The sequence below is a fragment of the Rhodanobacter sp. TND4EL1 genome (assembly GCF_054061035.1).
The window spans coordinates 223,921-339,263 of record NZ_JBSSDT010000002.1; the positions used below are offsets into that span (position 1 = coordinate 223,921).

The window sequence follows — 115,343 nt, forward strand, 5'->3', positions numbered from 1 at the left end:
GACGCCCAACGCGGGTCGTGGATCTTGCCGCGGAAATTGAAGCCGACCGGACGCAGGATCAGCGCCAGCAGCACCAGCGCAATCGCCATGTACATGCCCGAGAACGACGCAGCGTACAGCATTGGCCAGGCGGCGAAAGTCGCGCCGCCGGCCACGATGAACCACACCTGGTTGCCTTCCCAGGTCGGCTCGATGCCTTCGAGCAGCACCAGCCGTTCCTCGTTGTTGCGGCCAAGTAGCTTCAGCAAGCCAGCCACGCCGAAATCGAAGCCATCCATGATGGCGAAGCCGATCAACAGCGTGCCCAGGATGGCCCACCAGATCACCCGCAGGCTCTCGTAATCAAACATCGCATGCTTCCTTTGCCGCTTCTCCCCCGCAGAGAGAGGCTTGAGGTGAAAGGCCGGTGCTTGCCGCGATGCTCATCGGAACGTGCTCCCAGGAAAGTCTGCCATCAGTTCTGTCCGTTGCCCGGCGAAGGCATGCCCGGGGAACCCGTCGGCCAGATGCCCAGGCCGTCCGGTCCCTTGCGGGTGAACTTCAGCATCAGGAACACATCGATCACGGCGAGTGCGGTGTAGAAGAAAATGAAGCCGCCCAGCGAAGTCAGCACCTGGCTGCTGCTGACCGACGACACGCCCAGTGCGGTGGGCAGCACGCCCTCGATCGCCCACGGCTGCCGGCCGTACTCGGCCACGATCCAGCCCAGTTCGATGGCGATCCACGGCAGTGGCAGACTCCACAACGCCAGGCGCAGGTACCAGCGCTGGCTGTCCAGCTGACGCGTGCTCGCCTTCCAGAAGGAGAACGCGAACAGCGCGATGAAATAGAAACCGCAGCCGACCATGATGCGGAACGCCCAGAACAGCACTGGCACGTTCGGTATCGTCGAGTCGGCTGCCCTCTGGATATCCGCCGGCGTGGCCTGGCGCGGATCGTCCACGTACTTCTTCAGCAGCAGGGCGTAACCCAGATCCTTGTCGTGCGCCGCGAGGGTGGCTTTCGCCTGGGCGTTGTCCTTGTCCTGGCGCAGCATCAGCATTGCGTCGTAGGCGTGGATGCCGTTGCCGATGCGTCCCTTGGCGGCATCCACCAGTTCCGCGATGCCCGGCATGGTTTCATCGATCGAATGGGTGCCGATCAACCCCATCACCCAGGGAATCTTCACCGCGAAGTGGGTCTTGCGCTGCTGCACGTCGGGGATGCCGAACACGGTGAACGAGGCGGGGGCCGGCTCGGTGTGCCACATCGCCTCGATCGCGGCCATCTTCATCTTCTGGTTCAGTGACACGGTGTAGCCAGAGGCATCACCAAGCACCACCACCGACAGGGCGGCGGCCAGGCCGAAACTCGCCGCCACCGTCATCGAGCGCTTGGCAAAATCCACGTTGCGCCCGCGCAGCAGGTACCACGCGCTGATCGACAGCACGAACATCGCACCGAGCACGTAGCCGGCGCTGACCGTATGCACGAACTTGTCCTGCGCCACCGGATTGAAGAACACCTCGGAGAACGAGGTGACCTCCATGCGCATGGTCTCCGGGTTGAATTCGGAACCCACCGGGTGTTGCATCCAGGCATTCGCCACCAGGATCCACAGCGCTGACAGGCTGGTGCCCAGCGCCAGGAACCAGGTCACCAGCAGATGCTTGATTCGCGAGATGCGATCCCAACCCATGAAAAACACGCCGACCAGCGTGGCTTCAAGGAAGAACGCCATCAGCCCTTCGATCGCCAGTGGCGCACCGAAGATGTCGCCCACGAAGTGCGAGTAGTAAGCCCAGTTCATGCCGAACTGGAATTCCATCGTCACGCCGGTGGCCACGCCCATCGCGAAGTTGATGCCGAACAGCACGCCCCAGAACTGCACCATGCGCTTCCACACTTCGCGCCCGGTCATCACGTAGACGCTTTCCATGATCGCCAGCATCCACACCAGGCCCAGCGTCAGCGGCACGAACAGGAAGTGGTACAGCGCGGTCAGCGCGAACTGCAGGCGCGACAGCGTGACGACATCGGCGTCGATGATCATGGGCGAGCTTCCGGCGTGGCATGGGCAGAGGGCGCTAGTCGATCCGCGATCGCGCCCGCACTGATGTCGGGCTTCGGCTGGGGCGCGAACACCACCCACCAGATCAGCGTCAGCGCCACGACCTTCAAGGCGATGACGCCGAACAACTCAAGCGTCAGCCGGCGCAGCGGTCGCCGCGGCGCACTGAAGGTTCTGGATGGATCATTGGGGACTGAGGAGCGGGACATGGGACATAACCCGGCATAACCTGCCAGGCAGCATACGCCGCGCAGACGTTGTCACGGTGTGGACGAATGTCGCAGTGAAGGCCAGCCGACATCGGGCATGCCGGCTGGCGTCGTGGATGCGACTCCGAAGGCGCGTGCGCTGGAGCCTGGCTGGGGCGACAGGGCATCAAGACATCCAGTGGCTGCCGCAGGCGTCGCCCTTGCCACCGCCAGCCGGGTCAGATCAAGGCAAATGCGTCGCGCGTGAGGTTTTCCGGCGCGTCGGTGGTGCACGCCACGTCGTCTTCGATGCGGATGCCGCCGTACTGACGGAAGCGCTCGACCGTGGCCCAGTCGATGTCGACGGCAAACGGTTTGTCGCGCAATTCGGCCAGCAGCATGTCGATGAAGTACAGGCCTGGCTCGATCGTCACCACCATGCCCGGCTCCAACGTACGGGTCATGCGCAGGAACGGATGGCCGTCTGGTCGGGGGACCGTGTGGCCACGATCATCCTTCGCGAAGCCGCCCACGTCGTGTACCTGCAGGCCGATGGAATGCCCCAGCCCATGCGGGAAGAAGGCGCGTGTCACGCCACTCTCGACCGCCGAGTCGGCCTCCATCCGGATGAAACCGTGTTCTTTCAGCAGCACCGCCAGCTGCTGGTGCGCATGCAGGTGCAGCTCGGCATAGCTGCGGCCGCTGCGCACCATCGCCACCTGGCTTTGCTGGTTCGCATCCATGGCGTCGATCAGTGCCTGGAACTCACCGGCATCCGTCGCCGCATGGGTGCGCGTGATGTCGCTGGCATAGCCCGAGGCGCTGGCGCCGGCATCAATCAACAGTGAGCGTGCCGGGGTCGGCGGGACGCGGGTGAAGTCCATGTAGTGCAGCACGGCACCATGCTCGTTCAAAGCCACGATGCTGGAGTAGGGCAGTTCGGCGTCGATCAGTCCGGCGGCGGCCAGATAGGCCTGATGGATGCCCAGTTCGCTCTCGCCCATGCGGAACGCCCGCTCGGCCGCGCGGTGGGCGCGAGTGCCGATGCGGCTGGCTTCGCGCATCAATGCCAGCTCGTACGGCGTCTTGTACGCGCGGTGGTAATGCAGGTAATCCAGTACCGCTTCGGGATTGTTGGCCTCGAGGTTCGCGAGGCAAGCCGTCGGTTCGGCGATCACCGCGCAATGCCCTTTGGGCAGTTGGGCAATGGCGTCTTCGGCGGTCCGGGCGATCACGATCTCGAATGCATCGACCCAGTAGCCACTGGGAGCATCCGGTACGACGTGCCAGTAATCGCGGGGCTGCAGGAAGATCAACTTCGGCCTGGCACCCGGCGTGTAGGCGATCCAGCTGCCGGGAGCGCGCGTCAGCGGCAGCCAGTGCTTGAATGCCGGGCTCACGGCATACGGGTAGTGGTTGTCGTCGAGAAACTTGACCGCCGGCATGCCGGCGGCAATCAGCAGATGATCGAAGCCGCCGCGTTCAAGCGCACGGTCGGCGTGTTCGATGACGGTGGCAAGGTGCTGCGGATACAGCGAGGCGAGTTGGTCGGGCATGGAGACTCCTGCGGCGACGGACGGTTCCTCTGCCGATGGCAGGCACGCGGCAGCGAGCCCGGAACGGCCCGTGGTGAACGGGGATGGGGCAAGGCAGACCGCCATGATGACGCCGCGGCGCCATGACTTCCAGTCGGAATCAGGCTTGCGCCAGCCAACTCTCCAGGCGTGCCGCGTCGCCGTCGGTGATCGCCACGATGCGGTAGCCAGCCCAGATCTGTCCGGAACTGGCGGCCGGTTCATGCCACTGCTCCTGAATGCCGACCTCGATCGGTTGCGACTGGGTCAGCATCCGGCCCGAGCCGGGCAGGGTCATGCTGACCTGATACAGCGCCTCGCTGCGCGGTGCCTGGGCACTGATCAGCAACATGCCGGTGCTGGAAAGATTGCCGAGGTGGCCGATGGGCAGGCCGCTGATCACGTCGGTCACGATCGCGTTGACCGACGTACGCTTGCGCTCGGCGCGCCGCTGGTTGCTGGTGCTCATGGACGGCCGCCTTCGGTCGGTGCGCTGCGGCGCGGCTGCAGGCTGCCGGTCAGGCTGCGCCACGCGCGATCCAGCAGGCTGTCGGGCTGGGCCGGTACTTCGCAGACGCGGCCACTGGCAACTTCGTGGGCAAGCTGCGCCAGGGTCATTTCCTCGCCACGCTGGCCGCGCCGACTGACCAGCAGACAACGCCCGGACATGGGCGAATACCAGGCCAGCTTGCGACGGGAGAGCTGCCCATTGGCCGGATCGATGAACTCGAACCAGCTGCCGAACGGCAATTCCTTGAGGTGCTGTTCGATGCGTGTTGCGCGGGGGTCGTTCGCCGGTACGCCGGGGGCGGCTGTCGACGCAACGGGCGCGGATGTCGTTGCTGATGGCGCTGCGACTGCCGGTGCTCGCTCGGCGCGACTGTCCGGTGCGACGGCGCTCTTGCGCATGGCGGGTATCGGGACTACCGCCGCGGGAGGCGTACGCGCGCCAGCCGGACTTGCTGGGGAGTCGTGGCTGGATTGCTGCTCGCCAAGACGCTGATGCTGTTTGAGACGCAGCGCCAGATCCGTGGCACTGGGCAGGTCCACGGAAGGGTCCGGCGTGCCCGCACCCAGCAAGCGCTGGGCTACCTGCACCGCCTCCTCGGCGTGCATGCCGATCTGCTGCAGCCCGGATTCCACTTCCGTCTGCAGATGCAGACGGTCGTTGACCGGCAGGCGGCCGAGCAACTGGTCCGTGATCTTCAGTTGCGCGCGGAAGGCATCGCTTTCTTCGCCGTGGCGCAGCAGGGTCAGCGCCAGCACATCCGACCAGGCACGGTCGAGCAACGCGCGCAGCAGGCCGCGCGGCGGCGATTGGGCGAAACGCGCAGCCATCAGTTCGCCGGCGCGGTGGCGAGCCTGATCAAGCCGCTCGCGACCTTGCGCGGCTTCGACGTGGCGTCGTTCGGCGGCCTGCGCCTTGCGGGTCAGCAACCCCAGGTGATGTTCGATATCCGCCAGCAGCGTGGTGTAAAGGCCGGCGCTGGGTGCTTCCTGATTGGCACGGCTGACCAGCTGCTCCAGCTTGGTCGCCAGTGGGCGGTTGCTTTCGTCGTCGCTGCCGTCGAGCCAGTCGTTTGCCGCGGCGGTGACCGTGTCCAGCAGGCGCCGGGCAGGATGCTCGCGCTTTTCGAAGAAGCCGTGGTCAGCCACCGCCATGCGCAAGACCGGCAGTTGCAGGTCGGTCAGCAGGTTGCTGGCGTTGCCGCCTTGCTGCAGTTGGTGACCGAGCTGCTCAAACAGCCGCGCGACGAGTTCCACCGTGTCGCCTTGCTCGTCGCTGAGCTGGGTGCGCGGAGTACCGACGGGTTTGCCGAAATTGAGCTGGGCGACCAGCTCCTCGCGCAGGCGCGCGGCACTGCGCAGTTCACGACTGGCCTGGTCGGTGACCTGGGCAAGATGCTGTTGCAGGGCACCCAATGCCGACTGGAGTTCATCCTCGCTGGCGGCACGGCCGCCGGCGCTTCCGCTGAGGCCGCCCTGCATGGCGCGTTGTTGCGCCAGCAGGTCGCGCAGCGATTCCAGGACTTCGATCGGTGCGCCCGGGCTGCCCGTGGCGGCATGGGCGGCGGGGGTGGCGGTCGACGTGGCCACCGCCGCGTCGCCAGCCGCCTCGCTGCTCGCCACCACGGTGCGGGGCCGTTTGCCGATATGTCGCGGAATCGGGATGCTGCGCAACTGTGGCAGGATGCCGTCGTCCTTGAGCTGCGCGTTGATGTTGTCGTACAGCGCTCCAAGCGACTGGATCACCCACTGGTCGAAGTGCTGCAGCAGCAGCAATTGATGTTTGAGCGGCAATTCGAGTTCGCTGCTGGCTGCACGACACGCCGTGGCCAGCGCGTGCGGGCCGACCGGCAAGGCCTGGCCTTCCAGCGGCGGTGCGCCGATCAACACGGCCAGGCGATAGCCAAGTTCGTACAACGCATTGCTGTGGCGCACCTCGCCGCGGGCACCCAGTTGCTCCAGCAGCATCGATACTTCCTGCTCGCCGGGGTCAACCAGTTCAAGCGATTGCCAGAGCATTCCCTCGCTGTCCGAAGGCTTGGGCGCAGAGTTGTCGTCGCCGATCTGTTCGATAGCAACGCCCAGGCATTCCATGAATCGCTGGGCAAACGCTGAGCGACCCTGCAGCAGTCGTTGTCGACTGGCGAAGCAGTCCTGTTGCACCGCGGCGCTGTGGGCACGCTCGGCCATCGCGAAAAGCTGCTTTTCGAGTTCCCCAAGGAAGCGCCGCAACGGCTCCTGCAACCCCTCCACGCAAAGCGTATAGCTGGTTTCGAGCAGGCGCTGCGCGCGCGCAGGCAGGCGCGCGCTGTTCATCCGGCCGCTCTGACGCGGCGCAGACGAGTGACGTCGGTCTTGTCCCACATCCATGATGTGCCTGTGAATTCCCCCGGAGCAGCAAGTCTATGCCGGTTGCCACGGCTATGCCATCTGGCCGGATCGTGTTTCAGTCAAGGAAGCTGGCGATCACGTCATTCAGGAATCGCTGGCCCAGCTCGGTGGTGTGCAGCCGGGCCGGATCATCGTGCAACCAGCCGCGCGAGCGGGCCAGGGTGATCCCGGCGGCGATGCGTTCCGGCGACAGCCCGGTGCGTTCGGCAAAGGCGCTTGCCGGCACGCCATCGATCAGGCGCAGCGCGTTGAGCATGTACTCGAACGGGAGCTCACTGGCGCTGACCACTTGGTCCCCACCGATCCGGCTGGCGCCGCCGGCCGCTTCCATGTAGCCGCGCGGGCCGCGCGTTTTCCAGCGGCGGCGGATCTGTCCGTTTGCGGCGTTGCTGAGCTTGCCGTGGGCGCCCGCACCGATGCCCAGATAGTCGCCAAATTGCCAATAGTTGAGGTTGTGCGCGCAACGCTTTCCCGCCTGGGCATAAGCCGAGATTTCGTACTGGCCATAGCCGGCGCTGGCCAGTCGGGCCTCGCAGGCTTCCTGCATCGACCATGCGTGATCGTCGTCGGGCAGTGGCGGTGGATTGGCGGCGAACGCGGTGTTCGGTTCCAGCGTCAACTGGTAGTGCGAGATATGCGTCGGTGCCAGCGCGATCGCGCGTTCGACGTCGGCCAGTGCGCCGTCCAGCTGCTGTTGCGGCAGCGCGTACATCAGGTCCAGGTTGATATTGGTGTAACCGGCGTCCTGCGCGGACTTCACTGCGGACTCCGCTTCGCCGGCCGAATGGATCCGGCCCAGCCGCCTGAGCTTGTCGTCGTCGAAACTCTGCACGCCGAACGAGATGCGGTTGACCCCGGCGGCCAGATAGCCGTCGAAACGACCGTGCTCGACTGTGCCGGGGTTGGTTTCCAGGGTGATCTCGGCGTCGGTGCGCAGCGGCAGGCGTTCGCGCACGCCGTCGAGCAGGCGGGCGATCAGTTCCGCCGAAAACAGGCTGGGCGTGCCGCCGCCGAAGAAGATGGAGACGACCGGACGACCGTCGAGTGCCACGCCGAAGTCGGTCCGGTCGGCGTCCAGATCGGCCAGCAGATGGTCGATGTAGTCGGCGTAGGGTGGCGGCTCGCTGCGCAAGCCGTGCGAGTTGAAGTCGCAATACGGGCACTTCTTCACGCACCACGGCATGTGGATGTACAGCGACAGCGGTGGCGCGACGAGGCTCATCCGCGCCTTTCGCTCAGCCGTTCGCGCAGCTTCACCAGCGCCTGGCCGCGGTGGCTCAGGCGATTCTTGAGTGCCTCGTCCATCTCGGCGACGCTCTGCGCGTAGCCTTCGGGCAGGAACACCGGGTTGTAGCCGAAGCCGCCCGTGCCGCGACCTTCGGCAAGAATGCGGCCATGCCAGCGCGCTTCAGCGATCAGCGGGGCCGGGTCGTCGGGGTGCTGCAGCAGCACCAGCACGCAGATGAAGAACGCGCCGCGTCGTTCGGTCGGTACGCCGTCGAGTTCTTGCAGCAGCTTCGCGTTGTTCGCCGCGGCGTCGCCGTGGCTGCCGCTGTAGCGCGCCGAGTACAGGCCGGGCGCGCCATTGAGGTGATCCACGCACAGGCCTGAATCGTCGGCCAGCGCAGGCAGGCCGCTGGCTTGCGCGGCGTGGCGCGCCTTGAGCAGGGCGTTCTCGACGAAGGTGAGGCCGGTTTCTTCGGCGTCCGTGATGCCCAGGCTGGCCTGGGGAATCACCTCGAGGCCGCTGTCGGCCAACAGCGCACCGAATTCCTTCAGCTTGCCGGGGTTGCTGCTGGCCAGGACGATGCGCGACATCGTGGCTCAGCCCTGTGCCAGCGCTGCGCGCTGCGCCGCCACCAGTTCGCCGATGCCTTTGCCGGCCAGCGCCAGCATCGCATCCATCTCGTCGCGGCGGAATGCATGGCCTTCGGCGGTGCCCTGCACCTCGATGAAGCCGCCGCCGTCGTTCATCACCACATTCATGTCGGTGTCGCAGTCGGAGTCCTCGGCGTAGTCGAGGTCGAGCACCGGCTCGCCCTTGTAGATGCCGACCGAGACTGCGGCGATGGCACCGACGACCGGGTTGCGTTTGAGGTTCTCGCGCTTCATCAACAGGTTCACCGCATCGACCAGGGCCACATAGGCGCCGGTGATCGCGGCGGTGCGTGTGCCGCCATCGGCCTGCAACACGTCGCAGTCCAGCGTGATCACGCGCTCGCCCAGTGCCTGCCGATTGATGCAGGCGCGCAGGCTGCGGCCGATCAGACGCTGGATTTCCATGGTGCGGCCGCCCTGGCCACCACGTGCGGCTTCACGCTGCATGCGGGTGTTGGTGGCGCGCGGCAACATGCCGTATTCGGCGGTGATCCAACCCTCGCCCTTGCCGCGCAGCCAGGCCGGGGCGCGGTCTTCAATGCTGGCGGTGCACAGCACGCGGGTGTCGCCGAAACTCACCAGTACCGAGCCTTCGGCGTGGCGGGTGTAATGGCGTTCGATGCTGACGGCGCGCAGCTGGTCGCTGGCGCGGCCGCTGGGGCGGGTGGGGGAATTCATGGGGCAAGTCCTGGCGTCGCTTGGCCGGATTGGGCAAGCAGGGATCGGAGAGTTTACCATTGCGTCCTTTCCCCACGTCCGGAACGCGCCGATGATCCGCAGCATGACGGCCTATGCCAGCGCCGAAACCACCGGCCCCGCCGGTACGCTCGGCTGCGAGCTGCGCACGGTGAACCATCGCTACCTGGAGCTGAGCCCGCGCTTGCCGGACGACTTGCGCGCGTTCGAATCGCAATTGCGCGAGCGGGTGGCGGCGAAGCTGTCGCGCGGCAAGCTGGACCTCACCGTGCGGCGCACCGGCGAGGCGCGCAGCGCTTCGTTGCAGGTCAACGACGCTTTGCTGAGCCAGATGGCCAGCCTGCACCTGGGGCTGACTTCGCGTTTCCCCGGTCTGCGCGTGGAATTCACCGAGTTGCTGCGCTTTCCGGGCGTGCTGCAGCAGGCTGAAACCGATCCGGAAACGCAGCAGGCTGCGTTGTTCGACGTGCTGGACCGCGCGCTGGACGCACTCACCGCCACGCGTGAACGCGAAGGCGGGAAACTCGGCCAGATCCTGCGCGACAAGCTGGATGCGATTGAGCGGGTGGTCGCCGAGGTACGCGGCTGGATGCCGGAGATCCGCGCCGCGTTGCGCGCCCGATTGGAAACCCGTCTGGCCGATCTCAAGCAGCCGGTCGAACCGGGTCGGCTGGAACAGGAGCTGGTGCTGCAGATCACCCGCACCGATGTCGACGAAGAGCTCGACCGCCTCAGTACCCACATCACCGAGACCCGTCGCGTGCTGGGTCTGAAGGAGCCGGTCGGGCGCCGGCTGGATTTCCTGATGCAAGAATTCAACCGCGAGGCGAACACGCTGGGTTCCAAGTCGGTCGATGCGCGCAGCACCAATGCGGCGGTCGAGCTGAAGGTGCTGATCGAACAGATGCGCGAACAGGTGCAGAACATCGAATGAAGACGATACGTTCCGCGCCAACCGTGGCCCCTCACCCCAACCCTCTCCCGGTAGGGAGAGGGGGCAAACGAGCTGCGCATCTTTATGTCGATTGAAGCGGGCACCTTGTTTGTGGTTGCCGCGCCTTCGGGTGCCGGCAAGTCCACCCTGGTCAATGCGCTGCTGGAGCGCGAGCCGGCGATATCGCTGTCGGTATCGCACACCACGCGACCGCCGCGCCCGGGTGAAACCTACGGGCGGCATTACTACTTCGTCGAGCGCGCCGAGTTCGAGCGCGAGGTCGCCGAGGGCATCTTTCTGGAGCACGCCGAGGTGCACGGCAACCTTTACGGCACCTCGCGCACCACCGTGCGGGAGTTGCTCGGACAGGGGCGCGACGTATTGCTGGAAATCGACTGGCAGGGTGCCGAGCAGATCCGTCGCAGCAAGCCCGATTGCGTCAGCGTGTTCATCCTGCCGCCGTCGCGTGCGGAGCTTGAACGACGCCTGCGCGGGCGTGGATCCGATGCGCCCGAAGTGATCGAGCGGCGCCTGCGCAATTCGCGCGGGGAGATTGAACACGCCCACGACTTCGATTACATCCTGGTCAACGACGTGTTCGACGATGCGCTGGCCGAACTGCAGGCGATCGTGCGCGCGGTACGCCTGCGCAGTGCCCTGCAGTGGCATCGGCATGAAGCCCTGATAGCCGAATTGCTTGCTCCCGGCGCCTGATCCGCGCGCCGTTGCATGGTCTTCGGACCACGCTTGGGCTACCTTGTGCGCTCTTTCACCGCCCTTTTGCCGCCCATGACCGACCCCGTTAGCGCCACACTCGACGACCCCACCCTGGTGCGGATCCGTGGCCTGACCACGGTGCTCAACGGCAAGACCATCTTCGACGCGCTGGACATGGACATTCCGCGCGGCAAGATCACCGCGATCATGGGTCCCAGTGGTACCGGCAAGACCACCCTGCTCAAGCACATCACCGGGCAGATGCGTGCCGACGCCGGAAGCATCCACGTCAATGGCCAGAATGTGGCCGAGTTGTCGCGCGAGCAGCTGTACAAGATGCGCGAGGGGATCGGCTACCTGTTCCAGAATTCCGCGTTGCTGACCGACTTCGACGTGTTCGAGAACGTGGCGTTCCCGTTGCGCCAACATACGAAATTGCCGGAGGTGCTGATTCGCGACCTGGTGCTGCTGAAACTGCAGGCGGTCGGTTTGCGTGGTGCCGCGAGGCTCAGTCCGAACGAGCTGTCCGGGGGCATGGCGCGGCGGGTGGCGCTGGCGCGGGCCATCGTGTTCGATCCGATGCTGATCCTGTATGACGAACCGTTCGTCGGGCTGGACCCGGTGGCGCTGAACCAGGTGCTGAAACTCATCCGCACGCTCAACCAGACGCTGGGCATCACCAGTGTGCTGGTGGCACACGAACTGGAGGCGATCAAGCGCGTGGCCGACCACGTGTTCCTGATCGCCAACGGCAAGGTGGTGGCGCAGGGCGATCCGAAAACCATCGCGGATGACGGCTCGGCGTGGACGCGCCAGTTTTTCGGTGGTGAAGCGGACGGACCGGTGCCTTTCCAGTACCCCGCCGATGATTACGCCCGTGCGCTTGGCCTGGCCGGAGCGACGAAATGACGGCGCGCGGGCCACAAAGCAACAACGTGGTAGTCCGGTCGCTGGCGCAGATCGGCGCCAGCGGGCTGTTTCTGCTGACCCTGCTGGCGGCGATTCCGCGCAGCTTCCGTTACGTGCGTGAAACCATCCGCCAGCTGTGGTTTGTCGGCGCGATGAGCCTGACCATCATCATGGTCTGCGGCCTGTTCGTGGGCATGGTGCTGATGCTGCAGCTGTATCACGTGCTGTCGATCTTCGGTGGCACTTCCGCCAGCGGCATGGTGGTGGCGCTATCGGTGTATCGCGAGCTGGGCCCGGTGGTGACGGCACTGCTGTTCGCCGGCCGCGCCGGCACCGCGATCACCGCCGAGATCGGCCTGATGCGTGCCACCGACCAGATTTCCGCGATGGAGATGATGGCGGTCGACCCGATTGCGTACGTGGCCACCCCGCGTTTCCTGGCCGGCCTGATCGCGATGCCGCTGCTGTGCTGCGTGTTCTGTGCGATGGCGGTGTTCGGCGGCCATCTGGTCGGCGTGACCTGGCTGGGTATCGACAACGGCACCTTCTGGTCGAACATGACCGCGGTGGTCGACGTGCGTACCGACATCGTCAACGGCGTGCTGCTGAAGAGCCTGGCCTTCGGTGCGGTGGTGTCGCTGATAGCGGTGTTCCAGGGCTTCACCACCGAGCCGACCAGCGAGGGCGTGGCCTACGCCACCACACGTACCGTGGTGGCCTCGTCCATCGCGATCCTGGCGCTGGACTTCGTGCTTACCGCCTTCCTGATGTGACTGTCGCCATGACCATTACCGTTATTTCCCATCGTCCAACGAGGATCGTGCCGTGAGCCAACCCAGAAGTTCCTATGCCGTCGGCACCGGCCTTTTCATCGTGCTGGGCTTTGCCGCCCTGGCTTACCTGGCTACCCAGACCAGTTCGGTGGCGAACGTACACCAGGGCGACAGCTATACCGTCCAGGCACAGTTCACCAACATCGGCCAGTTGAAGGAGCGCGCTCCGGTAAAGATTGCCGGCGTCCGGGTCGGCCAGGTGCAGTCGATCACCTTGAAGGCCGATCACGACGTGGCCGACGTGACCCTGTCGATCGACAAGAATTACAACCACATTCCGCAGGACTCGGTGGCGACGATCTTCACCAGCGGCCTGCTCGGCGACCAGTACGTGGGTATCGAATACGGCCATGCCAAGCAGTCCGTGGCCGGCGGCGGGACGCTCGCCCGGACCAAGTCCACGCAGCCGCTGGAAGAGATGCTGGGCAAATTCTTCGGCGCCGGTGGCGTGGTCGACAACGTGGGCGGTACCTATGCGGTCAGGGCAAGCTTCACCAATGTGGGCACCTTGTCGGTCGGGGCGCCGGTGAAGATGGCCGGCGTGGTCATTGGCAGCGTGCAATCGGTGCGCGCCGATCCGGTCAAGCTCAATGCCGACGTGGTGCTGGCCATCGACAAGCGCTACAACGCGATTCCCGACGATTCGGCGGCTGCGGTGTTCACCAGCGGTTTGATCGGTACCCAGTATGTTGCGATCCAGCCAGGCGGCTCGCCCGATTCGCTCAAGGAAGGGGACGAGATGATCCTCACCCAGTCCGCGATGCAGCTGGAGGACCTAATCGGCAAGTTCCTGGTCAATGGTTCGCCCGGTGACAAGAAAGATGCCGGTAACGGCAGTAAGTAAACCGCCATCCCCGTCGGCTCGACGAGCCGGTATCGCTTGAGGAATCATCCATGTTGCGCAAACTGGCTCTTGCCACCGCGATCGCTTTCGGAACCGTTGTTGCCGCTCCCGCCTTCGCCCAGACGCCCGCTCCCGCCGCCGCCGATGCCGCCCAGCCGGCACCGGCCCAGGTGGTGCAGACCATCGCCGACCAGCTTGCCTCGGCGATCGAGGGGCATCGCGACGAGTTGAAAAAGAACCAGGAAAAGCTGATCAGCGTCATCGATGAGGTCTTCCTGCCGCATTTCGACCTGGACTACGCCTCGATCCTGGTGCTTGGCCAGCATGCGCGCGAAGCCACTCCTGCGCAGCGCGAGCGTTTCGCCAAGGCGTTCTACAACTCGATCACCCACCGCTATGCCGAGGGATTGCTGAATTACACCCGCGGCAAGGTCAAGGTGCTGCCGTTCAAGGGTGACCTGAACGACAAGCGCACCGTGGTGCGTACGCAGGTGGTGCTCGATGACGGCAAGCTGGTGTCGATCGACTACGCCTTCCGCAAGGGGCGCAATGGCGACTGGAAAGCCTACGACGTGATCATCGAGGGCATTTCCTACGTCACCAACTACCGCAACCAGGTGGATGCGGAAATTCGCAAGGTGGGTATCGAGCAGTTGATTACCAACCTCGAGACCCAGGGCGAAAAGGCGCTGGAGACGATGTCCAAGGACAGCAAGGCCAAGTCGTGACCGACGCGGGAACCTCACGGTTTCGGCTGGATACCGGCACGCCGGCGACCCTTGCGGTGACCGGCGAGCTGAGTTTCGACACGGCCACGGAGGCGCTGCAGGCCATCCAGTCGGCCTTGTCCGACGCTCGCATCAAGCGGCTCGATCTGGCCCGGGTCACTCGCAGCGACAGTGCGGGCCTGGCCTGTGTGTTGGCCGTGGTGGCTGCGGCAAGCCAGCGCGGGCATGCGCTCGAGGTGGAAAGCATGCCGGCGGGCATGCGGGCACTGGCGCAGGTCTGCGAGGTCGATCGGCTGATCGGCTGATGGTTGCTGGTGGCGCAAAAAAGGGGCCTTGCGGCCCCTTTTCTTTTGGTTGCGCTCGGGCCTGAATCGATGCCCGGCGCATCATCACCCATCGCGGTTCAGGGCTGCTGACTTGCCTGACCCGGGTGCTTGGTTTCCCATTGATGCTGTTGGTCGAGCAGTTCTTCGGGATCGAAGTTCTTCTCGTCCAACCCCTGCATCTGCTGGATGATGTCGACCGGTGGATTGCCGTCATAGAGCTTGTACAGGCGCTGCTGCCGGTAGGCGTCGCGGATGAATACATAAGGATCGTAGGCGGACTGCAGGAAGCCTTCCGCGTCGATCGCCCGCGAACGGATCGTCACCAGATACATCATCTGCGGCATGTATTGCAGGCCGTTGTAGTGGTGGTTGTTGGCGAACAGGGTCATCGGATCGAAGAAGTAGCTGTCCACCGGACGTCGCCAGATGTCGCGCATCGTGCTGGGACCCAGCAGTGGCAGCATCAGATAGTCGCCTTCCGGCGCCCCCCAACGCGCCAGCGTGATGCCGAAGTCGTTGTCTTCCAGTGGCAGTCCAAGCTGGCTGGCAGGGTCGAAGAAGCCGCCGATGCCCAGGGTCAGGTTGACCAGGAATCGTCCGGTACCCTGCAAGGCCTGCTTCGGGCGCGCCTGCAAAAGATCGTTCGCGACCGTGATCGGCATCTGGATGTTGGTGAAGAAGTCACTGAAGGAGCGACGCACCGGCGGATTGGTGACCTTGCGATAGCCGAGGGCGACCGGGCGGATCACCGCCTTGTCGAGGGCATCATTGAATTTGTAGGCGCCGCGGTTGTACTTCTCGAGCGGATCGTCCGTGCGAGGCTGGGCGATGGTGCAGCCAGCCAACAGGACAATCGCCAACACGGGCAACCAGCGGCCAAGCAGGGAAGAGCGAAGCGAGGAGGGCATCAGTGCAGGGATTCGCGTCGGGGGACAGTTAAGTGTACTGTCTGGTTTTGTATCTTGCACGTTTTCGACGCGCCTTTCGCCAAGCACGCGCCGGTCCGCAGCCAGCCAGCCATGATACGCGGCGCGCGCATTGCCAGCAAAGCCTTGGCTCAACTACACTGTCAGACCATATAAGTATCTATTCCCTAAGGAATTCGCATGGCCCGTATTACCGTGGAAGACTGCCTCGAGGTGGTCGACAACCGATTTGAACTGGTATTGATGGCGACCAAGCGCGCACGCCAGCTGGAAAAGGGCGCCGAACCGGCCGTCAATCCCGATCATGACAAGCCGACCGTGCTGGCCCTGCGCGAGATCGCGGCCCGCCGTATCGATCAGGCCACGATCGACCAGATCGACAAGGCCGAGCGTGAGCGGGCCGAGCGCGAGGCGCTGGAATGGGCGGCTGCAGAAGTCGACGACGACCTCTCCAAAGGTGGCGACGACTGATGGACGGCGACCGCTGTAGCGCGAGTCTCCGCGTCACCGGCATGGCTGGTGAAATCCGTGGTGCGCGTTCGGCAGTCGCATGTTTCGTCCGAATCGAGGTAGGCGCCTGAACAGGCGCCGGCAACGATGACTGCGGCAACTCACCCCGCCACGGTCGACCCGTCCGCGCTGCCGCCGTATGCGCTGGCGTTGAAGGAACGCATCAATTACCTGCCCGAGGCGCAGGTTGAGCGCGTCTTGCGCGCATTCCTGATTGGCGCGAAGGCACATGCCGGGCAGGAGCGCAAAAGCGGCGAGCCCTACATCACCCATCCGGTGGCGGTCGCGGGCATTCTGGCCGAACTGGGATTGGACGCCGAGACAATCATCGCGGCGATCCTGCACGACACGCTGGAAGATACCGAACTCAGCCGCGAGGATATCGCCGGCGAATTCGGCGAGGTTGTGGCCGAGCTGGTCGACGGTGTCACCAAGCTCGACAAGATGCGCTTTGGCACACGTCAGGAAGCGGATGCGGAGAGTTTCCGCAAGATGCTGCTGGCGATGGCGCGCGACATCCGCGTCATCCTGATCAAGTTGTCCGACCGCCTGCACAACATGCGCACGCTGGGTGCCAAGGAAGGATCTTCGCGCCGGCGAATTGCGCGCGAGACGCTGGAGATCTACGCGCCGATCGCGCAGCGGCTGGGCATGAACAAGTTCAAGGCCGAGTTGCAGGACCTGGGCTTCCACGCGCTCTATCCGGATCGCTATCGGGTGATCAGCGAGCGCATTCGCGCGGCGATCGGCAACCGGCGCGAGGCGATGGGCAAGATCGAGGCGGCGCTCACCGCACGGCTGCAGGCCGACCATCTGCCGGCACTCGTGGTGGGCAGGATCAAGTCGCCGTGGAGCATCTATTCGAAGATGCGCAACGAGCACAAGAGCTTTGCGCAGCTGATGGACGTCTACGGTTTTCGCGTGGTGGTGGACAGCGCGATGAGTTGCTACATGGCGCTCGGCATGGTGCATGCGCTGTACAAGCCGGTCGACAAGCGTTTCAAGGATTTCATCGCCATCCCCAAGGCGAACGGCTACCAGTCGTTGCACACGGTGCTGCTGGGGCCGTTCGGCGCACCGATCGAGGTGCAGATCCGCACCGCCGAAATGGACTCGGTCGCCGAGAGTGGCGTGGCGGCGCACTGGGCCTACAAGACCGAGAGTGGTCCGGCCAACAGCGCGCAGGCGCGTGCACGCGAATGGCTTTCCTCGCTGGTCGACAGTTCGGCCAATACGGTGTCGTCGTCCGAGTTCATCGAGAACGTCAAGATCGACCTGTTCCCCGACGAGGTCTATCTGTTCACCCCGCGTGGCGACATCCTTTCGCTGCCGCGCAATGCCACCGCGCTCGATTTTGCCTATGCCGTGCATACCGACGTGGGTGACCATGCCGTGGCCGCGCGGGTCGACAAACGGTTGCTGCCGCTGCGCACCCGGCTTGAATCGGGCCAGCTCGTGGAGATCATCACCGCGCCGTCGGCGGTGCCGAACCCGGCGTGGCTGGAAGTGGTGGTGACCGGCAAGGCGCGCGCCGCCATCCGCCAGTACCTGAAGCACCTGCAGCATGAGGATGCGGTGGACTTCGGTCATCGCATGCTCGATCGCGCGCTGGATGCGCTGGGCAGCAGTCTCGACGGCATCCCGTCGGCGGTGCTCGACCGGTTCCTGGAAGCCTCCAAGCTCAAGCGGCTGGAAGAGTTGCTGTCGGACATCGCGCTGGGCAACCGCATGCCCGACGTGGTGGCCAGCCAGCTGCTCGCTTCGCGTGGCGGCAAGAAGGCCGGCAAGCCGCAGTTGCCGGTTCACGCCCACGAGAAAATCCGCATCACCGGTGCCGAGCGCGGCGTGCTCAGCTTCGGCAATTGCTGTCATCCGCTGCCGGGCGACGACATCATCGGCTACCTGTCTTCGGGCAAGGGCATCGTGGTGCATCGCGAGGAATGTCCGAACGTGTTCGAGTTGAGCAAGGCGCCCGAACGGCGCGTGGCGATCGAATGGGCTCGTGATGTGCAAGGTGACTACCGTGCCGAATTGCGCATCGAGGTGATCAACCGTCCCGGCGTGCTGGCCACCGTGGCCGCGGCCATCGCTGCCGCCGACTCGAACATCGAAAACGTGGAGTACGTCGAGCGCGACGCGGTTGCCGCGACGCTGCTGTTCGCGATGGAAGTGAAAAGCCGCAAGCATCTGGCCGACGTGATTCGCCGGGTTCGGCGTACCGGCGTGGTCAGCGGGGCGTACCGCTACCCCTTGTAGCAAGGGTCGCAGGCGTGAGGAATGCGTATCGGGGCTGCTAGCATCGGCTCGTTTCTCCCCATTCTCCACTGAGGCCGCCCATGTCCCGCAGCATCATTTCCACCGAGCAAGCCCCCGCCGCCATCGGCCCGTATTCGCAGGCCGTGCGCGCTGGCGATACCGTGTATTTTTCCGGGCAGATTCCGCTCGATCCGGCCACCGGCGCCTTGGTCGACGGTGATGTCACCCAGCAGACACGACAGGTGTTCGACAACCTCTCCGCGGTGGCCGCCGCGGCCGGCGGTTCGCTGGCGCAGATCGTGCGCGTGGGCATCTATGTCACTGACCTGGCGAACTTCGCCGCGGTGAACGCGGTAATGGCCGAATACTTCCAGCAGCCGTATCCGGCGCGCTCCACCATCGAGGTGTCCGCGCTGCCCAAGGCGGCCCAGGTCGAAGTGGATGCGGTGATGGTCTTGTCCTGAAGGGGATCGACTGATCCAGCGCGGGACTCGCGCTGACATCGCGCATCGTCGTCGGGCTTACGACGTACGGCGATGCTCGGGTAGGCTTGGCGTTCATGGCCACACGTCCCGCTCGTTCCGCTGCGCTCACCCCTGCCGATCCTGGCCTGTCGCCGGTCGACAGGCTGCCGGGGGTGGGGCCGGCGCTGGCCGCCTCGCTGGCCCGGCTGGGCCTGGAGCGCGTGCAGGATTTGTGGTTCCACCTGCCATTGCGTTACGAAGACAGGACCCGGATAACCCCGATTGCCGAGCTGCGGCCGGGCGAGCGAGCCCAGGTGGAAGGGGTTGTCGAGGCGGTTGATCGAGGCTTTCGCTACCGACCCCAGCTGAAGGTGGCGATCGCTGATGACAGCCAGCAAACCCTGCTGCTGCGTTTCTTCCATTTCAATCGCGCCCAGGCCGAGCAGTTGCAACAGGGCACCCGCGTGCTCTGCTATGGCGAAGTGCGCCACGGCACACAGGGACTGGAGATGGTGCATCCGACCTACCAGCGGCTGGCAGGCGGTGCGTCGGCATCCGTCGACGAGCTGCTAAGCCCGGTTTATCCCACCACCGAAGGACTGGGTCCGAAGCGTCTGGCAGGAGTGATCGGCAAGGCGCTTGCCCTGCTGCCGCCAGCGGACGCGCTGGAGCTGATTCCGCCGGCATTGTGCGATCAGCACGGACTGACTTCGTTGCGCGATGCCTTGCTCTACGTGCATCGTCCGCCGCCGGACGCGCGCCTCGACCAGCTCGTGCTGGGTCGACATCCGGCGCAACAGCGACTGGCGTTCGAGGAGTTGCTGACCCAGCACCTCAGCCTGCGGCGCATGCGTGAGGCGGTTCGTCGCAGGCGTGCTCCGAAGCTTGGCGGCGATGGTGGGTTGCGCCGGCGTTTGCTGGATGGCCTGACGTTCCAGCTGACCGCGGCGCAGCAGCGGGTTTCCGCTGAGGTGGCTGACGATCTGGCGCGAGTCAGGCCGATGCTGCGTCTGGTGCAGGGTGATGTCGGCAGCGGCAAGACCGTGGTCGCGGCGCTGGCGGCGCTGGCGGCGGTCGAGGCAGGCTATCAGATGGCACTGATGGCGCCGACCGAATTGCTGGCCGAGCAGCACCTGCACAATTTCCGCCACTGGTTGCAGCCATTGGGCATCGAGGTCGAGTGGCTGGCCGGCAAGGTCACCGGCAAGGCGCGCCAGCAGGCACTGGCGCGAGTGGCGGGCGGTGCGCAAGTCGTGATCGGCACCCATGCGCTGATGCAGGAGGGAGTGGCGTTTGCCCGGCTCGGGTTGGTGATCGTCGACGAACAGCATCGGTTCGGCGTGCAGCAGCGGTTGTCACTGCGCGACAAGGGCAAGGACGGCGCACTGGTGCCACACCAGCTGGTGCTGACCGCCACGCCGATTCCGCGCACGCTGGCAATGAGCGCCTATGCCGATCTCGACATCTCGTCCATCGACGAGCTGCCGCCCGGCCGCACGCCGGTGCAGACCATCGCGATCTCCAATGCCCGGCGGATCGAGGTGATCGAGCGGATCCACGCCGCATGTGGCGAAGGGCGTCAGGTCTACTGGGTCTGCACCTTGATCGAGGAATCCGAGCAATTGCGTGCGCAAGCCGCGGAGGTGGCGCACGCCGAACTGACGGCTGCGCTGGGCGGTTTCCGTGTCGGTCTGATCCACGGCCGCATGAAATCGAAGGAGAAGCAGGCCGTGATGGCGGCGTTCAAGGCAGGCGAACTGGCGGTGCTGGTGGCCACCACGGTGATCGAGGTGGGCGTGGATGTGCCGAACGCGAGCCTGATGGTGATCGAGAACAGCGAACGCCTCGGGCTGGCGCAGCTGCATCAGTTGCGCGGCCGCGTCGGTCGTGGCGCGGTCGCTTCCAACTGCGTGTTGCTTTACCAGCCGCCGCTGGGTCAGTTGGCACGCGAGCGGTTGCAGGTGATGCGTGACACCAATGACGGATTCCGTATTGCCGAAAAGGACCTCGAATTGCGCGGTCCCGGTGAAGTGCTGGGCACTCGCCAGACCGGTCAGCTGAGTTTTCGGATCGCCGATCTCACTCGCGACGCGCATCTGCTGTCAGCAGTACAGCAGGTGGGCGAGCGGATGCTGGCTGAGCATCCGCAGCAGACCGGCCAGCTGATCGAGCGCTGGATCGGCGGCGCTGCGCGCTATGCACATGCGTGATGGTCGGTCTTCGCCGTGGAGGACGGTGGGTTCCCGTTGCAGATGCCCGTCCAATACACTGAGCGGCTAGACCGGGAAGAATGACCATGACCAGACCGCAACTCCTGATCGACACCGACCCCGGTGTCGACGACGCTCTCGCGATCCTGATGGCTTATGCCCACGCCGACATCGCCGGCCTGAGCATTGCCGCCGGCAACGTGGGCCTGGGCCACACGGTGCGAAATGCGCGCACCCTGGTTGATCTGGTCGGCAAGGACACGCCGGTGTTCGCCGGCTGCGCCACCGCGTTGGTGCGTGCACCCGAAGAGGATGCCGCCTTTGTGCACGGCGATGATGGTTTCGGCGATGTGGGTTTCCCCGAGCCCGCGGCCACGTTGTCGGCCGAGTCGGCGGCCCTGGCCTTGTTGCGGCTCACTCGCGAACGGCCCGGTGAACTGACCCTGGTGGCGCTGGGGCCGTTGACCAACCTGGCGCTCGCGCTCCGGCTGGATCCGAGCCTGCCCGAGCGGGTCGCGCGACTGGTGGTGATGGGGGGTGCAGTCACCGGCCACGGCAATACCGGCAAGGTGCCGGCAGAGTTCAATATCGGTTTCGATCCCGAAGCGGCCCATGTGGTGTTCGAGGCGTTTCCGGCCTTCGACCTGGTCGACTGGGAAGCGACCTTGCGGCATGCCTTCGACGACGCCGAGTTCGACGACTGGCTGGCCAAGGGCGATCATCGCGGAGACTTTTTCGGCAAGATCGTGGCCACGGCCCGTCGCTACAACGCCAGGCACGAGCGCACCGGACTGGTCGCCGCCGACGCGCTGGCCATGGCGGTTGCGCTGGATCCCTCGATCGTCACCCGCAGCGAGCGACGCGCGGTGGCGGTGGAACTGGATGGCCGCCTGACCCGCGGTGCGACCGTGGTCGACTGGGCGGCGCGACTGGGTCGGCCAGCTCAGGCGAACATCGTGCTGGAAGTTGATCAGGCGCGCTTTGCCGCCATGGTCAAGCGGGCGCTCGGTGCGGCCTGAATGACCGAAAGTGGGCGTCGACTTGCACGGCTGGTGGCATCCCCGTTACAATGCCGCTCTTTTCACCACCGCTTTAGAGCCAGCCATGAAGCCTGATATCCATCCGAACTACATCCCGGTGGTGTTCCAGGACCTGTCGTCCGACTTCTCGTTCCTGACCAAGTCGACCATGTCCAGCAAGGAAACCATCAAGTGGGAAGACGGCAACGAGTACCCGCTGATCAAGGTGGATATTTCCAGCCATTCGCACCCGTTCTACACCGGCAAGCAGAAGGCGCTTGACGTGGGCGGTCGCGTCGACAAGTTCCGTCGCCGCTACGCAGGCTCCGTCAAGGAGTAAGTGCCGGTCGCAGCCGGCGCCTGGCGCCGGTCGGCAGGACACGATCCGGTGACGGATTGAAAGCACGGGGCAGGCGCCAGCCTGCCCCGTGCTTTTTCGCGTCCGGTATTCGACCATTCGCCATCGAATGCGCGCGCGACCTTGTGCGATAATGGCCGGTGAGCAGACGCCAAGGCGTTCGTTGCTTCGCGTGTTTTCCCCGGCAGGCGAAGTCAGGCATTTCCGCACCGGACGGTATCGCCCAAGGCGATCGCCGTCGGTGGTGACCCACATGTAAGGAGGTTTCCGTGTCCGATCCCAAGATCGTCAAGTTGGTGGATGAATCGAGCAATCGCAGCAGCGAACTGCCCCTGGTCAGCGGCACGCTGGGGCCAGCGTGCATCGATATCGCCACCTTGTACAAGGACACCGGCCACTTCACCTACGACCCCGGTTTCGGCAGCACCGCGAGCACCAAGAGCGCGATCACCTATATCGATGGCGACAAGGGCGTGTTGCTCTATCGCGGTTATCCGATCGAGCAGCTGGCCGAGAAGTCGAGTTTCCTCGAAGTGGCCTATCTGCTGCTGAATGGCGAGCTGCCGAAGGCGGACGAGTTCGCCGCGTTCGAGCACGACGTCTCGCATCACACGATGCTGCATGAGTCGCTGAAGAACTTCTTCCAGGGTTTCCACCACGACGCGCACCCGATGGCGATGCTGGCTGCCGCGGTGGCCTCGCTGTCGGCGTTCTACCACGATGACCTCAACGTCGACGATCCGGCCGACCGCAAGATGGCTGCGATCCGCCTGATCGCGAAGATGCCGACGATTGCCGCTGCCTGCTACCGCTACTCGATCGGCTGGCCGCTGCGCTATCCGCGCAACAACCTCGAGTACGTCGATCGCTTCCTGCACATGATGTTCGAGGTGCCGAGCGAGCCGCTGACGATGAATCCGGTGGCGGCCAAGGCGCTGGACCTGTTGTTCATCCTGCACGCCGACCATGAGCAGAATGCCTCCACCTCGACCGTGCGTCTGGTGGGTTCGACCGGCGCGAATCCGTATGCGTCGATCGCCGCTGGCATCACGGCGCTGTGGGGTCCGGCGCACGGTGGCGCGAACGAGGCGGTGCTGAAGCAGCTCGAGGAAATCGGCAGCCCCGACAACGTCGAGTCGGCCATCCTCCGCGCGAAGGACAAGAACGACAGCTTCCGCCTGATGGGCTTTGGCCATCGCGTTTACAAGAATTTCGATCCGCGCGCCAAGATCATCCGCGAGATGTGTCACAAGGTGCTGGCCGAGCTGGGTGTGAAGGACCCGCTGCTGGACGTGGCGATGAAGCTCGAAGAGGCGGCGCTGAAGGACGAATACTTCATCGAGCGCAAGCTGTACCCGAACGTCGATTTCTATTCGGGCATCATCTACAAGGCGCTCGGCATTCCGACCGAGATGTTCACCGTGATGTTCGCCATTGCGCGCACGGCCGGCTGGATCGCGCACTGGATCGAGCAGCATGAAACGCCGGGATCGCGGATCGGCCGCCCGCGTCAGGTCTACACCGGCGCTGACGTGCGCGACTACGAGCCGACAGCAAAACGCTGATCGCCTCCCGCACCAACGAAAAGCCCCGGCCATGGCCGGGGCTTTTTTGTGCGAAACCGGCCACTTCAGCGAAGGGCTGCGCTCAACTGGTTTTCAAAACCGTCGGGATCTTCCTCCAGCAGCAAACGCACTTGCGACAGTGAGGCACGACGCATCGGGCGATCGTCGGCGCGGTCCAGCGGCGCCTGGCGTAGCGCGTCGCGTGGAAGCACGGTCAGGTCGAACGGCAGTTCGTCGGCGGCGAACAGCAAAACCGGATACTCCGGTTGGTCGTCGCGGCTGTAGCGCAGTCGACGCGTCTGCGTGTCGAATGGAACGCCATGCTCCCGCAAATAGATGATCACGGCGTCGGGATCGTCGCTGTAGACATGCAGGCAGACCGCGGAGTGGGCGTCCGCCGTGCCTTCAAGTACCGCTCCGACCAGGCGTGGATCAAACGCGGCCAGGAAGCGCATCGCCTCGATCGCTGCCTCGCGTCGCTGGCGCAGCAGCTGCGGCTGGCTGTCGGCGAGAAACAGGCGCTGGTGTTCGCGCAACGCTTGCTCGATCTCCAGGTTGCGGGGGAGTGCCTGGGTGTCGAGGATGCCCAGACGTTCGGCCGCCTTCAGCTTGGCGTGGTGGAAATCGCGGATGCCGTGCTCGCTCATCAATCGCGCCGCCTCCTGGGCGATGCGCACGCGATTGCGTTGCAGCCGGTCATGCGTGTGGATGCGGTGGTGCTCGCCTTGAGCCATGGTGCTCCTCGTCGATCGGTAACCGGCAGCATTCCTTGCGGTGGGCTGCTGCCGGCGAGGTTCAGAAGATGTCGTAGGCGTGTTGCTGATCCTGCTCCTTCTGCTGGGCGGCCTGGCTGCGCAGCCGGTCAATGTCTTCGACCTTGAACATTTCGCTCATCGCACCGGGATCATCCGCGCTGGAAGGCAGCCCACTGGAGCGGTTGATCATCACCGTACTGATTCCCGGTGGCATCGGCAACGTATTGGACGGCAGGTCCTTCAGCGCACTGCCCATGTAGGACATCCAGATCGGCAAGGCCGCCTTGGCTCCGAATTCGCCACGACCCAGCGAGCTGTAGTCGTCGAAGCCCACCCAGACGGCGGTCGACAGGTCGCCATTGAAGCCGACGAACCAGGCGTCGCGATGGTCGTTGGTCGAGCCGGTCTTTCCCGCCAGGTCATCACGGCCCAGTGCGCGGGCCGCCGAGCCCGTGCCGCGCAGAATGACGTCCTTCATGAGTGAAACCATCAGGTAGTCATTGCGCACTTCGAGCACGTTCGGGGCAAGTACCGGAGCGTGCTCGCCCGCACCGTGGGCATCGGCCGGAAGGACCGCTTCACCGACGCCGTCGACGCTGCCCGCCGCGGCAGGGGCCGAGGTCGACGTTGCGCTGGCCAGGTTGTTGGCGGGTGTCAGAGTCATGTCTGCCGGCGGTGGCCCGGGCGGCCGGGTATCCAGCAAGCGCTCCTGGCAATTGCGGCAGGCGCGGGCCGGATTGGCCACATACACCGGCGTGCCATTGCGATCGTCGATCTCGTGGATGAAATACGGCGTCACCAGGTAGCCGCCGTTGGCAAACACCGCATAGCCACGAGCCATGCTCATGGGGGACACCGAAGCGGTGCCCAGCGCCATCGACAGATTGGCGGGAATGGCGTCCGGAGAAAAGCCGAAACGGGTGGCGTACTCGCGCATGAAGCGCACACCAATGGCATCGAGCAGCCGTACCGAGACCAGGTTCTTCGATTGCACCAGTGCCTCGCGCAGACGCATCGGTCCGGCGAACTTGCCGTCGTCGTTGGACGGCGTCCAGATGCCGTTGGGGCGTGAAGGGTCGGGCAGGGCCAGTGGCGCGTCATTGATGATCGATGCCGGCGTGAAGCCGCGCTCGAACGACGCCGAATACAGATAGGGCTTGAAGCTCGAGCCGGGCTGGCGAGCTGCCATCACTGCCCGATTGAACTTGCTGCGCACAAAGCTGAAGCCGCCGACCAGGGCCTGGATCGAGCCGTCCTCGGGGTTCACCGACGTCAGTGCCGCCTGCGCGGCGGGAATCTGCGCCAGCTGCCACTCACCCTTGTCGTCACGTGACAGGCGAATGATGTCGCCGCGTTTCAGCACGGCATCGACCCGCGTGGGCTTGGCTCCCACGCGGTCGTCGCTGATGTGCGGGCGGGCCCACGCCACGCTGGCGAGATCGAGGATCGCGCTTTCATGATTGGACAGATAGACGGTGGCCTGCTTGGCATCGCTGGCGGTGACGATGCCCGGCTGCATGCCCGATATGCTGCTGTAGCTGGTCAAAAGATTGTCCAGCGCGGCCTCGTCCGTGTTGGCGGCGAGATCCTGATGGGCCTCGGCACCTCGCCAGCCGTGCCGGCGGTCATAGGCGATCAGGCCTTCGCGCACCGAATCCACGGCCGTTTGCTGACGGGCACTTTGTACCGTGGTCTTCACCACGTAGCCTTCGGTCAATGCCTCGTTGCCGAAACGATCGAGCACCTGGCGACGGACCATCTCCGCGAGATAAGGCGCGTCCACCTCGATGGGTTGCTCGTGCGGGAACGCATGGTTCGGCTCGGCGATCGCCTGTTGGTACACGGGTTTGGTGATGTAGTCATGGCGCAACATCTCGCCAAGCACCCAGTTGCGTCGGGCGATGGCGCGCTTCTGGCCATTGATGGGGTTGACCACGGACGGCAGCTGGAAGGTGGAGGCGATCAGCGCGCATTCGGCCACGGTGAGCTGATCCAGCGTCTTGCCGTAGTAGTACTCGGCGGCCGCGGCCACGCCGTACGAGCGGTGGCCCAGAAACATCTTGTTGAGGTACAGCTCGAGGATCTGGTCCTTGCTCAGTTCACGCTCGATACGCAGGGCGATGAAGATTTCGGTCAGCTTGCGCGAATACAGCTTCTCCGGGCTGAGGAAGAAGTTGCGGGCGACCTGCTGCGTGATCGTCGATCCGCCCGGGCCCTTGTCACCGCCAGTGATCACCACATGCCAGCCGGCGCGCGCGATGCCGTGCCAGTCCACGCCAGGGTGGTGATAGAAATCCGCATCCTCGGCCGAGAGCACTGCGTGCTTCAGGCGGTCGGGGACCTTTTCTATTTCCACCGGGATGCGTCGGGTCTCGCCGAAGCTGGCGATCAGCTTGCCATCCGCGCTCAATACCCGCAGCGGCACCTGCATGGGATAGTTCTTCAACTCGGCCACCGAAGGCAGCCGGGGTGAAATCAGCCAATAAGCCACACCAACCGCGATAACTGTCAGGAGCAAACCGGAAAAGGCCAGGAGCAAAGCCCAGCGCAACAAGCGTTTGAAAATTTGCATGGTGTGGGGATAGCGAGACCTGAGTCAAAACATGGCAGAGTATAGATGTAGCAGTATTCGCCGCATGAGTCCTGGTTTGCCAAAAGCTCGAACCGCTCCAGCAAAGCAAGGGTCAAGCCAACAAGGGGTTTGGTTTAAATGTGGTGCGTATCACGTGAATCACTTGAGAAAGTTGCCGTAGCCCGTTGCCATTGCGTTAATTTTTCGATTTAATGCCACTGCGCACCCCGCCAGGTCTCTGGTTACGGGCGTCAGCGGCAAGGGGGAAACACCGTGGGGCTCTTTACACCGAAGAAGCCGGCGCTGATTGGTGTCGACATCAGTTCGACTGCCGTCAAGTTGCTGCAGCTAAGTCAGGCGGGTGGCCGTTATCGCGTGGAGCACTACGCGGTCGAGCCGCTGCCGCCGAACGCCGTGGTCGAGAAAAACATCGTCGAGGTCGAGGCGGTGGGTGATGCGATTCGTCGCGCGCTGGCTCGCTCGGGCTCCAAGCTCAAGCACGCCGCGGCCGCCGTGGCCGGCTCCGCCGTGATCACCCGCATCATCCCGATGACCAGTGAATTGTCCGACGATGATCTCGAAGGCCAGATCCAGGTCGAGGCCAACCAGTACATCCCGTACCCGATCGACGAAGTCAGCCTCGATTACGAGGTGCTCGGGCCGGTTCGCGACAATCCCGACATGAACAACGTGCTGCTGGCGGCCTCGCGGACCGAGAACGTCGACATGCGCGTCGCCGCGCTGGACCTGGGCGGTCTCACCGCCTCGGTGATCGATGTCGAGGCCTTCGCGATGGAGAATGCCTTCGCGATGATCGCTGACCAGCTCAACGTGAGCCGAGAGGCTCTGGTTGCCGTGGTCGACATCGGCGCCACCATGACGACGCTCTCGGTGCTGCGCAACCAGCGCACCATCTACTCGCGCGAACAGGTCTTCGGCGGCAAGCAGCTGACCGACGAGATCATGCGACGCTTCGGCCTTTCCTACGAGGAAGCCGGTCGCGCCAAACGCAAGGGCGGCTTGCCCGAGTCCTACGAGACCGAGGCGCTGGAGCCGTTCAAGGAATCGCTGATCCAGCAGATCAGCCGCCTGCTGCAGTTCTTTTTTGCCGGCAGCGAATACAGCAAGGTCGACCAGGTCGTGCTGGCCGGTGGCTGTGCGTCGATCGACGGTCTGGGCCCGATGCTCGAAGAGCAGCTCGGCGTGCCTTGCATCGTCGCCAACCCGCTGGCGCGCATGTCGCTGTCGCCCAGGGTCCAGGCGCAGTCGCTGGCGCAGGACGCTCCCGCATTGATGATTGCGGTGGGTCTGGCCATGAGGAGCTTCGACTGATGGCACACGTCAATCTACTTCCGTGGCGCGCGGAGCGCCGCAAGCAGCGCGAGCGCGAGTTCTACATGCAGCTTGTCGCTGCGTTCGTGGTCGCGCTGGGCGTTCTGCTGGTATGGATGTTCTGGATGGACCAGCGCATCGACAACCAGAACGATCGCAACGCCTACCTGCAGACCGAGATCAAGCAGCTCGACGTGCGCATCGCCAAGATCAAGGATCTTGAAAAGGTGCGTGAGCACCTGCTGGCGCGCAAGCAGATCATCGAACAGCTGCAGGCGGATCGCTCGCAGATGGTCCATCTGTTCGACGAACTGGTGAAGACGATCCCGTCGAGTGCCCGTCTGACCGGACTGAAGCAAAGCGGTCAGTCGATGTCGCTTGACGGCGTTGCGCAATCCAACGCCAGCGTCGCCGAATACATGCGCAACATCGAAGTCTCGCCGTGGATGGGTCATGCCGATCTGCGCAAGACCGAGAACTCGCATGATGCGTCGCGCATGCCTTACCAGTTCGGGCTGAATGTGCAGTTGAGCAAGCCGAAGACCGACGAAGTCGACGCCGGCAGCGCTCCGGTGTTGCCGGCAGGCGCCAGCTCCACGGCAGTGCCCGTCGTGCCGGCTCCGCTCGGCGCTGCGGCCAAGGCGCTGACTTCTCCGACGCCGGAAGCCAGGCCGGTCAGTGCACCAGCTGCCAAGGGAGGTGTCTGATCATGAGTTTCTTCAGTGATATCCAGAACCTCGATCGCAACAACGTGGGTGGCTGGCCGCAGTCGGTAAAGTTCTTCTTCATCGCCTTCCTCTTCGGCGTGGTGCTTGCTGCCGGTTGGTACTTCATCATCAGTGATCAGCAGGACAGCCTGAATTCGCTGGTCAGCAAAGAGGGGCAGCTGAAGCAGGAGTTCGCGACCAAGCAGGCCAAGTCGGTCAACCTCGAAGCGCTGCAGCAGCAGCTTGACGAGATGCAGGACATGCTGCGCCAGTTGTTGAGGCAGTTGCCCAGCAAGACCGAGATGCCGGAGCTGTTGACTGACATTTCGCAGACAGCGCAGTCCGCAGGCCTGGAGACTGATCTGTTCCAGCCCGGCCCGGAAACACCGAAGGACTTCTACGCGGAAAAGCCGATCACGTTGAAGTTCACCGGTACCTACCATCAGTTCGGTACCTTCATCAGCGGCGTGGCGTCGTTGCCGCGGGTGGTGATCCTCACCTTGCATGACGTGTCACTGACACCGAAAGATGCGGGCGGCAAGAAGGGAGCGTCGAACGGACAACTGGTCCTCCAGGGTACCGTCAAGACGTATCGCTACCTCGATGACGATGAAAGCGCGGCGGCAAGCAAACCCGCGGGCAAGAGCAGGGCGGGGGGCCGGAAATGAACAAGCAGACATTCACCAAGCCGGCACATGTCGCACGTTTCGCCCTGCTGCTCGGCGCCCTGCTCATCCTTGGCGGTTGCACCCGCGGCATGTCCGACCTGCGCACGTGGGTGGCACAGGAAAAGGCCAGAAAGGGCGCGCCCATTCCGCCGCTTCCGGTGATCAAGACCTTCGAGACTTTCAAATACGACGACCAGGATCGCCGTGATCCGTTCAGCCCGAGTACGGCCGAAATTGACAGCAATACCACGGCCACGACCGGTCCCAGGCCGGATGCCAATCGGGCCAAGCAACCACTCGAACTGTTCGCGCTGGACAGCTTGAAGATGGTTGGCACGGTCGGCGCTGGCGGCGGCATGGAAGTGCTGGTCAAAGATCCGGGCGGGGTGATCCATCGTGTCCATGTCAACGAGTACATGGGCCAGAACTACGGGCATATCACGGCGATCAGCGAAGACCATATTGATCTGGTCGAACTGGTATCCAACGGTAATGGTGGCTGGATGGAACGTCCTGCCAGCATCGCGCTCGACGCGAAATAGGTAGACAGGGGCTGATGCAATGACCAACCAAATCCAATCCGTGCGGGGCCGAGTCATGCGCCATGCAAGCCGTTACATGTTGATGGGCCTGCTGATCGCTGGCGCCACCTGGACCAGCGCTGCGATGGCAGCCACCACCACGCTGAAGAACATCAGCTACGACGCACTGCCTGGCGGCAGCGTGGAGTTGCACATGGACTTTGCCAACGGTCCGGTGCCGAGTCCGAAGATCTTCACGACCGGCAATCCGCCCCGTATCGCGGTGGACTTTGCCGATACCGACAACGCCGCTCCGCGCCATCTGGATATCGGCAAGGGCTCGACTTCGGGCGTCTCCGCGGTCTCCGCTGGCGGCCGCACCCGTGTCGTCGTCGAGTTGATGCGTGAGTCCAGCTACCGTTCGCGGATCGAAGGGAACAGCCTGGTGTTGACCGTCAACAACGGCAGCGCCGACCAGGCCGTGACCACCGCCGCCACGATCGATCCGACCAAGACGCTGCCGTCCTCGTCGAATGGCCCGGCGATCTCCAACATCGACTTCCGCCGCGGCCCCAATGGTGAAGGTCGTGTGCTGATCAACTTCAGCGGTAGTGGCGCGAATGCCGAAATGACCCGCAGTGGCGACAAGGTGCTGGTCACCATCGACCACGCCAACCTGCCGGCCAATCTGGCCCAGCGTCTGGATACGCTCGATTTCGCGACCCCGGTACAGTCGATCGTCACTCGTGCCGGCAACGGTGGTGGCGCGCGCATGGAAATCGCGGTCAAGGGCAACGTGGATACATCGGCCTACCAGACGGCTGACCAGTACGTGGTCGAAGTTGCACCCAAGAAGGCAGACGCGAAACAAACCCAGCTGGCGAAGATCGGGCAGGAGCCGAGCTACAACGGCAAGCGAGTGACCTTCAACTTCCAGGACATTCCGGTGCGTTCGGCGCTGCAGCTCATCGCGGACATTTCCGGGCTGAACCTGGTGGCTTCGGACAGTGTCGGTGGCAGCGTTACCCTGCGTCTGGTCAACGTGCCGTGGGACCAGGCACTGGACGTCATTCTGCGTGCCAAGAGCCTCGACAAGCGTCGCAACGGCAACGTCGTCTGGGTCGCGCCGCAGGCCGAACTGGCCAAGTACGAGCAGGATCTGGCCGATGCCAAACTGAAGGCGCAGGACACGGCCGAGCTGGTGACCGACTATGTGCCGATCAGCTACGGCAAGGCCAAGGACATCGCGACGCTACTGACCACGGGTAGCAAGCAGGGAACCAGTAGCGGTACTGGTGGTGGCAGCAACAGTGGCAGTAACACCCAGCGAGGTTTTCTCTCGACGCGTGGCAGTGTTTCGTTTGATGAACGCACCAACACCCTGCTGCTCAACGACACGCCGGAAAAGATCCGTCAGCTGCGCGAGCTGATCGCGGTGCTGGACAAGCCGGTGCAACAGGTGCTGATCGAATCCCGCATCGTCGTTGCGACCGACGATTTCACCCGCGAACTGGGTGCGAAGTTCGGCATCAGCGGGCGCGCCAACAACACCGAGTTCCAGAATGCCGCAACTGCCACACCCGCGCTGACTGCAGGGTTGGGAGGCGGCAACGTGACTTCTGGCGGTCTCAACGTCAATCTGCCTGTCAGTCCTGCGGCGGGAACCTTCGGCCTCGCGATTCTGGGTGCGAACTATGCACTCGACTTGGAACTTTCGGCTGCACAGACCGAAGGTCGCGGTGAGGTGATATCCAGCCCGCGCGTGATTACCGCGAACCAGCAGGAGGCGGTCATTCGCCAAGGTCAGGAAATTGGCTACGTGACGTATCAGAGCAGTGGCGGCACAGGCGGTGGCCTGGGTCAGGCGACGGTGCAGTTCAAGGACGCCGTGCTGGAACTCAAGGTCACCCCGACGATCACGGCTGACAACCGCGTCTACCTGATGATCAACGTCAAGAAGGACGCGCTGGCCGGATACGTCGACGCCCCGGGTAGCGGCAAAATCCCGACCATCGACACCCGCGAGGTGAATACATCGGCGCTGGTGGACAATGGCCAGACCGTTGTTCTGGGTGGCATCTACGAGGTCAACAAGTCCAACACCATAACCAAGGTGCCTGGCCTGGGCGACATCCCCGGCATCGGTGCGCTGTTCCGCAGCAACTCCCGGACCAACACCAAGGCCGAACTGCTGATCTTCGTGACGCCGCGGATTCTCAGCGACACGTTGCAATAAGGTCCTGCAGCATCGGAAAGACAGGCGGCCTCGGCCGCCTCTTTTTTTATGCGTGACGGCTGGCATGCGCCGCGCGATGGAATTTCCGGCAAGGTTCATGGTCTATGGCAGGCATCACGAACTTGCGACGAGTGGTAACCCTTCGGGAGCTGCCGTCGCGTCAAACACGGAATCCGTATCATGGACACGCCCGAAATCCAGTCGTCGAGCCGCCTGCAACAGTCTTTCGCGCAGCTGCGCGACGGCCTGCAGCAGTGCATCATCGGTCAGCCGCATCTGGTTGACTGCCTGTTGGTGGCGCTGCTCGCCGACGGCCATTTGCTGGTCGAGGGCGCGCCCGGCCTGGCCAAGACCACTGCGGTGAAGGCGCTGGCCGCACGGATCGAGGCCGACTTTCATCGGGTTCAGTTCACCCCGGATCTGCTGCCGGCCGACCTCACCGGTACGGATGTGTTTCGACCGCAGACAGGCAGTTTCGAATTCGAGCGCGGCCCGCTGTTTCACAACATCATCTTGGCCGACGAGATCAATCGCGCACCGGCCAAGGTGCAGTCCGCCTTGCTCGAGGCGATGGGCGAGCAGCAGATCACCGTCGGCCGTCACACCCGGCAGTTGCCGGAACTGTTCATGGTGATGGCCACGCAGAATCCGATCGAGCAGGAGGGCACGTTCACCCTGCCTGAGGCCCAGCTCGATCGCTTCCTGATGCACGTGACCATCGGCTACCCGGATGCGGCGGCGGAGCTGGCCATCCTCAAGCTCGCTCGCGAACAGGCAAACCGGCGCGCCCATCCGGTGGCTGCCGCGCCGGCGTTGCTGGTTCAAGCGGACGTGTTTGCTGCGCGCGATGCCGCGATGGCAGTACATATGGCACCGGCGCTCGAGGAGTATCTGACCCAGCTGGTGCTGGCCACGCGCGACGCGGGTCGCTACGGGCCGGAGCTGAAGCGCTGGATCGCCTGGGGCGGAAGCCCTCGCGCCACCATTGCACTGGATCGTTGCTCACGGGCGCACGCATGGCTGCAGGGGCGCGATTACGTTCTGCCGGAGGACATCCATGCTATCGCCCACGAGGTGCTGCGTCATCGCGTGTTGCTGAGCTACGAAGCGGAAGCCGAGGGCGTGCGGCCTGATCAGGTGATCAGCCGCCTGCTGGATCTCGTGCCGCTGCCGTGAACGTCGTCGCTTCACGATCCGCCGCCGGCGATGGATGCAGCCAGGTTTCGCTGGGCGAGCTGATCGCCTTGCGTGCCCGGGTTGGCCGGGTGCGCATGGCGCCCTTGCTCAGTCGGGCAGCGCGCAGTGGCCAGCAGTCCAGCCGTCTATACGGCCGCGGCATGGATTACGCCGAGTCGCGCGTCTATCAGGCCGGCGACGATGTGCGCCGTCTCGACTGGCGGCTCACCGCGCGCAGCGGAAAGTTGCATACCAAGTTGTATCAGGAAGACCGCGAAGGCTGTCTGCTTGTTCTGCTGGATACGCATGCCAGCATGCGCTTCGGCACCCGGGTGCGCTTCAAGTCGGTGCAGGCTGCGCGCGCGGCGGCTGCGGCGGCCTGGTACGCCGTGCGCGCCGGAGAGCGCGTCGGCGTGATGGCGTTTGGCCATGCTGACCAGCTGGTGCGGCCGCAGGGCGGACCACGCGGAGCTTTGGCGGTATGCGGCGCGCTGGCTGAGTGGGATGCGGCGGCTTCCGCCGACCGCGTTGATCCCTTGTCCGACGCGTTGTCGCGCGCGGGCCGGGTGCTTCATGGTGCCAGCCGCGTGCTGCTGATCAGTGATGGCTTCAGCAGCGACGAAGCGGCCCGGAAACGTCTGCTTGATCTGGGGCGTCATGCTCAGGTCAGTGTGCTGGTGGTTGCCGATGTGCTGGAGCTGGCGTTGGCCCAGCCTGGCCGGTATCCGCTGGAGCATGACGGTGAGCGTTGCGACGTGATGCTGCAATCCGAGCGGCAGCGCGCTGACTTTCAGCGGGCCTTGGGTGCGGGCCCGGCACGACTGGGCGAGCTGGCCCAGTCGCTGGGTCTGCGCTGGGCCAGTGTGGATACCACGGTCGATGCGTTCGAGGCCGTGAGCAGCCTGCTTGGTTCGCGGAGGGGGCGGTGATGATCCAGCCGTCCGGTCCGCAACTGCGTGATATCCACCTGCCAGCCGATCCGGCATGGTGGCCACCGGCACCAGGTTGGTGGGCACTTGCCTTTCTTTTGCTGATGCTTCTGGCTCTTGCCGTGTGGTTGGTGCGGCGGTATCGGCGCGCGCTTCGGCAGCGACGCCAGGTGTTCGACGAACTGGATCGGATCACCCTGCGCCATGAGCGCGATGGGGACGCCGCCCAGCTGGTCATGGGCCTGCATCAGCTGCTGCGTCGGGTGGCGCGCCGACACGATGCGCAGGCGATCCGGCAGCGTGGTGAGGCATGGCGGCGCACGCTGTCGCGGGTGCCGCTTGATGCGTCCACGCTGGAGCAGTTGCTGGCGCTGGATCAGTGGCTCTATCGACCGCCGGCAGATTTCGATCAGGCCGGTGCGATCGCGGCCGTGCGCAGCTGGTTGCGCGTGGCATTGAAGCCAAGACGCTGGAAGCCGATGGCCGTGGAGCATGCCGATGCCTGAGTTTGCATGGCCCTGGGTCATCGTGCTGTTGCCGCTGCCCTGGCTCTTGCGGCGCTGGCTGCGTCCGGCCGCGCCCGGGCAGGCGCTGCACCTGCCGCAACCGGGCGTGCGATTGGCCAGTGTGGCCGGCACGCGCGCACGGGGGTTCACCTCGTGGCTGTTGGCCCTGGCGTGGATTTGTCTGCTTGCGGCGGCGGCGCGGCCGCAGTGGATCGGGCCACCCCAAGCACAGCAGCGCAGTGGTCGCGCGGTGATGCTGGCGGTGGACCTGTCCGGCAGCATGCGCACGGACGACATGCAGCTGGCGGGGCAACCGGTCAGTCGGTTTGGCGCGGTCGAGGCGATTGCGGGCGACTTCATCAGCCGCCGCAACGGCGACGAGATGGGCTTGATCCTGTTCGGCAGCCAGGCCTTTCTGGTCACGCCGCTGACCTACGATCTTTCTGCCGTTCGCGCGCAACTGCAGGGCGCGGCGGTGGGTCTGGCCGGTACGGAAACCGCGATCGGCGACGCCATTGCCGTTGCGGTCAAGCGGCTTTCCGCACTGCCTGAGCAGGCTCGCGTGCTGGTGCTGCTCACCGATGGCGTCAACAACGCCGGCAGCATTGCACCGCGTGAGGCCGCCCGGGCCGCGCAGGCGGCGGGCGTGCGCATCTACACCATCGGCATCGGCGCCACCCGGATGCGGATTCCCGGCTTCTTTGGCAGTCAAGTGGTGAATCCCTCGGCCGATCTCGACGCCGGCATGCTGACCGACATCGCCAAGCAAACCGGCGGTCGCTTCTTTCGCGCCACCGACAGTGCGGAACTGGCGGATGCCTATCGCGCGATCGATGCGCTGGAACCGATGCCCCAACACGGTCCGCCGCTGCGTCCGCGCCACGAATTGTTCCGATGGCCGCTGCTGGCCGCGATCACCCTGCTGTTGCTGGTGCTTCTGCCGCGTCGCCTTTCGCGTCTGGAGAGAAGCGCATGAACGACCTCGTGCACCTGTTCCACTTCCTGCGGCCATGGTGGTTGCTGGGACTGCTTGCGCTGCCGCTGATCGACTGGCTCGGCAGGGGGCGCGACCGTGGACAGGTCGCGCTGTCCCATCTGGTGGATCCAGCCTTGCTTCCGCATCTCCTGCGCGGGCGGGCCAGTACCAGCCGACTGCCGATGTGGCTGTTCCTGCTGGGCTGGACGTTGTGTGCACTGGCGCTGGCCGGGCCGACCTGGAGTCGCGTCGAGCAGCCGCTGTATGCCCGTCGGGCGCCGCAGGTGGTGGCGATTTCATTGTCGCAACAGATGTTGGCGCGCGACGTGGCGCCCAGCCGGATCGATCGGGCGCGCTACAAGGCGCGCGATCTGCTGCGGGCGAACCAGGACGGGCTCAATGCGCTGATCGGCTACGCCGGTGAGGCTTTCGTGGTGGCGCCGTTGACTGCCGATGCACACAGTCTCGATGATCTGCTCGACGCGATGGCGCCCGACACCATGCCGGTGGATGGCGACAACGCTGCGGCCGCGATCGATCGTGGCGTGGCATTGATCCATGATGGCAAGGCCGGCGGCGGTTCATTGGTGCTGATCACCAATCACGCTGATGGCGCAGCGCAGGCGGCGGCGCGAAAAGCATTGACCGCGGGGGTTCACGTGTCGGTGCTGGGCGTCGGTACGCCGACAGGCGGTCCGGTGCCGTCATCGGACGGAGGGTTCCTGCGCGATGCGGCAGGCAACGTGGTGCTGTCACGCCGGGACGATGCGTCGCTTGGCGCGCTGGCGGCGGCAGGCGGCGGTCGCTATGTGGTAATGAGCGCTGATCATTCCGACATTAGCGCCTTGCATGGCGAATTGCGCACTGCCAAGGCGACGCGTGCCGATGGACAGTCGGGCGATGAATGGCAGGACCGCGGTGCGTGGTTGTTGCTGCCCCTGTTGTTGATTGCAGCGCTCGCCTTCCGCCGCGGCTGGCTGCTGGTGGTTCCGCTGTTGGTACTGCCACTGTTCCCCGGCAAAGCTTCCGCTACCAGCTGGCAGGATCTGTGGCAACGGCCGGACCAGCAGGCGGCGCAAGCCTTGCGTCAGGGTGACGCGAAACGCGCGCAACAAGTCGCGCGCGATCCGGCGTGGCGGGGTGCGGCGGCCTATCGCGCGGGCGACTACAAGTCAGCCGCGCAATCTTTGCAACAAGTGCCTGGCAGCGACGGCGCCTATAACCTGGGCAATGCATTGGCCAGGCAGGGCGAATACAAGCAGGCCATCACCGCTTACGATGACGCGTTGAAGCGCGATCCCGCGAACGCGGATGCCAAGGCCAATCGCCAAGCTGTCGAGGACTGGATGCGCAAGCAACAGCAGCAGTCGCCGCAGGACCAGAAGGAACACGAAGGCCACGACGGCAAGAAAAACCAGTCGTCGCCGGGCGAGCAGGGCAAGGCTGGCAAGCAAGATGCGAAGGGCCAGCAACAGAACGGCAAGGGACAGGATCAGCCGTCCGAACAATCTGGCAAGGGCGACAAGCCGCAGGATGATTCCGGCAAATCCGAGTCGCCGCAAAACAAGGACGGCACGGACAACACCGACCAGGGCAAGCCGCAGAGCGCGCGGGAGCAGGCCGAACAGAAGGCGCAGGCCGAGCGGGCGCAGCAGGCGTTGAAGCAACAGATGGATGCGGCACTGGCAAAGCAGGCCGAGGACAAAAGCAAGGACACCCACCAACTGGGCGCCCTTGCCAAGGACGATCCACAGGCGAAGTTGCCGGCCGATCTGCGCCATGCGTTGCAGCGCGTGCCGGACGATCCGGGCGGATTGTTGCGGCGCAAGTTCCAGCTGGAGTACCAGCAGCGCCATGGCGGTGCAAACCATGAGGATGGAGAACCGTGACTGTTCGACAAATCATCAGTCGATGCCTGCTGGCGCTGTTCCTGCTGCCGATGCTGGCGCGCGCCGGCGACGTTTCCGCCACGCTGGATCGCAACAGCGTGCAGCTGGGCGAAACCGTGACACTGAATGTGCGTGTCAGCGGGCAGGGCATGAGCGTCTCCGAGCCTGATCTGGGTGCGTTGAATCAGGACTTCCAGATCCTTGGCACCTCGCAAAACAACAGTCTCAGCGTGGTCAATGGCAAGGCGAGTTCCGAGCTGACCTTCGGCATTGCGCTGCGCCCGCGTCACCTCGGCACACTGCAAATTCCCGCATTGAGCGTGGCTGGCGGGCAAACGGCGCCGCTGCAGCTTACGGTGACGGCGCCGGATCCCGACGCGGCGGCGGCCTCGCTGAAGGATGTCTTCATGGAGTCCGAGGTCCATCCCGCACAGGGTTACGTCGGTCAGCAGTTCACCTACGTCACGCGGCTTTATTACGCCAGCCGTATCGGCGGTGATGCACCGCAGCCGCCGCAGGTCGCCGGGGTGGAGTTCAGTCAGCTCGGCAAGGGTCTGAACTACGACGCTCAACGCGGCGGCCGCAGCTATCACGTACTTGAGCAGCGCTACGCCGTCGTCCCGCAACATGCCGGAAAAGTGGAACTTCCACCGGTGGATTTCCAGGGTCAGGCGGCCGATCCACGTGACCCTGACAGCTTCTTTGGTGCGACCGTGCCGGTCAGTGCCAGCGCGCCTGCACAAACGATTGATGTCAAGGCGACGCCGGCCGGCTTCAGTGGCAACGCATGGCTGCCGGCGCGCGAATTGAGCCTGAGTCTGGACGGTTGGCCGACCGCGCAGGACACCGCGCCAAGGGTGGGCCAGCCGCTCAACCTCACCATGAATCTGCAGGCCACCGGCCTGTCTTACGAGGCGCTGCCGGCGTTGAGCCTGCCGCTGCTGGATGGTGCCACCGTCTACCCGGACAAGCCGGTGACCGGCAATCGACAGGATGGCCAATGGATCACCGGCCGACGCCAGCAGTCCTTCGCGATCGTGCCCGGACGCGCAGGCACTTTGGTGATCCCCGCCACCACGCTGAAATGGTGGAATGTGGTGAGCGACCGGATGGAAGTGGCGGAGATTCCCGCGCACACGCTGACCGTGCTGCCGGCTGTCGGCGGCGCTGCCGCCACGCCTTCTTCACCCACATCGCCCGCGGTGAAGGCGGCGACCACTGACGACGCCGCGATCGCCGCCCCCGCGGCCGCCGCGACGATCCATACACCCTGGCGCTGGATCGCGCTGGCAAGTCTGGGCTTGTGGCTGTTGAGCCTGCTCGGCTGGTGGGGTTGGCGTCGTCGCCGCTCGCGCGGACCCGTCGTGTCGCCACCATCAGCCGGTGCGTCAGCACGCAGCAGCCAGCTTGCCTTTCTCGCCGCCGCACGGGGCAGCGATCCCGCAGCGCAGGCGCGCAGCCTGCTGGCCTGGGCGCGTGTCGAGCGACCGGCAATTCAAAACCTCGGCGAGTTGTCGGCCGCGCTGGACGACAGTTCGCAACGTGCGGCCATCGAAACGCTGCAACAACGCCACTACGCCGCGGTGTCGTCGGACCATGTCGGTCCGGGTCTGGTTCAGGCGTTCAAGCGCGGCTTCGTCTGGCGCGCCGCCACTGCCGACGGAACGACCGGACTGGAGCCGTTGTACCCGTTCAAGCTGCACTGAGGCAGCCGGGCCGAGCTAAGCGGTCAATGCCTGCTGGAATACCGCGCGCATGGACTCGCTGAAACAGCACATCGTGACGTCGATGTCATCTCTGCCGGCCAGTTCGTCATGCAACGTGGCCATCGCCACCGCGGCAGCTTGCGCGGCAGGATAGCCATACACGCCACAACTGATCGCCGGAAACGCGATGGTGCGCAGCCCGTGCTCGCGCAACAACTGCAGTGAGTGGCGATGGCAGCGCTCCAGCATGGCCGCCTCATCCTGGCTGCCGCCGTGCCAGACCGGGCCGACGGTATGGATCACGTAGCGCGCGGGCAGCGCGAAGCCCGGCGTGATGCGTGCCTCCCCGGTCGGGCAGCGCACTCCGGGCGCGGATTGGGGCAGCGCACGACAGGCGGCCAGCAGCTCCGGACCGGCCGCGCGATGAATCGCAGCGTCAATGCCGCCGCCACCGAGCAGGCCCGGGTTGGCGGCGTTGACGATGGCGTCGAGTGCCAGTCGCGTGATGTCGTCATGAACGACGTGTACAGGCATGGTTTCCCCCAAACGGATGGCTTGCCCTATGCTTCAGGCAGATATTCTGGCGTGCTGAGGTCGCAACGCATCATGGCAAAAACGGAAGACATTTCCTTTGGTTACCTGCTCAGCGACGTGACCTTGCTGTTCCGCAAGCACTTCGACCGCCGCGCGGTGAAATTCGGACTGACCCGCGCGCAGTGGCGTGCCACCAAGATGTTGTATCACCGCGAGGGGCTGCGGCAAAACGAGCTGGCCGAATTCCTGGAAATGGAGCCGATCGCGGTGGGTCGGGTGATCGATCGATTGCAGGCGGCGGGTTTTGTCGAGCGCCGGCCCGACCCGAAGGATCGCCGTGCATGGCGCCTGTATGTCACCGACCAGGCGAAAGTGATCGTGGGCGACATGGAGGTCATCGCCCAGGAGCTTCGCCGGGATGCCACCCGCGGCATCGATCACGATGAACTGAAAAAGGCGCTGGCCGTGATCAACCAGATCAAGGAAAACCTGCAGGCGCTGGAGCAGGGTGAAAACGCCACCCCTTGAGCATCTGTGCGGCTGACCAGTGCCATCAGTCGCGGTCATGGATGACCTCATGCACGGCATAGTGGTGGGTGTGACCGGTGCGGGGTCAACCGGCAACGGTCGTCCGCGTTGAAAGGTAGTTGCTGCAGCGCCAGTCGATGACTGCTTCGACCTGTGAAGCCATCCGCCTCATCGCATCCGGCAAGAAGATCGAGAACCCACCGCGCATGTCCTGGAAGAAAATAGTCCTCGTGCTGATCGCCTTGCTGGCGGTCGCTGCTGCCGTTCATTTTGGACGCGGCGCTGCTGACGATCCGGGGAAGAGTCATGCGGCCACGCCCGTGCCGGTGGAAGTGGCCAGCGTTACCCGCGGCGACATCGAGTTGTCATTGAAGCTGGTCGGGCGCGTCGAGGCATGGTCCACCGTGACCCTGCGCGCGCGGGTGGCGGGTCAATTGCAGTCGTTGTCGTTCAAGCCCGGCACGCTGGTGCGCAAGGGCAGCGTGCTTGCACAACTTGATCCGGCCCTGCTCAAGGCGCAGCTCGACCAGGCGCGCGGCACCGTGGCGCGTGACCAGGCGCTGCTGCAAAAAGCCGAGGCTGATCAGCGGCGCTATGCCGACATGCTGGGCAAGGGCTTCGTCTCGAAGGCCGATTACGATCTGTATCAGGCCAACCTGGCCGTGGCCAGGGCGAACCTGCAAAGTGATCGCGCCGCGCAGGAGCTGGCGCAGACGCAACTGGACTACACACGCATCCTTGCCCCGTTCGATGGCGTGGTCGGCGCACCCTTGGTGTATCCAGGGGCGCAGATCAGCGCCGACACCACCGACATCGTGCTGCTCAACCAGGTCGAGCCGGTGCGCGTGGCGTTCAACATTCCCGAAGACAGCCTGCCCGCGGTGCGCGATGCGCAAGGGCAGGGCGCGCTGGCCGTGCAGGCGACGATTTCGGGCGAGCATGCCGCGCCGCTGGCAGGCACGCTGGACTTCATCGACAACGCCGTCGATGCCAGTACCGGCACGATTGTGTTGAAGGCGCGTTTCGACAACGCCGATCATCGACTCACACCCGGCCAGTTCGTGCAGGTGAGTCTGCCCACCACGCGCCTGGCGAACGCGGTGAGCGTGCCGGTGCACGCGCTGCAAAGCTCCACTCAGGGCAACTTCGTGTTCGTGCTGGGCGCTGCCCACAAGGTGCAGCAGCGCTACGTCACCACCGGGCCGACCAGCGCCGGGCGCACGGTGATCGACAAGGGCCTGAACGGCGGCGAGCAGGTGGTGACCGAGGGCCAGATGTTGCTGGTCGACGGCAGTGCCGTCACCGTCAAGGGAAACTGAAGCGATGAACATCCCGGAGCTGTGCATCCGCCGACCGGTGATGACCACGCTGCTGATGACGGCGCTGCTGGTGTTCGGCATCGTCGCCTATCCGCAGTTGCCGGTGAACGAACTGCCGAACGTCGACTTTCCCACCATCAGCATCAGCGCCAGCCTGCCGGGCGCGTCGCCGGAAACGATGGCCTCTGCCGTGGCCACGCCGCTGGAAGGCAAGCTGTCGACGATCGCCGGGATCAGCTCGATGAGCTCGACCAGCGCGCTCGGTTCCACCTCGATCACCTTGAGCTTCGAGCTCGATCGCAACATCGACGCCGCCGCGCAGGACGTGCAGTCGGCGATCTCCTCGGCCTTGCGCCAGTTACCAAAGGAGATGACCACGCCGCCCACCTTCCGCAAGGTCAACCCGGCCGACGCGGCGATCCTGTATCTGGCAATGAGTTCGTCCACGCTGCCGCTGACCCAGGTCGATGAGTACGCCGAGACCGAACTGGCGCAGCAGCTGTCGATGATCGATGGCGTGGCCCAGGTCAACGTGTACGGTTCGCAGAAATACGCGGTGCGCATCAGCGTGGACCCGAACCGGCTGGCGGCCGCCGGCATCGGCATTGACCAGGTGCAGAACGCGATCGCCGACGCCAACGTCAACCAGTCCACCGGCTCGCTGTACGGTACGCGGCAGCAGTTGCCGATTCGCAGCGACGGCCAGCTGCAACGCGCGGCGGCCTATAACGACGTGGTGGTCGCTTGGCGCAACGGCGCGCCGGTGCACGTGGGTGACATCGGCCAGGCACGTGACAGCGTGCAGGATGACCAGCGCGCCAGCTTCTACAACGGCACGCGTGCGATCGTGCTGGCGATCCAGCGCCAGCCCGGCGCGAACACGGTGGCGACGGTGGACCGGATCAAGGCAGTGCTGCCGAGCTTCCGCACCAGCCTGCCGCCATCGGTGAAGCTGGAAACCCTGTACGACCGCTCGCAGTCGATCCGCGCCTCGGTCGACGACGTGCAGTTCACCCTGCTGCTGGCCGGTGCGCTGGTGGTGTTCGTGATCTACCTGTTCCTGGGCAATCTTTCGGCCACGTTGATCCCTGCCGTGGCGCTGCCGATTTCGGTGCTGGGCACGTTCGGCGTGATGTATGCGCTCGGCTACAGCCTGGACAATCTCTCGCTGCTGGCGTTGACCCTGGCGGTCGGTTTCGTGGTGGACGACGCGATCGTGATGCTGGAAAACATCGTGCGCCACATGGAGGCGGGCGTGCGACCGTACGAGGCGGCGCTGCAGGGTGCGCGTGAGGTGGGCTTCACCATCTTCTCGATGACGCTGTCGCTGATCGCCGTGTTCATCCCGGTGATGTTCATGGGCGGCATCGTGGGCCGGCTGTTCCACGAATTCGCGGTGGTGATCAGTGTGGCGATCCTGATCTCCGGCATCGTGGCGATCACGCTGACGCCGATGCTGTGCAGCCGCTTCGTCAAGTCACACGAACATGCGAAGAAGAACTGGCTGATCGGCGGCTTCGATCGCGGGTTCAGTGCGGTGCAGCGCGGCTACGCCAGCAGCCTGCGCTGGTGCATGGATCGTCCGCGGATGGTATTGGCGGGCTTTGCCTTGAGCCTGCTGGCGACCGGTTTGCTGTTCTACGTGACGCCGAAGGACTTCATCCCGGCCGGCGACAACGGTCAATTGCGCATCAACACCGAGGGCCCGCAGGACGTCTCCTTCGACGGCATGCTGGGGCGCCAGCAGCAACTGGTCGACATCGTGGCGAAGGATCCGAACATCGCCGGTTACATGTCCACCGTCGGTGCCGGTGGCGCGCGCGCCACCATCAACAACGGCTCGATCCTGCTGCTGCTGAAGCCGGCCGGCGAGCGCAGGCTCGATCCCGAAGGCATCATCCGCGAGTTGCGGCCGAAGCTGGCCACCGTGGCGGGCATCCGCAGCTATATCCAGAACCAGCCGGCGATCCAGATCGGCGGACGCCAGTCCAAGGCGCAGTATCAGTACACGCTGCAGTCGGTGAATCTCGATCAGTTGTACGAGTGGAGCGGCAAGGTCACCCGCGCCTTCGCCGCGCTGCCCGGCTTCGAGGACGTCACCAACGATCTGGATCTCAACAGTCCGTCGATCGTGGTCAAGGTGGACCGCGCGAAACTCGCACCGCTCGGCCTGACCATGGCGCAGGTGCAGACGGCGCTGGGCATCGGCTTCGGCGAGAACCAGATCTCCACCATCTACGGTTCCGCCACGCAGTACTGGGTGATCCTGCAGATCGAGCGCAAGTTGCAGAATGACCCCTCGGTGTTGTCGCAGCTGTATGTCACCTCCAGCAGCGGCAGCGTGGTGCCGCTCAGTGCGGTGGCCAGTTTCGATCGCGAGCCGCAGGCGTTGACGGTGAACCACCAGGGGCAGCTGCCGGCCGTCACGGTCTCGTTCAACCTCGCGTCGGGCGTTTCGCTCAGCGACGCGGTGGCCAGCATCAATGGCGCGATGAACTCGATGGGCCTGCCGGCCACCATCAGCGGCAGCGTGCAGGGCACGGCGCAGGCCTTCCAGCAATCGCTGCAGGGCATGGGCATGCTCTTGCTGCTGGCGGTGTTCGTGATCTATCTGGTGCTGGGCATCCTGTACGAGAGCTTCATCCACCCGCTGACGATCCTGTCCGGTTTGCCAGCGGCCGCGGTGGGCGCGTTGCTGACCCTGGTGATCTTCCATGCCTCGCTGGATCTGTTCGCCTTCGTCGGCATCGTGATGCTGATCGGCATCGTCAAGAAGAACGCGATCATGCTGATCGACTTCGCGCTGGAGCGGCAGCGCGTGGAGGGCATGGCGCCGGCGCAGGCGATCTTCGATGCCTGCCGCGTGCGTTTCCGTCCGATCATGATGACCAGCATGGCGGCGATGGCGGGCACCTTGCCGATTGCGCTCGGCATTGGCGCGGGAGCCGAGGTGCGTCGGTCGCTGGGTCTGGCGGTGGTCGGCGGGCTGGTCTTCTCGCAGATTCTCACCCTGTACCTCACGCCGGTGATCTACATCTACATGGATCGGCTGCAGCAACGCTTTGCACACCAGGCCCCGTCGAATGCCGCGGCATGGCCGGACGGTCGGGCCTGAGGCGTTCTTGTCGCATAATTCCGGGCATGAGTATCTCCCGGACAGAATTTCGCGGATCCACCACCGAGACGCCGCCGCTGTTCGCGGTGGTGCCCGCGGGCCTGTTTGGTCCGCTGGCCGGTGCCAACCGCGAGCGCTACTGGGAATTGTTGTGCCGTCTGTTTGACGAGTTCTTCGGCCCGGACGCGCCGTTGCCGCCCAGCATCGGTTTCCAGCGGCGCGAGATCACCGCCGCGATCGAGCGCTATTTGCTCACTGATGATCCATGGGTGAATGAAGACGCGGCGGATGAAGATGGCGATGCGCCCGCGGCGTCGCTGCAGGATCGCGCCAATGCCATCCACGAACGCTTCCGTTCCGCCGGCTGGCTGCGCCAGGAGCGCGTAGGCGCGCGCGAGATGGTCTCGATGATGCCGGTGGTAGCGCAACTGCTCTCCACCCTGGTCGAATTTGCCGAGCACGGCCCGACCTTTGTCTCGGCCAAGGTGCGTTCGATCGAGCTGCAGTTGCAGCAGGTGATCGAAGGCAAGGCGTTCGGCGATGCACTGGACGAGGCCGCCGATCAGGCGCGCCGATTGCTGGTCTCGCTGTCCTCGATGAGCCTGAAAGTGCGCGACCTGATGCCCGAGCTGAGTCGCGCGGAAACCACCGCGCAGTTTGCGCGGCAGTGGTTCGAGCGCTACGTCAGCAGCTTTTTCGTGGGTGACTACGCCGACCTGCACAAGGCCGACCATCCGCTGGCGCGACGCAGCGCGATCCTGTCGATGGCGCAGCAGGTCGAAAGCACGGCGCTGCACGAGACCATGCTTGGCTGGTATCGCGAGCACCTGACCGGCGGCGACGCCGAGCGCGCCGAGCTGCGCCTGCAGCGCAGCCTGCGGCGGTTGCACGAACTTGATCGCATCGATGAATACCTGGGGCGGCTGGACGACGACATCCGCCAGGCCAATCGTCGCGCGCTGGCGTTTCTCGACTACCGTCTGCGCGCACCGGCAAAGCTCGACGTGCTGCTGCGCCGCGCCTGCCGCGGCGTGTTGCAGGCGCCGGAAGACGCGCTGCGTCTGCCGGTGGCGCCGGGCACGCTGATGGACGATGTACAGCTGCGCCCGCCGCGCCGCAAGCCGCAGCCGATTCCGCGCAGCGCCAATGCCATGCAGCAGCCCACGCCCGAACAACTGGCACGGCTGAGCCTGCTGCGGCGAATGAAGCGCGCACGCCTGGTCACGCCCGAGGACATGGCCCGTTACGTCGCCCGTCATCTGCCACCCGAGGGGCGCATCGATTCCACCCAACTGGCGATCGCCTCGATCGAGGATCTGCGCGCGTACCAGACCCTGCTTACCCTCGCCCTGCGCAGTCGCCGCATCGGCGGCTTGCGCCGCGAGGATCCGCTCGGCCGGCTGTTGCGCGGCTTTCGTGTCGAGTTGCTGGACGCTGGCGAACCGGGCGACAACGGCTACCTGCGCGCGCCAAGCTTTGCCATCACACGACTTCGGAAAACCGCATGAAACGCAGCTGGAACACGCTCAGCCAGATGTCCAACGGGGTGCATGCCGTGCAGGATTTCGAGCGCGCGGCCTATCGTCTGGTGACCGAGCAGGTGCTCTACGCCAGCGACCGCAACGCGCGCACGGCCTATCACCTGATCGAGGATCACTTCGAGGACTATCTTGCCGCGCTGGCGCCGCTGGGCATTCGGCTGGAACGCAACGCGCATTATCGTTACGTCGTGGCGCTGCCCACGCATGGCGAGGGCACGCCCGTGACGCTGGACGAAACCTTGCTGCTGTTGATGTTGCGCCAGCGCTATGACGAGGCGATGCGCCAGGGACAGATCGAGGACCAGGGCGAGGTCGTGCTCGAACTGCCGGACTTGCAGGAGGCGTATCCGGCGCTGGCCGGTCGCGCCATGCCGGAAGTCGGCGCGCTGCGCATCCTGATTCGCGCGCTCAAGCGCTGGGGCGTGTGTCGTCTGGTCGAGACCGAAGGCGACGACCCGCAGCCGTTCCACCTGTGCGTGCGCCCGGCTATCGTCGAGATCGTCGGCGAGCAATGGCTGCAGCGGCTGGACCAGCACAACCGCGACGACGACATGTCTGACGAGGACGGCAACGACATCGACACGAATCTGGCGGAGGACGACGATGCAGCTGCTTGAGCGCGTGCACCTGGTGCAGTTCTTCCTGTTCGAAGCGCAGACCCTGACGCTGGATGCGACCAGCGCGATCATCGCGCCGAATGGCGCCGGCAAGAGCGCCTTGCTGGATGCGCTGCAGATCGTGCTGCTGGGCGGCGATCGCAGCCGCATCCGCTTCAACGCGCAAGCCGGCGGCAGCGCCCGTGCGCGCAGCATTCGGGATTACTGCCTGGGCGTGTTCCGCAGTGGTGAGGAAGGTCGCAAGCGGCGCACCGCCACCACCTACATCAGCCTGGTGTTCCGCGATCAGGACACGGGCGTGCCGTTGACTGCCGGCATCGCGCTGGGCGCCTCCGCCGACGAGCCGGATCACCGTCTGTACGGCCAGTACGTACTCCCCGGCGTGGCACTGGAGCTGGAAGATCACCTGGAGCGCAGCAAGGGACGCGAGTTGCCGCTGGAGTGGGCGGCATTCCGCGAACTGGCGGTGCGGCAGTGCCGCGACGCCGGCAGCAAGCTGGAGCTGCATCCGACCAGCGAGCGCTTCGTCAAGGACCTGCTGTTTCGCCTGCGCGCCGCGCCTACCGCGCATCCGGATGTCGCGGCCTATCGCAAGGCGTTCCAGAACGCGCTCAACCTGCAACGGGTCGAGGACGTGGACCTGTTCGTACGCACCCTGGTGGCCGAGGATCGACCCACCGACATCGCCCGTTTCCGCGGTTTGCTGGAATCGTTCCGCCAGCTGAAGGAGAAGATCGCCCAGGTGGTTGAGCGCATCGGCGCGGCTGAAGGCGTCGAGCAGCAATACGGCAAGATCGCCACCCAGGCCGCGCGGGCGGCTTCGTATCGGGCGCTTGCCGCCGAATACGCGCGCGATCTGCTGGCCGAGCAGGTCGACCAGGCCGAGAAGGCCGGCGAGGAGGCAGCCGACCAACTGGCCAATACGCGGCGCGCCCTGCAGGTGGCCACCGTCGAACAGCAGTCGGCCGAGGATGCGCACCAGCAGGCCAGCGCGCGCCTGCAGGGCAGCCAGGGCTATGGCGAGCAGGCCCAGATCGACGAGCTGGCCGGGCGCGATCACAACGATCTGGCCCGGCTGAAAAAGGAGTTGCTGCGCGAGATCCATGCCGTGCGCGAGTCGTTTCTGACGTTGGGCAAGCTCGGCCTGCCCAACGTGGACGCCGCCGCACTGAATCACGCCCAAGGCGCATGGCAGGGCTGGTACGACACCCTGGCCGGGTTGCCTGATGACGCGGATTTGCCGTGGGATGCCGCCTCGCTGCACGCGCAGGCCCGGCAGGTGCTGGCGGCGGCGCGGCCGTTGATCGATGCCGCGGACGGTCACGCGCGGCAACTGCATGTCGCCTTCGACAATGCCCAGGCCCGGCTGCATGCGGCGCGCCAGAACCAGAAGCGGCTGGCCGCGGGGCAGGCCGAGTTGAATGCGGACGCGGTGCGGCTGATGAGCTACCTGCGCGACGAGGGCATCGAGGCGCAGCCGGTCTGCGATCTGGTGCAGGTAAAGGATGTGGCGTGGCAGCCGGTGATCGAGGCCTACCTGCGCAGCAACGTCGAAGCCTTGTTGATTGGCGCCGCCGACGAAGAGCGCGCCACCAGGTTGTATCGCTCGCTGCAAGGTGGTCGCAGCGTCTACGGCGTAAAGCTGGCGCTGAGCAGCCAGGCGCGCAGCAGTCGCGGCGCCGAGCGGCCCGCCGCAGGCAGCGTGGCCGCCTTGCTCGATGGCGACAACGCCGATGCACTCGCCTTCCTGCGTCGCCAGCTCGGCGAGTTGCGTTGCGTGGAGACCGAGGCCGAGCTGATCCGCAGCCGCCAGGGTTTGACCCGTGACGGCCTGCTGGCCAAGGGCGGCAGCATCGAACGGCTGCGCCTGCCGGCCGCGGCGGAGCTCAAGATCGGCGCCACCGACAATCGCGCGCGCCAACGCGTGTTGCGCGAAGACATCGAGGTCGCCGAGCGCGACGTGCGCCAGCTCGAGCCGGAACTGCGCCGCGCCGAAGCCTGCCAGCGCGGGCTGGCACGATTGAGCGATCCCGACGAACCGGCGCAGTTGCTGCACGATCGCGTGCTGGAACATCGCCAGATCGCCCAGCGTTATCGCGCGGTACTGGACGATCGCGAAGCCGCGCTCAACCCTGATTTGCTGCGTCTGGCCGAACAGGTGCGTGAGCTGCATGAGCGCATGCTCGAATGGCGCAAGAAGGGCAATCGACTGATCGGCGAAGAGGCGCTGGCGGCACGTGCGGTCGACGACGCCGTACGTCTGCTCGACGGCTTGCGTGCGCAGGAGGCGATCGTGGCGCAGCGCGCCGTCGAGGCCTTCCGCGATGACGACGTCGACAACGCGCGCGTCGAGCGCCAGCGCGATGAGCTCGATGCGAAATTCCCCGAGCTGGAAGAGCGTGGCAAACGCTGCGCCGAGCGTGCCGGAGAAAGCGATGCCCGCCTGCGCAGCCTGCTGCCCGAAGCCTGGAGCGGATTGGCGCAGTATGCGAAGGACTATGGCGTGACAGTCGAATTCATGTCCGACCAATGGCGTCCGGCGCGCGCATTGCTGCAGAAAGAGCTGCGCTATCTGCGCGACACCGAACTGGCCAACTACCAGGGCGAGGCCGATCAGGCCTATGGCACCGCGGTGGAAACCTTTCGCGCCAACGTCGCCTCGACCCTGTACGACAACTTCAGCAAGCTCAAGTACCAGATCAACACGCTCAACCGCACCTTGCGCGGCAGTCCGGCGTTTTCCAACAACGAGCGCTACCAGTTCCATTACGAGGTGGCGCCGGAGTACCGCGAGCTGCATCGCTTCATCCAGCGTGCGGCCGACGTCGGCGGCGAAGACAATCTGTTCGGCAGTGCCGGCGAAGTACCGTCGGCCTTCCGTGAACTGATCGAGGACAACGCCACCACCCGCGGCAACGCCTCGCCGCTGGACGACTACCGCCGGTTCTTCCGGTTCGAAGTGCAGATCCGTCAGGACGAACGCGTGGTCGGCACGCTCAGTGAGCGCATGCGCTCCGGCTCCGGCGGTGAGCACCGCGCACCCTTGTACGTGATTGCCGGTGCCGCGCTGGCAGCGGCGTACGGCAAGAGTGACGCGTATCCCGGCGGCATCGGCCTGATCCTGCTGGACGAATTCGGCGACAAGATCGACGCGCAGAATGCCCGTGCCGTTGTCGACTATCTGCGCTCGCTCGGCCTGCAACTGGTGCTGGCTGCACCGGATACCGCGCAAGGCACCTTGAGTGGCGTACTGGAAAGCTATATCGAATTGTTCCGCGACGGCGACCTGCTGCAGGCCGAACGCATCGAGGTCAAATCGGCGGCGCGCGAGCTGCTGCTCAGCGACCAGTTCGACCTGCACCCGGAGCTGCTAGTCGACGAGGCCGCGCACATCGCCCGCGAGCAATCGATCCCATGAGTGAGGCCAGGGCCATGCTCGAACGCCTGCTGCGTCGCGCCGAAAGCGCGCGTTTGCGCGGTGCCGACGAACACGTCTCGCTGCCGATGGGCAGTGCCGCCGAGTACACCGCCTTGCGTTCGCTGATCGAACTGGAAACCTTTCACGCCGCCGTGATACTGGCCGAGCGCGACGGCGCGATCAGCGCGCAGCGCGAGGCCCGCAGCGGTGACGGCTCACGGCTGTTGCGGCTGACCGTGGTGGATCCCGGCGCGCTGGCCCGGCATCTTGGCGTGCCCTTGCTGGGCCAGCGCGTGGCCGAGGCCGAACAGCAGCTGGATGCGTGGTCCTCGCGCTTTCCGGTCATGGCCGAGGTGCTCGATGCCTGGCGAAGCGGGCGCAAGGTGCGCGGCTGCGGTAGCGAAGCCGCCGCCGACCTGGCCTGTGCGGCGATTGCCGTTTCCGCGCGTGCTGACGATGCCGGCCACGAGCGCATCCTGCGTCGCGAGAGCGTGCGGCTGTTCGGCGACAGCAAGCGGCTGGAGAAACTGACCACCTGGCTGGATCTGCTGGTCACCGGTGAGCTGGCCGCCAGCGGCCTGGCGAAGGACGAGGTGTGGTCCGCGATCGGCCTGCGCCGCGAGCCGCAACCGATGCTGCTGGCGGGTCCCGGTTCGGTGGAACTGGCCGACGCCACCTTGCCGCTGGTGCGGCCCTATCTGGGTTTGCCGGTCGAATCGGTGCGCGCGGTGGCGACCCCGGCGCGCTGCCTGCTGAGCATCGAGAACCTGGCCAGCTTCCACGACGCGGCACGCGCCCCCGGTGCCGAATCGGTCCTGCTGCTGTACACCGGCGGCATGCCCTCGCCGGCGTGGCGCGCCGCCTACGCCAGCATTCTGTCTAGCCTGCCGGCGACAACGCCGGTTTATCATTGGGGCGATATCGACGAGGGCGGTTTCCGCATCGCCGCGGTGCTGGCTACCACGGCCCTGACCTCGCGACGCCTTCTGCAGGCATGGATGATGTCGCCGGCCGACATTCCTCACCACATCGCGAAACGTGCCAGGACACCGGTGCCATCTTCACTCGCCGCGATGACGCGCTGGGCCGTGCGTTCAGGCTGGGACGAACTCGCCGCCCAGTTGCAGGCTCAACCGCTGCAACTGGAGCAGGAATCGCTGGATCCGCTGCTGCCCGGCTGAGTCGCTCGGGCGCTCGAGTGCATGACGCGGGCACGTGCACGGCAACCTTGCGCCGCTTGGGTTAGGGTCGCTGCACCCGTCAACGGAGCCGCGCCATGTCACGCATCACGACTTTCGCCACAGCCGCGTTTTTCCTGCTCGCCAGTGCCGGCTGTGCCGTCCGCGCTGACGAGTCTGCCCAGCTCGATGCCGCCGCGCTGCAGGCGCGTGCCGCCAAGCCGTGGGACAAGGCCAGCCTGATGCACACCACGGTGCCTTTCGGCAGCTATCACGGCGTACCCGTGGTGGCCGATCATCCGTGCTCGGATGTCTGTCCGCAATACACCGTGCGCATCATCCACTACCAGCTCCCGGCAGATGCGTCGTGCGCCAGCGTGGGAGGCGTGGAAAAGCAGGTACTGGTGCCGATCGCGATTGCGGTACGAATGAAGGCGTTCTGCATTCCCGAGCCGCTGGTGGCCTCGGGGGCGTATTACGCGAAATAAGTCCATCGCGGCCCCCTCCTGCGGCGGTGCAGGCAGGGGCCGCCTGTCGGGCTTACTCGCCGGCGCCGTCGTTCGCGAACGCCCCAGCGGCCGAGCCGAAGTCGCCGTTGGCCTGCGCGGCCATGTAGGAGAACGCGGCGTAGACGGCCACGTTCTGCGCCAGTTCGGCCGGATCGATCTTGTCCAGCGTGTCGTTGGCGGTGTGGTGCCAGTCGAAATACTTGGTGCCGTCCTGGGTCAATGACAACGCGGCCATGCCCTTGGCATGCATCCGCGACAGATCCGAGCCGCCGCCGCCCGGGCGGCTGGCGTCATAGGCCACGCCGACCGGCGCCAGCACCTTGGCGATCTGGCCGATCGCGTCGCGCGCCTCGGGTTTCACGCTGGCGCTCATGCGCCAGATCCTGCCGGCGCCGAAGTCGGACTCGGTGCCGAGCTGGAACTTCGCCACTTCGCCGGCGTGTTTCTCGGCATAGGCGCGACCACCCCACAGACCCATTTCCTCGTTGGCGAACGCGATCACCCGGATCGTGCGGTCGGGCCGTTGCGGCAGGTCGCGGATCAGCTTGCCCGCGGCCATCGCGATCGCCACGCCGGCGCCGTCGTCGATCGCGCCGGTGCCCGGATCCCATGAATCCAGGTGACCGCCGATCGCCACCACCTGGTCGGGATGCTTGCGCCCGGTGATTTCGCCGATCACGTTGGCGCCGGTGTATTCGCCGACCACGCCGCAGTTCAGGTCGAGCTTGATGGTGACCGGTTTGCCGTACGCCAGTACGCGTTCCAGTTGATCGGCGTCGGGATTGGACAGGGCGGCGGCCGGGATCGCCTTGGCCGGGTCCTCGAAGCCGGTGACGCCGGTATGCGCAATGCGCTGGTGCGCGTCGGTGCCGGCCGAGCGCAGCAGGTAGCCGGCGGCGCCCTTGGTCTGGGCGATCACGGCACCCGCGGTACGCACGGCAGAGCCCATGCCGTAGCCGTGGCCGTCTTTCGCACGCTCCATGCGGTAGCCGACGTAGACGATCTTGCCCTTGATGCTGGCCGGATCGGCCGCCTTCAGGGCAGCCAGGGTGTCGAACTTCACCACTTCGGCAGTCAGTCCGCCTTTCGGCGTGCCGGCCGAATAGCCCAGCGCGGTCAACACCAGCGGCTGGGAAAACGGAGCCACGATGGCACCGTGTTCGCTGCGTCGTACCCATAGCGGGTACGTCACCGCCTCGGTATAGACCTTGTCGTAGCCCAGTGCCTTGAACTTGGCCACGGCCCAATCGCGGGCGCGCTGGTCCGCTTCGCTGCCGGCCATGCGCGGGCCGACCTCGGTGGTCAGTGATGCGGTGATGCGGTACGCGGTGTCGTCGTGCATCGCCTTGTCACGCAACTGTTCAGCCGTCTTTACGGCTGCAGCGGGAATCGTGGTGTTGGCAGCGCTGGCGATGCCGCTGGCCAGCAACAGACTGGCGGCGAGCAGGGTAAGGGGGAGACGGCGCATCGGGGAACTCCGCGGAGGAAACCCCGATTATGGCGGCGTCGTCAGGTGGCGCTTAGGCCAGAAGTCATGGGTCATGCCGCGCCAGCCTCGCGGGGCGGCGCCGGCCGCCCCGCGGAAAGACGGTGTTACGGTTTGTTCTTCAGCAAGTCGCGGATCTCGGTGAGCAGCGCCACGTCGGCTGGCGGTGCGGCAGGGGCCGCTTCCTGCTTGCGGCTGAGGCGGTTGATCGCCTTCACCACCATGAAGATCGCGAACGCGATGATGATGAACTGGATCAGGGTGTTGATGAAGGCGCCATACTGGATGGCGACCTCGGCGATCTTGTGCGCCGGGTCGGTGTTGTCAGCCGGTTTCAGAACCCATTTCAGTTTGCTGAAATCGACGCCGCCGGTGAGCAGGCCGATCGGCGGCATGATGATCTGGTCAACCAGAGAGGTCACGATCTTGCCAAAGGCTCCGCCGATGACCACGCCCACGGCCAGATCGATCACGTTGCCACGCATGGCAAAAGCTTTGAATTCGCCGATCATGCTCATTGTTGATGCTCCATTGGAAGGCCGGTTGGCTTGGCAAATGTAGCGCAACAAAGGGCGGAAGATCCTGCGGATGATCAGCCGACGCGACCATCCAGTTCTGCCACCCCGACCAGCTCGGCGTGGAAGCGGTCGCCGCGCCCCAGTGCCGCGACTCCCGCGGGCGTGCCAGTGAAGATCAGGTCGCCGGCTTTCAGCTCGAACAAGCGGGAAAGCGCAGCGATGATATGCGGCACGTCGTGCACCATCTCGCCGAGGCACGCCTGTTGGCGCAGCTCACCGTTCACCTCGAGCCGCAATTCGGCGTCGGCAGCGAGGGTGACTTCACTGGCACGACGCAAGGCGGACACCGGCGCGGAATGGTCAAACGCCTTGGCCACGTCCCACGGGTGGCCTTTGGCCTTGGCCTGCGCCTGCAGGTCGCGTCGGGTCAAATCCAGCCCCACGCCGTAGCCGAAAATCAGTGCCTGGGCCTGTTCCGGAGCGATGCTGCTGCCCCCTGCGGCAAGCGCCACGACCATTTCGACCTCATGATGCAGCTCTGCCGTGGCCGAGGGGTAAGGCACGTCGGCGCCGTCGGCCACAACGGCATCGGACGGCTTGCAAAAAAACATCGGCGCGGACTTGTCCACGCTGGCGCCCATTTCCCGGGCGTGCTCGGCGTAATTGCGGCCGATGCAGAACACCCGGCGGACCGGGAAGCGCAGGTCGGAACCGATGATCGGCAGGCTGGGCGTGGCGGGTGGGTCGATGGCGTAGGTCATCTTCGTAGCGTAGCAAACCCGGACAGGGTGCGTGGCGCGGCAGGTACCGGTGATCGGTGTCACGGCATCACTGGCGGCACATAAGTGAGCGTCAATCCCAACAACCAAAGCATGCCCAGCACCAGCGGAACATGCACCAGCAGCTGCATGAAGGTGTAGCCGACCACGTCCCGTGCCCGCAACCCGAGCACACCCAGAAGCGGCAGCATCCAGAACGGATTGATCAGGTTGGGCAGTGCCTCGGCCGCGTTGTAGACCTGCACGGCCCAGCCCAGGTGCACGTGCAGGTCGTTCGCGGCCTGCATCACGTACGGCGCCTCGACCAGCCACTTGCCGCCCCCGGAAGGCACGAAGAAACCCAGGATGGCGGAGTAGGCGCCCATCACCGCGGGAAAGCTCTCCGTGCCGGCGACGTGCACGAACAAGTCGGACAGCCGGTGCGCCAGAGTCGCGCCGCCGCGGCCGGGTACTTGGGTGAGCAAGGCGGCAATACCGCCGTACAGCGGAAACTGGATCAACACGCCGGCCGTGCTCGGCACCGCGCGATGCACGGCGTCGAGAAAACTGCGCGGGCGCCAGTGCAACACGATGCCCAGCGTCAGAAACAGAAAGTTGTAGGTGTTGAGGTTGGCGATGGCCGTGATCGCCGGTTTGCTGGCGAACTCGTGGCCGAGCCAAACCAATCCCAGCAGGCCGATCGCCAGCGAAAGCAGCGGGCTGTATTCCAGCCATTCGCCCGGACGCGTGCGCGGTGGCAGCGCCGGTGTCGCGCTTTCGGTGACGTCGAAATCCCGCGCCGTGCGCGCGTTCGCATCCGACGGTGCGGTGAACCAGCAGATCAGCAGGGATGCCGCGATCAGCACGGCCGTCAGCACGATCGACTGCCACAGGAAAATCGTCTGGCTGAAAGGCAGCACGCCGGTGATCGCCAGCAGCCCCGGCGGCATGCTGGCGGGGTTGGCCTGCAATTGCGCGGCCGAAGATGACAGGCCCATCGCCCAGATCGCTCCCAGGCCGAGATAGGCCGCCGCACCGGCTGCGCGATAATCCATGCGCAGATCGCCGCGTCGTGCCAGCGCACGGACCAGCAGTCCACCGAACACCAGTGAAAAACCCCAGCTCAGCAACGACGCCAGCATGCTGATCAGCGCGACGTAGACAATCGCGCCGCGCCCGCTGCGCGGCGCCCGCGCCAGCACGTCGATGAAACGCGCGACCACCGGCGCGGTGGCCAGCACGTAGCCGCCGATCACCACGAACGCCATCTGCATGGTGAACGGAATCAGACTCCAGAAACCGCTGCCGAAGGCGTCCGCTGCCGCCACCGGCGTCGCACCAAATGCGAACGCCGCCAGCGCCACCAGCACCACGCCCAGCGCGGCGAACACCCACGCATCGGGAAACCAGCGTTCCGACCACGCTGCGCTGCGTAAGGCGGCGCGCGCCATCCAGCCATCCTGTCCTGCACTCATGCCGTGCTCCCTCCGCAAGTCATGCATCCTCACGCGCCGACGCAGTCGGGGCAAGCGCGCAGACAGGTGTTGGCTCAGACGGACGTTGCGCTCACCACGGGCCGCTTCTGCCTGGCCAGCGTGATCACCACCAAACCGCCCAGAATGATCGCCATGCCCAGCAAGTCATAGGGCCCGAGATGCTCGCCGGCCAGAAGAATGCCCAGCAACACGGCGACGGGTGGGTTGACATACGCATAGCTGGTGGCCAGCGCCGGCCGCGCATGCTTGAGCACATAAAGATAGGCGCTGAATGCGACGATCGAGCCGAAGATGCCCAGATAGACAAGCGCCAGCGTGGCGTGCAAGGTGGGATGGGCGGGCAGGCGTTCACCACTGACGAAGCCGAACACCAGCAATGCGACGCTGGCAGTCAGCATTTGCGCGGCGGTGTTCATCGGCCCTTGCGGCATGTCGCGCCGTCGACTCCAGGCCGAGCCGAACGCCCAGCACATGGCCGCGACCAGCAAGGCCAGCGCACCGAGCCGCGAGCCGGAAAGGCTGCTGCCAAGGTTCAGCACGATCACGCCAGCGAAGCCGATGACCAGCCCCGCGCTTTCACGCCGGTTGGGCCATTGCCCATACATGCCGGTGAAAAGCGCCGCAAACAGCGGCATGCTTGCTACTGCCACCGCGGCGATGCCCGAGCTGACCCGCTCTTCGGCAAAGCACACCAGACCATTGCCCAGTCCCAGCAGAAGCAAGCCGGTGAACCCGGCATTGCGCCACTGCAGTGGTGTGGGCGGCGCCAGGCCGCGCCAGCGCAGGAAACCGTAAAGTGCGATGCCGGCACCCAGGAAACGGATACCCGCCAACAGGAACGGCGGGTAGCTTTCCAGCGCGAAATGGATGCCCAGATACGTCGAGCCCCAGATCACGTACAGCGTCAACAGCGACAGGGGAATCAGGAAACGGGGATCGCTCAGGCGGCGCGGCGGCGCGGCCGCGTCGGCGGCAGGGATGTCAGACATGGGGGCGGATCGTGTGGGGACGGCGCATTATCCATCCCTGCGCCTGCTTGCGCCCCTGCCGGATGGCTTTAGTGGGGGACGGGGCGCCCCTGACGAACCACCACGAACTCGCCTTCCAGCACGGCCGGTTGCGCCTTGCCGGCCGACTTCAGCTTTGCCGGGGCGCGGCCGAGTTTCCAATGGCGCACGGCCAGCAGCACGATGCCGCCGACCAGCAACACGCCAGCCACCACCAGTCCGAACACCAGCAGCAGACCCAGCAGGGCCATCCCCAGCACCAGCGACAAGGCGCGGGCCAGCGGGTTGCGGGGACGACGCATGGAAGGCAAGGCAAAGTACATGTGTTAAAAATCCGTGTGTTAAAATCAACGACTTACGCGAACACCATGGGGCCATCTGCCCCCCCGAGACAAGTGCCGATGGATACATCCAATCCCGCCGAATTGTCGCAGCCAGTGGCGTTGTGCCGGCTCGATGACATCCCCGATGGCGGCGCCACGGCGGTGGATGCAACCCTGTCCGACGGCGAGGAAAGTGTGATCCTGCTGCGCCATGGCGACCAGGTGCGGGGCTATCTCAACGTCTGTCCGCACGCGGGGCGCCGCCTCGACTACGCCCCGGGGAAATTTCTGCTGAAGAACGACACGCTGATCTGCGCCGTGCACGGCGCCACCTTCAACCAGGGCAGCGGTTTGTGTGTTGCCGGGCCGTGCCGCGGTGAACACTTGCGTTCCGTGACCGTGCAGGTAAACGCGGGCGACGTGATCCTGGCCTGAGTTCGGCAGTGGCGTCGGCACGATCCGGGTCTTGGGATCTGACGCATGGAATGCCGGCTTCGGTTCTGGTTGTTCCACCTCGACCGCGCGCCGTGCCTTCGTTCGGCGGGTTGTTAAGCACGGTGTTGCAGATTCGATGCCTGCGGGCGCGTTGGTGCCGACCGCTGCGTGGCTTCGTAACGCTGCGGCGGGACACGACAAGGCATCGCTCGAGGTGCGTCGCGAACGCAGGTCGCTTCGCTGCGAGCAGGGGACAGGCGGCATTCGCGTGGCCAGCTTTCCAAGCACGCGAATCCCGGGTTACCATCCGCCGGCCAACGCGGGTGTAGCTCAATGGTAGAGCTGTAGCTTCCCAAGCTACTGACGAGGGTTCGATTCCCTTCACCCGCTCCACTTCCCGCCGCATCGATCCCCGAGCTTCCCACAACCCACATGGCGGATCTGATTACCCTGGGCTGGCGGGAGCGGCTGGCATTGCCGCAGCTGGGCATTCACATGCTCAAGGCGAAGCTTGATACGGGCGCGCGCAGCAGTTCGCTGCATGTGGATACGCTCGACACCTTTCAGCGCGACGGCGATACCTGGTTGCGTTTCAGCCTGCATGTGAGGCGTCGGCAACCGCTGGAGATCCACTGCGAGGCACCGGCGCTGGACCGACGCGCGGTGACCGATACCGGCGGACGCCGTACTGAGCGCTGGTTCATTCGTACTGCGGTAGAACTGGCAGGCCAGCGATTCGAGATCGACATCAACCTGACTGATCGTCGGCATATGCTGTTTCCGATGTTGCTGGGCCGCAGCGCGCTGAGCGGGCGCATTGCGGTGGATCCGGCGCTTTCCTACACCCAGCCCCGGCCGTCGATGACGGCAGCGGAATCCTGATGACGGCCTGCCCATGAAAATTGCGATCCTGTCGCGCAATACCCGACTGTATTCGACCAAACGCCTGGTCGAGGCCGCCCGTGTGCGCGGACATGTGGTGCGTGTGTTTGACCCGCTGCGCTGCTACGTGCGCATAGCGCCGGGCGCGTCGTCGATCCGCTTCAAGGGCAAGGAGGTGCGCGACATCGACGCCGTGATTCCGCGCATCGGCACCAGCAGCACGTTTTATGGCACGGCTGTGCTGCGTCAGCTGGAAATGATGGGTGTCTATACGCCGAACCCGTCCGACGCGGTGCTGCGTGCACGCGACAAGCTGCGTTGCCTGCAGATTCTTGCCGCGCAGGGCATCGACATGCCGGTGACGGTGTTCGGCGACAACCCGGACGACACCGACGATGTACTGGCCCTGCTGGGTGATCCGCCCCATGTGATCAAGCTCAACGAGGGCAGCCAGGGTACCGGCGTGGTGCTGGCCGAGAAGCGCGCGGCGTCCCAGAGCGTGATCGAGGCGTTCCGCGGCTTGTACGCGAATTTCCTGGTGCAGGAGTTCGTGGCCGAGGCGAAAGGCAGCGACCTGCGCTGTTTCGTGGTCGGCAACAAGGTGGTGGCTGCCATGCAACGTGATTCCAGCCCCGGCGATTTCCGGGCGAACCTGCACCGCGGCGGAAGTGCGATGGCGGCCACGCTGAGCGCGGATGAGGAACGCATTGCCGTGGCGGCGGCCGGCGCGTTGGGGCTGGGCATCGCGGGCGTGGATCTGTTGCGCTCCAACCGCGGTCCGCTGCTGCTGGAGGTGAACGCCTCGCCCGGCCTTGAAGGCATCGAGGCTTCCACCGGGGTCGACGTGGCGGGGGCGATCATGGAACTGCTGGAAGCGCAGGGCTGCGGTTCGCGGGCGGAACCCCGTGCACGTCGCCGCGCAGCCAAGGTCTGACGCGGATCCCGCGCATCGTGTGCGGGTGTCGACAGACCGTTATCTGACGGATTGACGTCCGGTTAACTCACGCATAACCCGCGAGGCCCTATAAAGCTCCCACTGTTTTTTGCGACGTGGTGGCTGGCAAGGCGCGGCGACGGCAGACGATGGTATCGGGGCAGTTGTTTGGGTCCAGGTGGGCGACGGCGAGTCGCGCATCTGGGCCTTTTTCTTGCCCGGACGGCGCTGCGTTCAGGTTTCTTTCGCCGCGGCCGCGCCCTGTTCACACAAGATTGTTAAGCTTCACATTCCAGCCGGCCTGTGCGCCGGCTGCGCAGGAGTGACACATGCGCGTACTGGTGATTGAAGACAACAGCGATATCGCGACCAACATCGGCGATTATCTGGAGGACCGCGGCAACGTGGTCGATTTCGCAGGCGACGGCGTGACCGGCCTGCACCTGGCGGTGGTGCACGATTTCGACGTGATCGTGCTCGATCTCACGCTGCCCGGCATGGACGGTCTGGAGGTCGCCCGCAAGCTGCGCCACGAGGCGCACAAGCAGACGCCGATCCTGATGCTGACCGCGCGCGACGCGCTGGAGCAGAAGCTGACCGGCTTCGAATCCGGCGCCGACGACTACATGACCAAGCCGTTCGCGCTGCAGGAGCTTTCCGCGCGACTGGAAGTGCTGGCGCGGCGCGGCAAGGGTCCGCAGAGCCGCGTGCTGAAAGTGGCCGATCTCACCTTCAACCTCGACACGCTGACGGTGAACCGCGAAGGCAAGTCGATCCAGTTGAACCCGATCGGCCTTAAATTGCTGCAGGCGCTGATGGAAGCCAGCCCGTCGGTGGTTACCCGACAGGATCTGGAACAGAAAGTGTGGGGTGAGGAATTGCCCGACAGCGATTCGCTGCGCGTGCACATCCACGGCCTTCGTGCGGCGATCGACAAACCGTTCGAGAAGCCGCTGATCCACACGCGGCACGGCATTGGCTATCGGATGGTCGAGCCGGATGCAATCCAGGCGTAAGCTTCGCTTCCGATTGGTGGTTTCCTTCGCGCTGTTCGGCTTTGGCCTCAGCGCGTTGTTTGCCGTGGCCGCGCTGAATGTGCGGGCCAAGGTGGAAGACCAGTTGGTTACTGCCAGCCTGCAGGATGAAGTGGATAGCCTCAACGCGCAGGTACGAGCCGATCCCTCGCAGATTCCTCACTTCAATATCGTCAAGGCATGGACCTGGAGCGATCGCACGATCTACAAGGCGCCGCTCAACTGGCAGCAATTGTCGACTGGCGTGCACGACATCACCGAAACCGACGCAGACGGGGTGACCAAGCGCTACAAGCTTGCGGTGCGCCGGCAGGGTGGAGTGATCAGCTTCCTGCGTTACGACGTTTCGCGCGACGAGCTGGGCAAGCAGCAATTGCTGATCAGCGTGATCGCCGCCGTGTTCCTGTTCGGTCTGCTCTCGCTGGTGCTGGGCCTGTGGCTGTCGCGCAAGGTGTTGAAGCCGGTCAGCGAACTGGCGGCGCGTCTGCGTGATTTCCGCAAGGCGGGCAAGGCCGAACCGCTGGCGCCGCATTTTGCCGACGACGAGGTCGGCGAACTCGCGCACGCGCTGGACGAGTACTCGGCGCGACTCACCGCGATGGTCGAGCGCGATCGCGAATTCAACTCCGACGTCAGTCACGAATTGCGCACGCCGCTGGCGGTGATCGCCAGCACCACCGAGCTGCTTCAGGGCTCGCCCGACCTCACCGAGAAGCTGAGCGAACGCTTGAAGCGGATCGAGCGCGCCTCGCGCCAGGCCACCGAACTGATCGAGGCGCTGCTGCTGCTGTCGCGTGCCGAGCGTCGCGGCCCGACCCGTGGCGAGACCACGGATGTGGGCAAGGTGGCTTCTGACGTGATCGAGAGCCAGCGGCCGCAGGTGCGCGGCAAACCGCTGGCCATCGAGCTGCTGGCGGTTGGCGAGCCGGTGAGTGTCAATGCGCCCGCGTCCGTGCTGTCGGTGGCGCTGACCAACCTGATCGGCAACGCGATCAAGTACACGCTCGAAGGCAGCGTGCAGGTGGTGGTCGGCAACAGCATCATCGAGGTGATCGACACTGGTCCTGGCATCAAGCCCGAAGATGCCGAGCGTCTGTTCCAGCGTGGCGTGCGTGGCGAGGGCGCTGGCGGCAGCGGCGCCGGCCTGGGCCTGGCGATCGTGCGGCGGCTGTGCGAACTCTACGGCTGGGATGTCTCGATGCGCCCGCGCAGCGATACGAACGGCGCCATCGCCAGTATCAAGTTCCGCTGAACCCCGTGTAGGAGCGCACCCTGTGCGCGATGCTTTCCGTCACGTGACGAAGAGCATCGCGCACAGGGTGCGCTCCTACAGTTTGCTCAGACCTGCTCCAGCCAGCCCCACTTGTCATGGGTGCTGCCGTCGAACAGGCCGAAGTACAGTTCCTGCAGGCGCTTGGTGACACGGCCGGCGCTGCCGTTGCCGATTTGCTTGCCGTCGACCGAGCGGATCGGGGTGACTTCGGCGGCGGTGCCGCACATCAGGATCTCGTCGGCGAGATACAGGTACTCGCGCGGCAGGTCGCGTTCAACCACCTCGATGCCGTCCTCGCGGGCCAGCGTTTTCAGCGTGTCGCGGGTGATGCCGGTGAGGATCGAGGCGCTGGCAGGCGTGGTGTGCAGCACGCCGTCGAACACCAGGAACAGGTTCTCGCCGGCACCTTCGCTGAGCAGGCCGTTGGAAGCCAGCGCAATGCCCTCGCCGAAACCGAGGCGACGGGCTTCACGCGCGATCAATTGACCGGAAAGATAATTGCCGCCGGCCTTGGCACCCGCCGGAATGGTGTTCGGCGCGAAACGCTGCCAGCTCGACACGCAGGCGGTAATGCCGTTCTCCAGCGCCTCTGGCCCGAGGTAGGGGCCCATCGGCCAGGCCGCCACGGCGACATCGATCGGGGTTTCCGCGGACAGGCCGAAGCCGCCCAGGCCACGATAGGCGACCGGTCGCAGATAGGCCGCGCCCAGCCCGTTCTTCTTGATCACGGCGCGGCAGGCCGCCGCCAGATCGTCGACGGAATACGGCAGCACCATGTCGTAGATGCGCGCGGACTGGTACAGCCGGTTCAGGTGGTCAGTGAGGCGAAAGATCGCCGCGCCATCAGGCGTGGCGTAGCTGCGGATGCCTTCGAACACGGACGAGCCGTAATGCAGGGCGTGGGACATCACGTGGGTGGTCGCCTCGGCCCACGGCTTGATGTCGCCGTTCTGCCAGATCCACTCGGGGTACTGCTGGGCCATGTCGATTCTCCAATGGGGACCGCCCATGATAACTGCTGCAGGCGGGGTTCGCGTCAACGCAGGAGGGCGCCGGGGCCTTCAATCCGCGCTGCGCAGCCATAGGCAACCCGCGCGGCGCACGATGGTGAAGCGCAGCTCGTGCGGACTGCCACTGCCATCGTTGTCGGCGGTGTGAACGATCAACTGATTGCCCGGGGGCGGCGCCGGAGCGGGGGCGATATCCATGGCGAACGGGTCGTCCAGGCTGCTGGCTGCCGCGGGCTCCGTGGGTGGGGTTGAATCCTGGGGAATTTCCACGTCCAGCAGGGGCCGCTTCATCACCTGGGTCAGCGAACGGATATCGGCAATCGCGGCCCCGCGTCCGTAGCCTTCCCACAACATCATTCCCGCCAGCCGGTTGGCATCACGACTGGCAAACGCATCGATCACGCCCTGGCGCAGTGAACCCAGGTCCGCGGCGCAGAGGATCGGAGCAGGTGACGCGGCGATGACCGCCGGGCCGGGATGGGCTGCGGAGCTCACCGGCGTGGCCTGCAGGGCGGCGCAGGGCTGGTCGGTGAACACCGCACCGCCGTTGGCGCCGATGCAGCGATGGATCTGCGTCTGGGCCGCGGCAGGCGCGGCCCAGACGAGCGCAATGAGATACAGCAGGGCGGCCAGACGGTGCATCGCCCCAGCATACCCGGCCTGTGCCTCAGGAAAGTTGCCGCAGCACCGCCTGCGTCGCACGCGCCCGATTCAAGGTGTAGAAGTGCAGACCGGGTGCGCCGCCGTCAAGCAGTCGCCGACACATTTGCGCCACCACCTCGGCGCCGAGTGCGCGGATCGCATCGGCGTCGTCGCCGTGTGCCTGCATGCGCTTGGAGATCCAGCGCGGGATCTCTGCCCCGCACATGTCGGAGAAGCGGCGCAGCTGGCTGAAGTTGGTGATCGGCATGATGCCGGGCACGATCGGCACCTGCACGCCCAGCTTGCGCACGTCGTCGACGAAACGGAAATACGCGTCGGGGTTGAAAAAATACTGGGTGATCGCGCCGTTGGCGCCGGCGTCGATCTTCGCCTTGAAATGCTGCAGGTCGCGCAGCGCGTCGTCGGCTTGCGGGTGGGTTTCCGGATACGCCGCCACCTCGATATGGAAATGGTCGCCGCAATGTTCGCGGATGAAGGCCACCAGTTCGGCGGCGTAGCGGAAGTCGCCGGCGGTGGCCATGCCCGAGGGCATGTCGCCACGCAACGCCACCAGCCGTCGGTAGCCGGCGGCACGATAGCCGTCCAGCAGCTCGCTGATCTCGGCCTTGGTGCCGCCCATGCATGACAGATGCGGCGCCACCGGCAAGCCATGCCGGGCGTGCAGGCGCGCCACGGTATCGCCGGTGTAGCTGAGGGTGGAGCCACCGGCGCCGAAGGTGACCGAGGCGTATTCCGGCTGGTGCGCCTTGAGCGCCTGTGCGGCGCGATCCAGCTGCGCACGCTGGTCGTCGGTCTTGGGCGGAAAGAATTCGAAGCTGATCGCGGGCATCTCGCGGGTTCCTGGTGAGCGATGCCGGGCAGTATATATCTCTATTTCGCGATGAAGCGATATAAGTGCGAGATGCCGCCGCTACTGTTCGAAACTCCGCCTCAACCGGCGCCCCAGAACCTCGCGGACAACGGACAGCCCCGGGCTGGGGTCGTCAAGCCGAAAGGAGTGGTAATGAGCCTGGGCCCATTGCAGAAAAATCCGGGACAGTGATCCGCGGGCAGCGGCGTTCTGTGCCCATACCGTGCCGATGTCCTTGTGCAGATCCACGCAACCGGCGCCGGCCGGGTAGTCTCTCGATGCCATCGTCACCGGCAGTCCGAGCGCATCCTGATAGGCCATCTCGCAGACATTCACGCCGCAGCGTGCGGCGAATTCGACATAGGTCCAGGCACGCGTGTTGACCTCGAGTATCCGGTATTGCCCATCCCTTGCGTCACGCTTGAATTCCGCGCTGAAGATCCCGCGATAACCCACCGCCGCGAGCAGGTCGGTCAGGTTCTCGACCGGCGCCTGCAGGTGCGCGATCGGAATGCTCTGACAATAGGAACTGTTGCCGAAATCCGGCGGCGATATGCGAAGCCGCCGGCGCGCGAACAGCCCCGTCATCGCGCCGCTCGCATCGCGGAAACCGTCGACGAAATAATGGTCGGCAGACGAGCCCGGAACATATTCCTGCACCATCAGCTGGAAGCCCTGCTCGTGCAAACGCTGCCAGGCCGCGTAGATGTCCTCCTTGCGTTTGACCCATATGCCCTTGACGCCGGTGACATCGCTGAACTTCTGCGAGTTGACCGGCTTGATGAACATTCGGTCCATCGAGTCGAACGGAATCGCATCGATATCGGCGACCGAATTGATGCGGAACGTGGGCGGGTGCGGAATGGCCTTGTCTTCCAGCAAGGCGGCAAAGCGCGACTTGTCCTGCAGGATTTCCTGCGACTGGCGCGAGCTGGTGCTGACCCGAAAGCGCTCGCCCAGTACGCTTTGCGGCAGGTCGGCCAGCCACAGCGCGGCATCGTCGGCGCCGGCAATCAGGACGGCTTCCGGCAGCGGCATGTTGCGCAACACGTCGGCGGTGTCCGGGCCGAGTGATCCGTCCCATGCCGTGGGTCCGGGTGTGGGCCGATACCAGCGTGAGCGCGTCACATGATCACCCGGCGGGCAGGCCACATAGGCAGGCACGCCAGCCAGATGCAGACAACGCAGAATGCCCAGCGCAGTCGGGCCGCGGCCCATCACGATCGCGGGCACGCGACGAGAATCAGAAGCCCCCATTTCCGTCATCCTGATGTCTGGAACACATGCCATGTATACGCCGACCGAGGGCGCTTGCAAGTCAATCCGGGTGTTTGGAAGACAGACCGAAAGATGATCGCAAGAACCAGCGAAAACTGGATTTCCTGCGTCTTTCCATGCCGCCGAACTCGCCAATCATTCCGGATTGCAGAGGGCCTGTCGCGACGGGAGTGACAAGCCACCCGTGGCAGCCATAAAAAAAGGCGTGCGACCGAAGCCGCACGCCTTTCTGCGATCCGCTGCCATCCAGGATGGCGGCGGCGGGGCTCAGTAGCGGTAGTGGTCCGGCTTGTACGGGCCTTCCTTCGACACGCCGAGATAGGCGGCCTGTGCATCGCTCAGCGTGGTCAGCTTCACGCCGATCTTTTCCAGGTGCAGGCGCGCGACTTCCTCGTCGAGCTTCTTCGGCAGGATGTAAACCTTGTTCTCGTAGCTGTCCTTGTGTTCCCACAGGTCGATCTGCGCCAGCGTCTGGTTGGCGAACGAGTTGGACATCACGAAGCTCGGGTGGCCGGTGGCGCAGCCGAGGTTGACCAGGCGACCTTCGGCCAGCAGGAACATCGCGCGGCCATCGGGGAACACGTACTTGTCCACCTGCGGCTTGATGTTGATCTTCTCCACGCCGGCCATCGTGTTCAGCGCATCGACCTGGATCTCGTTGTCGAAGTGGCCGATGTTGCAGACGATCGCCTGGTCCTTCATGCCCTTGAGATGCTCAAGCGTCAGCACGTCCTTGTTGCCGGTGGTGGTGACGTAGATGTCACCGCGGCCCAGGGTGGACTCGACGGTGTTGACCTCGAAGCCTTCCATCGCCGCCTGCAGAGCGTTGATCGGATCGATCTCGGTGACCACCACGCGCGAACCGTAGGCGCGCAAGCTGTGCGCGCAGCCCTTGCCGACGTCACCGTAGCCGCAGACCACGGCGACCTTGCCGGCCAGCATCACGTCCATCGCGCGCTTCAGGCCATCGGCCAGCGACTCGCGGCAGCCGTACAGGTTGTCGAACTTGCTCTTGGTGACCGAGTCGTTGACGTTGATCGCCGGGATCAGCAGCGAACCGGCTTCGGCCAGCTGGTACAGGCGATGCACGCCGGTGGTGGTCTCCTCGGAGACGCCCTTCCAGTCCTTGACCACCGTGTGCCAGTAACCCGGACGCTCGGTATGCACGCGCTTGAGCAGGTTCTTGATCACCTGCTCCTCATGCGAGGAGGCCTTTTCGTCGACCCACGTGCTGCCGTTCTCCAGCTCGTAGCCCTTGTGGATCAGCAGGGTGACGTCGCCGCCGTCGTCGACCACCAGCTGCGGGCCCAGGAAGCCGCCCTTGCCGTCAGGGAAGCTCAGCGCTTCCAGCGTGCAGTCCCAGTATTCCTCCAGCGTCTCGCCCTTCCAGGCGAACACCGGCGTGCCGGTGGCGGCGATCGCGGCGGCGGCGTGATCCTGCGTGCTGAAGATGTTGCACGAGGCCCAGCGCACGTCGGCGCCGATGTCCTTCAGCGTCTCGATCAACACGGCGGTCTGGATCGTCATGTGCAGCGAGCCGGTCACGCGCACACCCTTCAGCGGCAGGGTGGCGGCATGCTTCTTGCGGATCGACATCAGGCCCGGCATCTCGTGCTCGGCGATGTCCAGTTCCTTGCGGCCGAATTCCGCGAGCGAGATGTCGCGAATCTTGTAGTTGTCGGTGCTTTCTTTCAGTGCGGCGTTCATCAAGTATCTCCGGTTAGTGCAAGGCCTTTCGAAGAGTCCGCCCATGCATGGCCGGTCTTTCTTCGCGAAGGGACTCACGCGCAAACAACCGGGCGCCGTTGTGGAACGTGCCGCGCCGAGCCTGGCCGGTTTCGGATCACGGTTGAACTCGTGAACGATCGGTCGCAGCGCCCCTCGGCGGGCAGTACAAGCCGGCTATTGTAGCGGCAGACGCCTGCCGCTGCCTCCCATGCCGTGATTCGGTAGGCTGGCTGTCCTGGATGCCGTTCAGGCTGATCCCTTCGGCAGGTTCGGGACAGGCGCAGCGCGGCAGGCGCGAAGTCGACGCCAGGCGCCATACCCTTTGACTTCACCGCTGCGCGGCTACGCTCAGGGCGAATGGCAACTTCACCGTGCTGCATCGGCAGCACCCGTACGCAAACGGAGTAGTGCATGGAACAAAGTCGCGAACCCGAGTTTCTCCCGCCCGATGGCCCGCTGCGCGAAGACGTCAGCAGGTTGGGCGCGATGGTCGGCCAGATGCTGGCCGAGCAGGGCGGCGACGCGTTCTTCCAGCGGGTGGAGCAAGTGCGCACCGCGGCGATCCACCGACGCCGCGAAGGCGCTTCGGTGGACGAGCTGGCTGACTCGTTGGCCGGCCTGGATGCCGCGCATGCCGAGGCACTGGCCCGTGCCTTCGCTACCTACTTCCAGGCCGTCAACACGGCCGAGCGGGTGCATCGCATCCGCCGTCGCCGCGACTACCAGCGCGAGGGCAGCACGCCGCAGCCGGAGTCGTTGCTGGCCGTGCTGGGCCAGCTCAAGGCCGAGGGCGTTGGTGTCGACGAGCTGGTCGGCTGGCTCGAACGGCTGTGGATCGAGCCGGTGTTCACGGCTCATCCCACCGAAGCGGTGCGCCGTTCGCTGCTGGAAAAGGAACAGGCGATCGTGGCCTCGCTGATTGACGGCTTCGACCCCGAACGCACGCCGCAGGAACGACGCGAGGATGACGCGCGCATCTACATGGCCTTGTCGGCCGGCTGGCAGACTGCCGAGGCCTCGCCGGTTCGCCCCAGCGTGCAGGACGAGCGCGAGCATGTGGACTTCTACCTGACCAATCCGCTGTACCGGATCGTGCCGGCCTTGTACGAGGCGCTGGCGCAGGCGTTGCAGGAAACCTATGGCTTGGCGACCAAGCTGCCGCAGTTGCTGCGCTTCGCCAGCTGGGTCGGCGGCGACATGGACGGCAACCCCAACGTGGGCGCCGACACCATCGCCGATTGCCTTGATTCCCAACGAGTCATGGTGCTGGAGCGCTATCGCGCCGAAGTCGCCGCGCTGGCGCGTCAGCTCAGCCAGACCGAAGGCCGTGCCGGCGTCAGCGACGAGCTGCACGCGCGGGTGGCGGACTATCGCGCCCGCTTTCCCGTCGCCGCCGCGCAGATCCGTCCCCGGCACGCCGACATGCCTTACCGCTGCCTGCTGCAGTTGATCGGCGCCCGCCTGGAACTGAGTCTGGAGAACGCTGCAGAAGGCTACATGTCCAGCGCGGACTTGCTCGACGATTTGCAGCTGATTGCCGACAGCCTGTTCCAGCACCGTGGCGTGCACGCCGGCGCGTATTCGGTCGAGCGCCTGCTTTGCCGCGTGCGCAGTTTCGGTTTCCACCTGGCGCGACTCGACGTGCGGCAGGATTCGCGCGTGCATGACGACGCGCTGGCCGCCCTGCTCGGTGATGCCGACTGGGCCGGCCGCAGCGCGGACGAACGCGCCGACCGGTTGCGTCCGTATGCCAGCGGCGAGGTCGAGTTTCCCGACAGCGACGACGCCAGCGCCCGCTCGTTGCAGGCCGTGTTCACCACCTTGCGCGACAGCCGCCAGAGTCACGGCGTGGATGCCACCGGCCTGTACATCATCAGCATGGCACGCACCGCTGCCGACGTGCTCGCCGTGCTGGCGCTGGCCCGACGTGGCGGGCTGGTCGCTGACTCCCCGCTCCCCTGCGAGGAGAGGGTCGGCGAGAGGGGCCACGCTGGCGACAGACTTTCTGCGGAGCAGGCTTCGATGAGTGCTGCCGCGAGCACCCGCCCCTCATCCGGCCCTCCGGGCCACCTTCTCCCCGAGGGGGAGAAGGGAGCAAGTCATCATGCTGCGCATGATGTTCCACTCAATATTGCGCCGCTGTTCGAGACTGTCGACGACCTGAAGAACGCGCCGGCCACCTTGCGCGCGCTGATCGCCGATCCGGTCTATCGCCGTCACCTCGCCGCACGCGGCGATCAGCAGTGGGTGATGCTGGGCTATTCCGACAGCGGCAAGGATGGCGGCACGCTGGCCTCGCGCTGGGGGCTGCAGCGCGCCCAGGTGGAACTGCTGGAAGTGGCGAACGAGGCGGGCATCCAGCTGGCCTTCTTCCATGGTCGTGGCGGTTCGGCCAGCCGCGGCGGTGCCCGGATTACGCCGGCGTTGATGTCCTCGCCGCGCGGTGCGGTCGCCGGCGTGCTGCGGGTGACGGAACAGGGCGAAGTGATCCATCGCAAATACGGCATCCGTGCGTTGGCATTGCGGAACCTGGAGCAGACCGTGGGCGCGGTATTGCGCGCGTCGCTGCGTCCGCGCGAAACCGAGCCGCGCGAAGAACGCTGGCGCGAACAGATGAACGCCCTGTCGGCGGCCAGTCGCGCCACCTATCGCGCCTTCGTCGAGCGTGAGGGTTTCGTCGACTATTTCCGCACCGCCACGCCGGTCGACGTGATCGAACAAATGACCTTGGGTTCGCGCCCCGCCAGTCGCCGCAGCATGCGCGGCGTGCAGGACTTGCGTGCCATTCCGTGGGTGTTCGCGTGGACCCAGTGCCGCTCGATCCTGCCCGGCTGGTACGGTCTGGGCAGCGCGCTGGAGCAGGGCGTGCAGCAGTTCGGCCAGGAAGCGCTGGCGGAGATGGCCCGTGACTGGCCGTTCTTCGCCAACCTGCTCGACGACGTCGAGATGGTACTGGCCAAGTGCGACCTGGACATTGCCGAGGCGTTTTCGAAGCTGTCCGGCCCGCTGCACGAGGAGTTCTTCGGTCTGATCCGCGACGAGTTCGCCCGCACCCGCCACTGGTTGCTGCGCCTGAAAGGCAGTGACGCACTGCTGCAAGGTGATCCACGTCTGGCTGCCTCGATCCACCTGCGCAATCCGTACGTCGATCCGATGAGCCTGCTGCAGGTCGATCTGCTGCAACGCTGGCGCGCCAGTGACGGCACCGAGGACGCCCTGCTGCAGGCGCTGGTTGCCTGCGTCAACGGCGTGTCGCAGGGGCTGCAGAACACCGGCTGACCCACCCGTTGCGGGCGCTCGCATCGCAGGGCGGGCAATGCCCGCCGCTCTCGCTTCACGCATGGAGGAAAAGCCGGCGGACAGTGCCCGTCCTACGAAACCGGGCGTGGCTGTACGAGTTCGGACACGGCTGTCCGAATGCAGACGGCGGAGCTCTGCCGTGGGCCTTTCGCTTGCAAGAAAAACAACGACTTGCACGCATGGCACGGGGCTTGCTCTGACAGCTTCATGGATATCGCCACCCCACTCGCCGCCCAGCGCAAACGCCGCCGCAAACAGCTCGCCATCGGTGTCGGCGTACTGGTGCTGGCCGGCCTCGTCATCGGTGCCGTGAACCTTGGCCCGGCGTTGCCCACGGTGGAACGGTCCGCAGCCTGGATCGACACCGTGCAACGCGGCGACATGCTGCGCGAAGTGCGTGCGCCCGGCACCCTGGTGCCGCGCGACATCCACTGGCTGGCCGCGCAGACCAGCGCGCAGGTGGCCCGGATCGAGGTGTGGCCCGGCACCCATGTCGAGGCAGACACCGTGTTGCTGCGCCTGAGCAGCCCGCAAGTCGACAACGATCTGCGCACCGCCCAGGCGCAGGTTGCCGCCGCCCAGGCGCAGGTCGCCGCGAAGCAGGCTGCGCTGCAGTCACAGTTGCTGGATGAGCGGTCATCGCTGGCGCAGGCGCAGGCAGACTACGCCTCGGCGAAAGTGAAGAGTGGCGCCGACGCCAAGGCCATGGCGCAGAACCTGATTCCACGCGTGCAGTACGAACAGGAGCTGATCGCCGTGAACCAGCTTGAACATCGTGCCGATGTGGAGCAGCAGCGCGTGCGCGCCTTCGGCGCCGGCATCGCGGCACAAATGGCCGCGGTGCGCGCGGAGCTGCAGCTGCAGCAGAGCAATCTGCTGCTGCGCCAACGCCAGTCCGATGCGCTGGATGTGCGTGCCGGGATCGCCGGCACCCTGCAGCAGATAGCTGTGCAGGAGGGCCAGCAGGTCGCGGCTGGCGCCGACCTCGCGCGGGTGGCACGCGGTGACGTGCTGATCGCGCGGCTGCGCGTGCCGGAAGTGCAGGCCAAGGATGTGGCGCTGGGCATGCCGGTGCAGGTGAATACCTATAACGGCATGATCGACGGCCGCGTCACCCGCATCGATCCGGCGGTGGTCGACGGCAGCGTGCAGGTGGATGTGACGCCGAGCGGCGCACTGCCGGCTGGGGCGCGTCCGGATCTCTCGGTCGATGGCCGCATCCGCATCGCCGAACTCAAGCAGGTGCTGTCGGTAGGGCGGCCGGCCCAGGTCGAGGCAAACAGCGACGTCAGCCTGTTTCGACTCGACGCGTCCGGCTCCACCGCCAGTCGGGTGAAAGTGCGCATTGGCGCCACTTCGGTCGATCGCGTGCAATTGCTGCAGGGACTTGCGCCGGGCGATCGCGTCATTCTTTCCGACACCAGCCAGTGGGACAAATATGACCATCTTCGCCTGCGCTGAGCCGGCAGGGCGGGCACTGCCCGCCGGCACTTGGTGGCGCCCCGGTACCACCCGGCGAGAGCGGCGGACGGTGTCCGCCCTGCGGGTGCGCCAGCATCATGATCAACTTATCGAGCCCTTCCGAACCAGGACGAATCCATGAACGACACCAACAACGTCATCGCGCTCGGCGGCATCCGCAAGGTGTTTCAGGCCGACGAGGTGGAAACCCACGCGCTCAGCGACGTGCACCTGGACATCCGCCGCGGCGAGTACGTTTCCATCTCCGGTCCTTCCGGTTGCGGCAAGACCACGCTGCTGTCGATCCTCGGCCTGCTGGATACCGCCAGCGCCGGCAGTTACGTGTTGAACGGTCACGACGTCGCCGCGCTGAATGCGGCGGAGCGCGCGCGCATCCGCAATGCCGAGATCGGTTTCATCTTCCAGGCGTTCAACCTGATCGGCGACCTCAGCGTGCAGGAGAACGTGGAACTGCCGCTGACCTACCGCAGCGGCATCAGTGCCGCCGAACGGCGCGAGCGGGTGCAGGAGGCGATGGAACGCGTCGGCATGGCACACCGCATGCGGCACTATCCGGCGCAGCTTTCCGGCGGCCAGCAGCAGCGCGTGGCGGTGGCCCGCGCGCTGGTCGGCAAGCCCGCGATCCTGCTCGCCGACGAACCCACCGGCAACCTCGACTCGCGCAACGGCGAAGCGGTGATGGCCTTGCTCGACGAGCTGCACAAAGGCGGCGCCACCATCTGCATGGTCACCCACGACACCCGCTACGCCGAACTGGCCCAGCGCAAGATCCGCCTGTTCGACGGCCGCGTGGTGGATGAGGAAACCTACGATCGTCTGCGCCGCGAAGACGAACAACGCATCGACGTGCTGATCGGCAGCCGGGTCGAGGTCGGCGCCGCGTGAACGTATGGCTGACCGAAATCTGGCGCGCCTGGCGAGCGAGCTTTCGCCGGCCGGGGTTTCTGCTGCTGGCCAGCGGCGTGCTGGCGCTGGGGGTGGGCGCCAGTACGGCGGTATTCGTGCTGGCCGACGATGTGCTGTTGCGGCCGCTGCCTTATGCCTCGTCCGAACAGTTGGTGGCGCTTGGACCGCTCGATCAGGGGCAGTCAATGGGAGGCGTTTCGCCCCAGCAATACCAGCACATGCAGTCCGTTGGCGGCATCACCTCGATGGGCTTGATCAACGGAATGTTGACAGCGGTGAATGTTGCTGGTGACGGCAAGCCGGAACAGGTGAATGCGCTTCAGGCTGATCGCGGCTTGCTGCTTGCGCTCGGTGTCCGGATGCGATTGGGACGAGGATTCTCGGAGCAGGAGAGCCGCCCGGGTGGCCCGGCGGTTGTGATTCTCACCGAGGGCTATTGGCGCCACCACTATGCCGGCGCACCAGATGTGCTCGGTCGAAGCCTGAAGGTCGAGGGCGCGGCGCGCACCATCGTCGGCGTCTTGCCCGCCAGTTTTGATCAGTTTGGAGAGGGCGATATTCTGCTGCCGCTCGTGCTTTCCCCGAATACTTACGACGACGGGACCAACTTCATGGTCGTCGCACGATTGGCGCCCGGAAGCAGCACTGCGATCGTGGACGCGCAGGTGGATGCGGCCATGCATGCCATGTACGCAAGTCTCGCCGACGCGGACAGCGGCTACTGGGACCATGTGCGTTTTGGCAGCGTATCGCTATCGACGGCGCTGCATCAGCAACAGCGCCCCACCGTGATGCTGTTTCTGGCCAGCGCCCTGTGTGTATTGCTGATCGCGCTGGTCAACCTCGGCAATCTCATGCTGTTGCGCACTTTGTCGCGTCACCACGATGCGACCGTGCGCCATGCGCTGGGCGCACCGACATGGCGCCTGGTGCTGCCAGCCTGTGCCGAAGGAGTGCTGGTGGGGGCCATCAGTACCATCGCGGGTACGGGTTTGGCCGTGGCCGGATTGTCCATATTCAGTCGTTACGCTCCTGTGGAATGGACTCATGGCGACGTGCTGCACATCCCGGTGGCGCTGGCTTTGCTGGCGCTGGCCATCGCCGTGCCGGGGGCTTTGCTGGCGGCGATATTCGGTGCATGGCGAGGACTTTCCCTGGCGTCAGTGCAGGAGGCATTGCATGAGGGCGGGCGGACTCCGGGCCGCCATGGCGGCCGGCTCGGGCGGGTGCTGGTGATCGCGCAAATGAGTCTGGCGACCTGCCTGATGTGCGGTACCGGTCTGTTCCTGCATGCGCTCTATGACGCAGCGCGTGCACCGTTGGGCTTCGCCAGCGATCACGTCCTGACTTTCGATCTGTCACCGGTGCGGGCCAACACCCCCGATGCCGCATCCACACAAACGCTAGTGCAAGGACTGGTGCAGCGCCTGCGGGCCCTGCCGGGTGTCGAACACGTTGCCGTCACCAACGGCCTGCCGGCGGGGGATTTCGGGCAGCAATTCAGCATGGGTGGCGTTCACGTGCCCGGCAAGGATTATTTCCGTCGCAATCCCCAGATACGCGCGGTGAATGCCGACTTTTTTTCCGTGTTCCACATCCCCGTGCGTGAAGGGCGTTCTTTTGACGTCACCGATAGCAAAGGCAGCGAGCCGGTGGCTATCGTCAATCGGACACTGGCCGAGCGGGAATATGGCAATCACGCGCTGGGCAAGGGCATCGTCGTCAATGACTACAGCGGATACGCCGCCGGCAAGGCGTCAGCCACACCGTCCTTTCACCCGGTGACCGCACGCATCGTCGGGGTGGTCGGCGACACACGGCAGTTCGGTCCGCTGGACAATCAGAAGCGTGGGTTCCTCTATCTCCCTCTTGTGCAGATGCCCGAGCACATCGTGCAGGTGTTTCGCTCTTTCCAGCCGCTGCGCTTTGCACTGCGCATGCAGGGAAACCCCAACGACTATCGCCAGGTCGTTCATGCAGCAGTCGCTGAGGTGGCACCGGACCAGCCGATCGCCAACGTGCGGACGATGGCGAAGATCGTGCACGCGACGACGGACGATACGCGTCAGAATTTGTTCCTGATCGGATTGTTCGCGTTGCTGGCGTTGGGGCTGGCGGCCGCCGGGATGTATGCCGTGATGACGGTTGCGGTAACGGCGCGTCAGCGCGAATTCGGTGTGCGCATGGCATTGGGCGCGTCGCCGCTGGGCATGGTCCGCATGGTGCTGCGTGGGGGCATGCGGCAGATTGTGACCGGGCTGCTCCTGGGCATGATTATCACGCTGGCCTTGTCGCGGGTGCTGGGTGCCGTGCTGGAGGAGATCGACCGCAGCGTCTTCGATCCGTTCGCCATGGCCGGCGTATGCGTGGTGCTGACCCTGGCCGGCCTGCTCGCGTGCCTGTTTCCCGCCCTCCGCGCGGCCGGTGTTCCACCGATGCGTGCATTGCGCGGGGAGTAGTCGACGTGGCCGTGACCAATCCAGGATACATCGCCCGTCAGGGCTCGAATGGGGCGTGTCTTGAATATCTGGGTCGCTGAAATCTGGCGCGCCTGGCGAGCGAGCTTTCGCCGGCCGGGGTTTCTGCTGCTGGCCAGCGGAGTGCTGGCGTTGGGCATCGGCGCCAGCGTGGCGGTGGTCACGCTGATCGGCAACACCTTGTGGCGGCCGTTGCCGGTGCCGCAGCCGGAGCAGTTGGTGGTGTTGGGCCAGTTGCGTGACAACGGCCATGCCGGCGGCATCTCGCCGCATGAATACCAGTATCTGGACCAGCTCGACGGCGTGACCTCACTGGGTTTGGAGCGTCCCGGCTCGACGGTGAACGTCGCCGGTGCGGGTGCGCCGGCTCAAGTGCCGGTGATCTACATTGATCGCAACATGCTGCCCACGCTGGGCCTGCAACCGGTGTTGGGGCGCAACTTTGACGCACAGGAGGATCGCCCGAACGGCTCGCTGGCGGTCATCCTCGGGCATGGCTTCTGGCAGCGCAGCTATGCCGGCGACGTCCATGTGATCGGTCGTAGCCTGCGCGTGGAAGGCGTGCCGCGCACCATCGTCGGCGTGTTGCCGGCCGGCTTCAATACCGTGCTTGGCGCAGGCGACGTGGTGTTGCCGACGGCGCTGCCGCCAGCGAGCCGCGACTACAACCACAATGGCACCGTGGCGATCGCGCGGCTGGCGCGCGGCGCCGATCTCGCCGCGGTGTCGGCACAGGTCGATGCGCGCGAGCGCGCGATGTACCGCGACATGGCCATGGGCGGCAACTGGCAGAAGCCGCGTTTCGGCGCGGAAGGCCTGGCCGCGACCGTGCAGCAGGATGCGCGGCCGATGCTGCTGCTGTTTCTGGCCAGTGCCTTGCTGGTGCTGCTGATCGCGCTGGTCAACCTGACCAACCTCATGTTGCTGCGTGCGCTGTCGCGCAACCATGATGCCGCGGTGCGCAGCGCGTTGGGCGCGTCGTTGCCGCGGCTGATGCTGCCGGCGCTGGGCGAAGGCTTGTTGGTGGGCGGCGTTGGTGCCCTGCTGGGCATGGCGTTTGCGGTGGTGGGCCTGGCCTTGTTGCAAGGCTTCATCCCCGCCGAATGGTTGTGGGGCGGCCAATTGCGCATCGGCGCGACAGCATGGGTGTCGGCCTTCGGCGTGGGCCTGCTGGGCGCGCTGCTGGCGGCGATCCTGGCGCTGTGGCGCAGCCGCAGCGCGACCACGGTGGACGAGCTGCGCGAGGGCGGTCGCAGCGGCGTCGGCCGGCGCAGCGGCCGGTTGGGCCGACTACTGGTGGTGGCGCAGGTTGCGCTGGCGGCGGTGCTGCTGTGCGCGGCCGGGGTGTTCATGCGCGGCCTCTACGACGCGTCGCAACTGCAGCTGGGCTTTGCCGACGACCACGTGCTCACCTTCGAATTGGCGCCGGTGCGGGCCACGTATCCGGACGTGGCCGCGGTACGCGATCTGTCGCAACGGCTGGTACAGCGGCTGCGGGCCATCCCGGGGGTGACCGATGCCGCGGTCACCACCAATCTGCCTGCCAGCAACGACATGTACGGGCAACTCCAGACCAGCCCGCATACGCCGGACGGCAAGGAGTTCTCGGCGCAGTACCACGGCATCGGGGCGGGCTTCTTCGGGTTGTTCCATATACCGCTGCGCGAAGGTCGTGACTTTGCGCGCACCGACACCGCCGGCAACGAGCGGGTCGTCATCGTCAGTCAGGATCTGGCCGACACGTACTACGGTGGTCACGCGGTGGGCAAGATGATCGAGGTGCCTCGCGAGGGTGACGGCGTGTGGCCGCTGCGTATCGTCGGCGTGGTGGGTGCCACCTATCAGCGCGGGCCGCTGCAACCGTTGCAGCCCGTGTTGTACATACCACTGGCGCAGATGCCTGAGCCGTCGATGACGATCATCCGCGACATGGAGCCGCTGCGTTTCGCCTTGCGCGGCCACGCCGACCCGATGGACTGGCAGGCCGGCGTGCGCGAGGCGCTGGCGCAAGTCGCGCCCGAACAACCCATCGCCAACCTGCGTTCGATGGACAGCATCGTGCGCTCCACCACGCAGAACGCTCGGCTCAGCCTGTGGCTGATCGGTTTGTTCGCAGCGCTCGCATTGCTGCTGGCAGCGGCCGGCCTGTATGCCGTGATGTCAGTAGCGGTGGCAGCGCGCGAACGCGAATTCGGCGTGCGCAGCGCGTTGGGCGCTGCGCCGCGCCGCTTGCTTGGCCTGGTCATGCGCGGCGGCTTGGTCCAGATTTTGGTGGGGTTGGCGCTCGGCGTGGCGATCGCGCTGGGCGCATCGCATGCGGTGGCTGTGTTGCTGATGACCCTGCTCGGCCGCAGCAGTGCGTTCGACCCCGTGGTGGTGTTGGGTGTTTGCCTGGTGCTTGCTGTCGCCGGCTTGCTGGCCTGTCTGATACCGGCGCTGCGCGCCGGTCGTGTCCATCCCATGCGCGCGTTGCGCGGAGAATAGCGATGATCTTGCGTGAATTGCGGCAGGGCGGTCGCAGGCTGATGGCGCGACCGGGTTACACCGCGTTGTCGGTGGGCATGCTCGGGGTCGGCTTGGGCATCCTGCTGTTTCTTTTCAGCCTGATCGACACGCTGATCCTGCAGCCGTTGCCGTTTCCGCAGGCCGACCGCCTGCTGGCAATCGGGGAGATGCATGACAACGGCGTCGGTGTCGGCGACCTCGACAGCGGCGAATATCTCGATCTGCATGGGCGACTGCAGGGGATCGATCAGGATGGCGCCTATGCCAGTGTCGGGGTGAGCCTGGACGGCGGCAGCGGTGCCCGCTTCTACAGCGGCACGTTGTGGACGTCGTCGCTGATGGACATGCTGGGCGTCCAGCCATTGCTGGGTCGTCCATTCAGCCCGGCCGATGACGTGCCCGGTGCTGCTGCTGTGGCGCTGATCGGCGAAACGCTGTGGCGACACGAATTTCATGCTGATCCGGGCGTGATCGGCCGGGCGGTGCGCATCAACGGCGAATGGACCACGATCGTCGGGGTGCTGCCGGCGGCGGTGGGCTTTCCTGGGGTCAGCGAGGTGTGGCAGCCCTTGCGGCCGCGGCTGGGGCAGCACGACAGTCTGTACATGGTGGGACGACTCCGTTCCGGCGTCAGCCTGGCCCAGGCGCGAGAGCAACTGAGCGCGCTGGATGCTCAATTGCGGCAGCACTCCTCGCAGTGGCAGATGCAACAGCATCTGATTGCCAAGCCTTTGTCGGTCAGCTTCACCCCGGAGGACATGCGCCGCTGGGTCTGGTTGATGTTTGCCGCGGCAGCACTGGTGCTGTTGCTGGCGTGCGTCAACGTGGCCAACCTGCAACTGGTGCAGACCTTGAGTCGACGGCGCGAGCTGGCGCTGCGCAGTGCGCTGGGCAGCAGCCGCGGGCGACTGATGCTGGGCGTGTTGATGGAAAGCCTGCTGCTGAGCGTGATGGCGCTGGCGGTGGCGTTGCCGATCGTGTACCTCGCCAATCGCTGGATCGTGGCCGCCTACTTTGCGGCCGACCGGAGAGGCCCCTCGTTTCACCACTTTGGCATCAGCGGCGGCGTGCTGGTGTTTGCCATCGTGATTGCGGTGGTCACCACGGCTTTGGCGGGGCTCATTCCGGCGTGGCGCGCGTCGCACACCGACATGCAGGACGCCTTGCGCGAAGGCAGCAAGGGTTCCGGTGGCGCGTTTGCGCGGGTGGCCAAGGCGCTGGTGGTGATGGAAATCGTGTTGACCGTGGTGTTGCTGGTCGGCGCGGGGACCTTCGTGCGCTCCTTGAACCAGGTGCTGGCGACACCGGCGGCGGGCGCCGCCGATGCCACGCACGTGTTGACGGCGCGGGTGGCGCTGCCGCCGGAGGGCTATGCCAAGGATGCGCAGCGGATCCGCTTTTTCGATCAGGTCGCCACGCGTCTGCGCACGGAACCGGGTGTGCTGGAGGCCACGGTGGCCAACACCGTGCCCGGCGCCCAGCTGGGCAGTCACGAAACGATCGGCGCGAAGGGCCAGTCGCGCCCGGCAAGTGGCTGGCCCGAGGCGCAGATGGGTATCGTCGATGCCCATTTTCTGGATACCTACGGCGTGCGTCTGCTGGAAGGGCGCTTCATCGATCCACGCGACCGGGCCGACAGCCAGCCGGTCACGGTGATCGACCGCAAGACCGCGCTGGCGCTGTGGCCGGGCCAGGATGCGGTGGGCCAGTCGCTGGTGCTTTACCCGGACAGATCCTGGACCACCACGCTCACCGTGGTCGGCGTAATCGAGCCGTTGCAGTTGGATACCCAACTGGAACGGTCGGTGCCGGGCTTGCTGGTGCCGTTGTCACAGGCAGCAGGCATGGGTCCGCTGGCCGAGGTGGGGTTGGCGGTGCGCACGCGTGCGGACCCGGCGACGTTCGAACCGCGACTCACGGCCATCGTGCGCAGTGCCGACGCCCAGGCTGCCGTGCACTACGTGCGCAGCCAGGCGCGCCTGATGTCGGACAGTCGCATCAGTCTGCTGGTGTTGACCCAGGTATTCACCGCGCTGGGTCTGGTCGCGCTGATGCTGGCGGCGGCGGGCTTGTACGGGGTGCTGGCGTTCTCGGTGGCGCAGCGCACGCGCGAATTTGGCATCCGCCGCGCGATCGGTGCCGGCAACGCGGCGATCGTGCGCGAGGTGGGGCGGCAGTTGTTGTGGCAACTGACATGGGGCTTGGGGTTGGGCTTGGTACTGGCATGGCCGTGGTCCGGTTTGCTGGCCGATCCGGGCCTGCATACACAGCCGCACGACTTGCGGGTGTTCGCCCCGGTGTTGCTGATGGTGCTGGTGGTGAGTGTGTTGTCGGCGCTGGTGCCGCTGTATCGTGCACTGCGCGTCGACCCCGCCATGGCGCTCCGCTACGAGTAGGAGCCCGTTGGCGGGCGATGCTCTTTAGCCCCGGCAACAAATCAAGCGCATCGCCCGCCAGCGGGCTCCTGCAATGCGAGGGCGGCAGCCATGAATGGAACGACATGACACGCGAAAAAATTTCCACGGTGCTGCTGGTCGACGACCAGGCCGATCTGCGCGAGGCGCTGCGTCTGCTGCTGAAGTCCGAAGGCATCCCCAGCATCGGTGTGGATGGCCCGGCCGCAGCGCTGGAGGCAGCGCGCCAGCAGGATTTCGGCTGCGCGTTGATCGACCTCAACTACACCCGCGACACGACGTCGGGCGACGAAGGCCTGGCCCTGCTGGACGCGCTGCGCCAGCACGCGCCGGAGCTGCCGGTGGTGGTGATGACGGCATGGGGCAACGTGCCGCTGGCGGTCGATGCGCTGCGCCGCGGCGCCGGCGATTTCATCGAGAAGCCGTGGGACAACGCCCGCGTGCTGAGCATCGTGCGCACGCAGATCGCGCTGGCCGATGGCGCGCGTCGGCAGCGCCGGCTGGAGGCGGAGAACGCGTTGCTGCGCGGGGGTGGCGAAACGCTGATCGCCGAGTCTTCGGCAATGCGCCGGGTGATGGAGCTGGTGGCGCGGGTGGCGCCCAGCGACGCCAATGTGCTGGTGCTGGGCGAGAACGGCACCGGCAAGGGCGTCATCGCACAGGCATTGCATGCGCAGTCGCGGCGTGCGGCGAAGGCGCTGGTCAAGGTCAACATGGGCGGCATCGCCGAGAACGTGTTCGAGTCGGAAATGTTCGGTCACGTGCGCGGCGCGTATACCGATGCCAAGAGCGAACGCATCGGTCGCTACGAGCTGGCCGATGGTGGCACCTTGTTTCTCGATGAGGTTGGCAACGTGCCGATCTCGCAGCAGCCGAAATTGTTGCGCGTGCTGGAGGATGGCGAATTCGAGCGGCTCGGTTCCTCGCGTACGCAAAGCGCCGACGTACGGCTGGTCTCGGCCACCAATGCGGATCTGGCGGTCGAAGTGGAGGCGGGGCGCTTCCGCAAGGATCTGCTGTACCGACTCAACACGCTGGAGATCCGGCTACCGCCGTTGCGGGAGCGGCGCGACGACATCCTGCCGCTGGCACGCCGCTTTCTCGAGCGCAGTGCCGCGCGCTACGGTCGCCATGGCCTGAGCCTGGCGCCGTCGGCGGAGCGCGCGCTGCTGGCATGGCGCTGGCCGGGCAACGTGCGTGAACTGGGCCATCTGATGGAGCGCGCCGCGCTGCTGGCCGAGCACGATTTGGTCAGCGATTCGGCACTGGCGTTCGGTCCGGGACCCAGCCAGGCCGATGCCTCGGCGGAACTGGACGACATGACCATCGACCAGGCTGAAGCGCATCTGGTGCGACGGGCGTTGGCGCGTCACGGCAACAACCTGCAACACGCCGCCGACGCGCTAGGCGTGACCCGCCAGACCTTGTATCGGCGGATGGAAAAACACGGCCTGCGCGATCCCTCGTCCGATGATGCCGACTGACGCCGGCCGCCGCGGCAACCGGCTGCCCGCCTTCGAGCGGCGGGTGCTGCTGGGCAGCTGGCTGGTGGCTTTGCCGGCACTGCTCGCCGTGGCGGGAGTATTGATTCTTGGCGTGCCCGAGCGCGCGTTGTGCGGGTTGCTGGTGGTGACGGTGCTGCTGGCCACTGCGCTGATCGCGCGCTGGCAGCACCGTCGCGTGGTGTATCCGCTGTACACGCTGGCCGGATTGCTCGAAGCGCTGCGCGAGGGCGATTACAGCCTGCGCGGCGTGCAGGGCGGGGTGCTCGGCGGCGCGATCTACGACGTCAATGCGCTGGCCGATCGCCTGCAAAAGGAGCGCCTGCAGTTCGAGGACTCCGCGCGCCTTCTCGGCAAGACGCTTGATGCGCTGGACAGCGCGGTGCTGGTGTTCGATCACGAGGCCCGGCTGCGTCTGTTGAATCCGGCTGCACAGCGTCTGCTGGGCAACGACCGTCATGCGCTGCTGGGGCGGCGTGCCGACGAGCTGGCACTGGAGACACTGCTGTCCGGGCCACGCGAGCAGGTCGTCCGACACGAATTCGCTGCGCGCACCGGGCGCTTCGAGATCCGCCACGCGCCGTTGCGCAATGAAGGACGGCAGGGCCGGTTGCTGGTCATCAACGATGTCGGTCGGGTGCTGCGCGAAGAAGAGCGCCAGGCCTGGCAACGGCTGCTGCGCGTGCTCGGTCACGAGGTCAACAACTCGCTGGCGTCGATCCATTCATTGGCCGGCACGTTGGCCAACGTCGTTGCACGCGACCCGCTCGCCGAGGACTGGCGCGAGGATACGCGCGGCGGTTTGCAGGTGATCGGCAACCGCGCCGAGTCGCTGGGCCGCTTCCTGGCCGGCTACAGCAAACTGGCCGCGTTGCCACCGCCGCAAAAGCGCCTGATCGATCTGGCCAAGCTGGCGGCTGCAGTGGCAAAACTGGAACAGCGCCTTGCCGTACAACTCGACGAAGGCCCGCCGCTGTGGCTGCAAGCCGACCCTGACCAGATCGAACAGGCGCTGATCAACCTGCTGCGCAATGCGGTCGAAGCCAGCCTTGCCGGCGGCGGCCAGGTGCGCATGCGCTGGCGCGAAGAGGGCGAGCGCGCCCTGCTGGAAATCCTCGACGACGGCCCGGGCTTGCCCGGCAGCGACAACCTGTTCGTGCCGTTCTTCACCACCAAACCCGGCGGCTCCGGCATCGGTCTGGCCTTGGTCCGACAGATCGCCGAAGCCCACGATGGCGGCATCAGCCTGAGCGCCCGCGATGACGGTCTTGGCGTTCTCGCCCAACTCTGGCTCCCGATGTAGGGGCCCATCCAATGGCGAGGCCTGTGGCAGGAGCCCGCTCGCGGGCGATGCTGTTGCGCTGATGTCCATCAAAGCGAAGAGCGAGGCGAAGGGCATCGCCCGCGAGCGGGCTCCTGTGGTGACGGGGTGAGGTGGGAGTGCAGTGCGGCGATGCGCTGGCTCCGGGGCAGCTTTTTCCAGGCGATTTCCAGCCGCAGCGCGGTGCCGTGGTCGGCGACCCAGACCCAGCCGAGCAGTTGCTTCGGCGGGTTGGAGCGGGTGAAGCGGGCACCTTTGCCGGCCAGGTGTTTGGCATAGCGTTGCTCGGGATCGCGCGCGATGCCGGTATAGACACGGCCATCGGTGCATTCGAGCAAATAGACGGCCCAGGCGTCGGTGCCGGGCACCTCGCTCACGCGTTCATGCCCATTCGATCAGACCTTCCGCGTCACAGACCTGCTTCCACGCCGGGCGTGCTTTCAGTCGCGTGGCCAGCGCGGCCAATGACGACCATTCGGTGGCGGGGCGCGGCATGTTGCGTGACCAGCGCATCAGCATCAACGCGTACAGGTCGACCACGCTGAACTGGTCGCTGAGCATGTACGGGCCGTGTGCGGCGAGCTGGGTGTCGATATGCGACCAGCATTTCTCGATGCCGATGCGCGCGGCCTGTTTGATGGTGTCGGCCGCTTCCGGCAAATGATCACCGGGATAGAACCACTGGCGGAACAGCGGCTGCAGCGAGTTGGCCAGGTAGAACATCCACTGCAGGTAGTTACCGCGTTGCGCATTGCCGGGCGGGGGTGCCAACGCGGCCTCCGGGTGTCGCTCCGCCAGCAGCATCGCCAGTGCCGCGGCTTCGCCATGGGGTACGCCGTCGACCACCAGCGTCGGCACCACACCGTTCGGGTTCAGGGCCAGGTATGCCGCGCCGCGTTGCTGCCCCTCATCCAGATTGACCCGCTCCAGCGTGTATGGCGCACCGATGTCGAGGAGGGTCAGGTGCACCAGCATGCTGGCCGCGCCAGGGGAGTAATGGAGCGTGTACATGGCAATCATCCGTGGTGGTGAACCCCCGGATGATACGCCGGAACGTCTGCTGCACCCGGGTGTGCGGAAGCTTCGCGCGTGGCGGGAACGGGCTGACGAGCCCGGACCGGCGATGAAGCATCGCAAGAAATAACGACCAGTTCGCGTCCGCGAACATTGCCGAGCCGGCGCCTCTTGTTTACCTGTCTGACCATGTTTAGGTTTACCGGTCGCGCTCGCTGGGGACGAGGCGCGATGTCCGGTACGCGGCAGGGGGAGCGTGCGTCTGTGTTTCCTTCATGGAGAAGATCATGAAACTCAGGCAAATCATTACGTGGGGACTGCTGTCACTGGCGTCGTTGGGGGGCGCTGCCAGTGCGACAACACCAAAGACGGTCTGGCTCACGCTCGACCAGAACACTTATACCGTGCTCCAACAGGTCGATCCCGCCGCGCACAGTCTTGAAAGTCGTTATGTGGCCAACGGAACCACCCGCAAGGGACTGGTCAATGTGGACAGGATCCACATCGTCCCGGTGGATGAAAGCGTCTTGGGCGCACTCTCGGCCCAAGTGCACCGCCAGCTGCATCACTGCGCGGGATACATCACCTACGACTCGCTGGACGCCGCCCGCGCGGCGCTGCAGCCGCGTCAGGCTCTGGCCGGCCTGACCCGGCCCGATTACACGATCAAGCAACAGGCGCTGGTCAAGCCGTGGATCGCCCAGCAGACGGCGGCCAACATCACCGACACGATCCAGTCGCTGGCCAACTTCAACAACCGCTACTACAACGGCAGCACCGGCGCGCAGGCGTCGGACTGGCTGAAGAGCACCTGGCAGACGATGGCGGCGGGTCGTTCCGACATTTCGGTGAAACAGGTGTTTCGCGGCAGCGACAAGCAGGCCTCGGTGGTGCTGACCATCACCGGCACGCAGAACCCCGACCAGATCGTGGTGATGGGTGCGCATCTGGACACGGTCAACTGGAACGATGCCGGTGGCAAACCGCACGAGACGTCGCGTGCGCCCGGTGCCGATGACGATGCCTCCGGCGTGGCCGGCCTCACCGAGACCCTGCGCGTGCTGCTGGCCAACGGCTACAAGCCGGCACGGACGATCCAGTTGATGGCCTATGCGGGTGAGGAGTTCGGCTTGTACGGCTCCAACTACATCGCCCGCGATTACGCCAGTCGCAACGTCGACGTGGTCGGCATGCTGCAGTTGGACATGACCAACTACAAGGGCTCGGCGGGCGACATCTATCTCGAGGACGACTACACCGACGCGCAGCAGAACCAGTTCGTCGAGTCGCTGGCCAATACCTACCTGCCGCAGCTCAGCGTGATGCACGACAAGTGCGGCTACGGCTGTTCCGACCATGCCTCGTGGCACAACCAGGGCTACGCCACCTCGATGCCGTTCGAGTCGAAACTTGGCGACGACAACCCGTACATCCACTCCAGCAAGGACACCTATGCCAACTCCGGCAACCAGGCGCAGCACGCGCTGAAGTTCACCCGCCTGGCACTGGCCTTCGCGGTGGAGCTGGGCGGCAACGGCAGCGGTGGCGACACGCCGCCCCCGCCGGCCGGTGATGACGTGCTCGCCAACGGCGTGCCGAAGAGCGGCCTTTCCGGTGCCAGCGGCAGCACGGCGTTGTACAAGGTCGTGCTGCCTGCGGGCGCGCGCAATCTGGTCATCGCCGTCAGTGGCGGCACCGGCGACGTGGATCTCTACACGCGCTACGGCGCGGCGCCCACCACCAGCAGCTACGACTGCCGGCCGTATCGGTCGGGCAACAATGAAAGCTGCACGGTCGCCACTCCGCAGGCAGGTACGTATTACGTGCAGTTGCGCGCGTATCAGGCGTACAGCGGCGTCACCCTCAAGGCCAGCTGGACGACCGGCAGCGAACCGCCGCCGCCGGCCGACGACGAGCTGGCCAACGGCGTGGCAAAAACCGGTTTGAGCGGCAGTAGCGGTGGCACCGCCGTGTACAAGGTGATCGTGCCAAGCGGCGCGAGCAACCTGGTCATCGCCAGCAGCGGCGGCACCGGCGATGTGGACCTGTACGCCCGCTTCGGTGCCACGCCCACCAGCAGCAGCTACGACTGTCGTCCGTACCGCAGCGGCAACAACGAAAGCTGCACGTTCGGGCAAGTCCAGGCGGGCACCTACTACGTCATGCTGAAGGGCTATCAGACGTACAGCGGTGTCTCGTTGAAGGCCAGCTGGAACGGCGGCTAGCGCGGAGCCGGGCATCGGGCAAGCGATGGCGTGTTGACCACTTCCCCGTTTCCCAGTGGCAAGAAACGGCAAAGGCCCGATCAGGATGATCGGGCCTTTGTTCGTTCAGTCATTACACCAAAAAGCCAGAGTGGTGATCAGCCCATCCGGCAGCTTCAGCCGTCCAGTTCGGACCAGCGCGCATAAGCCGCATCCAGCTCGGCTTGCAAGGCGGCGACCGCCTCGTTGGCGCGGGTGATGGTGGCCGCATCCTGCTTGAAGAACGCGGGATCGTTCATCGCCTCGCCGTGGGCGGCGATCGCGGTTTCCAGTTGCTCGATCTGTTTGGGCAGCTGCTCCAGCTCGCGCTGTTCCTTGAAGCTGCGCTTGACCTTCGGTGCCGCCGGCGCGGGCGCGACGGGTGCGGCCGCGCTGGTCTTGCCGGCGCTTGGGGCGCTGCGCGGGGCAGGCCGCTGGCGCAGCCAGTCGGTGTAGCCGCCGACGTATTCGCCGATCTGTCCCTCCCCTTCCAGCACCAGCGTGCTCGAGACGACGTTGTCGAGGAAGGCGCGGTCGTGCGAGACCAGCAGCAGGGTGCCCTGGTAGTCGGTCAGCAGTTCTTCCAGCAGCTCCAGCGTTTCCACGTCGAGGTCGTTGGTCGGTTCATCCATCACCAGCAGGTTGGACGGCTGCGCGAACAGCTTGGCCAGCAGCAGGCGGTTGCGCTCGCCGCCGGACAGGCGGGTGATCGGCGCGCGGGCGCGTTCGGGCGAGAACAGGAAATCCTGCAGGTAGCCGATGATGTGCTTGCGCTGGCCGTTGAGCTCGATGTATTCGCGGCCTTCGGCCACGTTGTCCAGAGCGTTGAGCGAATCGTTGAGCTGCAGGCGATGCTGGTCGAAGTAGGCGATCTGGATGCTGGTGCCCAGTTCGGCAGTGCCGCGCAGCGGCTGCAACTCGCCCAGCATGATCTTCAGCAGGGTGCTCTTGCCGGCGCCGTTCGGACCGATGATCCCGATGCGGTCGCCGCGCAGGATGGTGGTCGAGAGGTCCTCGATCAGCACGCGGCCGTCGTAGGCCTGGTGCACGTTCTTGAGGTCGATGACCTTCTTGCCCGAAGCCTGCGCGTTGGCCGCGTTCATCCTGACGTTGCCATTGAGGTTGCGGCGCTCGGAGCGCTCGTTGCGCAGCGCCTTCAGCGCACGCACGCGGCCTTCGTTGCGGGTGCGGCGGGCCTTGATGCCCTGGCGTATCCACACTTCTTCCTGCGCCAGCTTCTTGTCGAACAGCGCATTGGCCTGCGACTCGGCATGCAGGCGCTCCTCGCGACGACGCAGGTAGTTGTCGTAGTCACCCGGCCAGTCGGTGAGCGAGCCGCGATCGATCTCGACGATGCGGGTGGCCAGCGCACGCAGGAAGCTGCGGTCATGGGTGACGAAGATGATGCTGCCGGCAAACTGCTTGAGGAAGGTTTCCAGCCAGCCGATCGCCTCGATGTCGAGGTGGTTGGTGGGCTCGTCCAGCAGCAGCACGTCGGGCTTGCGCACCAGCGCCTGGGCCAGCAGCACGCGGCGCTTCATGCCGCCGGACAGCGCGGCGAAGTCGGTCTCGCCGGGCAGTTCCAGCTGGCTGATGACGTCACCCACGCGGCGATCCAGGTCCCAGCCGTGCTGCGCCTCGATCTGGTGCTGCACATCGCCCAGCGCGTCGAAGTCGCCTTCCTCGAGCAGGTGGTGGTAGCGCGCCAGCAGGCGGCCCAGATCACCCAGACCCTCCGCCACCACGTCGAACACGCTGCCTTCGGTGCCGTGTGGCACTTCCTGCGCCATGCGCGCCACGACGACGCCGTTCTGCACGCGCACCTCGCCGTCGTCGGCATGCAACTCGCCGGCGATCAGCTTCATCAGGGTGGATTTGCCTTCGCCGTTGCGACCGACGATGCAGACGCGCTCGTTCGTCTCGATCGACAGATCGACGTGTTGGAGCAGGAGTGGGCCGCCGATACTGAAGTCGACGCCTTGCAATTGGATTAGGGACATCCGCCCATTGTAGCTGTTGCAGCGCACCAGAGCGCGCTGCGGTGGCCTGAAAAGAAACGGGCCGCACCAGGCGGCCCGTTTCAACAGCATGCGCGGTGTTCGCGCACAGGGTGCTCTTACAGCTTGGCATCCTTGCGCAGCGCTTCGGCGCGGTCGGTCTTTTCCCACGAGAACGAGGTGAACTTGTTGCCGTTCACGTCAACCAGTTCGCGCGGGGTGCGGCCGAAGTGGCCGTAGCTGGCGGTCTGCTGGTACATCGGGTGGATCAGGTCCAACATCTTGAGGATGCCGTACGGGCGCAGGTCGAAGTGCTTGCGGATCAGCTTCTCGATCTTCTCGTCACTGATCTTGCCGGTGCCGAAGGTGGTGGCCGAGATCGAGGTGGGGTGCGCCACGCCGATCGCGTAGCTGACCTGCACTTCGCAACGGTCGGCAATGCCGGCCGCCACGATGTTCTTGGCCACGTAACGCGCCGCATAAGCCGCCGAACGGTCGACCTTGGACGGATCCTTGCCCGAGAACGCACCGCCACCATGACGGGCCCAGCCGCCATAGGTGTCCACGATGATCTTGCGGCCGGTCAGGCCGCAGTCGCCCACCGGGCCGCCGATTTCGAACTTGCCGGTCGGGTTGATGTGGAACTTGGTGCCCTTGTGCAGCCACTTGGCCGGCAGCACCGGCTTGAGGATCAGCTCGCGCACGCCCTCGATCAGGTCTTTCTGCTTGATGCCCGGATCGTGCTGGGTCGACAGCACCACGGCGTCGATCGCGGTGGCCACGCCGTTCTCGTAGCGCAGGGTGACCTGACTCTTGGCGTCCGGGCGCAGCCACGGCAGCGGCGAGTTCTTCTGCTTGCGCACCTTGGCCTGCTGCTCGACCAGACGGTGCGAGAAGTGGATCGCCGCGGGCATGAAACTCTTGGTTTCGTTGGTGGCGTAGCCGAACATCAGGCCCTGGTCGCCCGCGCCCTGATCTTCCGGCTTCTTGCGGTCCACGCCCTGGTTGATGTCGGGCGACTGCTTGCCGATCAGGTTGATCACGCCGCAGGTAGCGCCGTCGAAGCCGACGTCGCTGGAGTCATAGCCGATATCGACGATCACCTTGCGGGTGATCGCTTCCAGGTCGATCCACGCATCGGTGGTGACTTCGCCGGCGACGATCGCCACGCCGGTCTTGACCATGGTTTCGCAGGCGACGCGGGCGCGCGGATCCTGCACCAGGATCGCGTCGAGGACGGCGTCGGAGATCTGGTCGGCGACTTTGTCCGGATGGCCTTCGGAGACCGATTCGGAGGTGAACAGGTAGTTGGACATCGCGGTTTATATCCCTTTGTTCGGATAGAAAGATAAATGAAGTCGGGCATGATACATCCCCGCTCCGGGTTTTGCAGCCTGCTGCTCTTTCATGAACAGCGGGATTAGGGCAGCGTTCAGCCGTTTGGACGGCTGAACCAGCCTGGAGGCGCGCTGCACGGGGTCACGAGCCGGGCTCGCCGAAGGCCTTCTTCACGCGTTGTGGCCAGTCCGGTGCATTGATCCGCTGCAGCAGCGAGGTATCGATCGGCTCGCGCAGGGTGCTGCCGGTGGGCAGGGCGAAGGCATAGTCCTGACGTTCCAGCACCAGCGGCAGCACTTTCAGCTTGCCGCGGTAGTGTTGCTGGATGTCCCAGCGCAGCAGCGGCGTGTCATAGACCACGGCATCGACGCGGTCGGCCACCAGGTCGGCCAGTGCGGCATCGACATCGGTGGCTTTGCTGTAGTCGTATTGCCGCCGCTCGAGCCAGTTGGCACTGGTGCTGGAAGGTACGCTGGCCACGTGCATGCCACCCAGATCCTCCGCACTGCGGATACGGTCGCTGAGTTGGCCGACAGTCAGCGCGCTGGTGATCGAGGCGGTAAAGAACGACACGATGATCAGCGCGGCCAGCATCCAGACCAGGCCGATGATGCGACCACCGACGGTGCGTGGCGCGGTGTCGCCGTAGCCGACGGTGGTCATCGTCACCATCGCCCACCAGAAGCCGGAGAAAATGCCCTGGCCGCGACTGCCGCCGAACTGCTCCGGGTTGCGCTTGTGCTCGAGCAGCCAGACCAGAAAGCCGACCACCAGCAGCAACAGCGCCAGCGTGCCAATGACCTTGAGAAAGGCCGGCGACACCAGCGCCCGCGCCACCGCCAGCCAGCCGGCGCTTTGGCCGCCGCGCACTGCCACGCCGAGCCCCGAGCTGGTGATCGGGTGGGCGAAATCCATGTGCTTCTCGCGTTCCGCCGTGGCGGTGATCGCGCCGATGGCCACGTCCACCTGACTGTCGCTGACTGCATTCAGCAGGCTGTCGAGGTCGTACGGCTTGTAGCTGAATTTCCAACCGTGGTCGGCGGCGATTTCCTGCCACAGGTCAATTGCGAGGCCGCTGTAGTGGCCGTCTTTCTCGATGACGAAGGGTGGTGCCACCTTGACGCCGACGATTAGCGGCTCGCGCATGGTCGGCAGTGGGGCACTCGTCGCGCCGGCGACGGAGACCGGCGATATGGCATCGCTGGTCGTGGAAACGGGTGACGGCGGGGCGGCGAGTGCCGCGCCGGACAGCAGGCAAAGCAGCAACGGCAGCCAGACTGGCCGCGGGAATTTCATCATCGGTGAGTCCTCTCGAACGCGGGCGTGCAAACACGCGATGCGTTTCAGCCTAACGTATCGAGGGCATCCGCGCCGTCAAGCGGGATGCTGCCGGTGCTGGGCAATGCGACTGGGTAGTTGGTGTCGAACGCGGCATCTGACGCAACTGACGTAGGCATGTCCGCATGGCACGCAGCGCCGTTTCCACGGTCGGCCAGGCGCGGGTTTTCAGGCCGCGCGGCGCTCGCCAGCCACCAGCGCCGCGAAATACTCGCGGGTCAGGCGCAGCTGTTCGCTGGCCGATTCGGCGCGGTTGACCACCTGCCGGAACGCGGCATTCTCCGGACGATCCTTGGCGTACCAGCCCAGGTGCTTGCGCGCGATGCGCACGCCGGCTTGTTCGCCGTAGAAGGCGTAGAGCTGTTCGAGATGGCCCAGCAGGATGCTCGCGACTTCGGCCGGCTCCGGTTCGGCCAGCAGTTCGCCGGTGGCGAGGTAATGGGCGATCTCGCGGAAGATCCAGGGCCGTCCCTGGGCGCCGCGGCCAACCATGATCGCGTCGGCGCCGGTGATGTCCAGCACGTGCTTTGCCTGCTGCGGACTGCAGACGTCGCCATTGGCCAGCACGGGAATGCGCACGGCAGCCTTCACCGCGGTGATCGTGTCGTACTCGGCGTCGCCTTCGTATTTGTCCGCGCGGGTACGACCGTGCACGGCGAGCGCGGCGATGCCGTTGTCCTGGGCAATGCGGGCGATGTTGAGCGCATTCTTGTTGTCGCGATTCCAGCCGGTGCGGATCTTCAACGTCACCGGGACATCCACCGCATCGACCACCGCTTTCACGATGCGCGCGACCAGTGGTTCGTCCTGCAGCAGGGCGGAGCCCGACCAAACGTTGCACACTTTCTTGGCCGGGCAACCCATGTTGATGTCGATCAGCTGTGCGCCGTTGGCCACGTTGAAGCGTGCCGCTTCGGCCAGCATCGCCGGGTCGTAGCCGGCGATCTGCACGCTGACCGGTTCGGGTTCACCGACGTGGTCCATGCGTTGCAGCGACTTGCGCGTATGCCACAGTCGCGGGTCGGCATTGGTCATCTCCGACACGGCCAGACCCGCGCCCAGCCGCTTGCACAGCAGCCGGAACGGCTTGTCGGTGACGCCGGCCATCGGGGCCAGCACCACGTTCGGGGCAATGAGGTAGGGGCCGATACGCATCGGCGCATTGTAGTGAATCCGGGAAGCTGCCGTGCCGGCAGCTTCCCGTGTCGCGATTACAGCGAGCCGCGCAGGGTCAGCCCGAAGGTGCGCGGGGTGCCGAGGAAGGCGTTGTACGAGCCGGGCTGGATCGGCGCGTCATAACCCACCTGCTTGTAGGTGCGGTTGGTGAGGTTGGTGCCCCACAACTCGACCTGCCAGTGCTTGCTGATCGCACCGACGACCAGACGCGCGTTGAGCAGGGTATACGCCTGTTGCATCTTGGCCGGATTCAGATCCGAGCCGGTGTTGTACTTGGTCATGTACTTGGCGCCGATGTTGAAGCGGCCCATCAGGTAGTCATTGAAATTCCATTGATGGGTGACGCCACCGGTGAGCGACCATGTCGGCGCGAAGCCGGCCGTTCCGCCCGGTACCAGCGCCAGGGAGGGATCGGGCAAGGGTTGGTCGCCGTATTTCGCGTCGGTATAGGTTCCGCCGGCCTGCAGTGACAGCCCTGGGATCCTCGTTTGCCACAAAAGGTCGGTGTCCAGACCCTTGCTGACCAGTTGCGGAACCGAGCGCACCACGTAGCTGGTGCCGAGGAAGCTGTTGAGCTGGAAGTCGGTGTACTTCGCGTGGAACAGCGCCGTGTTGAGCAGCAGGTTGCCGCCCAGCCAGTTGGTCTTGGCACCCAACTCGTAGCTGTTCACGAACTCGCCCGGGAACGAGGTGTCGGTGACCGGGACGATGCCCTGCGGGCCATCGCTGAGGCCATTGCCCGACTGCACCCGATCGAGGTTGAAACCGCCGGCCTTGTAGCCGCGTGCGGCCGAGGCGTAGGTCATCACGTCCTCGTTCCAGCGGTACGCGGCCTTGATCGTGCCGGACCATTCGTTGGCGGTGAAGCTCTGCGCGGTGTGGCGACCGTTGAACATCGGGTTCGCCCATGGCAGGCACATGTAGCCCAGCACGGTCGGCACGATCGCGCTGATGTACGGCGCCGGTACGCCGCGTGCGGCCAGCGCCGCGCCCACCCGTCCGGGGTTGCCCAGTCCGGCCATGCAGCCCGTGCCGCCATTCGGATTGCTGTAGAACGAGTCGACCGCCTTGTTCTCGTGGGTGTAGCGCAGGCCCAGCGTCAATGCCAATTTTTCCGTGGCGTGGAACGTGACGTTGCCGAACGCCGCGGTGCTCTTGGCGTCCTGGTTCCAGTGGTCGCGCGATGCGGCGCCGATGTAGGAGGTGCCGTAAGACATGCCGGTGGCTTGCGACAGGAAGGTCGCGGCACCGGCGGTGTTGACCAGGCCGGCCGGGAACGATTTGGCGATATCGTTCAGCAGGGCAGTGGACAGATACGGCTCATAGGCCGCGCCCAGCGAGACCGCGTCGTGGCGTTGCAGCTTCTCGTTGTCGTAATACAGGCCCGCCATCCAGTCGACGCGATCGGTGTGGCCGGCCAGACGCAGTTCCTGGGTGAACGTCTTGAAGTGCACCGAGTTGTCGTCGGCACCGTACGGGCGGTACCAGATGTCGGCGCCGCTGAAGTCCAGATCGGCGCCGCCGACGACATCCCACTGGCGCAACGAGGTAATGGAGGTGAGGGTCGCGTTGCCGAACCACGAGGTGTTCCAGTTGACCTCGGCCGAGAGCCCCTTGTCGGTGATTTTTTGCGTGGTGTCGCGGTTGCTGTAAGCCAGTCGCTGGTCGAGGTCCGCTGCGGGAATGACCCCGTTGCCACCGGCCAGGGCATTGACGATCGCCGCGGTGGGGCCGCGCACCACGGTCATGCCGACGCAGCAGTTCTCGTTGCGTTCGGTGTAGTCGCCGATGATGTTGATGTCGAGATGGGTACTGGGCGTGATCAGCAACTGCGCGCGTACCGAGTGGAAGTTCTGGTCGCTGTCGCGGGCCAGCGTGCGCGGGCCCATGGCGGTGTTCACCCGATTGAAGCCGTCACGCTTGCGATCCACCGCGTAGACGCGGAAGGCCGCGTAGTCGCTCAACTTGTTGTTGTAGGAGCCGGCCACGCCGGCAGCGTGATAGTTGCCGAGGGTGAACTCGAGGTTGCCTTCCTCGTTGAAGGTGGGCCGCTTGGTGATCACGTTGATCAGGCCGGCCGATGTGTTCTTGCCAAAGACGGTGCCCTGCGGGCCTTTCAATACCTCGACTTGCTCCAGCTCGCCCAGGTCGCCGAACGCGACGCCGTTGCGCGCCCGTGGCACGCCGTCGATCACGATGCCCACCGAGGACTCGAGACCGGGGTTGTCGCCGACCGTGCCGACGCCGCGGATGCGCGCGGTGGTCTGGGTTTCCGAGGTGGTGCTGGTGACAAACAGGGTCGGCACCAGGGTCTGCAGATCCTTGATGTCGTGTACGCCGGTGTCCTGCAGCAGTTGGTCGGGCAGGGTCGCCATGGTGATCGGCACGTCCTGCAACAGTTCCACCCGCTTCTGCGCCCGGACCGTGATCTGGCTGAGCGTGACCGGCTTGTCGTCTTCCTTTTGCCCGACCTCCTGCTCCGGGCTGGCAGGCCCTGCGGCTCCCTGTGCGTGAGCCGGCGGCAACGACGTGGTGGCTAGTGCGGCGATGATCGAAAAAGTCAGGCATTGGCGGCGCTGATGGAATGTGTGCATCGGTTCCTCCCCCGTGGTGATCCGATGCGCGGTTGCGACGCCCCCCGGCGACGCCTTGCCGCGCACGTTGCTTTCCCCTGATATCGACCGACCGCGCGGTGGCCTGCTGGTGGGCAGCGTGGTGGCGCGGAGGATGTCATTCCCTGGCGTCGCAATTTCTTGCGACAAGGCCATCGTATACACGCCCTTTGGCTAAAGCAACGTCCTGAAATTCCGTGCTTTTTTAGTGCCTGCGACAAAGCCGGAGCGGTGCCCGAAACGCCTGGGTGCCCAGGCTGGGTGACTGTGCCGTCCACACATGAAAAAAGGCCCCCGGTTCACGGAAGCCCTTGGGTATTCATGGCTCCGCATCGCCCTCGCGGGCAGCGGGCGTGGCATTCGCTCAGATGTGCGCCGGCACCCTGACCGAGCCAGGCACATGCTTGTGCTTGAAGAAGATCGCGAACAGCACGGCGACCACCAGCGAGTAGGCGGCGAACGTGATCCAGATCCCGTGCCAGTCCTTGCTGCCGTCCGCTTCGGTGAACCACGCGTCGATGATGATGCCGCTGATCGAACTGCCCAGGATCGCGCCGATGCCGTTGGTCATCAGCATGAACAGACCTTGCGCGCTGGCGCGGATCGACGGGTCGCTCTGCTCCTCGACGAACAACGAGCCGGAGATATTGAAGAAGTCGAACGCCATGCCGTACACGATGCACGACAGCACGATCATCCACAGGCCCGGGCCCGGATCGGCAAAGGCGAACAGGCCGAAGCGCAGCACCCACGCAATCATGCTGATCAGCATCACCGTCTTGATGCCGAAACGCTTGAAGAAAAACGGAATGGCCAGGATGAACAGGGTTTCGGACACCTGGGAGATCGACATGATGATCGCCGGGTAGCGCACCGCGATCATCCCCTTGTATGCATCGACATTGGCAAAGTCGTGCAGGAAGGTATCGCCATAGGCGTTGGTGAGCTGCAGCGCCGCGCCCAGCAGCATCGCGAACAGGAAGAAGATCGCCATCTTGCTGTTCTTGAACAGCGCGAACGAAGTCAGGCCCAGCGTATCCAGCCATGACTTGTGCGCCTGGCCACGCAGGCGCGGCGGGCACTTCGGCAGGGTGAAGGCGTACAGGCCCAGCAGCAGCGAAGCGCCGGAGGCCACGTAGAACTGCCCGCCCGAGGTCTCCAGGTGCAGCAGGCTCACCGTCCACATCGCGGCGATGAAGCCCACCGTGCCCCACACGCGGATCGGCGGGAATACCAGCACCACGTCGGCACCATCGGTTTTGAGCGCGTTGTAGGCCACCGCGATCGCCAGCGAAATCGTCGGCATGTAGCACATCATGTTGAGCAACATCACCCAGAACAGCGTTCCCGGGCTGTCAATCGTGGGCACGATGAACAGCACCACCGCGCCACACAGATGCAGCAGGCCGTAGAGCCTCTCGGCATTGATCCACTTGTCGGCGATCACGCCCATCAGCGACGGCATGAACAACGAGGCGATGCCCATGGTCGAGAAGATCGCGCCGAACTGGGCGCCCGACCAATGCCGATACTGGAACCAGTACGCACCGATGGTGATCAACCATGCGCCCCAGACGAAAAACTGCAAAAAATTCATCGCCACCAGGCGTTGCTTGATGCTCATCGACACATGTCCAGCATTGAGTAGTCCCCAGGCAAGGCCGAGGGAACTGTCCCGTGGCCGTAAAGCTCGCGCAGGTTAGATGAATCCGCTGGCAGCCGGCAAGGCAGGGCGCAGCGCGGCTCAGTCATCCGCGCGCAGCAGCGCCGCCACGCGTTCACGCAAAACCGGCAGCAGTTCGGCCTCGAACCACAGGTTGTGCATCACCCAGGGACGGTTGCGCGGGCTGGGGTGCGGCAACGGCAGGACGCCGCGGGCGAGATGGATGCGCCAGTCGCGCACCGTCTGGGTGAGGTTGGCACCACGCAAGGCTCCGAGCATCCCCGCTTGTGCGTATTGACCGATCGCGAGTGTCAATTGCACCTGGCTGAGCAGCGGAAGCAGTCGTGGATGCCAGGTGGGCGCGCATTCCGGTCGCGGCGGCAGGTCACCGCTCTTGCCACTGCCGGGGAAACAGAAGCCCATGGGCACGATGGCGACCCGGCTGGGGTCGTAGAAGACGCTTTTGTCGATACCCAGCCATTCGCGCAGACGCTCGCCGCTGACATCATCGAACGGGATGCCGCTCTCGTGCACCTTCCGCCCCGGCGCCTGGCTGACGATCAGCAGGCGCGAAGTCGCTGATGCTTGCAGCACCGGGCGTGGTCCAAGCGGCAGGTACGCCTCGCAGATCCGGCATGCGCGGATCTGCGTCAGCAGCGTCTCCACCTTGCGAGCGTCAGGCGTACTGCTCGTACTCTTGCGATGCACCTTTCCCGAGGTCCTGTCCCCGGTCGTCACGGCAACAACTTCCCGGGATTGAGGATGCCATCCGGGTCAAACGCCGCCTTGACGTTGCGCATCAGCTGCAAGGTGGACGCCTCCAGCGCCAGCGGCATGAACTCACGCTTGACCATGCCGATGCCGTGCTCGCCCGACAACGTGCCTTCCAGCGAGATCACCAGCGCAAACAGCTCGGCCAGACAGGCATGCGCACGCGTACGCTCGGCGGCATCGCGCGGCAGCAGGTTCACGTGCAGGTTGCCATTGCCGGCGTGGCCGAAACTGACAATCAGCACCTCGTGTTTTGCCGACAACCGCTTGATGCCGTCCACCAGGGCGGGCAGATGGCTGACCGGCACCACCACGTCCTCATTGATCTTGTTTGGCGAAATCGTGCGCTGCGCCGGCGACAATGCCTTGCGCGCGGACCACAGCGCCCGGGTTTCCTCGGCGGAACCGGCGAGGCGCAACTCCTCCAGCCCGTCGCCGCGCGCGGCCGCCGAAACCGCCTCGACTGCGGAGGGCAGCGTCGCCGGCTCGCCATCCACCTCGACCATCAGCATCGCGCCCGCCAACGGTACGCCGTCGCCGCCATAATCGCGTGCCAGTTTCAGCGCCACATCGTCGATGAACTCCAGCGCACACGGCGTCACCGGCTGCGCCATGATCCGCGCCACCGCCCGCGCCGCCGCGCCGACATCGCGATAAGTGGCCCGCAGTGTGCGCACCGCCGACGGCTTCGGCGTGAGCTTCAGCGTCGCCTCGGTGATCAGCGCCAGCGTGCCTTCCGAGCCGATCAGCAACCGGGTCAGGTCGTAGCCAGTCGCACCTTTGCTGGTATAGGTGCCGCAGCGAAAGCCCTCGCCGTTGCCGGCCACCGCGCGCAGTCCCAGCGTGTTCTCGCGCGGACTGCCGTATTTCACCGTACGCGGCCCGGCCGAGTTGCAGGCCAGGTTGCCACCGATGCTGCACCAGGGCGCCGAGCTTGGGTCCGGTGGCCAGAAAAAGCCGTGAGGCGCCAGCGCCTGCTGCAAGTCGCCGTTCAACACACCCGGCTCGACCACCGCGAGGCGGTTGTCCGGATCAATCCGCAAAATGCGGTTCATCCGCTCGAAACTCACCACCACGCCGCCATCCACCGGTACCGTGGCGCCGGTGGTGTTGGTGCCGCGACCACGCGCGATCACGGGTAACTGGTGTGCGCGACAGGCCTGTACCAAGGCCTCGACCTGCACATGCTCGGTGGGAAACGCCACGGCGTCCGGCAGCGCCTGTTGACGCGAGTTGTCGTACGAGTACGCGATGCGCTCCGCCTCGCTCAGGGCGAGCGCGTCATGGGCAAGCATTTCGCGCAAGCGCGCGAGCAGTTCAGCGGTCAGGGGCATGGTGCAAGCCTAATTCACTCGGGGCAGAAGCGTTGAGCAACTCAACCTACCTCGAACGCCCCTTTGAGCCACGCCTGCCGAATGGCGCCGGGTGGTCCGTCGTAACCGACCACGTCGAAGCGGCAGGCGGCGCGTGCATGTTGGGGGTGCGCGGCCAGCCAGTGCTGTGCCGCGAGAATCAGCTTGCCCTGCTTGGCCGGCGTCACCGAAGTGGCGGCATCGCCGTGGCTGGCGCTCTTGCGATAGCGCACCTCGACGAATACCACGGTGTGGCCGTCCCGCATCACCATGTCCAGCTCACCGTGACGCGTGGTGTAGTTGCGCGCGAGCAAGGTGAGCCCGGCGCGTTCGAGTTCAGCGCAGGCGCGTTGCTCGAAATCGTCACCGGCGGCGCGCATCAGGGTGTCGCGGGCTGCACGGTTCCGCTGGCTGGCGGGCTTGTCGGTGGCGGCGCCAGGTTCGCCGGCGGCGCGGACGACGGCATGTCGTCCATCTGCAGGCTGCCACCCAGCGGGTGCGCAAGGCCGTCCTGGAAACGCGCCCAGATCAGCACGCGGCGTACCCGGCCGAACTGGTCGGAGGCAAGCTGGCCACTGGCGCCGGGCAGATAGCTGCCGGGATGGGCGCGCAGCCATTCGATATAGGGCACGAGGTTCCACGCATCCATGCCGAACGCGAACAGCCGCGCCGCTCCGCCGCGGGCGGCAGGCAGGCGTGCGGCGATGTCGTCATGGTTGGGCAGGCCCGGTTGCGCATCGAACAGCCACGGAGCGTCGGAGAATTCCACGCCGTCCAGATCGCGGTTCGCGGCGGGATCGTCGCTGCCCTCATAGACATGCGAGGTCGCAAACACCGGCAGGTTGACCTGCGCGATATGCAGTTGCGGCACCAGGATGCGCGCCTGCTGGGGGCGCATGCTGATGAAGATGCCGCTGTTTCCAGCGGCGGAACCTTCCGCCGGCGTGCTGCTGGCGGCGAGGGGTGCCGTCGGCGCGGCACCGGTGGGCATTTTCAGGCCGGTGATGACATCGGCATAGCTGGTGACGCCCGGCGGCAAGGTCACCGTACCCAGCAACTCGCCTCCGCGGGCGGCGAACTCCGCCTTGAACGCGCTGGCCGCGCGCTGTGCGAAGTCATCGACGGAGACCAGCGCGTAGGCGCGGTGGATTCCGCGCTCGACCATGTGGTCCGCGGCCTGCGCGCCCTCGGTTTCCGGCAACAGGCCGAACTCGCTGGTCTCGCCGGCAGGCAGTTGCTTGTCATCGGGGTGATTCAGCGCCAGCAGCGGCACCGGCAAGCTGCCTTGGCCGAAAACGGCCGCCACTTCGGTGCGCGTGAGTGGCCCGACCACCAGTTGCGCCCCATCGCTGACCGCCTTCTTGTAACCCGCGACGGCACCATCGGCGGTGCCATGGCTGTTGTAGACGCGAACGATGGGTCGGGGCGCATGGTTGCGGCCGGCGTCGAGGTAGGCCGCAAAAAAACCTTCGCGAACCGGCGTGCCGGCGGCGGCGTAGTCGCCGTCATTGGGCAGCAGCAACGCAATTTTGGCCGGTACCTTGTAGCCCTCCCGAACGCTGGCGTCTGCGCCGGGCAGCAAAGTGCCCACCGGCTGCTGCAACTCCGGCGTCGCTTGAGCCACGGTGACTCCAAGCTGGCTCAGCGCCTCGTTCACCCACGGCAGCATGCGATCGCCGCGCTGCAAGCCGGCCGCGCGCTGTTTGAGGGAGTCGACGCCGACCTGGTTGAGGAGGGCGAGGATCTGCCGACGATTCTGGCTGTGATCGAAACCGCTGAGTTGTCCGTCCAACTGGACGCGGGTGCGCGCAGCGCCCCAGCGGTCGCCAGTGGCGGCCATCGCACGGGCGCGCCATTCCAGCAGGCGCGGCTGCAAGGCGTCCGGAACGAAGACATTCGGTTGTGTAGTCAGGCGCAGCGCCGTGGCCGGGTCGTGCTGACTCAGCGCCAGTTCTGCCTGCAACAGGTCCAGCCGTACCGGTTCATCGCCGGTCAGATTCTGCCGCTTGATGCTTGCGAGCACCGGCGCGGCGCGTTCGAGCTGACCTTCTTCACGCCACGCCTCGGCAGCATGCAGTCGATAGCTGTCGGCATGTCCGCGCGATTGCGAGGCCAGCGCCAGCCACGCCTGCGCGGCCTGTTCGAACTGGCCTTGCGTCGTCAGCGCGGCGGCACTTTGTGCGGCGTCAAGCTCGGCTTGCGAGCGCGGGGCATTGGCCGGCACGCAACCGGCCAGCAGCAACGAAATCAACAGTGCGGGCGCGGCGGCACGCGCGAGGCGCATGAAGCGCATGGGAAATCCCTTGGTCGTCATGGTCGTCAATGCGCGATCATAGCGGATTGGATTGTCGCCCCGCGGTGTAGGAGTTCCCGAATGTCATCAGTTCAATCAGGTTGCCTGTGGGTGGTGGCCACCCCGATCGGTCATCGCGACGACCTTTCTGCCCGCGCGATCGCGACCTTGCGCGACGTGGCGGTCATTGCGGCGGAGGACACCCGACACAGCCGGCCCTTGCTGATTCACCACAATATAGATACGCCGTTGATCGCCCTGCATGAGCACAACGAGCGTGACGCGGTCGATGCGATCGTGCGCCGGATGCAAGGTGGGGATGCGGTCGCGTTGATCTCCGACGCCGGTACGCCGCTGATCAGTGATCCGGGATTCCGGCTGGTCCGCGCGGCGCGTGCGGCCGGCATCCGCTGCATCCCGGTGCCGGGTGCGTGTGCTGCGATTGCCGCGTTGTCTGTGGCAGGCCTGCCCAGCGACCGCTTCGTGTTCGAGGGCTTCCTGCCTGCGAAGGCGGCGGCGCGACGCAGCCGCCTGCAGGAGCTTGCCGGTGATGCGCGCACCCTCATCTTCTATGAATCCTCGCACCGGGTCGCTGAAAGCCTGGCCGACATGCGTGACGTGTTCGGCGCGGAGCGCGAGGCCGTGCTGGCGCGCGAACTGACCAAGATGTTCGAGACCGTGTTGGGCAAGCCGCTGGGGGAGCTGGCCGCCCAGGTCGCCGGTGATGCCGATCAGCAGCGTGGTGAACACGTGATCCTCGTTACCGGTCGCGGCGAGGAAGTGGATGCGAGGCTCGCCGAAGGGCAGCGCGTCTTTGCCATCCTGCGTGACGAGCTGCCTCCGGCGAAAGCCGCCAAGCTCGCGGCAGCGATCAGCGGGGCGCCACGGAAGCTCCTTTACGAAGGGTAGGAACGCACGCTGTGCGCGAGCTCCAAGGTGACGTGACGAAAAGCATCGCGCACAGGGTGCGCTCCTACTAGACTTGCAGGTGGAGTCGGCCGGACAGTCGCGTCGCACGCAAGTGCATCGAGGAAAGTCCGGGCTCCACAGGGCAGAGTGCCAGGTAACTCCTGGGCAGCGTGAGCTGACGGCCAGTGCAACAGAGAGCAGACCGCCGAACGGCATCTTCGGATGTGCGTGGTAAGGGTGAAAGGGTGCGGTAAGAGCGCACCGCGTACGGGGTCAACGTCGTACGGCACGGTAAACCCCACTCGGAGCAAGACCAAATAGGGGAACGATAACGCGGCCCGCGTTGTTCCCGGGTAGGTTGCTGGAGCCAGGCGGCGACGCCTGGCCGAGAGGAATGACTGTCGCGTCGCAAGGCGTACAGAACCCGGCTTACAGGCCGACTCCACCTCTTTGCACGTCCATGGCACCTCGACTCGTCGGTCGAGGCGCCATGGACGCGCTTCATCTGAACGGAAATTCATCCCGCTACGCCGAAGTGGCGTGATTTCGCATGGATTTCACGTCTTTTCGCCCGATTTCGGTGGGAAGTTGGTCGGCGGAATTTGCAAAAAATTCCCTGCTTTCAAACACCTTGCCGGTGTTCCTGAGAATATGCTGCATGTACGGTCAGGATTTTGCCTTTACTCCTTGATTCACAAGCGAAATTACCTTGACAGTCTCATGGTGCGAGATTATCGTGGGTTCCAGTGTGAAATCGTGGGTTTTCGTGGAGTCTACTGATCGTGTTTCAAGGCGAAACCGCCATCACCATCGACGACAAGGGTCGCCTGACCATTCCGACAGCGTATCGGGAGCAGGTGGCGGGCGAGTGCGCCAATCGTCTGGTGATCACCTACAACCCCTTCGAAGCGGGCTGCTTGTGGCTGTTTCCACATGAGGAGTGGGAAAAGGTGCGCGATCAGGTCAACGCATTGCCCAAGGTCAAGGCCGCTCATCGCGACATGCAGATGAAGCTGGTCGGTGCCGCGGCGGTGGTCGAGCCGGATGGCGCGGCACGCGTCCTGCTGCCGGCCAGCCAGCGTGCCACGACCGGCATCGAGAAAAAGGCGGTGCTGCTGGGCATGGGCAACAAGTTCGAGCTGTGGAGCGAACAGGCTCACCTGGCCAAGATCCGCCAGAGCATCGGCGAAGACGACATCACAAACGAAATGGCCGAACTGCGCCTGTAACGGGCGCGGCGACACACGTGGGACGGGAGCGGGAGTGCGGCATGGCCGAGCAAGTTTTGCGGCACATCCCGGTGATGCTGGGTGAAGCAGTGGAGGGTCTCGCCGTGCATGCGGGCGGGCGTTATCTCGATGGAACCTTTGGTCGCGGCGGTCACGCTCGCGCCGTTCTGTCGCGCCTGGGCGCCGACGGTCGCCTGCTGTTGATGGATCGGGATCCCACTGCCATCTCCACCGCGCAAGCCGAATTTGCCGACGACGCCCGGGTGTCGATCCGCCACGCGAATTTCTCCAGCCTGGCCGAGTGGGACGAAACCGCCGCCGGCCTCGACGGCGTGCTGCTCGACCTGGGTGTGTCTTCGCCGCAGCTGGACGAAGCCGCGCGCGGTTTCAGCTTCATGGCCGACGCGCCGCTGGACATGCGCATGGACACCACCCAGGGCGAGAGCGCCGCGGATTTTCTGGCCCAGGCCAGTGAGCGCGAGATTGCCGACGTATTGTGGAACTACGGCGAAGAGCGGCACAGCCGCCGCATCGCCCGCGCCATCGTGACCGATCGGGACACCACCCCGTTCACCCGCACAGGCCAGCTGGCTGCGCTGATCGAGCGCCTGGTGGGTCGGCGCGAGCCGGGCAAGCATCCGGCCACGCGCAGCTTTCAGGCACTGCGCATTCGCGTGAACGGCGAACTGGATGCCTTGCAGGAGGGGCTGACGGCGGCGCTGGAAAGGCTGAAGCCGGGTGGCCGCCTGTCGGTGATCAGTTTCCATTCGCTGGAAGATCGCGCGGTGAAGCTGTTCATTCGCGACCATTCCGGTCGTGTGCAAAACAGCCGTCGCGGACCGCCGGTGCAGGCTGCGCCGGCTCGGCTGGCCGCCGTCGGCAAGGCGCAATTTCCGTCCGACGCCGAGCTGGCGGCAAACCCGCGTTCGCGTTCGGCGGTGTTGCGTGTGGCGGAGAAGCTGGGATGAAGGCCATCGGCGCCATCTGCCTGCTGATGCTGCTGGCCGCCGTGCTGACGAGTGCACTTGGCGTGGTGTGGACGCGCCACGAGAGTCGCGTGCTGTTCGTCAACCTCACCGCGCTGCAGAACCAGCGCGACGAATTGAATATCGAATACGGCAAGCTCGAACTTGAGCAGGCCACCTATGCCGAGCCACGTCGCATCGACGACGAGGCACGACAGAAACTGGGCATGGTCGATCCGCGCCCGCAAGACATCCGGTTGCTGCGATGAGCTGGCGCAAGCACGCCAAGCCGTCCCAGCCCGGTCGCCGCCGCAGCGCCGGCCCCAGTGCGCGCCGGCGCATGGTGGTGGTGGTCAGTCTGCTCGGTCTCGTTTCGGCCGCGCTGGTCGCGCGCGCGTTTGACCTGCAGGTGGTGCGCAAACAGTTCTACCAGCGCCAGGGTGACGCGCGTTTCCTGCGCGAAGTGCCGATCCCGGTCTCCCGCGGCACCATTTTCGACCGCAATGGCGAGCCGCTGGCAGTGTCCACGCCGATGATGTCGATCTGGGCGAACCCGTCCGAGGTGCTCGACAACGACGATCGCATTCCTGCGCTGGCGCAGGCGCTGGGTGTGGACGCGGATGGTCTGAAGGCCCAGTTGGCGCAACGCTCCGACCGCGAGTTCGTCTACCTGCGCCGTCAGATGTCGCCGGCTGCCGCGCAGGCGGTGCTCGATCTGGGCATTCCCGGCATCAACGGCCAGCGCGAGTTCAAGCGTTACTACCCGTCCGGCGAAGTCACCGCACACGTGCTCGGCTTCACCAATATCGACGATCGTGGCCAGGAAGGCCTCGAGCTGGCCTATGACGAATGGCTGGCCGGCAAACCGGGTGCCAAGCGCGTCATTCGCGATCGCATGGGACATGTCGTCGAGGACCTGGAGCAGGTGCGTGCGCCAAAGCCGGGCCAGAACCTGACGTTGAGCATCGACCGGCGCATCCAGTTCCTCGCCTACAACGAGTTGAAAAACACGGTCGAAAAATCTGAGGCCGATTCCGGCTCGATGGTGGTGCTCGACATCAAGACCGGCGAAGTACTGGCGATGGCCAACCTGCCGACCTACAACCCGAATGCGCTTGCCGGCAGCAAACCCAGCCAGCGTCGCAACCGGGCAATGACCGACGTGCTCGAACCGGGTTCGACGATCAAGCCGATCCTGATGGCCGCCGCGCTTTCCAGTGGCAAATACACCCCCACCAGCCCGCTCATCGATACCACCGGTGGGCATTGGTACTTTCAGGGTCATGACATTCATGACACCCACAACTACGGGGTGCTTACGCCGACGGGCGTGATCACCAAGTCCAGCAACGTGGGCGCCGCGCATATCGCGATGCAGCTCGACACGTCGCTGATGTACGACACCTACCGCGCGTTCGGCTTCGGCAACAGCACCGAAAGCGGCTTCCCTGGCGAGGCCTCCGGTTACCTGCGCATCGGGCGTGACTGGCGCCCGCTGGAAAAGGCGATCCTGGGTTACGGCTACGGACTGAATGTGACCGTGCTGCAGCTGGCCAATGCCTACGCCACGATCGCCGATGGAGGCGTGATGCACACGCCGACCTTCATCAAGGACAACAGCAACACGGCCAAGCAGATCATCACACCCGAGGTGTCGCGCGAGCTGTTGCAGATGATGGAGACGGTGACCGGTCCGGGCAGCACCGGCACCACCGCGCGCATTGCGAACTACAGCGTGGCCGGCAAGACCGGCACCGCGCACAAGGCGAACGCCGGCGGTTACGCCAAGAGCAACTACACGGCGGCCTTCGCCGGCATCGTGCCGGCCTCGAACCCGCGCCTGGCCGCGGTGGTGGTGATCGACAATCCGCACAAGGGCAGCTACTACGGCGGCACTGTTTCCGGCCCGGTCTTCGCCAAGGTGATGGAAGGTGCACTGCGTCTGCTCGACGTGCCACCGGACAACATCGGTCGCTGGTACGTCGGCGGGCCGCTGCAGAACGTGGACGGACTGGTCGGCAGCAAGCCGCCGGTGGACGCGCCGATTGATGACGCTCCGGTCGACGGAGACTCGCCATGAGTACCCGGCATCTGGACCAGCTGTTGCTGGGCATCGCTGACGCGCAGCTCGCGGGCACGCCCGAAGCGGCGCGTTTGATGGTGAACGGATTGACGCTGGATTCGCGGCGCGCGCAACGTGGTGACGCATTCTTCGCGCTGCACGGCACCCAGACCCATGGCATCCACTTCGCCGCTGGCGCGGTGCAGCGCGGCGCCCGTGTGGTGCTGGCCGAGGCGCCGGTCGTCGAGGCCGTCGCCGCGCTCGATGTCCCCGTAATCTGGATCGACGACCTGCATGCGCAGGTGGGCGAGATCGCCGCACGCTTCTATGAGCGTCCCAGCGAAGCGCTGCGCATGCTCGGCGTCACCGGCACCAATGGCAAGACTTCTTGCGTGCAACTGCTGGCGCAGGCGCTGACCCTGCTCGGCCATCGCGCCGCTTCGATCGGCACCCTGGGTGCCGGCGTGCAGGGCCAGTTGCACGAGGGCGAGCGCACCACGCCGGACGCGATCAGTGTGCAGGCGCAACTGGCAGCATTTCGCGATGATCGGGTCAGTCACGTGGCGATGGAAGTCTCTTCCCATGCGCTGGTCCAGGGGCGTGTGGCGGCGGTGGATTTCGAAGTCGCCGTCTTCACCAATCTCACCCGTGACCACCTCGACTACCACGGCAGCATGGAAGCCTACGGCGCGGCCAAGGCCACCTTGTTTGCCTGGCCGGGGCTGGCCAGCGCGGTGATCAACGTCGATGACGCGTTTGGCCAGAAGCTGGCCGCGCAGGTCCCCGATGGCGTCCAGTTGCTGCGCTTCAGCATGGCCGGCGCCGAGGACGCGGACATCGTTGCCAGCGACATCGTCACTTCGGCCGAAGGGCTGGCCTTCAACTTGCGCACCCCGTGGGGCGTCCGCGCGGTTCGCAGCCAGCTGATCGGCCGCTTCAACGTGGCCAACCTGCTGGCGGTGGTGGCCAGCCTTGGTGCGCTGGGCGAGCCGTTCGCGCGCCTGGTCGAGGTGATCGCGAAGTTGCAACCAGTGAACGGCCGAATGAGCCGGCTCGGTGGCACACAGGGCCAGCCGCTGGTGGTGGTTGATTACGCACACACGCCGGACGCCCTGCAGCAGGCATTGAGCGCGGCGCGGGCGCATTGCGCCGGCAAGCTGATCTGCGTGTTCGGTTGCGGTGGCGAGCGCGATGCCGGTAAACGTCCGTTGATGGGCGAAGTGGCGGCAACGCTGGCCGACGTGGCCATCGTCACCGACGACAATCCGCGCGGCGAAGACGGTGATGCGATCGTGGCGCAGATCGTCGCCGGCATGGCGGCTGCTCCGGCGATGACGGTCGAGCGCGACCGCGCGCTGGCGATCGCTGATGCGTTGCAGTTGGCACGTGCCGGCGATGTGGTGCTGATCGCGGGCAAGGGTCACGAAACCTATCAGGATGGTGCGACCGGCAAGCATCCGTTTGACGATCTGCAGGTGGCGGGCGCCGCGTTGGCGCAGCTGGGCCGGGAGCGTCGCGCATGATGGCGCTGAGCACCATCGCCGTGTGGACCGGGGGCCGCCTGCTGGCCGGCGATGCCAAGGTCACCGGCGTGGCCATCGACACGCGCAAGCTGAAGCCGGGCGACCTGTTCGTGGCGATCAAGGGTGAGCGCGCCGACGGGCATGACTATCTGGCTGAGGCGATCGAGTGCGGCGCGGTGGCCGCGATGGTCACGCGCCGGGTCGACAGCGAGTTGCCGCAGGTGCTGGTCAACGATGCCGAGTTGGCCTTGGGTGACCTGGCCAGCGCGGTGCGTGCGCAACGTGACGTGCGCGTGGTCGGCATCACCGGTTCCAACGGCAAGACCACGGTGAAGACCCTGGTTGCGGCGATTCTTTCGCGGCATGGGCGCACCCACGTCAGCAGCGGCAACTACAACAACGAACTGGGTCTGCCGCTGAGCCTGCTGGCGATGCCGGCGGACACCGAGTACGCCGTGTTCGAGATGGGCGCGGGCAAGCCGGGCGACATTGCGTACCTGGCTGCCATCGCACGGCCTGATATCGGCCTCGTCACGCTCATCGCGCCGGCGCATCTTGAGCGCATGGGCAGCATCGAAGGCGTGGCCGAGACCAAGGGAGCGTTGTATCAGGCGCTGCCGGTGGACGGCATTGCCATCATCAATGCCGATGATGCTTTCGCCAGTTTCTTCGGCGGCCTGGCCGCCACGCGCCAGGTGTTGCGCTTCGGGCTCGATCATCCGGCCGACATCGGTGCCGACATCGTCGAGCAGCGGGTGGACGGTTCGCGGTTCGTGCTGAGCACGCCGCAAGGCGACGCCGAAGTGAACCTGCCGCTGCCCGGTCGTCACAACATCGGCAATGCGCTGGCTGCGTCCGCGGTGGCGCTGGCGCTCCATGTGCCGCTGGACACCATCGTCGCCGGACTCGAGCAGGCCGCCGGCGTGTCAGGCCGCTTGCGCCGCGAAGTGGCTGCCGGCGGCTGGACCGTGATCGATGACAGCTACAACGCGAACCCCAGTTCCATGGCGGCGGCGATTGATACCTTGCTGCTTGCCGATGGCGAGCGCTGGCTGGTGCTGGGCGACATGGCGGAGCTCGGTGCGGACGCGCGTGCGCTGCATGCGGGCATCGGCGCACTCGCGCGTGAGCGCGGCGTCGAGCGGCTGTTCGCGGTGGGCCCGCTGGGTGCGGCCACCGTGGCTGCATTCGGCGTCGGCGCCGAGCATTTCAACGACAAGCCGGCCCTGATCGCCGCGCTGCAGGAGCATCTCCACCGGGGAGTCACCTGTCTGGTCAAGGGTTCACGCTCCGCCGGCATGGAGCAGGTGGTGGCGGCCCTGACGGGTGAGCCGGACAGGAACAACGGGGGGGCATTCCATGCTGCTTGAGCTGGCGGACTGGATGGCACGGCATTTCACCGCGCTGCATCTGTTTCAGTACATCACGTTCCGCACGATCATGGCGGCGCTCACTGCGCTGGCCATGTCGCTGTTGTGTGGTCCGTGGCTGATCAATCGGCTGGCCGCGCTGAAGGCGGGCCAGGTCGTGCGCAGCGACGGTCCGCAGACGCATCTGGTCAAGGCCGGCACGCCGACCATGGGCGGGGTGATGATTCTGCTGTCGGTCACCGTGGCCACCTTGCTCTGGGCCGATCTGCACAACCGTTACGTCTGGGTGGTGCTGGCCGTGCTGCTGAGTTTCGGCGCGATCGGCTTCTACGACGACTATCGCAAGCTGGTCTTGAAGGACAGCCGCGGCCTGGCCAGTCGCTGGAAGTATTTCTGGCAGTCCGTGTTCGGTCTGGGCGCAGCGCTGTTCCTCTACCACACCGCGCCACAGGTCGCCGCCGGCGTACCGGTGGCGGAGACGGCGCTTTATCTGCCGCTGTTCAAGCATGTGGTGGTGCCGCTCGGGCTGTTCTTCGTGGTGATCACCTACTTCATGATCGTGGGTTTCTCCAACGCGGTGAACCTTACCGACGGCCTGGACGGCCTGGCGATCATGCCGACCGTGCTGGTCTCCGGTGCGCTGGGCGTTTTCGCCTATCTGGCGGGCAACAAGCTGTTTTCCGAATACCTGGGCATCCCCTCGATCCCCGGCGCCGGCGAACTGGCGATCTTCACCGGCGCGTTGTCGGGGGCGGGCCTGGGCTTTCTGTGGTTCAACACCTACCCGGCGCAAGTGTTCATGGGCGACGTCGGCGCACTGGCGATGGGCGCAGCGCTGGGTTGCGTCGCGGTGATCGTGCGTCAGGAAATCGTGCTGCTGGTGATGGGCGGCGTGTTCGTCATGGAAACCGCCTCGGTGATGATCCAGGTGGCGAGCTTCAAACTCACCGGCAAGCGCGTTTTCCGCATGGCGCCCATTCACCACCATTTCGAATTGAAGGGCTGGCCGGAACCCCGCGTGATCGTGCGGTTCTGGATCATCAGCGTGGTGCTGGTGCTGATCGGCCTTGCCACGTTGAAGGTGCGCTGATGGCGATCTTCGACGCCGCCATCCAAGCCAAACGCCGCAGCGGACCGCGCGGCAGCTTCGACCTGTGGTTGCTGGTCGCGCTGATCGGTCTGGCCAGCGTGGGCGTGGTGATGGTGACGTCGAGCTCGATTTCGGTGGCTGACAGCCAGCACATTGGCGCGTTCTACTTTCTCAAGAAGCACCTGTTGTTCCTTAGCGTCGGGCTGGTTGCGGCGGGCGTGGCCATGCGCACCGAGCTGAAGCTGCTCGAAAAATACGCGTTCCCGCTGCTGGCGCTGGCCTTCCTGATGTTGCTGGCCGTGTTCGTGCCGCACTTCGGCATGCGCATCAATGGTGCCCGACGCTGGCTCAACCTGCTGGTCACCACCTTCCAGCCGGTCGAGGCGGTGAAGCTGATCCTGGTGGTGTATGTGGCCAGTTATCTGGTGCGTCACCGCGACAGCGTGGAAACGAAGTTCCTCGGCCTGTTCAAGCCGGTGATGGTGGCCGGCATGATCGTGCTGCTGCTGCTGGCGCAGCCGGACTTCGGTTCGGCGACGCTGGTGATCGCGGTGACCATCGCGATGGTCTGGCTCGGTGGCGCGCGACCGATCTTCCTGTTCCTGATGGGCTTGCCGCTGATGCCGCTGCTGTACATCGCGGCCACCGGCGAAAGCTACCGCATGAAGCGGCTGACCTCGTTCATGGATCCGTGGAAGGATCCGTTCAACGACGGCTTCCAGCTGACCCAGTCGCTGATGGCGATCGGTCGCGGCGAATGGACCGGTGTGGGGCTGGGTTCCAGCGTGCTGAAGCTGTCCTACCTGCCCGAGGCGCATACCGACTTCATCTTCGCCGTGATTGGCGAGGAGCTTGGCCTGGCCGGGGTGATTCTGGTGATGAGCCTGTTTGGCCTGGCGGTGGGTCGCGGCCTGTACCTGGGCCTGAAGGGCGTCGAGGTCGGTCAGCGTTTTGCCGGCTACGTCGCCTTCGGCATTTCACTGATGCTGGCGATGCAGGCGTTCGTCTCGGTCGGCGTCAATCTGGGTGCCTTGCCGACCAAGGGCCTGACCCTGCCGCTGATCAGCTATGGCGGTTCGTCGATGGCGTTGACCTGTGCGATGGCCGGCGTGCTGCTGCGTGCCACCTTCGAAATCAATCGCGCGCTGGACGCGCGCCAGATGGCTACCCGGATGCCGGCGGCCGTTGCGGCGAACGATGCGAACGCTGCGGCGAAGCCGCGCGAGGCGGTGGTCGCATGAGCATCCAGCGTCCGGTCTTGATCATGGCCGGTGGCACCGGTGGCCACATCTTTCCGGGGCTGGCCGTGGCCGACTGCCTGCGCGCACAAGGCGTGCCGGTGGTCTGGCTGGGAGCGGTCGGCGGCATGGAAACCCGGGTGGTGCCCGCGCAGCGGATCGAATTGCACACCGTGGCGGTCGGTGGTCTGCGCGGCAAGGGCTGGAAGACTCGTCTGCTGGCGCCGCTGATGGTGCTGCGCGCGTTGTTCGCCTCGATCAACGTGCTGCGCCAGGTGAATCCGCGCAGCGTGCTGTCGATGGGTGGCTACGTCGCCGGTCCCGGTGGTCTCGCGGCCTGGTTGCTGCGCCGGCCGTTGCTGGTGCATGAGCAAAATCGCGTGGCCGGTTTCACCAACCGCAAGCTGGCCCGACTGGCGAAACGCGTGCTGGCCGGCTTCGCCGACGCGCTGCCGCAGGCCGAGTGGGTCGGCAACCCGGTGCGCGACGCGATCGCGGCGTTGCCGCCGCCGGCCTCGCGCATGGCTGGCCGCGAGGGTCGACCGCGCCTGCTGGTGCTTGGCGGCAGCCTCGGCGCACGCGCGTTGAACCTCGCCTTGCCGCACGCGCTGGCCCTGCTGACGCCGGCGCAGCGGCCCGACGTGCTGCACCAGTGCGGCAGCCGCGGCCTGGATGAAGCCCGCGCTGCCTATACGCAGGCCGGCGTGGAGGCCGAGGTGGTGCCGTTCATCGACGACATGGCCGCGACCTACGGTTGGGCCGACCTGGCAGTCTGCCGCGCCGGCGCGTTGACCCTGGCCGAATTGGCCGCTGCGGGACTTGGCGCGGTGCTGGTGCCGTTCCCGCACGCGGTGGATGACCACCAGACGCGCAATGGCGAAGTCTTGATGGCGGCGGGAGCTGCCGAACTGATGCAGGAGAGTGAGCTGAACGTACAGATTCTGGCGCAGCGACTGGAAGCGCTGCTGGGTGATCGCCACCGCCTGCTGGCGATGGCCGAGGCCGCGCGCACGCTGGCCAAGCCCGATGCGGCACAGGTGATTGCGCAAGCTTGCCTGGAGGTCGCCGCATGACGCCGCGTCGTTTGCACGCCCATGAAGACCCGATGAGCACCTTCCGCCGCGTGCATTTCATCGGCATCGGCGGTGTCGGCATGAGCGGCATCGCCGAGGTGCTGCACAATCTCGGTTATGCCGTATCCGGTTCGGACCGCGCGAACTCGCCCACGGCGCAGCGGCTGAAGCAGTTGGGCATCACCGTGCATATCGGTCATGCGGTGGAGAACGTCGGCGACGCCGACGTGGTGGTGACGTCCAGCGCGATCAAGCAGGACAATCCGGAGCTGCTCACCGCCCGCGAGGCCCGTATCCCGGTGATCCCCCGCGCGGAAATGCTGGGTGAGCTGATGCGCTTCCGCCGTGGCGTGGCGATCGCCGGTACCCACGGCAAGACCACCACCACCAGCCTTACTGCCAGCGTGCTGGCCGAAGCGGGCTACGATCCGACCTTCGTGATCGGCGGCCAGCTCAACGCAGCCGGCGCCAACGCGCGCCTGGGCACCGGTCAGTACCTGGTCGCCGAGGCGGATGAATCGGATGGCTCGTTCCTGCTGCTGTCGCCGGTCATCGCGGCGGTCACCAATATCGACGCCGATCATCTGGAGAACTACCACGGCGATTTCGCCGAGGTGAAGAAGGCGTTCGCCGACTTTCTGCACCGGCTGCCGTTCTATGGACTGGCCGTGCTGTGCGTGGATGACCCGGAAGTGGCCGAGCTGGCCAGGAACACCACGCGGCGAGTGATGACCTACGGGATCGATACCGTGGATGCGGACGTGCGCGCGCTGAACGTGCGCCAGCATGGTTTCGAAATGCATTTCGACCTGCAACTGCCAGGGCGCGATGAACTGCTGCCGGTGAAGCTCAACCTGCCCGGCCAGCACAACGTGCTGAACGCGCTGGCGGCAGCGGCGATCGGCTGGCAGCTTGGTGTCGAGGCGAGCGCACTGGCGCGCGCGCTGGAAAACTTCGAAGGCGTCGGCCGCCGCTTCCATCGGCGTGGCGAACTCGCGTTGGACCAAGGCAGCGTGTTGCTGGTCGACGACTATGGCCATCACCCGCGCGAACTCGCGGCCGTGTTCGCGGCCGCCCGCGGCGGCTGGCCGGAGCGTCGGCTGGTGGTCGGTTTCCAGCCGCATCGCTACAGCCGCACGCGCGATCTGCTGGACGATTTTGCCAACGTGCTGGCCGAGGCCGATGTGCTGGTGCTGACTGATGTCTACCCGGCGGGCGAAGCGCCGATCGCGGGCGCCGACGGCCGGGCGCTGGCCCGCGCCGTGCGCGCGCGCGGCAAGGTCGATCCGGTGCTGGTTGAGCATCCGCGTGATCTGAAGGACGCCTTGCCGGCGCTGCTGCGCGATGGCGATCTGTTGATGCTGCTCGGCGCCGGTGACATCGGTGCGGCGGCCGTCGAGCTGGCCCAGCTTGGCAACCTGAGGACAAGCAAGTGAGCAGCCACGACACGATCAGCCGCATCATTGACCCCGCCCAGTTCGGCCGCGTTGCGGTGGTGATGGGCGGCAGTTCGGCCGAGCGCGCAGTGTCGCTGGACTCCGGCCGCAACGTGCTGGCTGCGCTGCAGGCGCGCGGGATCGACGCGCAGGCGATCGACGGCATTCCGGCGCTGCTCGATGCGCTGCGTGCCGGTCATTTCGCCCGCGTGTTCAACATCCTGCACGGCCAGCATGGCGGCGGCGAAGACGGCGTGCTGCAAGGTGCGCTGGAATCGCTCAATGTGCCGTACACCGGCTCGGGTGTGCTGGGTTCCGCGCTGTCGATGGACAAGACGCGTTCGAAGCGGGTGTGGCAGTCCCTGGGCTTGCCGACCCCGAAGTTCGTGGCCTTGCCGCGTGGTGCCGACGTGCACGCCGCCGCGCGGCAGGTCGGCTTTCCGCTGATCGTGAA

General features: G+C 65.5%; 95 protein-coding genes, 1 tRNA gene, 1 other RNA gene and 1 riboswitch (2 of these 98 only partly in view). Of the genes, 61 read left to right on the plus strand and 36 right to left on the minus strand.

All coding sequences use genetic code 11. The features are described 5' to 3' along the window. The 9 genes from cydB to rph form a co-directional block, all read right to left on the minus strand. Positions 1-350: the beginning of a cytochrome d ubiquinol oxidase subunit II gene (cydB, locus tag ACVWWQ_RS07675; RefSeq protein ID WP_133948330.1), read on the minus strand. The gene continues 781 nt to the left of window position 1, outside the view; the window shows 350 of its 1,131 coding nt (coding positions 1-350); it begins with the start codon at positions 348-350; its stop codon lies off the left edge, out of view. A 104-nt stretch (positions 351-454) separates the two neighbouring features. Further along, positions 455-2,032 carry a cytochrome ubiquinol oxidase subunit I gene (locus tag ACVWWQ_RS07680; protein WP_133948328.1) on the minus strand — a complete coding sequence of 526 codons (1,578 nt, stop codon included), beginning with the start codon at positions 2,030-2,032 and terminating at the stop codon, positions 455-457. Further along, entirely contained in the window at positions 2,029-2,259 is a 231-nt protein-coding gene (cydP, locus tag ACVWWQ_RS07685; RefSeq protein WP_133948326.1) for a cytochrome oxidase putative small subunit CydP, read from the minus strand. Before cydP ends, ACVWWQ_RS07680 begins: the two co-directional genes overlap by 4 nt. A 218-nt stretch (positions 2,260-2,477) precedes the next feature. Next, positions 2,478-3,794: a Xaa-Pro dipeptidase gene (gene pepQ / locus ACVWWQ_RS07690; protein WP_133948324.1), complete on the minus strand. Its 1,317-nt coding sequence runs from the start codon at positions 3,792-3,794 to the stop codon at positions 2,478-2,480. Positions 3,795-3,933: 139 nt separating this feature from the next. After that, a complete protein-coding gene (locus ACVWWQ_RS07695; RefSeq protein ID WP_099652767.1) occupies positions 3,934-4,281 on the minus strand; it encodes a PilZ domain-containing protein in 348 nt (115 codons plus the stop codon). Next, positions 4,278-6,689 (minus strand): DUF1631 family protein, encoded by a 2,412-nt coding sequence (locus ACVWWQ_RS07700; RefSeq protein ID WP_133948322.1) that lies wholly within the window; start codon positions 6,687-6,689, stop codon positions 4,278-4,280. Before ACVWWQ_RS07700 ends, ACVWWQ_RS07695 begins: the two co-directional genes overlap by 4 nt. Before the next feature lie 76 nt (positions 6,690-6,765). Continuing rightward, positions 6,766-7,932 (minus strand): radical SAM family heme chaperone HemW, encoded by a 1,167-nt coding sequence (hemW, locus tag ACVWWQ_RS07705; protein ID WP_133948320.1) that lies wholly within the window; start codon positions 7,930-7,932, stop codon positions 6,766-6,768. After that, positions 7,929-8,528, minus strand: a complete 600-nt coding sequence (gene rdgB, locus ACVWWQ_RS07710; RefSeq protein ID WP_133948318.1) for an RdgB/HAM1 family non-canonical purine NTP pyrophosphatase — start codon at positions 8,526-8,528, stop codon at positions 7,929-7,931. Before rdgB ends, hemW begins: the two co-directional genes overlap by 4 nt. Before the next feature lie 6 nt (positions 8,529-8,534). Then, positions 8,535-9,266, minus strand: coding sequence for a ribonuclease PH (gene rph / locus ACVWWQ_RS07715; protein ID WP_099652763.1), 732 nt, complete (start codon positions 9,264-9,266; stop codon positions 8,535-8,537). A 91-nt stretch (positions 9,267-9,357) separates the two neighbouring features. Between rph and ACVWWQ_RS07720 the strand changes: the two genes are divergently transcribed. From ACVWWQ_RS07720 to ACVWWQ_RS07750, 7 genes are all read left to right on the plus strand, one after another. Continuing rightward, positions 9,358-10,218 (plus strand): YicC/YloC family endoribonuclease, encoded by an 861-nt coding sequence (locus tag ACVWWQ_RS07720; protein WP_099652762.1) that lies wholly within the window; start codon positions 9,358-9,360, stop codon positions 10,216-10,218. Positions 10,219-10,302: 84 nt separating this feature from the next. Then, positions 10,303-10,932 (plus strand): guanylate kinase, encoded by a 630-nt coding sequence (gmk, locus tag ACVWWQ_RS07725; protein ID WP_457383352.1) that lies wholly within the window; start codon positions 10,303-10,305, stop codon positions 10,930-10,932. 75 nt (positions 10,933-11,007) lie between these two features. After that, positions 11,008-11,844, plus strand: coding sequence for an ATP-binding cassette domain-containing protein (locus ACVWWQ_RS07730; protein WP_099653350.1), 837 nt, complete (start codon positions 11,008-11,010; stop codon positions 11,842-11,844). Then, complete coding sequence (gene mlaE, locus ACVWWQ_RS07735) at positions 11,841-12,617, plus strand: lipid asymmetry maintenance ABC transporter permease subunit MlaE (RefSeq protein ID WP_099652760.1); 777 nt, start codon at positions 11,841-11,843, stop codon at positions 12,615-12,617. The genes ACVWWQ_RS07730 and mlaE overlap by 4 nt, the downstream gene beginning before the upstream one ends. Before the next feature lie 52 nt (positions 12,618-12,669). Continuing rightward, positions 12,670-13,521, plus strand: a complete 852-nt coding sequence (mlaD, locus tag ACVWWQ_RS07740; RefSeq protein WP_099652759.1) for an outer membrane lipid asymmetry maintenance protein MlaD — start codon at positions 12,670-12,672, stop codon at positions 13,519-13,521. A 50-nt stretch (positions 13,522-13,571) separates the two neighbouring features. Then, positions 13,572-14,249, plus strand: coding sequence for a Tgt2/MlaC family protein (locus tag ACVWWQ_RS07745; protein WP_099652758.1), 678 nt, complete (start codon positions 13,572-13,574; stop codon positions 14,247-14,249). Further along, positions 14,246-14,554, plus strand: coding sequence for an STAS domain-containing protein (locus tag ACVWWQ_RS07750; RefSeq protein ID WP_133948316.1), 309 nt, complete (start codon positions 14,246-14,248; stop codon positions 14,552-14,554). The genes ACVWWQ_RS07745 and ACVWWQ_RS07750 overlap by 4 nt, the downstream gene beginning before the upstream one ends. Before the next feature lie 98 nt (positions 14,555-14,652). Here ACVWWQ_RS07750 and ACVWWQ_RS07755 read toward each other — a convergent pair whose 3' ends face one another. Then, complete coding sequence (locus ACVWWQ_RS07755; RefSeq protein ID WP_133948313.1) at positions 14,653-15,483, minus strand: MlaA family lipoprotein; 831 nt, start codon at positions 15,481-15,483, stop codon at positions 14,653-14,655. 198 nt (positions 15,484-15,681) lie between these two features. Between ACVWWQ_RS07755 and rpoZ the strand changes: the two genes are divergently transcribed. The 7 genes from rpoZ to ACVWWQ_RS07790 all read left to right on the plus strand — a co-directional run bounded on the left by rpoZ (position 15,682) and on the right by ACVWWQ_RS07790 (position 23,883). Next, on the plus strand, positions 15,682-15,972 hold the full coding sequence (rpoZ, locus tag ACVWWQ_RS07760; RefSeq protein ID WP_007509529.1) for a DNA-directed RNA polymerase subunit omega: 291 nt from the start codon (positions 15,682-15,684) through the stop codon (positions 15,970-15,972). Between the two features lie 126 nt (positions 15,973-16,098). Next, on the plus strand, positions 16,099-18,267 hold the full coding sequence (locus ACVWWQ_RS07765; RefSeq protein ID WP_099652755.1) for a RelA/SpoT family protein: 2,169 nt from the start codon (positions 16,099-16,101) through the stop codon (positions 18,265-18,267). Between the two features lie 80 nt (positions 18,268-18,347). Continuing rightward, positions 18,348-18,731 (plus strand): Rid family detoxifying hydrolase, encoded by a 384-nt coding sequence (locus ACVWWQ_RS07770; RefSeq protein ID WP_099652754.1) that lies wholly within the window; start codon positions 18,348-18,350, stop codon positions 18,729-18,731. A 95-nt stretch (positions 18,732-18,826) separates the two neighbouring features. Further along, complete coding sequence (gene recG / locus ACVWWQ_RS07775) at positions 18,827-20,941, plus strand: ATP-dependent DNA helicase RecG (protein WP_133948311.1); 2,115 nt, start codon at positions 18,827-18,829, stop codon at positions 20,939-20,941. Positions 20,942-21,027: 86 nt separating this feature from the next. Continuing rightward, on the plus strand, positions 21,028-21,960 hold the full coding sequence (locus tag ACVWWQ_RS07780; RefSeq protein WP_133948309.1) for a nucleoside hydrolase: 933 nt from the start codon (positions 21,028-21,030) through the stop codon (positions 21,958-21,960). Between the two features lie 85 nt (positions 21,961-22,045). Next, the gene (locus ACVWWQ_RS07785) at positions 22,046-22,300 is read left to right on the plus strand and encodes a type B 50S ribosomal protein L31 (protein ID WP_099652751.1); all 255 of its coding nucleotides are present in this window, start codon (positions 22,046-22,048) and stop codon (positions 22,298-22,300) included. Positions 22,301-22,587: 287 nt separating this feature from the next. After that, positions 22,588-23,883, plus strand: coding sequence for a citrate synthase (locus ACVWWQ_RS07790; protein WP_099652750.1), 1,296 nt, complete (start codon positions 22,588-22,590; stop codon positions 23,881-23,883). Positions 23,884-23,948: 65 nt separating this feature from the next. Here the strand turns inward: ACVWWQ_RS07790 and ACVWWQ_RS07795 are convergent, their stop codons facing one another. Together ACVWWQ_RS07795 and ACVWWQ_RS07800 are read right to left on the minus strand one after the other, a co-directional pair. Then, positions 23,949-24,617 carry a hypothetical protein gene (locus ACVWWQ_RS07795; RefSeq protein ID WP_133948307.1) on the minus strand — a complete coding sequence of 223 codons (669 nt, stop codon included), beginning with the start codon at positions 24,615-24,617 and terminating at the stop codon, positions 23,949-23,951. A gap of 61 nt (positions 24,618-24,678) precedes the next feature. Continuing rightward, positions 24,679-27,210: a penicillin-binding protein 1A gene (locus ACVWWQ_RS07800; RefSeq protein ID WP_133948305.1), complete on the minus strand. Its 2,532-nt coding sequence runs from the start codon at positions 27,208-27,210 to the stop codon at positions 24,679-24,681. Between the two features lie 273 nt (positions 27,211-27,483). Between ACVWWQ_RS07800 and ACVWWQ_RS07805 the strand changes: the two genes are divergently transcribed. From ACVWWQ_RS07805 to ACVWWQ_RS07855, 11 genes are all read left to right on the plus strand, one after another. Then, positions 27,484-28,542, plus strand: coding sequence for a pilus assembly protein PilM (locus ACVWWQ_RS07805; protein WP_099652747.1), 1,059 nt, complete (start codon positions 27,484-27,486; stop codon positions 28,540-28,542). Then, positions 28,542-29,249 carry a PilN domain-containing protein gene (locus ACVWWQ_RS07810; protein ID WP_133948303.1) on the plus strand — a complete coding sequence of 236 codons (708 nt, stop codon included), beginning with the start codon at positions 28,542-28,544 and terminating at the stop codon, positions 29,247-29,249. The genes ACVWWQ_RS07805 and ACVWWQ_RS07810 overlap by 1 nt, the downstream gene beginning before the upstream one ends. Before the next feature lie 2 nt (positions 29,250-29,251). Further along, positions 29,252-29,917 carry a type 4a pilus biogenesis protein PilO gene (locus tag ACVWWQ_RS07815; protein ID WP_099652745.1) on the plus strand — a complete coding sequence of 222 codons (666 nt, stop codon included), beginning with the start codon at positions 29,252-29,254 and terminating at the stop codon, positions 29,915-29,917. Continuing rightward, on the plus strand, positions 29,914-30,459 hold the full coding sequence (locus ACVWWQ_RS07820) for a pilus assembly protein PilP (protein WP_099652744.1): 546 nt from the start codon (positions 29,914-29,916) through the stop codon (positions 30,457-30,459). Before ACVWWQ_RS07815 ends, ACVWWQ_RS07820 begins: the two co-directional genes overlap by 4 nt. Positions 30,460-30,514: 55 nt before the next feature. Next, positions 30,515-32,674, plus strand: coding sequence for a type IV pilus secretin PilQ (gene pilQ, locus ACVWWQ_RS07825; protein ID WP_133948301.1), 2,160 nt, complete (start codon positions 30,515-30,517; stop codon positions 32,672-32,674). Positions 32,675-32,854: 180 nt separating this feature from the next. Further along, positions 32,855-33,850 carry an AAA family ATPase gene (locus ACVWWQ_RS07830; RefSeq protein WP_133948299.1) on the plus strand — a complete coding sequence of 332 codons (996 nt, stop codon included), beginning with the start codon at positions 32,855-32,857 and terminating at the stop codon, positions 33,848-33,850. Further along, a complete protein-coding gene (locus ACVWWQ_RS07835) occupies positions 33,847-34,779 on the plus strand; it encodes a DUF58 domain-containing protein (protein ID WP_133948297.1) in 933 nt (310 codons plus the stop codon). Before ACVWWQ_RS07830 ends, ACVWWQ_RS07835 begins: the two co-directional genes overlap by 4 nt. Next, positions 34,779-35,285, plus strand: a complete 507-nt coding sequence (locus ACVWWQ_RS07840) for a DUF4381 domain-containing protein (RefSeq protein WP_133948295.1) — start codon at positions 34,779-34,781, stop codon at positions 35,283-35,285. The genes ACVWWQ_RS07835 and ACVWWQ_RS07840 overlap by 1 nt, the downstream gene beginning before the upstream one ends. Continuing rightward, positions 35,278-36,261 (plus strand): VWA domain-containing protein, encoded by a 984-nt coding sequence (locus ACVWWQ_RS07845; protein WP_133948293.1) that lies wholly within the window; start codon positions 35,278-35,280, stop codon positions 36,259-36,261. The genes ACVWWQ_RS07840 and ACVWWQ_RS07845 overlap by 8 nt, the downstream gene beginning before the upstream one ends. Next, the gene (locus ACVWWQ_RS07850; RefSeq protein WP_133948291.1) at positions 36,258-38,150 is read left to right on the plus strand and encodes a tetratricopeptide repeat protein; all 1,893 of its coding nucleotides are present in this window, start codon (positions 36,258-36,260) and stop codon (positions 38,148-38,150) included. The genes ACVWWQ_RS07845 and ACVWWQ_RS07850 overlap by 4 nt, the downstream gene beginning before the upstream one ends. Beyond that, positions 38,147-39,856, plus strand: coding sequence for a BatD family protein (locus ACVWWQ_RS07855; protein WP_133948289.1), 1,710 nt, complete (start codon positions 38,147-38,149; stop codon positions 39,854-39,856). The genes ACVWWQ_RS07850 and ACVWWQ_RS07855 overlap by 4 nt, the downstream gene beginning before the upstream one ends. 15 nt (positions 39,857-39,871) lie before the next feature. Here ACVWWQ_RS07855 and ACVWWQ_RS07860 read toward each other — a convergent pair whose 3' ends face one another. Further along, the gene (locus ACVWWQ_RS07860; protein ID WP_133948287.1) at positions 39,872-40,390 is read right to left on the minus strand and encodes an O-acetyl-ADP-ribose deacetylase; all 519 of its coding nucleotides are present in this window, start codon (positions 40,388-40,390) and stop codon (positions 39,872-39,874) included. A 72-nt stretch (positions 40,391-40,462) separates the two neighbouring features. Between ACVWWQ_RS07860 and ACVWWQ_RS07865 the strand changes: the two genes are divergently transcribed. From ACVWWQ_RS07865 to ACVWWQ_RS07900, 8 genes are all read left to right on the plus strand, one after another. Further along, positions 40,463-40,918, plus strand: a complete 456-nt coding sequence (locus ACVWWQ_RS07865) for a MarR family transcriptional regulator (protein WP_099652735.1) — start codon at positions 40,463-40,465, stop codon at positions 40,916-40,918. Between the two features lie 206 nt (positions 40,919-41,124). Continuing rightward, positions 41,125-42,237 (plus strand): efflux RND transporter periplasmic adaptor subunit, encoded by a 1,113-nt coding sequence (locus ACVWWQ_RS07870; RefSeq protein WP_133949325.1) that lies wholly within the window; start codon positions 41,125-41,127, stop codon positions 42,235-42,237. A 4-nt stretch (positions 42,238-42,241) separates the two neighbouring features. Next, positions 42,242-45,352, plus strand: a complete 3,111-nt coding sequence (locus ACVWWQ_RS07875; protein ID WP_133948285.1) for an efflux RND transporter permease subunit — start codon at positions 42,242-42,244, stop codon at positions 45,350-45,352. A gap of 26 nt (positions 45,353-45,378) precedes the next feature. Continuing rightward, positions 45,379-46,860, plus strand: a complete 1,482-nt coding sequence (locus ACVWWQ_RS07880) for a Wadjet anti-phage system protein JetA family protein (RefSeq protein WP_133948283.1) — start codon at positions 45,379-45,381, stop codon at positions 46,858-46,860. After that, positions 46,857-47,510 carry a DUF4194 domain-containing protein gene (locus tag ACVWWQ_RS07885; protein WP_133948281.1) on the plus strand — a complete coding sequence of 218 codons (654 nt, stop codon included), beginning with the start codon at positions 46,857-46,859 and terminating at the stop codon, positions 47,508-47,510. Before ACVWWQ_RS07880 ends, ACVWWQ_RS07885 begins: the two co-directional genes overlap by 4 nt. After that, positions 47,497-50,928 (plus strand): SbcC/MukB-like Walker B domain-containing protein, encoded by a 3,432-nt coding sequence (locus tag ACVWWQ_RS07890; RefSeq protein WP_133948278.1) that lies wholly within the window; start codon positions 47,497-47,499, stop codon positions 50,926-50,928. Before ACVWWQ_RS07885 ends, ACVWWQ_RS07890 begins: the two co-directional genes overlap by 14 nt. Further along, a complete protein-coding gene (locus tag ACVWWQ_RS07895) occupies positions 50,925-52,109 on the plus strand; it encodes a Wadjet anti-phage system protein JetD domain-containing protein (RefSeq protein ID WP_133948277.1) in 1,185 nt (394 codons plus the stop codon). The genes ACVWWQ_RS07890 and ACVWWQ_RS07895 overlap by 4 nt, the downstream gene beginning before the upstream one ends. A gap of 95 nt (positions 52,110-52,204) precedes the next feature. Beyond that, a complete protein-coding gene (locus tag ACVWWQ_RS07900; RefSeq protein WP_133948275.1) occupies positions 52,205-52,594 on the plus strand; it encodes a hypothetical protein in 390 nt (129 codons plus the stop codon). Positions 52,595-52,646: 52 nt separating this feature from the next. Here ACVWWQ_RS07900 and ACVWWQ_RS07905 read toward each other — a convergent pair whose 3' ends face one another. The 6 genes from ACVWWQ_RS07905 to ACVWWQ_RS07930 form a co-directional block, all read right to left on the minus strand. After that, the gene (locus ACVWWQ_RS07905; protein WP_133948273.1) at positions 52,647-54,083 is read right to left on the minus strand and encodes a M20/M25/M40 family metallo-hydrolase; all 1,437 of its coding nucleotides are present in this window, start codon (positions 54,081-54,083) and stop codon (positions 52,647-52,649) included. A gap of 125 nt (positions 54,084-54,208) precedes the next feature. After that, positions 54,209-54,619 (minus strand): large-conductance mechanosensitive channel protein MscL, encoded by a 411-nt coding sequence (gene mscL / locus ACVWWQ_RS07910; protein ID WP_099652727.1) that lies wholly within the window; start codon positions 54,617-54,619, stop codon positions 54,209-54,211. Positions 54,620-54,693: 74 nt separating this feature from the next. Further along, a complete protein-coding gene (locus ACVWWQ_RS07915) occupies positions 54,694-55,380 on the minus strand; it encodes a fumarylacetoacetate hydrolase family protein (RefSeq protein ID WP_133948271.1) in 687 nt (228 codons plus the stop codon). 59 nt (positions 55,381-55,439) lie between these two features. Beyond that, positions 55,440-56,828, minus strand: coding sequence for a TIGR00366 family protein (locus tag ACVWWQ_RS07920; RefSeq protein ID WP_133949323.1), 1,389 nt, complete (start codon positions 56,826-56,828; stop codon positions 55,440-55,442). A 98-nt stretch (positions 56,829-56,926) separates the two neighbouring features. Further along, positions 56,927-57,862, minus strand: a complete 936-nt coding sequence (yedA, locus tag ACVWWQ_RS07925) for a drug/metabolite exporter YedA (protein ID WP_133948269.1) — start codon at positions 57,860-57,862, stop codon at positions 56,927-56,929. Between the two features lie 68 nt (positions 57,863-57,930). Continuing rightward, complete coding sequence (locus tag ACVWWQ_RS07930; protein WP_133948267.1) at positions 57,931-58,203, minus strand: hypothetical protein; 273 nt, start codon at positions 58,201-58,203, stop codon at positions 57,931-57,933. A gap of 78 nt (positions 58,204-58,281) precedes the next feature. Here ACVWWQ_RS07930 and ACVWWQ_RS07935 point away from each other — a divergent pair, with 78 nt between their 5' ends. The 6 genes from ACVWWQ_RS07935 (at position 58,282) to ACVWWQ_RS07960 (ending at position 62,740) form a co-directional block, all read left to right on the plus strand. Next, the gene (locus ACVWWQ_RS07935; RefSeq protein ID WP_099652723.1) at positions 58,282-58,638 is read left to right on the plus strand and encodes a Rieske (2Fe-2S) protein; all 357 of its coding nucleotides are present in this window, start codon (positions 58,282-58,284) and stop codon (positions 58,636-58,638) included. Positions 58,639-58,957: 319 nt separating this feature from the next. Further along, positions 58,958-59,031, plus strand: a tRNA-Gly gene (locus ACVWWQ_RS07940). A 39-nt stretch (positions 59,032-59,070) separates the two neighbouring features. Further along, positions 59,071-59,520, plus strand: a complete 450-nt coding sequence (locus tag ACVWWQ_RS07945) for a putative ATP-dependent zinc protease (RefSeq protein WP_099652722.1) — start codon at positions 59,071-59,073, stop codon at positions 59,518-59,520. 13 nt (positions 59,521-59,533) lie between these two features. Further along, on the plus strand, positions 59,534-60,454 hold the full coding sequence (gene rimK / locus ACVWWQ_RS07950; protein WP_099652721.1) for a 30S ribosomal protein S6--L-glutamate ligase: 921 nt from the start codon (positions 59,534-59,536) through the stop codon (positions 60,452-60,454). A gap of 329 nt (positions 60,455-60,783) precedes the next feature. Next, positions 60,784-61,470, plus strand: a complete 687-nt coding sequence (locus ACVWWQ_RS07955; RefSeq protein ID WP_099652720.1) for a response regulator transcription factor — start codon at positions 60,784-60,786, stop codon at positions 61,468-61,470. Further along, complete coding sequence (locus ACVWWQ_RS07960; protein WP_133948265.1) at positions 61,454-62,740, plus strand: sensor histidine kinase; 1,287 nt, start codon at positions 61,454-61,456, stop codon at positions 62,738-62,740. Before ACVWWQ_RS07955 ends, ACVWWQ_RS07960 begins: the two co-directional genes overlap by 17 nt. Positions 62,741-62,826: 86 nt before the next feature. Here ACVWWQ_RS07960 and ACVWWQ_RS07965 read toward each other — a convergent pair whose 3' ends face one another. From ACVWWQ_RS07965 to ahcY, 5 genes are all read right to left on the minus strand, one after another. Beyond that, complete coding sequence (locus ACVWWQ_RS07965; RefSeq protein WP_099652718.1) at positions 62,827-63,744, minus strand: branched-chain amino acid transaminase; 918 nt, start codon at positions 63,742-63,744, stop codon at positions 62,827-62,829. Between the two features lie 78 nt (positions 63,745-63,822). Continuing rightward, positions 63,823-64,413 carry a DUF4124 domain-containing protein gene (locus ACVWWQ_RS07970; RefSeq protein ID WP_133948263.1) on the minus strand — a complete coding sequence of 197 codons (591 nt, stop codon included), beginning with the start codon at positions 64,411-64,413 and terminating at the stop codon, positions 63,823-63,825. 25 nt (positions 64,414-64,438) lie between these two features. After that, positions 64,439-65,263 (minus strand): methylenetetrahydrofolate reductase [NAD(P)H], encoded by an 825-nt coding sequence (gene metF, locus ACVWWQ_RS07975; RefSeq protein WP_133948261.1) that lies wholly within the window; start codon positions 65,261-65,263, stop codon positions 64,439-64,441. Positions 65,264-65,344: 81 nt separating this feature from the next. Then, the gene (locus ACVWWQ_RS07980) at positions 65,345-66,541 is read right to left on the minus strand and encodes a hypothetical protein (RefSeq protein ID WP_133948259.1); all 1,197 of its coding nucleotides are present in this window, start codon (positions 66,539-66,541) and stop codon (positions 65,345-65,347) included. Positions 66,542-66,829: 288 nt separating this feature from the next. Further along, complete coding sequence (ahcY, locus tag ACVWWQ_RS07985) at positions 66,830-68,269, minus strand: adenosylhomocysteinase (RefSeq protein WP_133948257.1); 1,440 nt, start codon at positions 68,267-68,269, stop codon at positions 66,830-66,832. An 83-nt stretch (positions 68,270-68,352) separates the two neighbouring features. Then, positions 68,353-68,451, minus strand: a riboswitch (S-adenosyl-L-homocysteine riboswitch). Between the two features lie 250 nt (positions 68,452-68,701). Between ahcY and ACVWWQ_RS07990 the strand changes: the two genes are divergently transcribed. The 8 genes from ACVWWQ_RS07990 to ACVWWQ_RS08025 all read left to right on the plus strand — a co-directional run bounded on the left by ACVWWQ_RS07990 (position 68,702) and on the right by ACVWWQ_RS08025 (position 84,179). Then, complete coding sequence (locus tag ACVWWQ_RS07990; RefSeq protein ID WP_457383353.1) at positions 68,702-71,569, plus strand: phosphoenolpyruvate carboxylase; 2,868 nt, start codon at positions 68,702-68,704, stop codon at positions 71,567-71,569. Positions 71,570-71,797: 228 nt separating this feature from the next. Continuing rightward, positions 71,798-73,051: an HlyD family efflux transporter periplasmic adaptor subunit gene (locus ACVWWQ_RS07995; protein ID WP_133948254.1), complete on the plus strand. Its 1,254-nt coding sequence runs from the start codon at positions 71,798-71,800 to the stop codon at positions 73,049-73,051. Between the two features lie 138 nt (positions 73,052-73,189). Then, entirely contained in the window at positions 73,190-73,957 is a 768-nt protein-coding gene (locus tag ACVWWQ_RS08000) for an ABC transporter ATP-binding protein (protein WP_133948252.1), read from the plus strand. Next, entirely contained in the window at positions 73,954-76,437 is a 2,484-nt protein-coding gene (locus tag ACVWWQ_RS08005) for an ABC transporter permease (protein ID WP_133948250.1), read from the plus strand. The genes ACVWWQ_RS08000 and ACVWWQ_RS08005 overlap by 4 nt, the downstream gene beginning before the upstream one ends. Positions 76,438-76,497: 60 nt before the next feature. Next, positions 76,498-78,939, plus strand: coding sequence for an ADOP family duplicated permease (locus ACVWWQ_RS08010; protein ID WP_133948248.1), 2,442 nt, complete (start codon positions 76,498-76,500; stop codon positions 78,937-78,939). A gap of 2 nt (positions 78,940-78,941) precedes the next feature. Beyond that, the gene (locus tag ACVWWQ_RS08015; RefSeq protein WP_133948246.1) at positions 78,942-81,356 is read left to right on the plus strand and encodes an ADOP family duplicated permease; all 2,415 of its coding nucleotides are present in this window, start codon (positions 78,942-78,944) and stop codon (positions 81,354-81,356) included. Between the two features lie 104 nt (positions 81,357-81,460). Further along, positions 81,461-82,858 (plus strand): sigma-54-dependent transcriptional regulator, encoded by a 1,398-nt coding sequence (locus ACVWWQ_RS08020; RefSeq protein WP_133948244.1) that lies wholly within the window; start codon positions 81,461-81,463, stop codon positions 82,856-82,858. After that, entirely contained in the window at positions 82,845-84,179 is a 1,335-nt protein-coding gene (locus ACVWWQ_RS08025) for an ATP-binding protein (protein ID WP_166669706.1), read from the plus strand. The genes ACVWWQ_RS08020 and ACVWWQ_RS08025 overlap by 14 nt, the downstream gene beginning before the upstream one ends. 68 nt (positions 84,180-84,247) lie before the next feature. On the opposite strand, the gene ACVWWQ_RS08030 is transcribed toward ACVWWQ_RS08025, so the two are convergent. Both ACVWWQ_RS08030 and ACVWWQ_RS08035 read right to left on the minus strand, forming a co-directional pair. Continuing rightward, positions 84,248-84,574, minus strand: a complete 327-nt coding sequence (locus tag ACVWWQ_RS08030; protein ID WP_457383354.1) for a GIY-YIG nuclease family protein — start codon at positions 84,572-84,574, stop codon at positions 84,248-84,250. A gap of 4 nt (positions 84,575-84,578) precedes the next feature. Beyond that, complete coding sequence (locus ACVWWQ_RS08035; protein WP_133948242.1) at positions 84,579-85,208, minus strand: glutathione S-transferase N-terminal domain-containing protein; 630 nt, start codon at positions 85,206-85,208, stop codon at positions 84,579-84,581. Positions 85,209-85,498: 290 nt separating this feature from the next. Between ACVWWQ_RS08035 and ACVWWQ_RS08040 the strand changes: the two genes are divergently transcribed. Beyond that, the gene (locus tag ACVWWQ_RS08040) at positions 85,499-87,436 is read left to right on the plus strand and encodes a M20/M25/M40 family metallo-hydrolase (RefSeq protein ID WP_457383355.1); all 1,938 of its coding nucleotides are present in this window, start codon (positions 85,499-85,501) and stop codon (positions 87,434-87,436) included. A 155-nt stretch (positions 87,437-87,591) separates the two neighbouring features. On the opposite strand, the gene ACVWWQ_RS08045 is transcribed toward ACVWWQ_RS08040, so the two are convergent. The 10 genes from ACVWWQ_RS08045 to ACVWWQ_RS08090 form a co-directional block, all read right to left on the minus strand. After that, positions 87,592-89,454, minus strand: coding sequence for an ATP-binding cassette domain-containing protein (locus ACVWWQ_RS08045; protein ID WP_133948238.1), 1,863 nt, complete (start codon positions 89,452-89,454; stop codon positions 87,592-87,594). Between the two features lie 116 nt (positions 89,455-89,570). Continuing rightward, positions 89,571-90,767: a methionine adenosyltransferase gene (gene metK, locus ACVWWQ_RS08050; protein ID WP_133948236.1), complete on the minus strand. Its 1,197-nt coding sequence runs from the start codon at positions 90,765-90,767 to the stop codon at positions 89,571-89,573. Between the two features lie 163 nt (positions 90,768-90,930). Then, the gene (locus ACVWWQ_RS08055) at positions 90,931-92,088 is read right to left on the minus strand and encodes a transporter substrate-binding domain-containing protein (protein ID WP_133948233.1); all 1,158 of its coding nucleotides are present in this window, start codon (positions 92,086-92,088) and stop codon (positions 90,931-90,933) included. A 207-nt stretch (positions 92,089-92,295) separates the two neighbouring features. Next, entirely contained in the window at positions 92,296-93,282 is a 987-nt protein-coding gene (gene dusB / locus ACVWWQ_RS08060; RefSeq protein WP_133948231.1) for a tRNA dihydrouridine synthase DusB, read from the minus strand. 56 nt (positions 93,283-93,338) lie between these two features. Further along, positions 93,339-95,897, minus strand: a complete 2,559-nt coding sequence (locus ACVWWQ_RS08065) for a TonB-dependent receptor (RefSeq protein ID WP_133948229.1) — start codon at positions 95,895-95,897, stop codon at positions 93,339-93,341. Between the two features lie 382 nt (positions 95,898-96,279). After that, positions 96,280-97,539 carry a nucleoside permease gene (locus tag ACVWWQ_RS08070; RefSeq protein WP_133948227.1) on the minus strand — a complete coding sequence of 420 codons (1,260 nt, stop codon included), beginning with the start codon at positions 97,537-97,539 and terminating at the stop codon, positions 96,280-96,282. 120 nt (positions 97,540-97,659) lie between these two features. Further along, on the minus strand, positions 97,660-98,286 hold the full coding sequence (locus ACVWWQ_RS08075) for a uracil-DNA glycosylase family protein (RefSeq protein WP_457383356.1): 627 nt from the start codon (positions 98,284-98,286) through the stop codon (positions 97,660-97,662). A 26-nt stretch (positions 98,287-98,312) separates the two neighbouring features. Then, a complete protein-coding gene (locus ACVWWQ_RS08080; protein ID WP_133948225.1) occupies positions 98,313-99,683 on the minus strand; it encodes an FAD-linked oxidase C-terminal domain-containing protein in 1,371 nt (456 codons plus the stop codon). A 41-nt stretch (positions 99,684-99,724) separates the two neighbouring features. Next, positions 99,725-100,081 (minus strand): YraN family protein, encoded by a 357-nt coding sequence (locus tag ACVWWQ_RS08085; RefSeq protein WP_133948223.1) that lies wholly within the window; start codon positions 100,079-100,081, stop codon positions 99,725-99,727. Beyond that, the gene (locus ACVWWQ_RS08090; protein ID WP_133948221.1) at positions 100,081-101,994 is read right to left on the minus strand and encodes a penicillin-binding protein activator; all 1,914 of its coding nucleotides are present in this window, start codon (positions 101,992-101,994) and stop codon (positions 100,081-100,083) included. Before ACVWWQ_RS08090 ends, ACVWWQ_RS08085 begins: the two co-directional genes overlap by 1 nt. An 81-nt stretch (positions 101,995-102,075) precedes the next feature. Between ACVWWQ_RS08090 and rsmI the strand changes: the two genes are divergently transcribed. The 13 genes from rsmI to ACVWWQ_RS08155 form a co-directional block, all read left to right on the plus strand. Further along, a complete protein-coding gene (rsmI, locus tag ACVWWQ_RS08095; protein ID WP_133948219.1) occupies positions 102,076-102,903 on the plus strand; it encodes a 16S rRNA (cytidine(1402)-2'-O)-methyltransferase in 828 nt (275 codons plus the stop codon). 81 nt (positions 102,904-102,984) lie between these two features. Continuing rightward, positions 102,985-103,351, plus strand: an RNA gene (gene rnpB, locus ACVWWQ_RS08100) — RNase P RNA component class A. Between the two features lie 334 nt (positions 103,352-103,685). After that, positions 103,686-104,132, plus strand: a complete 447-nt coding sequence (gene mraZ, locus ACVWWQ_RS08105) for a division/cell wall cluster transcriptional repressor MraZ (protein WP_099652695.1) — start codon at positions 103,686-103,688, stop codon at positions 104,130-104,132. A gap of 41 nt (positions 104,133-104,173) precedes the next feature. Next, positions 104,174-105,100 carry a 16S rRNA (cytosine(1402)-N(4))-methyltransferase RsmH gene (gene rsmH / locus ACVWWQ_RS08110; protein WP_133948217.1) on the plus strand — a complete coding sequence of 309 codons (927 nt, stop codon included), beginning with the start codon at positions 104,174-104,176 and terminating at the stop codon, positions 105,098-105,100. Between the two features lie 5 nt (positions 105,101-105,105). Beyond that, positions 105,106-105,366 (plus strand): cell division protein FtsL, encoded by a 261-nt coding sequence (gene ftsL, locus ACVWWQ_RS08115; RefSeq protein ID WP_199107373.1) that lies wholly within the window; start codon positions 105,106-105,108, stop codon positions 105,364-105,366. Then, positions 105,363-107,177, plus strand: a complete 1,815-nt coding sequence (locus ACVWWQ_RS08120) for a peptidoglycan D,D-transpeptidase FtsI family protein (RefSeq protein WP_099652692.1) — start codon at positions 105,363-105,365, stop codon at positions 107,175-107,177. Before ftsL ends, ACVWWQ_RS08120 begins: the two co-directional genes overlap by 4 nt. Further along, positions 107,174-108,682, plus strand: a complete 1,509-nt coding sequence (locus ACVWWQ_RS08125; protein WP_133948215.1) for a UDP-N-acetylmuramoyl-L-alanyl-D-glutamate--2,6-diaminopimelate ligase — start codon at positions 107,174-107,176, stop codon at positions 108,680-108,682. Before ACVWWQ_RS08120 ends, ACVWWQ_RS08125 begins: the two co-directional genes overlap by 4 nt. Continuing rightward, positions 108,679-110,052, plus strand: a complete 1,374-nt coding sequence (locus tag ACVWWQ_RS08130) for a UDP-N-acetylmuramoyl-tripeptide--D-alanyl-D-alanine ligase (RefSeq protein ID WP_133948213.1) — start codon at positions 108,679-108,681, stop codon at positions 110,050-110,052. Before ACVWWQ_RS08125 ends, ACVWWQ_RS08130 begins: the two co-directional genes overlap by 4 nt. Next, complete coding sequence (gene mraY / locus ACVWWQ_RS08135) at positions 110,042-111,142, plus strand: phospho-N-acetylmuramoyl-pentapeptide-transferase (protein ID WP_099652689.1); 1,101 nt, start codon at positions 110,042-110,044, stop codon at positions 111,140-111,142. Before ACVWWQ_RS08130 ends, mraY begins: the two co-directional genes overlap by 11 nt. Beyond that, entirely contained in the window at positions 111,142-112,383 is a 1,242-nt protein-coding gene (gene ftsW / locus ACVWWQ_RS08140; RefSeq protein WP_133948211.1) for a putative lipid II flippase FtsW, read from the plus strand. The genes mraY and ftsW overlap by 1 nt, the downstream gene beginning before the upstream one ends. Then, complete coding sequence (murG, locus tag ACVWWQ_RS08145) at positions 112,380-113,453, plus strand: undecaprenyldiphospho-muramoylpentapeptide beta-N-acetylglucosaminyltransferase (RefSeq protein ID WP_133948209.1); 1,074 nt, start codon at positions 112,380-112,382, stop codon at positions 113,451-113,453. Before ftsW ends, murG begins: the two co-directional genes overlap by 4 nt. Then, positions 113,450-114,889, plus strand: coding sequence for a UDP-N-acetylmuramate--L-alanine ligase (gene murC, locus ACVWWQ_RS08150; RefSeq protein WP_133948207.1), 1,440 nt, complete (start codon positions 113,450-113,452; stop codon positions 114,887-114,889). The genes murG and murC overlap by 4 nt, the downstream gene beginning before the upstream one ends. After that, positions 114,886-115,343 carry the 5' portion of a D-alanine--D-alanine ligase gene (locus ACVWWQ_RS08155; protein WP_457383357.1) on the plus strand. It continues 526 nt past the right edge of the window, so 458 of the gene's 984 nt are visible here — the first part of the coding sequence; it begins with the start codon at positions 114,886-114,888; its stop codon lies off the right edge, out of view. Before murC ends, ACVWWQ_RS08155 begins: the two co-directional genes overlap by 4 nt.

What these genes read in the sequence shown, in the direction of transcription:
- ACVWWQ_RS07680 (WP_133948328.1), bottom strand. Translation starts at nt 2,032, where the DNA reads ATGATCATCGACGCCGATGTCGTCACGCTGTCGCGCCTGCAGTTCGCG.
- cydP (WP_133948326.1), bottom strand. Translation starts at nt 2,259, where the DNA reads ATGTCCCGCTCCTCAGTCCCCAATGATCCATCCAGAACCTTCAGTGCG.
- pepQ (WP_133948324.1), bottom strand. Translation starts at nt 3,794, where the DNA reads ATGCCCGACCAACTCGCCTCGCTGTATCCGCAGCACCTTGCCACCGTC.
- ACVWWQ_RS07695 (WP_099652767.1), bottom strand. Translation starts at nt 4,281, where the DNA reads ATGAGCACCAGCAACCAGCGGCGCGCCGAGCGCAAGCGTACGTCGGTC.
- ACVWWQ_RS07700 (WP_133948322.1), bottom strand. Translation starts at nt 6,689, where the DNA reads ATGGATGTGGGACAAGACCGACGTCACTCGTCTGCGCCGCGTCAGAGC.
- hemW (WP_133948320.1), bottom strand. Translation starts at nt 7,932, where the DNA reads ATGAGCCTCGTCGCGCCACCGCTGTCGCTGTACATCCACATGCCGTGG.
- rdgB (WP_133948318.1), bottom strand. Translation starts at nt 8,528, where the DNA reads ATGTCGCGCATCGTCCTGGCCAGCAGCAACCCCGGCAAGCTGAAGGAA.
- rph (WP_099652763.1), bottom strand. Translation starts at nt 9,266, where the DNA reads ATGAATTCCCCCACCCGCCCCAGCGGCCGCGCCAGCGACCAGCTGCGC.
- ACVWWQ_RS07720 (WP_099652762.1), top strand. Translation starts at nt 9,358, where the DNA reads ATGATCCGCAGCATGACGGCCTATGCCAGCGCCGAAACCACCGGCCCC.
- gmk (WP_457383352.1), top strand. Translation starts at nt 10,303, where the DNA reads ATGTCGATTGAAGCGGGCACCTTGTTTGTGGTTGCCGCGCCTTCGGGT.
- ACVWWQ_RS07730 (WP_099653350.1), top strand. Translation starts at nt 11,008, where the DNA reads ATGACCGACCCCGTTAGCGCCACACTCGACGACCCCACCCTGGTGCGG.
- mlaE (WP_099652760.1), top strand. Translation starts at nt 11,841, where the DNA reads ATGACGGCGCGCGGGCCACAAAGCAACAACGTGGTAGTCCGGTCGCTG.
- ACVWWQ_RS07745 (WP_099652758.1), top strand. Translation starts at nt 13,572, where the DNA reads ATGTTGCGCAAACTGGCTCTTGCCACCGCGATCGCTTTCGGAACCGTT.
- ACVWWQ_RS07755 (WP_133948313.1), bottom strand. Translation starts at nt 15,483, where the DNA reads ATGCCCTCCTCGCTTCGCTCTTCCCTGCTTGGCCGCTGGTTGCCCGTG.
- rpoZ (WP_007509529.1), top strand. Translation starts at nt 15,682, where the DNA reads ATGGCCCGTATTACCGTGGAAGACTGCCTCGAGGTGGTCGACAACCGA.
- ACVWWQ_RS07765 (WP_099652755.1), top strand. Translation starts at nt 16,099, where the DNA reads ATGACTGCGGCAACTCACCCCGCCACGGTCGACCCGTCCGCGCTGCCG.
- ACVWWQ_RS07770 (WP_099652754.1), top strand. Translation starts at nt 18,348, where the DNA reads ATGTCCCGCAGCATCATTTCCACCGAGCAAGCCCCCGCCGCCATCGGC.
- recG (WP_133948311.1), top strand. Translation starts at nt 18,827, where the DNA reads ATGGCCACACGTCCCGCTCGTTCCGCTGCGCTCACCCCTGCCGATCCT.
- ACVWWQ_RS07780 (WP_133948309.1), top strand. Translation starts at nt 21,028, where the DNA reads ATGACCAGACCGCAACTCCTGATCGACACCGACCCCGGTGTCGACGAC.
- ACVWWQ_RS07785 (WP_099652751.1), top strand. Translation starts at nt 22,046, where the DNA reads ATGAAGCCTGATATCCATCCGAACTACATCCCGGTGGTGTTCCAGGAC.
- ACVWWQ_RS07795 (WP_133948307.1), bottom strand. Translation starts at nt 24,617, where the DNA reads ATGGCTCAAGGCGAGCACCACCGCATCCACACGCATGACCGGCTGCAA.
- ACVWWQ_RS07800 (WP_133948305.1), bottom strand. Translation starts at nt 27,210, where the DNA reads ATGCAAATTTTCAAACGCTTGTTGCGCTGGGCTTTGCTCCTGGCCTTT.
- ACVWWQ_RS07810 (WP_133948303.1), top strand. Translation starts at nt 28,542, where the DNA reads ATGGCACACGTCAATCTACTTCCGTGGCGCGCGGAGCGCCGCAAGCAG.
- ACVWWQ_RS07815 (WP_099652745.1), top strand. Translation starts at nt 29,252, where the DNA reads ATGAGTTTCTTCAGTGATATCCAGAACCTCGATCGCAACAACGTGGGT.
- ACVWWQ_RS07820 (WP_099652744.1), top strand. Translation starts at nt 29,914, where the DNA reads ATGAACAAGCAGACATTCACCAAGCCGGCACATGTCGCACGTTTCGCC.
- pilQ (WP_133948301.1), top strand. Translation starts at nt 30,515, where the DNA reads ATGCGCCATGCAAGCCGTTACATGTTGATGGGCCTGCTGATCGCTGGC.
- ACVWWQ_RS07830 (WP_133948299.1), top strand. Translation starts at nt 32,855, where the DNA reads ATGGACACGCCCGAAATCCAGTCGTCGAGCCGCCTGCAACAGTCTTTC.
- ACVWWQ_RS07840 (WP_133948295.1), top strand. Translation starts at nt 34,779, where the DNA reads ATGATCCAGCCGTCCGGTCCGCAACTGCGTGATATCCACCTGCCAGCC.
- ACVWWQ_RS07845 (WP_133948293.1), top strand. Translation starts at nt 35,278, where the DNA reads ATGCCTGAGTTTGCATGGCCCTGGGTCATCGTGCTGTTGCCGCTGCCC.
- ACVWWQ_RS07850 (WP_133948291.1), top strand. Translation starts at nt 36,258, where the DNA reads ATGAACGACCTCGTGCACCTGTTCCACTTCCTGCGGCCATGGTGGTTG.
- ACVWWQ_RS07860 (WP_133948287.1), bottom strand. Translation starts at nt 40,390, where the DNA reads ATGCCTGTACACGTCGTTCATGACGACATCACGCGACTGGCACTCGAC.
- ACVWWQ_RS07865 (WP_099652735.1), top strand. Translation starts at nt 40,463, where the DNA reads ATGGCAAAAACGGAAGACATTTCCTTTGGTTACCTGCTCAGCGACGTG.
- ACVWWQ_RS07870 (WP_133949325.1), top strand. Translation starts at nt 41,125, where the DNA reads ATGTCCTGGAAGAAAATAGTCCTCGTGCTGATCGCCTTGCTGGCGGTC.
- ACVWWQ_RS07875 (WP_133948285.1), top strand. Translation starts at nt 42,242, where the DNA reads ATGAACATCCCGGAGCTGTGCATCCGCCGACCGGTGATGACCACGCTG.
- ACVWWQ_RS07880 (WP_133948283.1), top strand. Translation starts at nt 45,379, where the DNA reads ATGAGTATCTCCCGGACAGAATTTCGCGGATCCACCACCGAGACGCCG.
- ACVWWQ_RS07885 (WP_133948281.1), top strand. Translation starts at nt 46,857, where the DNA reads ATGAAACGCAGCTGGAACACGCTCAGCCAGATGTCCAACGGGGTGCAT.
- ACVWWQ_RS07890 (WP_133948278.1), top strand. Translation starts at nt 47,497, where the DNA reads ATGCAGCTGCTTGAGCGCGTGCACCTGGTGCAGTTCTTCCTGTTCGAA.
- ACVWWQ_RS07895 (WP_133948277.1), top strand. Translation starts at nt 50,925, where the DNA reads ATGAGTGAGGCCAGGGCCATGCTCGAACGCCTGCTGCGTCGCGCCGAA.
- ACVWWQ_RS07900 (WP_133948275.1), top strand. Translation starts at nt 52,205, where the DNA reads ATGTCACGCATCACGACTTTCGCCACAGCCGCGTTTTTCCTGCTCGCC.
- ACVWWQ_RS07905 (WP_133948273.1), bottom strand. Translation starts at nt 54,083, where the DNA reads ATGCGCCGTCTCCCCCTTACCCTGCTCGCCGCCAGTCTGTTGCTGGCC.
- mscL (WP_099652727.1), bottom strand. Translation starts at nt 54,619, where the DNA reads ATGAGCATGATCGGCGAATTCAAAGCTTTTGCCATGCGTGGCAACGTG.
- ACVWWQ_RS07915 (WP_133948271.1), bottom strand. Translation starts at nt 55,380, where the DNA reads ATGACCTACGCCATCGACCCACCCGCCACGCCCAGCCTGCCGATCATC.
- ACVWWQ_RS07920 (WP_133949323.1), bottom strand. Translation starts at nt 56,828, where the DNA reads ATGGCGCGCGCCGCCTTACGCAGCGCAGCGTGGTCGGAACGCTGGTTT.
- yedA (WP_133948269.1), bottom strand. Translation starts at nt 57,862, where the DNA reads ATGTCTGACATCCCTGCCGCCGACGCGGCCGCGCCGCCGCGCCGCCTG.
- ACVWWQ_RS07930 (WP_133948267.1), bottom strand. Translation starts at nt 58,203, where the DNA reads ATGTACTTTGCCTTGCCTTCCATGCGTCGTCCCCGCAACCCGCTGGCC.
- ACVWWQ_RS07935 (WP_099652723.1), top strand. Translation starts at nt 58,282, where the DNA reads ATGGATACATCCAATCCCGCCGAATTGTCGCAGCCAGTGGCGTTGTGC.
- ACVWWQ_RS07945 (WP_099652722.1), top strand. Translation starts at nt 59,071, where the DNA reads ATGGCGGATCTGATTACCCTGGGCTGGCGGGAGCGGCTGGCATTGCCG.
- rimK (WP_099652721.1), top strand. Translation starts at nt 59,534, where the DNA reads ATGAAAATTGCGATCCTGTCGCGCAATACCCGACTGTATTCGACCAAA.
- ACVWWQ_RS07955 (WP_099652720.1), top strand. Translation starts at nt 60,784, where the DNA reads ATGCGCGTACTGGTGATTGAAGACAACAGCGATATCGCGACCAACATC.
- ACVWWQ_RS07960 (WP_133948265.1), top strand. Translation starts at nt 61,454, where the DNA reads ATGCAATCCAGGCGTAAGCTTCGCTTCCGATTGGTGGTTTCCTTCGCG.
- ACVWWQ_RS07965 (WP_099652718.1), bottom strand. Translation starts at nt 63,744, where the DNA reads ATGGCCCAGCAGTACCCCGAGTGGATCTGGCAGAACGGCGACATCAAG.
- ACVWWQ_RS07970 (WP_133948263.1), bottom strand. Translation starts at nt 64,413, where the DNA reads ATGCACCGTCTGGCCGCCCTGCTGTATCTCATTGCGCTCGTCTGGGCC.
- metF (WP_133948261.1), bottom strand. Translation starts at nt 65,263, where the DNA reads ATGCCCGCGATCAGCTTCGAATTCTTTCCGCCCAAGACCGACGACCAG.
- ACVWWQ_RS07980 (WP_133948259.1), bottom strand. Translation starts at nt 66,541, where the DNA reads ATGGGGGCTTCTGATTCTCGTCGCGTGCCCGCGATCGTGATGGGCCGC.
- ahcY (WP_133948257.1), bottom strand. Translation starts at nt 68,269, where the DNA reads ATGAACGCCGCACTGAAAGAAAGCACCGACAACTACAAGATTCGCGAC.
- ACVWWQ_RS07990 (WP_457383353.1), top strand. Translation starts at nt 68,702, where the DNA reads ATGGAACAAAGTCGCGAACCCGAGTTTCTCCCGCCCGATGGCCCGCTG.
- ACVWWQ_RS07995 (WP_133948254.1), top strand. Translation starts at nt 71,798, where the DNA reads ATGGATATCGCCACCCCACTCGCCGCCCAGCGCAAACGCCGCCGCAAA.
- ACVWWQ_RS08000 (WP_133948252.1), top strand. Translation starts at nt 73,190, where the DNA reads ATGAACGACACCAACAACGTCATCGCGCTCGGCGGCATCCGCAAGGTG.
- ACVWWQ_RS08015 (WP_133948246.1), top strand. Translation starts at nt 78,942, where the DNA reads ATGATCTTGCGTGAATTGCGGCAGGGCGGTCGCAGGCTGATGGCGCGA.
- ACVWWQ_RS08020 (WP_133948244.1), top strand. Translation starts at nt 81,461, where the DNA reads ATGACACGCGAAAAAATTTCCACGGTGCTGCTGGTCGACGACCAGGCC.
- ACVWWQ_RS08025 (WP_166669706.1), top strand. Translation starts at nt 82,845, where the DNA reads ATGATGCCGACTGACGCCGGCCGCCGCGGCAACCGGCTGCCCGCCTTC.
- ACVWWQ_RS08035 (WP_133948242.1), bottom strand. Translation starts at nt 85,208, where the DNA reads ATGTACACGCTCCATTACTCCCCTGGCGCGGCCAGCATGCTGGTGCAC.
- ACVWWQ_RS08040 (WP_457383355.1), top strand. Translation starts at nt 85,499, where the DNA reads ATGAAACTCAGGCAAATCATTACGTGGGGACTGCTGTCACTGGCGTCG.
- ACVWWQ_RS08045 (WP_133948238.1), bottom strand. Translation starts at nt 89,454, where the DNA reads ATGTCCCTAATCCAATTGCAAGGCGTCGACTTCAGTATCGGCGGCCCA.
- metK (WP_133948236.1), bottom strand. Translation starts at nt 90,767, where the DNA reads ATGTCCAACTACCTGTTCACCTCCGAATCGGTCTCCGAAGGCCATCCG.
- ACVWWQ_RS08055 (WP_133948233.1), bottom strand. Translation starts at nt 92,088, where the DNA reads ATGATGAAATTCCCGCGGCCAGTCTGGCTGCCGTTGCTGCTTTGCCTG.
- dusB (WP_133948231.1), bottom strand. Translation starts at nt 93,282, where the DNA reads ATGCGTATCGGCCCCTACCTCATTGCCCCGAACGTGGTGCTGGCCCCG.
- ACVWWQ_RS08065 (WP_133948229.1), bottom strand. Translation starts at nt 95,897, where the DNA reads ATGCACACATTCCATCAGCGCCGCCAATGCCTGACTTTTTCGATCATC.
- ACVWWQ_RS08070 (WP_133948227.1), bottom strand. Translation starts at nt 97,539, where the DNA reads ATGAGCATCAAGCAACGCCTGGTGGCGATGAATTTTTTGCAGTTTTTC.
- ACVWWQ_RS08080 (WP_133948225.1), bottom strand. Translation starts at nt 99,683, where the DNA reads ATGCCCCTGACCGCTGAACTGCTCGCGCGCTTGCGCGAAATGCTTGCC.
- ACVWWQ_RS08085 (WP_133948223.1), bottom strand. Translation starts at nt 100,081, where the DNA reads ATGCGCGCCGCCGGTGACGATTTCGAGCAACGCGCCTGCGCTGAACTC.
- ACVWWQ_RS08090 (WP_133948221.1), bottom strand. Translation starts at nt 101,994, where the DNA reads ATGCGCTTCATGCGCCTCGCGCGTGCCGCCGCGCCCGCACTGTTGATT.
- rsmI (WP_133948219.1), top strand. Translation starts at nt 102,076, where the DNA reads ATGTCATCAGTTCAATCAGGTTGCCTGTGGGTGGTGGCCACCCCGATC.
- rsmH (WP_133948217.1), top strand. Translation starts at nt 104,174, where the DNA reads ATGGCCGAGCAAGTTTTGCGGCACATCCCGGTGATGCTGGGTGAAGCA.
- ACVWWQ_RS08120 (WP_099652692.1), top strand. Translation starts at nt 105,363, where the DNA reads ATGAGCTGGCGCAAGCACGCCAAGCCGTCCCAGCCCGGTCGCCGCCGC.
- ACVWWQ_RS08125 (WP_133948215.1), top strand. Translation starts at nt 107,174, where the DNA reads ATGAGTACCCGGCATCTGGACCAGCTGTTGCTGGGCATCGCTGACGCG.
- ACVWWQ_RS08130 (WP_133948213.1), top strand. Translation starts at nt 108,679, where the DNA reads ATGATGGCGCTGAGCACCATCGCCGTGTGGACCGGGGGCCGCCTGCTG.
- mraY (WP_099652689.1), top strand. Translation starts at nt 110,042, where the DNA reads ATGCTGCTTGAGCTGGCGGACTGGATGGCACGGCATTTCACCGCGCTG.
- ftsW (WP_133948211.1), top strand. Translation starts at nt 111,142, where the DNA reads ATGGCGATCTTCGACGCCGCCATCCAAGCCAAACGCCGCAGCGGACCG.
- murG (WP_133948209.1), top strand. Translation starts at nt 112,380, where the DNA reads ATGAGCATCCAGCGTCCGGTCTTGATCATGGCCGGTGGCACCGGTGGC.
- murC (WP_133948207.1), top strand. Translation starts at nt 113,450, where the DNA reads ATGACGCCGCGTCGTTTGCACGCCCATGAAGACCCGATGAGCACCTTC.